Source organism: Burkholderia sp. Bp9140 (assembly GCF_003853425.1).
Lineage (GTDB): Bacteria > Pseudomonadota > Gammaproteobacteria > Burkholderiales > Burkholderiaceae > Burkholderia.
The window spans coordinates 1-113,499 of the sequence record NZ_QTPQ01000007.1; the positions used below are offsets into that span (position 1 = coordinate 1).

Below are 113,499 nucleotides of genomic sequence, written 5' to 3' on the forward strand. Positions count from 1 at the left end.
CAACCCGACAGCACCACTTCCCTTCTTCCCCCGCGCCGCGTTTCCGTTAGCGCGAAAGAGGCGTGATTCTATGCACCGTTTGCCGATCGCGCAAGGGGTTTCTCGAAAAAATTCAAGGCCTCGCACGCTACCGCGCGCGAGGCCTTGAATAGAGGTGGTCGAATCGTCAGGCCACCCGCACCTGGCGTGCCACTATCTCCATATAGTGATCGAGGTGCGGCGTCACCTTGCCCGCCTCCTTCGCCGTATCGTCCCAGCGGCGCAGACGCAGCGCATCCTCCGCGAACGGGCGCTGCAGGAACACCGCCGCTTCCTCTTCACTGAAGATGCCGCCCTGCAGCGCGAGACTGCGCACCGAATCGGGCGACAGGCTCTCGAAGTAGCCAGCGTCCGTCCGGCACAGGCAACGCTTCGCGTCGACGTGCAGCCGGACCGGTTCGAGCACCGCATCGGTCAACAACGGCCGCAGGAACGGCAGCACGTAATACTGATGCAGATCGTCGATCCCGCGTGCACTCGGCGTCTCGCCATGCCGATTCAGCAGATGCCCGAGGTCGTGCAGGAACGCCGCCGCGACCAGCGCCTCGTCCGCGCCCGCCTCCTCCGCCAGCAAGCCGCTCTGCAACGCGTGCTCCAGCTGCGTGACCGGTTCGCCGCTATAGGCGACATGGCCATGCTCGCGATACAGCCCGTGAATCTCTTCTACCGTCAGTGCCATCCGCCTACTCCCAAGGCAGCGAAAACGTCTTCAGGTTCGTGAAGCTCTTCATCGCCTCCTGCACGCCTTCCTTATAGCCGAGCCCCGAATCCTTGATCCCGCCGAACGGAGACAGCTCGATCCGGTATCCGGGCACCTCCCAGACATTCACCGTCCCGACGTTCAACTCGTTCACGAACCGCACGACCGCGGCCGTACTGTCCGTACACACGCCGGACGACAGCCCGAATGCCGTGCCGTTGCTGATCCGGATCGCGTCGTCGATCGTGTCGAACGTAATGACGGGCGATACGGGGCCGAAGGTCTCCTCGCGCACGATCGTCATCGAAGGATCGACGTTGTCGAGCACGGTCGGCGAATAGAGCGCACCGCGCCGCACGTTGCCGGTCAGCAGGCGCGCGCCCTGCGCGACGGCCTCGTCGACCCGCGCCTCGAACAGCCGCGCCGCCGCGGCGTCGATCACCGTGCCCATTTCATTCGCCGGATCGAACGGATCGCCGTACTTCCATGCGCGCGTCTTCTCGACGAGCAGCTCGGTGAACGCCGGCGCGACCGCGCGCTGTACCAGGATCCGCTTGACGGCCGTGCAGCGCTGCCCCGAATTCCGGTACGACCCGAGCACGGCCAGCGACGCGGCACGTTCCAGATCGGCATCGTCGAGCACGATCAGCGGATCGTTGCCGCCCAGCTCCAGCACGATGCGCCGGTAGCCGGCCCGCGCGGCGATCGCCTTGCCGATCGACACGCCGCCCGTAAAGGTAATCAGCGATGCATGCGGATGCGTGACGAGTTCGTCCGCGATCTCGCGCGGGTCGCCGGTCAGCACCTGCAGCATCGGCTCGGGCAGGCCGGCCTCGTAGAGCAGGTCCGCCAGATAGAACGCCGACAGCGGCACCTTCTCCGACGGCTTCACGATCACGCGGTTGTTGGTCGCGATCGCCGGCGCGATCTTGTGCGCGACCTGGTTCATCGGGTGATTGAACGGCGTGATCGCGACGATCATGCCGTCGAGCGGCTGCCGCTGCGAGAACACACGTCGCGCCTTGCCGTGGGGTGTCAGGTCGCACGAGAAGCTCTGCGCGTCGTCGCGCAACGCCTCGACCGACGCGAACTTCAGCACGTCGGCGACGCGGCCGATCTCGTAGCGGGAATCCTGTTTCGACAATCCCGATTCGAGCGTGATCAGGTCGGACGCTTCCTCCGTACGCTCGCGCAGCATCGCGGCCGCACGCTCGAGGATCTGCGAACGCTCGTAACGCGTGAGCGCCGGCCGGTACGCCATCGCATATTCGAACGCGGCGCGCACGTCGTCGACGCTCGCCAGCGGCGCCGTACCGACACGCGTGCCGGTGTACGGATCGGTGACGTCGAACACTCGGTCGCGCGTCGCACGCGTGCCGCACCAGCGCAGCGCCTCGGCGCGAAACGCGGGGTGATCCTGTCGGGGATGAGCCATCACGACGCAATCCGGTTCAGCACGAAATCGAAAACGTCGAAGTTGCGCGGACGACGTACAGGGTCGTCCCGCTCGATCCGGCGGTTGAACAGCAACGGCACTTCCTGTTCGGACACGCCGCCGTGCGAGCGCAGCGGCACGGTCAGGCCGGACAGGTCGTGTTCGCGCTCGCGCGTGCCGAGCGTCATGTCGCGCCGCGCGATCACGACGAGATCGCCAATCCGGTCGGCAGGCAGCTCGAAGCGCGCGGCAGCTTCCGCGTTGTCGAGCACGAGCTCGACGCCGTCGATCCCGCCGATGCGCCACATCGCATCGGTCCGGTCGACACCCGGCGCCAGATACACGGTCGCGAACGAGCCGAGCGCGCCGTGGTGCACGACGTATGGATCGGTGATCGGCAGGATCACGCGCGCGGCCCGCGCACCGAACCAGCCGTCGAACGCATCCTGCAGATAGATCACGTTCGGGCGGCCCGTTGCCGGATCGTGCTTCGCGTTCATCCCGTGGTCGGCCGTGAGCCCGATCGCCCAGCCGAGCGCATCGAGCTGCGCGAGGTAGCCGTCCATCATCGCGTAGAACGCGTTCGCACCCGCACTGCCCGGCTCGCACTTGTGCTGCACGTAGTCGGTGGTCGACAGGTACATCAGATCGATCTGACGCGTCTGCGCGAGCCGCACGCCGGCCGCGAACACGAATTCGGACAGCGCCGCGCTATAGACATCGGGCGACGGCAGGCCGACCCAGTCGAGCACGTCGACGATGCCGTTTTCCGCAAGATTCGCCTGTGCAGCCTTCTCGGCGGAAAAACAGACGCCGTGCATCTGCCAGCCGAGCAGCCGGCGCAGCTTGTCCTTCGCCGTGACGACAGCCACCCGCGCGCCGGCGTCGGACGCCGCCGCGAGCAACGTGCCGGCCCGCAGGTAGGCCGGGTCGTTCATCATCACTTCGGCGCCACGACCGCCGTCGGCGGCTGGATCCCAGAAGTAGTTGCCGCAGATCCCGTGGACCGACGGCGGCACGCCGCAGACGATCGACAGGTTGTTCGGGTTGGTGAAGGTCGGCACGACGCAGTCGGCGCGCCATGCCGTGCCCTCCGCGATCATCCGGCCGATGAACGGCGCGACGCCCGCCTCCACCGCACGCTCGAGATAGTCGTACTCGCAGCCGTCGACGCAGACGACGACAGTCGGTTCGACCGGCAGCCGGTAGCGCCGGCCGTTCACGTCGACGCAACGTCCCGCGAGATCCGTCGATACCTTGCCCGCGGCCGGTTGCTCGCCGGGCAGCCGCAACGCGGACGCGGCGTTCATGATGCGGCCCGCGTGCCGCGCGGCACGCGCGCGGCGATCAGCAGCAGCGCCGCGAGCGACGCGCCGAGCATCAGCAGCGACAGCGCCGACGCAGGCAGGTAGTAGCCGCGCTCCACCTGTCCGATCACGACGATCGGCACGGTCGCGAAACCCGGCGGATAGACGGTCAGCGTCGCGCCGAGCTCGCCGAGCGACAGCGCGAAGCCGAGCGCGAGGCTCGCACGCAGCGCCGGCACGAGCTGCGGCAGCAGCACGCGGCGCAGCACCATCGCGGGCGGCGCGCCCAGGCTCGCCGCCGCTTCGCGCAGCACGGTCAGCTCCGGGCGCAGCGCGGCGGCCGCGCAGCGATAGCAGAACGGCAAAATCAGCGCGAGCTGCACGAGCACGACGATCGCCGCGGAGCTCGACAGGTCGAGCGGCTTCTGGTGATACGCGATCAGCACCGCGAGCCCGAGCACGACGCTCGGCACGCCGTTCGGCACCATCACGAGCGCGTCGACCACCGCACCCAGACCGCGTCGGTCGCGCCCTTCGAGCGCGAGCGCGAGCCACAGCCCGAGGATCGTGCCGATCGCCGACACGCCGAAGCCGATTTCGAGGCTGGTCAGCAGCGCGTCGTATTCCGGCGACCCGAGCCGCTCGAACCAGCGCAGGCTGTAGCCGGCTGGCAAAATCGTACCCGACCACTGCGTCGACACGCTCGACAACGCGACGACGACCACCGGCAGCACGAACAGCCAGAAGCAGGCGAACGCGGCCAGCGCGAGCGCCGCGCGCGATGCATGCTTGAGCAGCGTGTCGCCCCAGCCGATCCGATGGCGCGGCACGGCTTGCCCGATACGGAATTCAGCGGACATCGTTCCCTCCCGTCGCACGCCGGTTCACCCGGCGATAAACCGCGTAAAGCGCCAGCGACAGCGCGAGCATCACGACCGCGCCGGCCGACGCGGTCGGCAGGTCGAGGTCGACGGTCGCGCTGCTGTAGATCGCGACCGGCAGCGTCACGAGCCGCGCACTGCCGAGCACGAGCAGGATCCCGAACTCGTTCAGCGTCAGCAGGAAACACAGCACGGTGCCGGCGGCGATGCCCGGCCACGCGATCGGCAGCACGACGCGGCGCGCGAGCATCCAGCCGGACGCGCCGAGACTGCGCGCCGCTTCGATCAGGCGCAGGTCGAGCGTCGCGAACGAAGCGAGCGTCGGCCGCACGACGAACGGCGTGTAGAACACGGTCTGCGCGAGAATCACGCCGCCGATGCCGAACAAAAAGTCGAGCGGCGGGTTCTCGAGATGGAACAGGTGCTGCAGCGCGATGCTGATCGAGCCTTGCGAGCCGTACAGGAAGATCAGCGTGAACGCCACGAGGAACGACGGGAACGCGACGTACAGTTCCAGAAAGCGCGTGACGAGCGACGCGCCCGGGAACGGCTTGAAGAACAGCAGCGCGGCCAGCAGCACGCCGAGCACCGACGCGGTGCCGGCGCTCGCGAACAGCACGCCGACCGTCGTCAGCAGCACGCCGCGCGTATCGGGGTTGCCGAAGAACGTCCGGTACGCGGCGAAGCTCAGCCCGTGATCGCCGGACACGCTCAGCAGCACGAGCCGCACCAGCGGATAGACGACGAGCGGGCCCAGCACGACGATCGCGAGCGCCGCGAGGTGCAGGTCGCCCATGCGCTTGCGGCGCCGCGCGGCGGCGGCATGCGCGGCGGCCGACGCGAGCACGTGCGGCGGCAGGCCGGCTTCAGGGTTCGATAAGGACGACATCGTCTGCCTCGCAATGCAGGGACACGCGCGCACCGCGCTCGGGAGCCGCGCCGCGGCCGCGCTGCATCGTGACGCGCACGGGTTCGTCGGGCGCCGCGTCGATCACGACCGCGATCGACAGGTCCGCACCCTGCCATTCGACGGACGACACCGTGCCGTGCAGGCCGCCCGCCGCGAGCGGCATCACGGTCAGGCGCTCGGGGCGCACGCACGCGACCTTGCCGCGCACGTCGTGGCGCGGATCGCCGAGCGGGAAGATCACGTGCGGCGGCAGCAGGTTGGCCGGGCCGAGATAGCGCGCGACGTAGCCGTCCTGCGGCGCGTCGTACAGCTGTTGCGGCGTGCCGAGCTGCGCGATGCGGCCATCGCGCATCAGCAGCGCGCGGTCGGACAGCACGAGCGCGTCGTCGCGGTCGTGCGTCACGCAGACGACGGTCAGGTTCGGCAGGCGCTCGTGCAGCGCCTTCAGTTCGCTGCGCACCGAGGCGCGCAGGTTGGCATCGAGCGCCGACAGCGGCTCGTCGAGCAGCAGCACGTCCGGCTCGATCACGAGCGCGCGTGCCAGCGCGACGCGCTGCTGCATCCCGCCCGACAACTGCGCGGGCAGGTGATGACCGGCATCGCCGAGCTGCACGAGCTTCAGCGCGTCGGCGACGCGGCGCGTCACTTCCGACGAGGCCATCCCGCGGGCGCGCAGCCCGAATGCGACGTTCTCGAACACCGACAGGTGCGGGAACAGCGCGTAATTCTGGAACAACAGACCGAGATTGCGCTTGTGCGGCGGCGCATGGGTCAGGTCGCGCCCGGCCACGTTCAGCGTGCCGGTCAGGCCGTCGGCCTTCACGAACCCGGCGATGAAGCGCAACAGCGTGGTCTTGCCGCAGCCGCTCTTGCCGAGCACGGTCAGAAATTCACCGGCGCCGATCGACAGCGACAGATCTTCCAGCACCGTGCGTGCGCCGTAGCGCACGCTCAGATGTTCGATCCGCACGCCGCCCGGCGCGCCGGACCGCAGCGTCGCATGCGGCTCGGCGGCGCCGAATGCGCCGGGATGGGTCAGGGCGGTTTCCACCGGGTTCATCCTCTTGCTCACGAATACAGGTGACGTGCGCCGATCACTTCGGCTTGACGACGTCGAGCTGCTTGCCCGAGCTGCCGATCACGTCCTTCTTCCAGCGCTCGATCCACACCGGCTTCTTCGCCATCACCTGGGTCCAGTCGACCGGGATCAGCTTCACGCCCGCGATCGCCTTCTTGACCGCTTCGCCGTTCTTGCCGGCCAGCGGCACGTCCGTGCGGCCCGGGATACCGTACATGTCCGGCACCTTCGACTGCACTTCCGTCGACATCAGGTAGTCGATCAGCTTCTTGCCAGCGTCCTGGTTCGGGCCGCTCTTGATCAGGCCGATGCCGTACGGCAGCTGGAACGTGGTCGGCTGGTCGCCTTCCTTCGCCGCGAGGAAGATCGGCTTGACGGACAGCGCGCCGTGCTCGGCGTCGTCGAGGTCCATCTGCAGGTCGCCGTTCGCGACGCTGATCTCGTTACGCGACAGCAGCACGTTCAGGTAGCCCGTGCCCTTCGTGTGGAACTTCACGCTCTGCGACAGCTTCGCGAGATAGTCGAACGCCTTGTCCTCGCCCATCAGCGACGTGGTCAGGATCAGCACGGCCATCCCGTCGCCGGCGGTCGCCGGGTTCGAGTACGCAACCTTGCCGGCATAGCTGGGGGACAGCAGGTCGGCGAACGTCTTCGGCTGGTTCTTCACGACGTCCGGGTTGATCGCGAACGAGAAGTAGTTGTTCACGAACGTCGCCCACGTACCGTCTTCCGCCTTCGCGATCGCCGGCACGTTCTTGTAGTTGACGCTCTGGTACGGCTGCAGCAGGCCCATCTGACCGGCTTGCTGGATGAACGGCGGCAGCGTGACGATCACGTCCGCCTTCGGCGAATTCTTCTCGATGTTCGCGCGGTTGACCACCTCGCCGCTGCCCGCCGTCACGATGTTGACCTTGACCCCTTCCTTCTTCTCGAAGGCCGGCAGCACATCGCGATAGAGGTTCTCGAGACCGTCCGCCGTATACAGCACGACCGCGTTTGCCGCATGCGCCGGCATCGCGGCACCTTGCAGCAGACCGGCGGCGCAGGCGGCCAGCGCGAGCTTGCGGAACGCGCCGGCAGCGGCGCGCGAGGAATTCTGCAGTGTCATCTCACTTCTCCGTAGACGGAACACCAGGCGGCCGGGGCACGATCCGGCTCGTTTCAGTCGGACAGACCGACAACCGGCCTGCCTCGCTGCCGCGCTGCAGGTGGTTTCGCGCGGCAACCGAAGGATCACAGCGTTCGATGACAACCCCGTGACGAGCACCACAATTTCCACAAAATGACACATTTTGCCAATATCATGCAAGTCATTCAGATATGCCGCCTCGGCGTTTCGTCCAACCTTTGCTGGAGAAAACCATGCCCGACCCGATTCTGCTCACGCCCGGCCCGCTCACCACGTCCGCCACAACACGCCACGCAATGCAACATGACTGGGGCTCGTGGGACACTGCTTTCAACCAATTGACGGCGAGCGTCTGCGCGGATCTCGTCGCGATCGCGCGCGGCGGCGACGAGTACGTGTGCGTGCCGATGCAGGGCAGCGGCACGTTTTCGGTCGAGGCCGCGCTCGGCACGCTGGTGCCGCGCGACGGCGTCGTGCTGGTGCCGGACAACGGCGCGTATTGCGCGCGCATCCTGAAGATTCTCGGCCGGCTCGGCATCGAAGTGATCGCGCTGCCGTTCGGCGAGGACGCAGCGGTCGAACCGGCGGCGGTCGAAGCCGCGTTCGCGCGCGAACCGCGCATCACGCATGTCGCGCTGGTGCACCTGGAAACGAGCGCCGGCATCCTGAATCCGCTCGATGCGATCGCGGCTGCGTGCCGACGGCACGGCAAGCGGCTGATCGTCGACGCGATGAGTTCGTTCGGCGCCTTGCCGATCGCGCTGGCGGACAGCGGGATCGACGCGCTGATCTCGGCGAGCGGCAAATGCCTGGAAGGTGTGCCGGGGATGGGATTCGCGATCGTGCGGCGCGACGCGCTCGACGCGTGCGAAGGCAACTCGCCGTCGCTCGCGCTCGACCTGCACGATCAGTACGCCTACCTGCGCAAGACCGGCCAGTGGCGCTTCACGCCGCCGACGCACGTGATCGCCGCGCTGCGCGCCGCGCTCGACCAGTACCTGGCCGAAGGCGGCCAGCCCGCGCGCGGTGCGCGCTATGCGGAGAACTGCCGGTCGCTGGTCGAATCGATGCGCGCGCTCGGCTTCGCGCCGTTCCTCGACGCCGGCGTGCAGGCGCCCGTGATCGTCACGTTCCATGCGCCCGACCATCCGGCCTACGATTTCCGCCGTTTTTATGACGCGGTGCGCGACGCGGGCTTCATCCTGTATCCGGGCAAGCTGACGCAGCTCGAGACGTTCCGCGTCGGCTGCATCGGCGCGATCGATGCCGGCGACATCCGGCGCGCGGTCGCGGCGATCGCGCAGGCGCTCGAATCGCTCGGGATCGCCATGCAGCGCGCGTGAGCGCTGATGCACGAACCGGCCCGCAATCCGGCGGCAGAAACAAAAAAGCCCGGCGGCTCGAGGCCGCCGGGCGAATGCACCGAACGTGCGTGGAGCCGGTACTTACAGTTCGATCCGCTTGATGTCGCCGACGACGAAGATGTACGACAGCGCGCCGATCAGCGCGATCACGCCGATGAACACGAGCGCGCCGACGAACGACCCGGTCGATGCGACGATGAAGCCGACGACGAGCGGCGTGACGATCCCCGCGAGGTTCGCCGCGAAGTTGAAGATGCCGCCCGTCACACCGAGCAGGCCGTCCGGCGCGATGTCGGACACGAGCGTCCAGCCGAGCGCGGCCATCCCCTGCGCGAAGAACGCGACCGACATGATCGCGATCACGGCTTCGTTGCTCTTCACGTAGTTCGCGAGAATGATCGTCGACGCGAGCAGCAGGCCCGCGATGATCGGCAGCTTGCGCGCGAGGTTCGCGGACTTGCCGCGACGCAGCAGCCAGTCGGAGAAGATCCCGCCGAACATCACGCCGACCGACGCGGCGATGAACGGCATCACCGCGAAGAAGCCGATCTTCAGCCAGCCCATGTGGCGCTCGGTGGCGAGATAGGTCGGGAACCAGGTCAGGAAGAACACGAGCGTCGAGTTGCCGGCGAACTGACCGAGGCAGATGCCCGCGAGCTGGCGCTTCTTCAGCAGCCGGCCGGCCATCGCCCAGCTGAACTTCGCCTGCGCGGCCTTGCCGCCCTTGTCGCCGTCCTTGCGCGCGCCGTGCACGAGCCCGCCGCCGGCCTCGATGTAGGCCAGTTCCTCCGCGTTCGCGCTCGGATGGTTGCGCGGCTCGTGGTAGAACTTCCACCAGACCAGACCGAATACGATCCCGACCGCCCCGACGACCCAGAACAGCGAGCGCCAGCCGAACGCACCCATCAGCGCGAACAGCACGGGGCTGAAGAACGCGAGGCCGATGTACTCGCCGACGGTGTAGGTGCCGGTTGCCATCGCGCGTTCGTTCTGCGGGAACCACGTCGCGACGACGCGGCTGTTGGTCGGAAAACACGGCGCTTCCGTCACGCCGAGACCGAGCCGGCATGCGAGCAGCGTCCCGACGCCGGGCACGAAGCCCTGCAGGAGCGTGCACAGCGACCACAGCGTCATCGACCAGTAATAGGTGATCTTGCTGCCGAAGCGATCCAGAAACAGACCGCCCGGCACCTGCATCGCGACGTACGTCCACGAAAACGCGGAGAACATGATGCCCATCACGGCCGCGTTGACGCCGAGCTCCTTGGTGAGCTGCGGCGCAGCCACTCCCAGCACGGTACGGTCGAGATAGTTGATCATCGTGCCGATCGCGAGCAGCGCGAGAATCTTGTAGCGCGCCGACGTACGCCGGACCGCGCCGGCCGCCTGCGCGGGCGCGGCATTGGTGTGGGTAGTGTGCTGCATGGTCGTCTCCTGGTCTCTTTTTCCAGCTAGTAGGTAGGGTCAGCGCGCGACGAGCGACTGAAAGTGCTCGAACATCCGCTCGTCGTCCGGCGTGCGTCCGGTGAAGATTTCGAATGCGTCCACGGCCTGGTACACGGCCATTCCGCCCCCCGGCAGCGTCGCGCAGCCGGCCGCGCGCGCCGCGCGGATCAGTTCGGTTTCGAGCGGGAAATACACGATGTCGGCAACCCACATCCCCGCGTGAAGCAGTTCGGCCGGCAGCGGCAAGCCCGGGTGCTTGGCCATGCCGGTCGGCGTGGCATGGATGAGGCCCGTCGCGGCGCGCATCGCGGCCGCGAGATCGCTGCCCGGCGTGACCCGGGCGGCCGGGAAGCGCTGCTGCAGGTCGCCGGCGAGCCCGGCGGCACGCGTGCCGTCGACGTCGAAAATCACCAGTTCGGCGGCACCCATCTGCAGCGCCGCATGCGCGACGGCCGCGCCCGCGCCGCCCGCGCCAAGCTGGACGACACGCTCGAGCGACGCGTCGGGCAGCCCGCGGCGGAACGACTTCGCGAAACCCGACCAGTCGGTGTTGTGGCCGATCCGCTTGCCGTCCTTGAACAGCACGGTATTCACCGCGCCGAGCGCGCGCGCGTCGTCCGACAGCGCGTCGAGGTGCTCGATCACGCGCTGCTTGCACGGATGCGTGATGTTGAGCCCGTTGTAGCCCATCCGCTGCGCGGCCTCGAGCAGCTGCGGCAGCGCGTCGACGGTCAGGCCGAGCGCGTCGAGATCGATGCGCCGGTACACGTAGCCGAACCCCTGGCGGAATCCTTCTTCCTCATGCATCGCGGGCGACAGCGAACCGCCGATGCCCTGGCCGATCAGGCCGATCAGAAAAGACGGGCGGCTCATCGGGCGGCTCCCTGGGCAAAAAGGGTCGACAGGCGCTGCAGCGCGAATACGTAGCCTTCGGTGCCGCAGCCGCAGATCACGGCTTCGGCCACCGCCGACACGTACGAGTGGTGACGGAATGCCTCGCGGCGGTGCACGTTGGAGATATGCACCTCGATCACGGGTTTCGCGATCGCGGAAAGCGCATCGGCCAGCGCGACCGACGTGTGCGTATAGGCGGCCGGGTTGATCACGATGCCGTGCGTGTCGTGACGCGCGGCATGCAGCCAGTCGATCAACTGGTGCTCGGCGTTCGACTGGCGGAAGTCGATCTCCAGCCCGAGCCCGTCGGCCGCCGTGCGGCAACGCTGCTCGACGTCGGCGAGGGTTTCCGCGCCGTAGATATGGGGCTCGCGGGTCCCCAGCAGATTCAGGTTCGGGCCGTTCAGCACCAGCACCTTGTACTTGCTCATGTCGGTTTTGCTCCAGAAACGGGGGCGAATCGCTAGCCGACTTCGGCCCCTGACGTCAAGAATTGGCGCTAGTGTGCGCTTGCGCAAGCGCAATGTCTTTTCGGGTTTTCGCTAATTTGTACCATCTAGTTAGTTTGTATAATTCACCTCACTTCCCTAGTAAATTCGGGATATGGCGTTCGCCGAGAATTCAACGACTGGTTCATTCCGGCCCGATTCGGCCGACGCCACACCCCGCTCATCCGCAGGATTCGCCCATGCAGCGCTCGATCGCCACCGTGTCACTGTCCGGCACCCTCGCCGAGAAGCTCGCCGCCATCCAGGCCGCCGGCTTCGACGGTGTCGAAATCTTCGAGAACGACCTCGTCTACTTCGACGGATCGCCCGCCGACGTGCGGCGCATGGCCGCCGATCTCGGCCTCGACATCGTGCTGTTCCAGCCGTTTCGCGACTTCGAGGGCGTGAGCCCGGCCCAGCTCGCCCGCAATCTCGACCGCATCCGCCGCAAGTTCGACGTGATGCACGCGCTCGGCACCGACCGCATCCTGGTGTGCAGCAACGTGTCGCCGGACACGATCGCGGACGACGCGCTGCTGGTCGACCAGCTCGGCGCGCTCGCCGAAGCCGCGCGGCAGGCCGGCGTGGTCGCCGCGTACGAGGCGCTCGCGTGGGGCCGCGTCGTGAACCGGTACAGCCATGCATGGCAGCTCGTGAACGCGGTGAACAGCCCGCACCTCGGCCTCGCGCTCGACAGCTTCCACACGCTGTCGCTCGACGATTCGCCGGACGCGATCGCCGACATCCCCGGCGACCGGATCGCGTTCGTGCAGATCGCGGATGCGCCGAAGCTCGCGATGGACGTGCTCGAATGGAGCCGCCACTACCGCTCGTTCCCCGGCCAGGGCGACTTCGATCTCGCGCGCTTCACGGCCCGCGTGATCGAGTCCGGCTACAAGGGGCCGTTGTCGCTCGAGATCTTCAACGACGGCTTCCGCGCCGCGCCGACCGCGATCACGGCCGCCGACGGCCACCGCTCGCTGCTCTATCTGGAAGAACTGACACGCGCCCGGCTCGCGCAGGACGGCCGCACGCCGGCCGCCGACCAGCCGCTGTTCGCGCCGCCGGCGCCGCCCGCGCACGTCGGGTTCCAGTTCATCGAATTCGCGGTCGACGCGCAGGCGGCGGCCACCGTCGGCGAATGGCTCGGCCGGATGCGGTTCCGGCTCGCGGGCCGTCACCGGTCAAAGGACGTGACGCTGTTTCAGCACGGCGCCGCGTCGATCGTGCTGAACGCCGAGCGCGATTCGTTCGCCGACGCGTTCTTCCAGCAGCACGGGTTGTCGCTGTGTGCGTCCGCGTTCCGCGTCGACGACGCGAAGGTGGCATTCGAACGCGCGGCCGGCTTCGGCTACGCGCCGTTTTCCGGGCGCGTCGGCCCGAACGAACGCGTGCTGCCGAGCGTGCAGGCGCCGGACGGCAGCCTCGAATATTTCGTCGACGAGGCGCCGAACGCGCCGACGCTGTACGAATCGGATTTCGTGCTGACCGACATCGACGGCCCGAGCGAGGTCGGCCCGCTGACGGGCATCGACCACGTCTGCCTCGCGCTGCCGGCCGACGCGCTCGATACGTGGATCCTGTTCTTCAAGACCGCCTTCGGCTTCGAGGCCGAGCGCAGCTGGCTCGTGCCCGATCCGTACGGCCTGATGCGCAGCCGTGCGGTGCGCAGCGCGGACGGCTCGGTGCGGATCGCGCTGAATGCGTCGGTCGACCGCCATACCGCCGTTGCCGAATCGCTCGACCGCTATCACGGCACGGGGCTGAACCACGTCGCGCTCCGGACCGACGACATCGTGAAGACGGTCGCCGCGTTCGCAGCCGACGGCGTGCCGTTCCTGCGGATCCCGCCGAACTACTACGACGATCTCGCCGCACGCTACGCGCTGCCGGACGAGCTGATCGACACGCTGAGCGCCCACCATCTGCTGTACGACCGCGACGAACACGGCGGCGAATTCCTGCATGCGTATACGGAGCTGGTCGACAACCGCTTCTCGCTCGAGATCGTCGAGCGGCGCGGCGGCTACGACGGCTACGGCGCGACGAACGCGGCCGTGCGGCTCGCCGCGCAGGCGCAGCGCAGGAAATAAGGGCGCAACGGGATTCCGTTTCGGGGTCGGATTGACTGAGAGAACGCGCGGCGTGCGCCGCGCGGCCCCACCATCGTGGGAAATACCGCGGCGGCGCCCCGCCTGGCAAGGCTGGCCGCCTGCTACCCGAAACGGCCGACCGGCCGGGGTTACATCCGGTAATGCTTGCCGCACCGCACCATCCGCGCCGCCGCCGCGGTTTTAAGAATCGCTTAAGTCTTCCTCGGCACCATCCGCATCCAGTAACCCGATGGATATCCCGAAAAGGAGGACAGCGATGAGCGCCGTAGATGCACCCGCGGGCCGCCCGGCCGCCCCCCCTGAGAAGAAGACGATGCTGCGCCGTTTGCTCAGCCATCACGAAATCGCGACGCTGCTCGTGCTGCTGCACGCACCGATCGGCGCGAATGCCAAGGCCGAATTGCCGGCGCTGCAGGAAGCCGGCCTCGTCGAGATGGTCAAGCTCGACACCGACACGGCACCGAGCTTCCGGTTGACCGAAGACGGCACGGCCGTCCTGAAAGGGCTCGGCTACCGCTGAGCCGACGCTGTCCCGTTTCCCGTTCCCGCCCCCACGATCATTCCGATCCGCCGGCCCGGCCGGCGCGTCATTTCACCCTGCCCGGTCCTGCAGCATCAGCCGGTATTCGGTCGGCGTCACGCCGACCGTCGCCTTGAACTGGCGCGTAAACGCGCTGTGATCCGTATACCCGCATAGCGCCGCGACGTCCGTCACCTTGTCGTGCGTGACGAGCAGCGCCGTGGCCGCGTCGAGCCGCGTTTTCAGCAGCACCTGGCGCGGCGTCAGGTGAAACACCTTGTGGAAATAGCGTTCGAGCTGCGCGACCGACATCCCGGCCATCTGCGCGAGCTGCTTCAGGTTCAGCGGCTGCACGTAGTGATCCTGGATGTGCTGCACTACGTCGGCGAGCCTGCTGTAGGCCGGATGCGAACCCTCGTGCGCCTTCAGGTCGCGCGAGATGCCCGCGAGGCCGACCACCTTGCCGGCCGCGTCGCGCAGCGGCTCCTTGCAGGTCAGGCACCAGCCCGGCTGGCGGCCCGGATACAGATGCAGCTCGAGCTGGTCCATCAGCTGCTGGCCGGCGTTGATCGTCGCCATGTCCTGCTCGAAATAGGTGCGGCCGAAGCGGCGCGGAAACACTTCGTCGGTCGTCTTGCCGAGCAGGTCGCGCTTGTCCTTGTAGCCGCAGCGCATCGCCAGCGTGCGGTTGACGAGCGCGTAGCGGCCGTTCGCGTCCTTCACGAAGAACGCGACGTCGGGCAGCGCGTCGAACACCGGCTCGAGCAGGCGGAAGTGCGCGAGCATTGCACCGAGATCGGCGTTGTCGGGCTGGTAGCGCAACGTATCGGACAGGCTCATGGGCGGTGCGGCAAGGAAGGTCGTCATCCCGGCGTCTGCGAAGGGAGTGGCTGATGGCGTCGATTATAGGAGCGCGCTTGCGAGCGCGTCGCGGCGATCGACGGGCGGACGATCTCGGGCAAGCGGTCCGATAGCGCGGCGAACGGCGGTGCGTGCAACGCGCCGCCGTTCGACGGCGATCGGGCGGCCGCAGGCGATGGCGCGCGGCACGCCGCGCGGTTGTGCGCGCAACCACCGAGTCGCTCGCGTGCCGGGCGGCGACGATTCCGCATCGGCCCGCTGCATGTCGCCGCGCATCTGTCCGCGATGCCCGCGATGCCCGCGTCCAACCAACGGCGCCGGGACAACGCACGCCCGAACCCGCCATCCTAGAAATGCCGGCGTGTCGCGTCTTGGCGCGATTACGCACTCGGCATGACGATTTCAGCATATATCAGGGTTATCGACGATATGCCGATATCGTCGCCGGCCGCGCACCGAACGCGCAAGACGGGCGCTTTTTTGCTACCTAGACTTTGCTCAACGGTCACGAGACGACATCCCGCCGCAGCCGCGCACGCCGATTCCGGCACAACCCGCGCGGCGCGCGGCGCGCCCGCACCGCCCTCGCATCGGTGCGCAAACCGATACGTCTCGCCCGGTTTACCGCACCGGCCCGCTGGCCGGCGGCGGCCCAACCATGCCATCAAGGGGAAGTGAAAGTGAAGCTGAAGGTATCGCACGTCGCGCTGGCTGCTGCCTGCGCACTGTCGGGCGCACACGCCATCGCCGCCGACGTCGTCAAGATCGGTTTCGCCGCACCGCTGACGGGGCCGCAGTCGAACTACGGCACGGACATGCAGAAGGGCGTGCAGCTCGCGATCGCCGATTTCAACGCGACGCATCCGACGATCGGCGGCAAGCCGGTCACGTTCCAGCTCGACTCGCAGGACGACCAGGCCGACCCGCGCACCGGCACGACCGTCGCGCAGCGGCTGATCGACGACAACGTCCGCGGGATCATCGGACACTTCAACTCGGGCACGAGCATTCCGGCGTCCGACCTGTACGATCGCGCGGGGCTGCCGCAGATCTCGATGGCGACGTCGCCGCAATACACGGCACGCGGCTACAAGACGACCTACCGGCTGCTGACGAGCGACGCGCAGGCCGGCCGCATCGTCGGCGCGTATGCGGTGAAGACGCTGCACTTCAAGCGCATCGCGATCATCGACGACCGCACGGCCTATGGCCAGGGCATCGCCGACGAATTCGCGAAGGCCGTGCAGGCCGCGGGCGGCACGATCGTCAAGCGCGACTTCACGAACGACAAGGCGCTCGACTTCTCCGCGATCCTGACCAACCTGAAGGGCATCAACCCGGACGCGATCTTCTACGGCGGCGGCGACGCGCAGTCTTCGCCGATGATCCGCAAGATGCGCCAGCTCGGGATGAAGTCGGCATTCGTGACCGGCGAGATGTCGCGCTCGCCGACGTTCCTGAAGGTCGGCGGCGAAGCGGCCGAAGGCGCGATCGTCTACATGGGCGGGCTGCCGAAGGAAAAGATGCCCGGCTTCGCCGGCTACGCATCGCGCTACAAGGCACGCTTCAGCGAAGACGTGATCACCTACTCGCCCTACTCGTACGACGGCACGATCGCACTGCTCACCGCGATGAAGGACGCGAACTCGACCGACCCGAAGGTCTATACGCCGTATCTCGGCAAGGTGTCGATCAAGGGCGTGTCGGCGCCGAGCATCGCGTACGACGCGAAAGGCGACCTGAAGGATGCGCCGGTGACGATCTACAAGGTCGAACGCGGCGCGTTCAAGCCGGTCGACACGATCGCCGGCAACTGATCGCCTGGACCCTTGTGACGCGCGGCGCGGCAAGCGGCTCACCCGCCTGCCGCGCCGCGCGCGTTTCGCGCTCGACAACGTCCGAGGCATTCCTCGGCACGCCCCCGCGCTCGCGCATTTCGCGCTCCTGTAGAATCCCCCCACCCGCTTTGACGCTTCGTCTCCGTCGTGCCCCATCCCGGTGCGACGGCGCGTGTTACGTGCTCTATCCGGCGCTCAGCACACTTTCGACGACGCAGGCCGCGCGCTGGAGACGCGGCCTCGATACAGACACAACAACATTCGAAAACCGATCGTCCTGACCATGCAAGCTTCCGAATTGAGCGGCGTGCCTCGCGCCGCCGAACGCGCGCTCACGCGCAGCGACTACAAAACCCTTGGCCTTGCCGCACTCGGCGGCGCCCTCGAGTTCTACGACTTCATCATCTTCGTGTTCTTCGCGCCAGCGATCGGGCAGCTGTTCTTCCCGCACGACATTCCCGACTGGCTGCGCCAGCTGCAGACATTCGGCATCTTCGCGGCCGGTTATCTCGCGCGTCCGCTCGGCGGCGTGATCATGGCCCACTTCGGCGACCTGTTCGGCCGCAAGCGGATGTTCACGCTGAGCGTGCTGATGATGTCGGTGCCGACGCTGCTGATGGGCCTGCTGCCGACCTACGACTCGATCGGCATCCTCGCGCCGGTGCTGCTGCTGCTGTTCCGCGTGCTGCAGGGCGCGGCGGTCGGCGGCGAAGTGCCGGGCGCATGGGTGTTCGTGTCGGAGCATGTGCCGTCGCGTCACATCGGCTATGCGTGCGGCACGCTGACCGCGGGTCTCACGGCCGGCATCCTGCTCGGCTCGCTGGTCGCGGCCGGCATCAACAGCCGTTACTCGGGCGCCGAAGTCATCGCGTTCGCGTGGCGCATTCCGTTCCTGCTCGGCGGCGTGTTCGGCCTGTTCTCCGTGTACCTGCGCCGCTGGCTGCACGAGACGCCGGTGTTCGCCGAGATGAAGGCGAAGAAGGCGCTCGCGGCCGAGATTCCGCTGAAGGCCGTGCTGCGCGACCACGGCCGCGCGGTGATCGTGTCGATGCTGCTCACGTGGATGCTGTCGGCGGCGATCGTCGTCGTGATCCTGATGACGCCCGCGCTGCTGCAGAAGCAGTTCCACCTGACGCCCGCGACCACGCTGTTCGCGAACAGCATCGCGACGCTGTGCCTGACGGCCGGCTGCGTTACCGCCGGCACGCTCGCGGGCTGGATCGGCGCGAAACGCGTGCTCGGCATCGGCGGCCTCGTGCTGGCCGCGTGCTACTACCTGCTGTTCGTGCAGGTCGCGGCCGACGCGTCGACGCTGCCGCTGTACTACGGGATCGCCGGCTTCGCGGTCGGCACGATCGGCGCCGTGCCGTTCGTGATGGTCCGCAGCTTCCCGGCCGTCGTGCGCTTCTCGGGCATCTCGTTCTCGTACAACGTTGCGTATGCGATCTTCGGCGGCCTCACGCCGGTGATCGTGTCGCTGATGATGAAGTCGAATCCGCTCGCGCCGGTCGTGTACGTCGCGGCGATCTGCGTGCTCGGCGCGATCGCCGTGCAGTTCTCGAAGGATGCGAAGGACCTGAAGGACGCACGCTGAACGTCGGCGCGCACGCGCCGGCTGCATGAACGAAGGGCCGAATCCCGCGGCGTGCGGGATTCGGCCCTTTTGTCTTGCTTCATTTTGTCTTGCTTCAGCGCGACAGCCCATGCGCGTCGCCCGGTTCGCCCCGACTCAGCGCAGCGCCCCGTACGACGAACTCGGCCGGCGCAGCGCGTCGATGCTCGCGCCGCCCGCGCCGGTCACGAACAGCAGCAGGAAACCACCGGCGATCGCGACGTTCTTCCAGAAGTGGATCACCATGTCGTGCTGGACCGCGGCGTCCGTCGCGTCCCAGAAATTGTGTCCGACCATCGCGGTCGCGATCGTATAGAACGCCATCAGCAGCGCGAGCGGCTTCACCTTGTAGCCGACGATCAGCAGCAGCCCGCCGAGCGCTTCGATCGTGACGACGACCGGCCCCATCACCTGCGGATAGGGCACGTTCAGCCCGTGCAGATAGCCGATGAAATCGCTGTAGCCGAGCAGCTTCATCACGCCGCCCCACAAGAACAACGCCGCCAGCGCCAGGCGTGCGAAAAAAATGACGCCGGAATCGACGGAACGCGTCATGCCTCTCTCCTCGTATGCAATTCGGCCGTCCGCACGGGGCGCGCCCAATGCGGTTCGGGGCCGCGCGGCCCTGCGGGGCCCGCGGCAAATGGGCCAGCATAGAGGGTCTTTCCGCGGTGTCCAAGCAAAAGGTTGTAGCAAATCTTTACACTGCGGCGGCGGCACAGGCATGACGCCGCCGCGAAAAAGCGGTGTTCGGCCTTTACCGCAGATAAAGGGAACAGGCCCTATCTGGCGTCGCTCAACAGCACGCCTTTCTTGAACAGGAAGCACCCGTAGCCGCGCAGCTCGCCGGTGACGATCACCGCATAGGCCTGCTGCGCGCGCTCGTAGAACGCGAAACGGTCGATGCCCGCGAGCGGCACCGCGCGCCCTTCCGCGCGATCGATCTCGACCTGCACTTCGCGCTGCACGGGCGGCACCGCGACCGGATCGCCGACGACCTCCATCCGCCACGCGGGCGTGTCGACGAACGTGTCGAGCGGCAGCACGGACAGCACCGCGCGCGCGACGCGTGCCGAGTCCGCGCCGTCGATGCGCAGCGCGCGGCCGACCACCGTGTGCTCCGCGACGGATTCCGCAGGAAAGTTCGCATCGCAGATCGCCACTTCATCGCCGTGGCCCATTGCGCGCAGCGCGTGCAGGATGTCGGCGTGCAACAGCGGATCGAGATTCTTCAGCATGTGGGCAAGTCTCCGGGATCAGGAACGAATTGCATAACATTACCCGAACCCGGACGCCGCCGGGCGACAGCGCCGCGGACGTTTCGGGTTCGCGTGCGCCTTTCGTCGCCGGCCGCGCGCGAGCGGTCGATTACGTTCGAGGTAAGGAAATCGCGCCGCCGCGATGACAAACGGGCGCCCGAAGGCGCCCGCATCGTCAGCCGCCGCGACCGTGCTTCAGGTCACCGGCGCCGGATTGAACAGCGTCAGCGCATTCGCGAGCTTCCATTGCTCGGCCCATGTGCGGCGCTTGCCGCTCGCGACGTCGAGCATCAGCCGGAACAGCTCCCAGCCCACGTCCTCGATCGAGGCCGCGCCGGTCGCGATCTGCCCTGCGTCGAGATCCATCAGGTCGTGCCAGCGGCGCGCGAGATCGCTGCGCGTCGCGACCTTGATCACCGGCACCTGCGCGAGGCCGTACGGCGTGCCGCGGCCGGTCGTGAAAATGTGCAGGTTCATCCCCGCCGCGAGCTGCAGCGTGCCGCAGATGAAGTCGCTCGCGGGCGTCGCCGCGTACAGCAGCCCCTTCTGCCGCGCACGATCGCCGGGGCGCACGACGCCGGCGATCGGCGCGCTCCCCGACTTCACGATCGAGCCCATCGCCTTCTCGACGATGTTCGACAGGCCGCCCTTCTTGTTGCCGGGCGTCGTGTTCGCGCTGCGGTCGACGCGGCCGCGCTGCAGGTAGCGGTCGTACCAGTCCATCTCGCGGATGATCTCGCGGGCGACGTCCTCGTTCGCCGCGCGCGACGTGAGCTGCGCGACGCCGTCGCGCACTTCGGTCACTTCCGAGAACATGATCGTCGCGCCCGCGCGCACCAGCAGGTCGGCCGCGAAGCCGACCGCGGGGTTCGCGGTGAGCCCCGAGAACGCGTCGCTGCCGCCGCACTGCACGCCGACGACGAGATCCGACGCCGGGCAGGTTTCGCGACGCCGGCGGTTCAGCCGCTCGAGATGCGATTCGGCCATCTTCATGATCGAGTCGATCATCGAGTTGAAGCCGACGTGCGCGGCATCCTGCAGGCACACGACGCCGCCGTTGTCCGTCGCGCCGTCGGCCGCCACCGGAATCGTGCCGGGCGGCAGCAGGCGTTCGGGCTGCAGCTTCTCGCAACCGAGGCTCACCGTCATCACCTCGCCGCCGAAGTTCGGGTTCAGGCTGATGTTGCGCAGCGTGCGGATCGGAATGTCGGCATCGGGCGCGTCGATCGCGACGCCGCAGCCGTAGGTGTGCTCCAGCCCGACCACGTCGTCGACGTTCGGGTAACGCGGCAGCAGTTCTTCCTTGATCCGCTTCACCGCATGCTCGACGACGCCCGACACGCATTGCACGGTCGTCGTGATCGCGAGGATGTTGCGCGTGCCGACCGAGCCGTCGGGATTGCGAAAGCCCTCGAACGTATAGCCTTCGAGCGGCGCCAGCGGCGGTGCGGCACGCGTGGCGAGCGGTAGGTCGTCGAGCCCCGGCGGCTCGGGCATGCGCATCGTGCGCTCGTTGACCCAGCTGCCGCGGCGCAACTCCGTGAGCGCGTAGCCGATCACGACGTTGTAGCGGACGATCGGGTCGCCGGCCGCGAGGTCGGCCAGCGCCACCTTGTGGCCTTGCGGCACGCCTTCGCGCAGCGTCAGGCCGTCGGCGAACGTTGCGCCCTCGGGCAGGCCGCCGTCGTTGACGACGATCGCAACGTTGTCGTCCGGGTGCACGCGGATATAGAGAGGGGAAGCAGTCATCGGAATTCCTGGGAGGCTACCGTCAAATCGTTAGTCATCATACGACATTCAACACCAACCTGCGATGCTGCGTAAACCCTTATTCGGAAAGACCCTACTTCGCATTGGCCAGCAAATCGCTTGCGTCGCCTCTTCTTGCGTTGTACGATGACATACAACGACATCGCCAATATGGCTCGGATGCCGTGCCCGACGAACCCAGCACTCGTGCAAGACGGACGACCCAACCATGACTTCACCGCAAGAACTCAAACAGATCATCTCCCACGGCCTGCTGTCGTTTCCGCTGACGGATTTCGACGCGGACGGCAGCTTCCGCCCGACCACCTACGCCGAGCGCCTGGAATGGCTGGCGCCGTACGGCGCGACCGCGCTGTTCGCGGCCGGCGGCACCGGTGAATTCTTCTCGCTCACGCAGCGCGAGTATTCGGACGTGATCCGCGTCGCGACGGAAACCTGCAAGGGCAAGGTGCCGATCCTGGCCGGCGCCGGCGGCGCGACGCGCGTCGCGATCGAATATGCGCAGGAAGCCGAGCGCCTCGGCGCGAGCGGCGTGCTGCTGATGCCGCACTACCTGACCGAAGCCAGCCAGGAAGGCATCGCCGAACACGTCGAGCAGGTGTGCCGCGCGCTGAAGATCGGCGTCGTGGTGTACAACCGCGCGAATTCGAAGCTGAACGCCGACATGCTCGAGCGCCTCGCCGATCGTTGCCCGAACCTGATCGGCTTCAAGGACGGCGTCGGCGAAATCGAGAGCATGGTCACGATCCGCCGCCGCCTCGGCGATCGCTTCGCGTACCTCGGCGGCCTGCCGACGGCCGAAGTCTACGCAGCCGCGTACAAGGCGCTCGGCGTGCCGGTGTACTCGTCGGCCGTGTTCAACTTCATCCCGAAGACGGCGATGGAATTCTACGAAGCGATCGCGAAGGACGACCACGCAACGGTCGGCCGCCTGATCGACGAGTTCTTCCTGCCGTACCTGCAGATCCGCAACCGTCGTGCCGGCTACGCGGTCAGCATCGTGAAGGCGGGCGCGAAGCTCGTCGGCCACGACGCGGGCCCGGTGCGCGCGCCGCTCGTCGACCTCACCGACGCCGAACGCGCCGAGCTGGACGTGCTGATCAAGAAGATGGGTCCGCAGTAAGCGGGACGGCCGGCCGCGGTGCCCTCGGCGGCACGGCGGCCGGCTTGTGTTGCTCGTGTTGCATCGCGGCCGGCTCTTGCCGGCCGCAGTCATTTGCCGCGGCAGCCATGCCACGCATCCCGCCGCGATACGTGCGGTCAAATCGACACATCTACATCTGCGCGATGACGCCGATGATCCGGTGACGCACGTTGCCGAGCTTGATCCGGGTCGCCTCGATTTGCCCTTGCGCGCCCGCACGCACGCGGGTATTCGACTCGCCGCCGAGAATCTGCCCCAGCACGTCGCGGTCGACGACCGCATCGAAGAACCGGCCGACCGTGATCGTCGCCGACTGCTTCGCGCTCAGGAGCGCGCTGTTGGCCTGCATCAGCGCTTCGGTGCGCAGGTTCCGGTCGCGTTCGTCGATGCTGCGGCGATGCTCGAGCGCGAATACGAGTGCTTCCATGTCCTGTCTGAAACGGCGCACGGCAAGGCCGAACACGAGCGAATGCGCGTCGGAGCCGGTCACGGGCCGTCCCTGGTTGATGGTCACGTCGAATTCGCTGCCGCCCAGGTCGCGCTGGAATTCCAGCAGCGCGTTCGCGAGCACGCGCCCTTCGCTGTACTGGCCGATCCGGCTGCGGACCGAATGCGCGACGTCGCCGATCGCCTTCCACAATCCGGCGGCGAACAGGTGGTCGCCGCGCTTGCTGATGTTCATCGGGTGGTTCCCTCTTGGTCTTTTGTGAGTCTCTCAGGCTCGCCTGCGGGCCGTGCGGCGCGAGGCCCCGCTACTGTAGGAGAATTTCCGGCGACGCGGAAGCCGATGCTCACCTCGTCAAGGCAACACATCATCAATAGCATCATTTGATGCCACAATTGATGCATCGACTTTCTCGGGAGCTGCTCATGCGCACCACCTTGTCCCTCGACGACGCGCTGCTTGCCAAAGCACAGCAATTAACCGGCGTCACCGAAAAATCGGCGCTGGTGAGAGAAGCGCTGCGCGCATTGATCGCGCGCGAAAGCGCACGCCGGCTTGCCCGCCTCGGCGGTACCGAGCCCGATCTCGAATCTGTTCCACGCCGCCCATCGGAGCCAGCATGATTCTTGTCGACACTTCCGTGTGGTTCGACCACCTGCGAGCCGGTGACGCGGCGCTCACGACATTGCTGGAAGCCGAACGCGTGTTGATCCATCCGTTCATCATCGGCGAGCTTGCACTCGGCAGCATGCGCGATCGCCAGACCGTACTGGATGCGCTGCGCGACCTTCCCGCCGCAACCCCGGCAACCGACGACGAAGTTCAGCGCATGATCGATGTCGTACCGCTTCACGGGCTCGGCATCGGTTACATCGACGCCCATCTGCTTGCCTCGGCCAGACTGACCGGTGGCAGCAAGCTGTGGACACGCGATCGGCGCCTGCTGGCCGCAGCCGAGCGCCTGCAACTCGTCGCCCACCCCGCTCACTGACCGCGCGAAATCAGCGGCACGACGCCCGCCACAAATGAAAAAGGCGGAGGCGCCCGTGGGCACCGTCCGCCGCCATGTTTCAACGCGCCGGAACGCGCCCCTCCCGGGACGCGCCTTCAGCCGTTTCGCATCCTCACTCCGCCTTTCCGTCCCGCAGCCGCGGAATGTCGAGCGGATTGCTCTCCTGCAGCCCTTCGGGCAGCAGGTCGTCCGGGAAGTCCTGGTAGCACACGGGCCGCAGGAAACGCTCGATCGCCGTCGCGCCGACCGACGTGACGGCCGGGTTCGACGTCGCCGGGAACGGGCCGCCGTGCACCATCGCGTCGCACACCTCGACGCCGGTCGGGTAGCCGTTGACGAGCAGGCGCCCGGCCTTGCGTTCGAGGATCGGCAGCAGCCGGCGAGCGAGCGGCTTGTCGTCGGCGTCCATCTGCAGGGTGGCCGTCAACTGGCCCTCCAGCGCGTCGAGCACGCGCGAGACTTCGTCGAGATCGCGGCAGCGCACGATCAGCGATGCCGGCCCGAATACCTCGTGGCTGAACGCCGGCTCGGCCAGGAACGCCTGCGCGGCGACTTCGTACAGCGCGCCGCCTGCCTGGCATTCGGTCTGCGCCGCCTCGCCCGCGCCGACTTCACGCACGCCCGGCAGTTCGGCCAGCTTGCCGCGGCCGTTGCGATACGCGTCGGCGATGCCGCGCGTCAGCATCACGCCGGCCGGCTTCTTCGCGAGCGCCTGCGCGGCGACGGACTCGAAGCGGTCGAGATCGGGACCGTCGATCGCCAGCACGAGGCCCGGGTTCGTACAGAACTGGCCGGTGCCGAGCGTCAGCGAATCGACGAAGCCGGTCGCGATCGCGTCGCCGCGCGCGGCCAGCGCGGCCGGGAACAGCACGACCGGGTTGATGCTGCTCATTTCCGCATAGACGGGAATCGGCTGCGGACGCGCGTTCGCGAGCTGCACGAGCGCCATGCCGCCCTGCCGCGACCCGGTGAAGCCGACGGCCTGGATCGCCGGATGGCTGACGAGCGCCGCGCCGATCACGCGGCCGGGGCCGATCAGCAGCGAGAACACGCCGGCCGGCATCCCGCATTTGGCCACCGCCGCACGAATCGCGCGACCGACCAGCTCGGACGTGCCGAGGTGCGCCTCGTGGGCCTTCACGATCACCGGGCAGCCGGCCGCCAGTGCCGACGCGGTATCGCCGCCGGCCACCGAGAACGCGAGCGGGAAGTTGCTCGCGCCGAACACGACGACGGGCCCGAGCCCGACCTTCTGCAGCCGCAGGTCCGCGCGCGGCAGCGGCGTGCGCGCGGGCTGCGCGGGATCGATCGACGCGGCGAGGAAGCGCCCGTCGCGCACGACGCGCGCGAACAGCCGGAGCTGGCCGACGGTGCGGCCTCGCTCGCCCTGCAGCCGCGCGACGGGCAGGCCCGTTTCGGCGTGCGCGCGCTCGATCAGCGCGTCGCCGAGCGCGACGATTTCATCGGCGATCGCTTCGAGAAACGCCGCGCGGGCCGCGAGCGGCTGCGCGCGGTACACGTCGAAGGCATCGCGCGCGAGTTCGCACGCGCGCTCGACGTCGGCCTGCGTCGCGACGCCGAACGCCGGCGCATCGATCGGCGCGCCCTTCGACGGGTCGAACGCGCGCAAGGTACCGGCCGAGCCGGCCACCGCTTCGGCGCCGATCAGCATCTCTCCTGTCAATTGCATGGGGTGTGCTCCGTGGTTCGTTCGGGAATGGTCCATCCATTGTATCTCAACAGATACGATGTCTGCCGACAGCATTGCATCATTCTCGCCGCCTGCGATGGCGCCGACGATACACCCGAAAGCCTTGTCAGGCCAGAAAAAGCACGACTGTCCATACTGTGACGACGATCTTCAAAGGGAAAACCCGAGGTTCCTGAATCCGGACATTGTCAATAAACTTTCAGCTATGTCATATGACGACGTACATTTAAAGTGAACAATCAGACCTCTCCCCGCGATCTTCCGATCGATCTCGCCGGCAGCGCGCGCCGCACCGCCGTGCGCTACTGGATCCTGGCGATGCTGTTCGTCGTCACGACACTCAACTATGCGGACCGCGCGACGCTGTCGATCACCGGCACGCCGATCCGCAAGGCCTTCGGCATCGATCCGGTGACGATGGGCTACATCTTCTCGGCGTTCAGCTGGGCGTACGTGCTCGCGCAATTGCCGAGCGGCTGGCTGCTCGACCGCTTCGGCGCGCGCCGCGTGTATGCGACCAGCATCTTCCTGTGGTCGGCGTTCACGCTGCTGCAAAGCACGATCGGCCTCGGCGGCAGCGCCGCGTTCGCGGTGACCGCGCTGTTCGTGATGCGCTTCGCGGTCGGCATCGCCGAGGCGCCCGCGTTTCCCGCGAACGCGAAGGTCGTCGCGAGCTGGTTCCCGACCGCCGAGCGCGGCACGGCGTCGGCGATCTTCAACGCCGCGCAGTATTTCGCGGCGGTGGTGTTCTCGCCGCTGATGGCGTGGCTCACGCATGCGTACGGCTGGCACCACGTGTACCTGTGGCTCGGCCTCGCCGGCATCGCGCTCGCGTTCCTGTGGCTGCGCGTGATGAAGGATCCGGTCGACCATCCGGCGGTGAACCGCGCGGAACTCGAGCATATCGCGCAAGGCGGCGGCCTCGTGCGCACGACGGGCCGGCCGGCCGGGACGCGCGGCAACGGCGCCGTGTCCGAAAGCAGCCGCGTCGCGGGCTGGTACTACGTGCGCCAGCTGCTGTCGAACCGGATGCTGCTCGGCGTCTATCTCGGCCAGTACTGCGTGAACGTGCTCACGTACTTCTTCCTCACGTGGTTCCCGATCTACCTCGTGCAGGCGCGCGGGATGTCGCTGCTGAAGGCCGGCTTCATGACGTCGCTGCCGGCGATCTGCGGGTTTCTCGGCGGCGTGCTCGGCGGAATGCTGTCGGACACGCTGATCCGTCGCGGCGTGTCGCTGACGCGCGCGCGCAAGATCCCGATCGTCGGCGGGATGCTGCTGTCGATGGTGATCATCGGCTGCAACTACGTCGACAGCGAAGTGCTGGTGATCGTGCTGATGGCCGTGTCGTTCTTCGGCAAGGGCATCGGCTCGCTCGGCTGGGCCGTCGTCGCGGACACCGCGCCGAAGGAGGCGATCGGCCTGTCGGGCAGCCTGTTCAACATGTTCGGCAACACGGCCGGCATCGTCGCGCCGATCGCGATCGGCTACCTGGTCGGCGCGAGTGGCTCGTTCAACGGCGCGCTCGTGTTCGTCGGCCTGAACGCACTCGTCACCGTGTTCAGCTATCTGGTGATCGTGAAGGACATCAAGCGCGTCGAGCTGCGTCATCGCGACGCGTGAGCTTCGGCAGGACTCGAAGGATGACGACGGCGGCCGCGCGCAAGCGGCCGCCGTTTTTTTCGTCAGGCCGCCGCATGCGCGACGCGCAGCATGTCGTGCACGCCGGACGTCATCAGCGCGAGAAACGCGAGCAGGCCGACGTAGCAGAGCGCGTAGGTCGTCTTCGTCTCGACCGACGTCGCGTAGTACGCGCGGTTTTCCGGCGCATCGGGATCGTAGCGCCATGCGCGCTTCAGCTGTGGCAGCGCGAGGATCGCCATCACGATCAGCAGCGGGCTCGGCCGGTACGCGAACAGCGCGATCAGCACGGGCACGCCCGCGAACCAGATGCGCGGCGACAGCACCGCGGTGATGCGCCCGCCGTCGAACGGCGACAGCGGAATCATGTTGAAAAGATTCAGGAAGAAACCCGTGTAGGCGAGCGCGAGCAGCAGGTTGCTGTCGTCGTGCCGCGCGGCCGCGTAGCAGGCCAGCGCGCCGAGCGTGCCGACGAACGGCCCGGCCAGCCCGACGTACGCCTCGGTTTCGGCGTCGTGCGGCATCTCCTTCAGCTGGATCCACGCGCCGACGAACGGGATGAACGTCGGCAGCCCGACGTCGAGCCCGCGCCGCTGCGCGGCCAGGTAGTGGCCGGCTTCGTGCACGAACAGCAGCGCGACGAAGCCGGCCGCGAAGCGCCAGCCGTAGAACAGCGCGTAGACCGCGATCGACGCGAGCATGGTGCCCGCCGACACGAGCACCTTGCCGAGCTTCAGGCCGCCGAAGATCAGCAGCAGCAGCTTCGTCATTCTTTACGCTCCGCGCCGGACACCTCGGCAGCGTCGGCGGCGTTGGCAACGGCCGGCGCGGCCGCCAGCTTCGGCTTGCGCCCGAAGAAGCGCTTCAGCCCCGCGCCGGCAGCGAGCAGCGCGAGCGCGCCGATCTTGAAGAACTTCACGGCGAACGCGCCGATCAGCGCGAGCAGGCCGAGCTTCTTCGCGCCGACGCCGACGATCAGCGCCGCGAGACCGTACTCGGCGACGTGGTCGGTCGACTGGTTGAAATCGGCGTAGCGCTTGCCGTCGTTGAAGCGGATGTTCGCGAGCAGGTCGTCGGCCGATGCCTTGTACTTCGGCAGATCGGCGAGCGTCGACGCCATCGTCAGCGACAGGTAGCCGTCGCGGCCGAGCACGAGCGTCCGGTAGTTCACGCCGTCGTTCTCCGCGTTCGCGGCCGCGCCCTTGTCACGGATGATCGCGGACCACACGAGCCGGTGCGTGGCGGCGTCGTACGCGGGCGCCCGCGCCCAGCCGACCACCTCGGTTTCGGGCAGGCCGCGCTCCTTGCGCGCCGGGTTGTTCTCCTCGGTGCCGGCCTGCAGGCTCTTCAGCAGTTCGTCGGGTTTCCAGTCCTTCGCGTCGTCGTCGCGGATGTAGCCGCTCGGCTCGAACGACACGACCGAAATCCAGTCGGCGTCCGGATCCTCGGGCAGCACGAGGCCGACCAGCTTCGATTCGTCGATCGAGTTGCCCATCGAGCGCAGGTAGCGGCCGGCTTCCGCGGCGGGCACGAACGATTCGCCCGCCTTCAGCTTCAGCACGGCTTCGTGCTTGACGTCGATATCGGCCGGCCCGTTCACGACGGCCTTGTTGGCGGCCGCGGCGGCGGCCCTCATTTCGACCTGCGCGGCTTCGGTTTGCGCGTGGCCGCTGGTCGCGGCGAGTGCGAGCATCGCCACGCAGGCGACGCGGACGGCGAGTTTTTTCATTATTGAATTCCCCTGGAATGCCTTGTTGTGAACGTGCGCGGCATCCGGCCCGGGCGTTGTGGTCGCGGGTCCGCTGCCGCCTCTCAGGTGGCACGGAATCCATGGTAACGCACCGTCGGGGAGCGTCAGGGAACGAAATACGAGGGTGGAAGGGAGCCTCGGGTGGCAGCCGGCGGAATCGGCGACGCACGCCGCGCCGGCATGCCTACCTCGCAGGTCATGCCCGGCGCGCGCAGGATTGCCGATCATCGTGACCATGAACTCGACCGCCGCCCTCCATTCGCTCCCCCGTCCGCCGGCCGCGCGGCCGGCATCGGCCCGCTGCTGCGCACCGACCATGCGGACATCGCGGTGCCGCTGTGGCTGCGCACGGCGGCCGGCGAACTGACGTTCTTCCGCACGACGACGGTATGCGGCACGCCGGTCGACGTCACGCTGTCGGAGCTGGCGATCGAGGCGTTTTTCCCGGCGAATCCGGAGACGGTCGACGCGATGCGGGCGCTGGCGGACGCGTTGCCGGCGCAGTGACGCACGGGCGACCGTGAGCGGCGGTTGCCGGCACCCGTTGGTCCCAACATGTGAGACTGCGGATCGTGCACGGACATGCAACATCCGCTCGTGCATGAATTGCCGGCCATGAGAACGCCGACACGCGTTACCCGAGCCTTCCCTCTCCCGCCTGCCGCCGCGCGATAATCGGCGACCTGCGCGCCACCACCCCGCGATACCCGCCGCTTCATCACGCCGCTCGCCGAACGAATTTCTCCCGAAACATAGCGTTCAGACGCCGCAGCAAACATAGGTGCGGCCCGCGCCAATCAAAATGCATCGTCGCGAGTCGAGCTGCGGAGCCGGGAAGTTCCACCGTGGCCGTGACAGAAGCACGCGGCGGCGTCGTTTGCCTTTTCCCATCGCCCGATATCGTCGAATGTCGAATTTCGTTAGTAGACCTTTCATTCCGTCATCAGCCAAAACCGACGACCGTCATGAAGCTGACATGGATGAATCGATGCGATCGGGCGATTACGGGAGCGGCACGCGAGCCGCAACACAACATTCATATCGAGCCTGGGAAAACAAATGAGCAAGAATCAACGAGGGTTGGGCAATTCGGCACGACGCGCACCGAGGAAGTCGAAGGCAGCGCTTGCCGTCACGGTCAGCGCAGCCATGGTCGCATTCGCTGCTTCCGCACCCGCGCGCGCCGACTATGTGCAGAACGGCACGTCGACCGAAACGTCGGCAGGCTGCGTCGGCAACATCGCCATTTCGGGAAGCGGCACGTATCCGGCCACGGCAACCGGCTGCGACAACGTCGCGATCGGCACGGCGGCAGCCGCGAATTCGGGCTCGTCGACCGGCGCCTATAGCGAAACCGTCGCGATCGGCCGCATGGCGGCCGCGACGGGTACGCTCGCGACGGCCGTCGGCGGCAATGCGGTGGCCACCGGCGATCAGGCGACCGCAATCGGGGCGGTCTCGAGTGCAGTCGGAACCCAGGCGACGGCGGTCGGTAACGGCGCCATCGCAAACGGCGCCACGGCGTCGGCATTCGGTCAGGCTGCATTCGCGGTCGATCAGTCGACGGCGGTCGGCCAAGGTGCGAGCGCCACCGCGACATTCTCGACCGCCGTGGGCAAGGGCAGCATCGCAGCGGGCGGTACAGCGCTCGGCTTCCAGGCCAACGCCGGCGCGGCCGATTCGGTCGCGCTCGGTGTCGACAGCTCGGCGTCCGCTACCGGCAGCGTCGCCATTGCGCGCGCGACGGCCTCCGCCGTGAACGCGGTCGCCCTCGGCGAGGGTGCGAACGCCGCCGACGCGAATTCCGTCGCGCTCGGTTCGAACGCAACCACGCGCGCCTTTACCTCCGTCAGCAGCGTGGCGCTCAACGGCGTGACCTACAGCGGCTTCGCGGGCACGCCGGTCGGCGTGGTGAGCGTGGGCAGCGCCGGTGCCGAGCGGCAGATCGTCAACGTCGCGGCCGGCGCGATCAGTGCGACGAGCACGGACGCGGTAAACGGCTCGCAGCTCTTCTCGATCGCCAATCAGGTGTCGACGCTGACGGCGGACCTGGCCAACCTCACGACGACCGTCGGCAAGATTTCGTCGAGCGTCCCGAGCGGCACCGTGACGGACCCGACGGACACCGCGATCGGCACGAACACGTCGGTCACCGCGACGAACGGCACCGCGGTCGGCAATGGCTCGAACGTGTCGGGCGACAACGGTACGGGCGTCGGCGTGAATTCGACCGTCACGGCGACCAACGGCACGGCCATCGGCACGAATTCGAAAGTCACCGCGGCAAACGGAACGGCGATCGGCACCGGCTCGAACGTGTCCGGCACGGACTCGACCGCGATCGGCACGAACAGCCGGGCAACGGCGAACAACGCGGTGGCGCTGGGTGCGAATTCGGTTGCCGACCGGGACAACACGGTGTCGATCGGCTCGCCCGGCGCCGAGCGTCAGCTGACCAACGTGGCGGACGGTACCGCGCCGACGGATGGCGTGAACGTGCGCCAGTTGAACGGTGCGATCAACTCCGTCCGCGAGGAAATGTCGAAGTACCGCAAGGACGCGAATGCGGGCACGGCGAGCGCGATCGCGATGGCGAACCTGCCGCAGGCCGTGCTGCCCGGCGAGAAGGTCGTCGCGCTCGGCGGCGGCACGTACGGCGGTCAAAGCGCGATGGCGGTCGGCTTGTCCGTCGCAACGACGAAATGGCTCGTCAAAGGCTCGATCACGACGGCGGTGTCGGGCCACGGCTCGTTCGGCGCCGGCGCGGGCGTCGGCTACCGCTGGTAATCCGCCTGTAGCGGCAACGCGCCAGGGAGCGGCCTCCTGGCGCGGAAAATCGGCCATCGGCGCCGCGGCGCCGATGGCGTGACGACTTGATCGTCCAGGGCCGCCGTCATGTATAGAGCGACGCCTGCGGCAATTCCCCCGTCAGCGCAAACCGGCCGACGTCGCGCAGCCGATAGTCGAGCGGATCGTGCAGCGTATGCGTGCGCGCGTTGCGCCAGAAGCGGTCGAGGCCGAGCGATGCGGCCGTCGCGCGCGCGCCGCACGCATCGAACAGCGCCTCGCCGTTGTCGAGCGCCGCGCGCTGCGCGACGATCTTCGCGTCCGACACAACGAGCGCCACTTCGGCACGTTCGTCGGCCGTCAGCGCTTCGCGCCGCGTCCATGCGCGCTGCAGCTCGACAGCCGCGCGGTCGGCCAGCGACGCCGCCGCGACCGCCTGTACGCGCATGTCACCGAAGCGCTGCAGCGTATAGGGATCGTCGCTCGCCTGCGCGACACCCGAGTGGATCCACGGCCGGCCGTGCTTCAGCACGTAGTCGCGCGCCTCGGCCAGCGCGCCTTGCGCAAGCCCGACGAACAGGTTCGTCAGCACGAGCTGAGACACCAGCGTGCGCAGCGTCGCGCGCGGCGTCGGCGGCGTCTCCGACCGGTGCAGCACTTCATCCGGCGCGAGCGTCACACCGTCGAAGCGCACGCCGCCGCTGTCGGTCTGGCGCTGGCCGATCGGATCCCAGTCCTCGTCGACCGTGATCCCGTCACGATCGGTCGGCACCACGCCGAACACGGCGCGCCCCGATTCCGGATCGTGCGCGGACACGGTCATCCGCTGCGAGCCGCGCGTGCCCGAGCAGAAGCCCTTCACGCCGTCGAGCCGATAGCCGCCGTCCGGCGTCGCGGTTGCCACCAGCCGCGTGTCGAGCGGGTTGACCGCATTGCCCCACCACCAGCGATGCTCGACCGTACCGCGCAGATAGCGTTCGCGCTGTGCCGCGCTGCCCCACACGTCGACGCTCACCACCTGCAGGATCTGGAACCCGACGAGATGCGCGAGCGCGCTGTCGACGCGCGCGATCCGCCGGATCGTGTCGTAGATCGCCGGCCATGCGGCTTCCTGCCCGCCGAATTCGCGCGGCACGGCAAGCGTCAGCAGGCCCGCATCGGCGAGCCACTGCTTCTCGCCGGCCGCGTGACCGCCCGCGCGATCGCGTGCAACGGCCGTTGCACGCAGTGCGTCGATCGTGCGCGCCAGCGCATCGGCGTCGATCGCAAGTGCATCGGTATCCGGCGCAAACGTCGCCGGTCCGCGTGGATCGTTCATGCAACGGCTTCCTGTGCAAGGGTTTCGTGCGCAACGACTTCGTGCGACAGCGGCACCAGCGCATCGAGCCGGCGGCCGGTCAGCCGCGACAGGATCTCGCGCCGCCAGTCGTCGTAGATCGCGCGGTATTCCGCGATATCCGCGCCGAACACGTGCGCGGTATGCGCGTATTCGTCATGCAGGTAACCGTCGAGCCGGATCTGGGTTTCCTCGTCGGCCGCGATCACGCGGTCGATCAGCGCGTCGCGCTCGGCGGCCGGCAGCGCGTTCAACCTGTCGAACCACCACTGGACGATCTGCACGCGATGCCACTCCTCGTCCGGGCGGATGCGGTTCTCGCCGTGCTCGCGCATCGCGCCATCCGCGATGCGGCCGGTCTTGCGCTGGATCCACAGCTTCGCGAGGATGTGCAGCTCGTAATGCCATTCGAACGCGAGGAAGCCCGCGACGTCGCGCACCGCGATGTCGCCGATGCGCGCCCAGTGCGCGGCGACGAGCCGCTCGACTTCCGGCAGCGGATCGCGGCCCGTCAGTTCGGTCACGCGCTCGCGGCCGATCACCGCGTGCGCGCCGTCGTCGCCGAGCTGGCGCGACAGGATCAGCTGGAAATGCGGATCGTCGCGGAACACCGTGTCGATCGCCTTCGCGACGACCTGCACGATGAACAGGTCGTGCGATGCCATCTTCGTGTAGTAGTCCGCAACGGCGGCGCGCTCGTCTTCGCCGCGCGGCTCGCGCGGCGGCGTCGCGAGTTTGTCGGGAAAGCCGGGGCGATGGCGTCGCGCGACGTCCAGAAACAGCGCTTCCTCGAATTGTCCGTTCCATTCGCGCGGCGCGCGGAGGGGCAAGGTCATGGGTATCGTTCTCTCAGGATCTTCAATGAAAAGAGCCGGCGCTCGTGGCGCCGCTCAGGTACGCCGGGTCACGTGTCGGACCAGGCGGTCGCCCGTGATTTGCACGGCCGAAACGAGTGCGATCAGGATCACGATCACGGTCGCCATCACGGTGGTGTCGAAGCGCTGGTAGCCGTAACGGATCGCCAGATCGCCGAGCCCGCCCGCACCGACGGCGCCCGCCATCGCGGTCGAGCCGATCAGCGCGACGACGGTGATCGTGAAGCCGCCGAGCATGCCGGGCAGCGCCTCCGGCAGCAGCACGTGCCATACGATGTGGCGGCGTTTCGCGCCCATCGCGAGCGCGGCCTCGATCAGCCCGCGATCGACTTCGCGCAGGCTCACTTCGGCAATCCGCGCGAAGAACGGGATCGCGGCGATCGACAGCGGCACGACGGCCGCCCACACGCCGATCGTCGTGCCGATCAGCACGCGCGTGAACGGCAGCAGCGCGACGAGCAGGATGATGAACGGCGTCGAGCGGAACACGTTGACGAGCGCGCCGAGCACGGCGTTCACGCCGCGCCGCTCGTAGATGCCGCCGGGTGCGGTGGTCACGAGGATCACCGCGAGCGGGACCCCGATCAACGCCGCAACCGCGGCCGACGCGGCGACCATCGACAGCGTGTCGCGAATCGCGTCGAGCAGTTCGGGCCACCAGAGCTCAAACATAGCCGAGCACCTCCGCGTGGTTCGCATGCCGGCGCGCGCGTTCGAGCAACGCGGCGACCGCGCCGCCTCGCGCCAGCGACAGCCCGGGTTCATTCGCGCGCGGCGACGCAGCGATCACGAGGCGCCCCTGCGCATGCCCCTGGATCCGCTCGATCCCGCCATGCAGGAATCGCACCGAGCCGCCGAGCGCCGCCGCGAGCGCGCCGACGTCCGGCTCGCCGCCGCTTTCGCCCGTATAGCGGACATCGAGCACGACCTGGGCGCCGTCGGGCAGCGCGGCCAGCTCGGGCAACGGCTGCACGCGCGCGGCCAGTTCGGCCGGCAGGTCGTGCACGAGCGTGCTGAGCAGCGCGCGCGTCGCGCCGTGGCGCGGATCGCCGAACACGCGCCACACCGGGCCCGTTTCGACGACCTCGCCCTGCTCGATCACCGCGACCGTGTCGCACACCGCGCGGATCACTTCCATCTCGTGCGTGATCAGCACGATCGTCAGCCCGAGGCGGCGGTTGATGTCGGCGAGCAACGTGAGGATCGACTGCGTCGTCTCGGGATCGAGCGCCGACGTCGCCTCGTCGCACAGCAGCACCTCGGGATCGTGCACGAGCGCGCGGGCAATGCCGACGCGCTGCTTCTGCCCGCCCGACAGGCTCGCCGGATACGCGTCGCGTTTCGCGGCGAGCCCGACGAGTTCGAGCAGCGCCTCGACCTTGCGCACGCGCTCGGCCTTCGGCACGCCGGCGATCTTCAGCGGCAGTGCGACGTTCTCGAACACCGTCTTCGCCGACAGCAGGTTGAAATGCTGGAACACCATCCCGGTGCGGCGGCGCAGTGCGACGAGCCCGCCTTCGTCGAGCGCGCCGACGTCGACGCCCTGCACCCGGACGCTGCCCGAACTCGGGCGCTCGAGCCCGTTCACGAGCCGCAGCAGCGTCGACTTGCCGGCGCCGCTGCGGCCGATGATCCCGAACACCTCGCCGCGCCGCACATCGAGCGTCACGTCGCGCAGCGCGGCGGCCTGGCCGCGCGGCGTCGCGAATACCTTGCCGACGTGTGCGAACGACACGGCGGCGCCGGCGGCCGGCGCGGCCGCTTCGTCAAGTGCCTCCGCACCGGCGCCGGCCCGCACGACCGATGCCTCGATGAAACCCAGCGTATCGAACAGTTGCGTCATCGCTTCGCTCCGTCACGTTGCATGCGCGGGATGCGCGGGTTCCGTTGCCGGCACGGCGGCCGGCCGGTGCTGCGCGCCCGTATGCCAGGCCGGCAGCCGCGCACCGGCGCCGAACAGCTTCTCGCGCAGCGTCGGCGCGGGATCGTAGTCTTCCTTGTAGACGCCGCGGTTCTGCAGTTCGGGCACGACCCAGTCGACGAAATCCTCGAACGACTCGGGCATCACCGTGCGCGTCAGGTTGAAGCCGTCGATGCCCGTCTCGTCGATCCACGACTGCAACTCGTCCGCAACCTGCGACGGCGAGCCGACGATCGGCGCATAGCGGCCGCCGAGCGACATCTGTTCGAGCATCCGGCGCACGGTCCACGTGCCGGTCGCGCTCTTGCGCGAGATCGCGTCGACCGCCGACTGGATCGAATCGGTCTTCACGTAAGAGATCGGCTCGTCGAGGCCGTACTTCGCGAAGTCGATGCCGGTCGAGCTCGCGAAATGCGCGAGGCCGGCTTCCGGGCTCGCATGGCGCCGGTATTCGTCGAACTTCTCGCGCGCGAGCCGTTCGGTCTCGGCGGTCACGACGCTCACGCCGGCGAAGATCCTGATCGATGCCGGGTCGCGCCCCAGCCGTGCGGCGGCCGCGCGGATATCGAGCACGGCCGCGCGCGCGGCGGCCTTGCTCTGCCCGTTCACGAACACGCACTCCGCATGCCGCCCCGCGAACTCGACGCCGCGCGCGGACGAGCCGGCCTGGTACAGCACCGGCGTGCGCTGCAGCGACGGCTCGCTCAGGTGGATCGCGTCGACCGAATAGAACGGCCCGTCGTGCTTCACGCGCCGCACCTTGCCGGGCTGCGCGAACACGCGCGCCTGCGCGTCGCGGATCACCGCGTCGTCGTCCCAACTCTGTTCCCACAGCTTGTAGACGACATCCATGTAGTCGTCCGCGCGTTCGTAGCGGTCGTCGTGGCCGATCTGCCGCGCGAGGCCCATTCCGCGCGCGGCGCTGTCGAGATAGCCGGTCACGATGTTCCAGCCGACGCGCCCCTTCGTCAGGTGATCGAGCGTCGACATGCGGCGCGCGAACAGGTACGGCGGTTCGTAGGTCAGGTTCGCGGTCACGCCGAAGCCGAGATGCCGCGTGACCTGCGCCATCGCGGGCACGAGCAGCAGCGGATCGTTGACGGGCACCTGCACCGATTCGCGCAGCGCGGCGTCCGGGCCGCCGCCGAACACGTCGTACACGCCGACGATGTCCGCGAGAAAGATCCCGTCGAACTTGCCGCGTTCGAGCGTCTTCGCGAGATCGGCCCAGTAGTCGAGATCGGTGTAGTGCGCGGAGCGGTCGCGCGGATGCGTCCACAGCCCGTGGTTGATGTGCCCGACGCAATTCATGTTGAACGCGTTGAGCAGGATCTTCTTGCGGTTGGCCGTCGTCATGTCGCCCCCGTCACCACGCGATCGCGTACAGCGAGCCGAACGCGTTGTCGAGCGCCTTGCGCACCGCGGGCGAATGCTGGTAGATCGCGATGAACTTGCGGATGCGCGTATCGTTCACGCTCTCGGGGCGCACGACCCACTGGATCGCGAAGTTCTTGTTCTCGGTGCCGTCGAACAGCAGCGCGCTGTTCGGGTCGGTCGTGCCGGCGAGCTTGATGAAGCTCGGATAGCCCTGCGCGAGATCGACGTCGTCGAGCGAGCGCGCGAGCTGCGACGCCTCGAGCGCGATGATCTTCAGGTGCTTCGGGTTGGACACGATGTCGCGCGTCGTCGCGCGATAGTCGGCGCCCGGCTTCAGCGTGATCAGCCCCGCGCGCTGCAGCAGCAACAGCCCGCGCCCGCCGTTCACCGGATCGTTCGCGATCGCCACGCGCGCGCCGTCCTTCAGCTCGTCGAAGCGCTTCACCTTCTTCGAATAGAGGCCGATCTTCATGATCGTGCCCGGTGCGATCGACACGAAGTCGTAGCCGCCCTGCTTCTTCGCGTTCTCGAGAAACGGGATGTGCTGGAAGTAGTTGACGTCGATATCCTTGTTCGCGAGCGCCGCGTTCGGCGTATTCCAGTCGGTGAACTCGACGATCCGCACATCGAGGCCCTGTTCCTTCGCCTCCTTCGCGGCGATCTTCAGTGCCTCGATCTGCGGGCTCGTCGAGAGGCCGACCTTCAGCGGCGCGGTGTCGGCACGCGCGCCGTCCGCAAGCGCGACGCCGAGCGACACCGCCAACAGCGCGGCCGCCAGCAGGCGGGCCGGCCGGATGAGCCGTGCGATGCGGCCGGAGCAAAAGCGGGCGGAAAAAACGGCATGCGGCATGGGAACCACTCTCCTGTCCAAAGACGGTATCGACGGATGAGCGACGCCGCGGCGAACGCGCGGGCGTTCTCCGGACAGTCGTCGCATCGGAAAAGGATCAGCCGATGATAGAGAGCGGCGGGAGGGTGGTCTACGAAGCGATTGTGCGAAGAAAATCGCGCGCGGCGATATGGCGCGCGATCAGGGCCGGCCAAGCATCCGGCCGGCTGCGTGGCCGAGATCTCGGCCTCCGCGCCGGGCGGATTCCGAAATCTCGGCCAGCCCGCGGTGGCAGCCCTTTCAACAGACGAAACAAATCCCTTATGAATCAATGAACTAAGAATATTCCGGCCGGCCAGGATTCCTGGCACGGGGGTTGCGTAATAGACGGCACACGATGCCGCGAAGCAATGCAGGCATTCCAACATCAGGAGACACGTCTTGCAGACCTCTATCGATACCCAATCCCGTCCGGAGGCAATTGCCGAAGCCGGTCCCGCCACGCGCGAACGCTTCTGGCCGGAAGGCTGGTGGAAGCTGATGGAAATCCGCATCGGCATCATCCCGCTGCCGGTCTACGTGATCCTGTTCGGCCTGATCGTCGGTTTCGCGGTCACGGGCAAGGTGCCCGGCGAAATCTCGATGGCGATCGCCGTGCTCGCGTTCTTCGGCTTCACGTGCGCGGAACTCGGCAAGCGCCTGCCGCTGCTGCGCAACATCGGCGCGGCCGCGATCTTCGCGACCTTCGTGCCGTCGGCGCTCACCTACTACCACGTGCTGCCGAAGCCGGTGCTGAACCTGACGGTCGAGTTCACGAAGTCGACGAACTTCCTGTACCTGTTCATCGCGTCGATCATCGTCGGCAGCATCCTGAGCATGGACCGGCGCGTGCTGATCCAGGGCTTCGTGAAGATCTTCATCCCGCTCGCCGCCGGTTCGGTCGCGGCCGCGATCGTCGGCACGGCGGTCGGCACCGCGCTCGGCCTCGGCGCGCGCCACACGCTGCTGTACATCGTCGTGCCGATCATGGCGGGCGGTGTCGGCGAAGGCGCGATTCCGCTGTCGATCGGCTATTCGGAACTGATGCACCTGCCGCAGGGCGAGATGTTCGCGATGGTGCTGCCGCCGGTGATGCTCGGCAGCCTGACCGCGATCATCCTGTCGGGTGCGCTCGACATGATCGGCAAGCGCCTGCCGCACCTGACCGGCAACGGTCGCCTGCAGGTCGGCGAATCGGGCGACATGACGCCCGAGAACGAGGAAATCCGCGGCCACGTCGACGTCACGCACATCGCGGGCGCCGGCATCACGGCGATCACGCTGTACCTCGTCGGCCTGATGGCCCACAAGCTGTTCGGCCTGCCCGCGCCGGTCGCGATGCTGTTCCTCGCGGTGCTGGTGAAGCTCGCGCGCGCGGTGTCGCCGCCGCTGCAGGAAGGCGCGTTCGTCGTCTACAAGTTCTTCTCGACCGCCGTCACGTATCCGCTGCTGTTCGCGATCGGCGTCGCGATGACGCCGTGGGACAAGCTGACCGCCGCCTTCACGATCGTCAACGTCGTCACGATCGTGTCGACCGTCGCGACGCTGATGGGCACCGGTTTCGTGGTCGGCCGCCTGCTGAAGATGTACCCTATCGACACCGCAATCGTGAACGCCTGCCACAGCGGGCAAGGCGGCACCGGCGACGTCGCGATCCTGACCGCCGCGAACCGGATGCAGCTGATGCCGTTCGCGCAGATCGCGACCCGCATCGGCGGCGCGATCGTCGTCACGGTGACGCTGATCCTGGTCGCGCACTTCGGATAAGGCGCGGCCGCGCGCACCGTCGCGCAGGCTGCTTCGCACGCGCCGCCGCCGGCCCTGCCGGCGCGCGGCGCGCGTCGTTCCGGCGTGGTGATTGCGGAGGGCCGGTGGCGGAGGGCCGGTTGCGGACGACCGGTGGCGGGCTTCGATGAGGGCGAACGTGCAGAAGAGCTTCAAGGGAATCCCGTGGTGGGGCTGGGCGTCGGCCGCCGTGCTGTATGTCGGCGTGGCGGGCGCGGCCGTCGATTTCGCGTGGGAACGCGCGATCGACGCGCTCGAGGAAACCGGCGCGCACCGGCTCGACCTGTATGCGTCGAGCCTGAAGAGCGAGCTCGGCCGCTTCGAGATCCTGCCCGGCCTGGTCGCCCGCCAGGACGGCGTGCGCGCGCTGCTGAAGGCCGCGCCGCAGGACCGGCCCGCGCTCGCGCACACGGTGAACACCTATCTCGAGGCCGTGAACCGCGACGCGGGCAGCGGTGCCGTCGACGTGATCGACCTGCGCGGCGAAGTGATCGCCGCCAGCAACTGGAACGAGACGATCAGCTTCGTCGGCACCAACGTGTCGTACCGGCCGTACTTCAAGGATGCCTTGGCACACGGCAGCGGCCGCTTCTTCGGGATCGGCACCAACACCGGCGTGCCTGGCGTCTACTTCGCGAGTGCGGTGCGCGACGACGGCGTGCCGATCGGCGCGGCGGCCGTGAAGATCAGCGTCGACCCGCTCGAGTCCGCATGGCGTGCGCCGGGCGTCGCCGCGATGGTGGTCGACGGCAACGGCGTGGTCGTGATCTCGACCGAGCCGGCGTGGAAATTCACCGCGCTGCGCCCGATCACCGCGCAGCAGCAGCGCGACATCCAGGCGTCGCGGCAATACGCGGGCCGCACGGTCGACGTGCTGCCGTACCGCCACATCGGCGACCGCAGCGCCGCGGCGTGGTTCGGCACGTTCCCCGATGCGCATCACGCCGGCCGCAACACGCGCTATCTCGTGATGTCGCGTCCCGCCCCGCAGGCCGGCGATTCGCTGATGGTGCTGCTCGACATCGCCAGCGCGCGCCGCCAGCAGCAGACCGCGTTCGTGTTCGTCACCGGCGCGTTCCTGATCGCCGCGCTGCTGGTCGGCTACGCGATCCAGCGCCGCCGGGCGATCGTCGCGCGGCTGAACGCGCAGGACGCGCTGCGTCGCGCGAACGACCGGCTCGAGCTGACCGTCGCGCAGCGCACCGCCGCGCTGACGGCCGCGAACGAGCGGATGCAGCGCGAGATCGTCGAACGCGAACGCACCGAGCAGCGGCTGCGCGATTCGCAGCAGGAAGTCGTGCACGCAGGCAAGCTCGCGGTGCTCGGGCAGATGGCCGCCGGCCTCACGCACGAGCTGAACCAGCCGCTCGTCGCGATCCGCACGCTGTGCGACAACGCGCGCACGTTCTTCGAGCGCGGCCAGCCGGCACCGGCATACGCCAATCTCGAACGGATCGGCAAGCTGGTCGACAGCATGGCCGTGCTCACCGGCGAACTGAAGACCTTCGCGCGCAAGCCCGACGTCGAGCGCGTCGCCGTGTCGCTGAACGAGGCCGTCGCGCATGCGCGGCTCATCTACGAGGCGCGGATCCGCGACGAAGGCGTGCAGCTCGACGTGAACATCGCGCCGGGCACGACGGTGTCCGCCGAATCGAGCCAGTTGCAGCAGGTGATCGTGAACCTGCTCGGCAACGCGCTCGACGCGGTGCACGACGCGCCCGTGCGGCGCATCGTCATCGAAGCGGCCAAAGCCGACGATGCGCACGAAGCCGGCCGCGTGCACTTCACCATCGCCGACAGCGGCGCCGGCATCGCGCCCGAGGTGCTGCCGCACCTGTTCGAGCCGTTCGTCACCACCAAGCCGCGCGGCCAGGGCCTCGGGCTCGGCCTCGCGATCACGTCGCGCATCGTCGAGGCGTTCGGCGCGAAGATCGCCGCGACGAACCGTGACGCAGGCGGCGCGCAGTTCACAATCGAATTCGCGGCGGCGACGCCGCAACCAAGGACAGAGCATGGAAGATGAGATTCGCGTGCTGGTCGTCGAGGACGATGAGAACGTCCGGATCGGCGTCGAGCAGGCCGTCGCGCTCGCCGGGTTCCCGGTCGACGCATTCGCGTCCGCCGCCGACGCGCTCACGCACGTCGCGCCCGGCGCGCCCATCGTGATCGTGTCGGACGTGCGGATGCCGGGCATCGACGGGCTGCAGCTGCTCGAACGCGTGATGGCCGTCGATGCGCAGATCCCGGTCGTGCTGATCAGCGGCCATGCCGACATTTCGACGGCCGTCGGCGCGATGCAGGACGGCGCGTACGACTTCATCGAGAAGCCGTTTTCGTCGGACGTGATCGCCGGCCGCGTCGCGCGTGCGGTCGAGAAGCGCCGGCTCACGCTCGAGGTGCAGGGGCTGCGCGCGGCGCTCGACAACTGGCAGGGCATCGAGGCGTTCGTGCTCGGCAAGTCGCCCGCGATGGCCGACGTGCGCAAGAAGATCCTGCGTCTCGCCGATACCTCGGTGTCGGTGCTGATCACCGGCGAGACGGGCACCGGCAAGGAGCTGATCGCGCGCAGCCTGCACGACTTCGGCGGCCGGCGCGACGCGCATTTCGTCGCGCTGAACTGCGGCGGCCTGCCCGAGCAGGTGTTCGAGAGCGAGCTGTTCGGCCATGAGGCCGGCGCGTTCACCGGCGCGATCAAGAAGCGCATCGGCAAGATCGAATGGGCGCACGGCGGCACGCTGTTCCTCGACGAGATCGAGACGATGCCGATTCCGCTGCAGATCAAGATGCTGCGCGTGCTGCAGGAGCGCGTGGTCGAGCGGCTCGGCGCGAACGAGCTGATTCCGGTCGACTGCCGCGTCGTCGCCGCGTCGAAGGCCGATCTCGCCGAACTCGCGGCCGACGGGCGCTTCCGCGCGGACTTGCTGTATCGGCTCAACGTCGCGCAGATCGAGCTGCCGCCGCTGCGCGAACGGCGCGAGGACGTGCCGCTGCTGTTCGAGCATTTCGTGCTCGCGGCCGCGCGGCGCTTCGGGCAGCCGGCGCCGATCGTCACGGCTGCGCAGGTATCCGAACTGATGACGCATGCGTGGCCCGGCAACGTGCGCGAACTGCAGAACGTGGCCGACCGCTTCGTGCTCGGCCTGACCGGCGACAGCCTGCTGTCGTCCGGCGGCGCGCCCGCGGCGGGCGGCACGCTCGCGGAGCAGCTCGCGTATTTCGAGCGGATGCTGATCGAGGACATGCTGCGGCGTCACAACGGCAACGTGGCGGAAGCAAGCGTTGCGCTCGGCATGCCGAAGAAGACGCTCTATCACAAGCTGCGCAACCTGCGGATTCCCGCGCGCGGCGACGCGGCGGCCGACGGCGGCGAATGACGCGAACGAGGATACGCACCCCAGCATGGATCGCATCGACATTGCCGAACATGGCCGCCTCATTGGCCAACCCCGCGGCCACCTGATCCGCGGCATCACGCGCGCGCAGAAGACTTTCCGCCCCAGCGACTGGCCCGAGCGGCTCGCCGGCGTCATCACGCTGTTCGTCGGCGAGCGGCGGCCCGGCTATCCGTGCGCGCTGTCGCGGCTCGCGATGCCGGTCGTCGACGGCGGCGTCAAATGCCTGTTCGTGTCGGACGAATTGCGCGACGTGTGCGCGGACGCGTTCGACTTCGCGATGCAGTTCGCGGCCGACAACGATCTTGCCGTCGAGCTTCAGAGCACGCCGGCGCTGGTGGTGCGGTAGCGGGCGGGTAGCGCTCGGCGGCTTAGAAAGTCTAACCAAATGAGTGGCGGGGGCTGTTAACCCGCCGCACGCCCTGTTAGCTTCGTCGTTGTTTCGCTGATGAGGAGGTCATCGCAAAACCGATACTCGATGGCGAATTTTGGTCACTGATCCAACCGCTGCCGCCACCGCCGAAGCCACGCCGGACGCGATACCCGGGACGCAAGCCGCTCGACGATCGCGCCGTGCCGATCGGGTCCTATTCGTGCTGCAGTCCGGCATCGCCTGGGAGATGCTTCGGCAGGCCGTGGCGTGCCTCACGGCAGTGGCCTCGGCAAGACCCCGTGGGTCCTGGAGCATCCGTTCGCATATTTGATCAGCACAGCCGGTGGATCGGCAGCTTGTTTGCCAACCTGACATCAAAAGAGCGTGAGCAACTTGCCACGTTGCTGGTGAAAGTCTCGGGCAACACGGGCGTCCAAACCGATACCGAGCTAACGGGGCGTCGGCAACGCAATTGATGGGGAGCTCCGCACGTCGCATTACCTGGTAGAACTTTATTCGCCCTCGCCTGCCTGGGAGATTTTGTCTGACGATAACCGTCGTGTATTCATTGACGGCATTGCCAAAGGCATGACTGAACTCGGTACGCTAGGTATCGAGATGCTGACGTTGAGCGAAATCGACCCCGACGTCCCGCGCTCTACGTATCATCGTTTCGTCGGCATCTGGCGCTTCCCTAACGCGACCGCTCGGGACGCTTTGCTCCAGGGCATCCACGATAGCGGATGGTATCGCTACTTCCATCACGTCAATGCCGCAACGCGGACAGGCGAGCTAGGTGAGCATCTGCATGCGTTGGCGAGCTATCGCTAGGATCTCGAGCTCCGCGTCTGCCATGTAGGCCACGCCATGCGCGGCTGCCGCCCCCACGCTCCGACAGGGGTTTCCGGTGCAGCCATCAATAAAATTGATCGTCACGATGAAAATTATGCGTTTTCCTTGCAGCTTGCCGTGAGGCATAGTTGCGACGTGATGACGCACCCATTGAGTTTTCAGTCATGAACATGCGAATCGAGCCGTCAGTGCTCGCGAACCCCGACCTGCAATTTGCGACGCTTTCGTCAGGCATCAGCCTGCCGTATGTCGAGCGGGGCAGCGGCGCGCCGATGGTGTTCGTGCACGGCTCGCTGTGCGACTACCGTTACTGGGATCCGCAACTCGCGTCGCTGTCGGCGCACTACCGCTGCATCGCGCCGAGCCTGAGCCACTACTGGCCGGCCGTCGAAGCCGGCATCCAGGACGAGTTCAGCTGGCAGAACCACGTCGACGAGCTCGCCGAATTCATCGATGCGCTCGATCTCGGCCCCGTGCATCTCGTCGGCCATTCGCGTGGCGGCAGCGTCGCGTTCAACGTCGCGCGCCAGCATCCGCAGCTCGTCGACACGCTCACGCTCGCCGATCCGGGCGGCCCGCTTCAACAGCCCGGCGTGCGCGAAGCCGCGCTGCCGGCCGCCGCGATCGCACTGCGCACGAAGGCCGTGAACCTGATCGGGCAAGGCGAAGTGGAAACCGGCCTCGAGATGTTCGTCGACTCGGTGAGCCTGCCCGGCGCGTGGAAGAAGAGCACGTCGCGCTTTCGCACGATGGCGATCGACAATGCGAGCACGCTGCCGAAGCAGCTGCGCGATCCGCTGCCCGCCTATTCGCAGCACACGGCGTCGGATATCGCATGCCGCACGCTGCTGATCGACGGCCAGCGCAGCCCGAAGATGTTCCGCAACAACGTCGACACGCTGTCGCAGTGGATCGGCGATGCACAACGGCAGACCGTCGCCGGTGCGTCGCACGGAATGAACGCGGCGAGCCCCGCGGTGTTCAACCGTTACGTGCACGAGTTCGTCGCCGCGTAACGTTCGCGGGCGGCATGCGTTCCGCCCGTTACTCCCCTTCTCTTTCAAAGCGAAGCGATGCGGGCGATCCCGCATCGCTTCGTTTTCCTATTCGTTACGCGGCCGGTCCGGGCTTGCGCGTCACCGCATCCGGCAACCCGAACACGCTGTCGAACGACCAGTTGTACGCGAACGTGAAGATCGGGAAGAACACGATCAGCACCGCGTCGTACAGGAACGCCTGCAGCAGCGACACGTCGAGCCACCACGCGATCAGCGGGATCAGGAACGTCACGAGCGCGACCTGGAATCCGATCGCGTGCACGACACGCCGCCCGACGGTGCGCGTGGTCTCCGCACGCCGCCGCTCCCACGCCTCGAACCCGACGTTGTAGAAAAAATTGACGATGACGCCCGTCGTCGAGATTATCACGCCGAGCAGGCCGCTCGCCGTCGCGCTCGCGCCACTCAGCATGCCGAGCACCGACGACGCGACGAGGATGCCGAGCACCTCGAACATCACGACGTAGACTATGCGCCTCTTCCATCCTTGCATGACCTGCCACCTTCGTATCGAACAAGGTGGCGAGACTACAGCGGGCCCTTCGCCCGCAAAAGTCAGATCCTTTCAATTTTTCTGACAGGAGGCCGCACGTGCTGACCAGCGACCACATCGACATGCTGCTGACCGTCATCGACAAAGGCTCGTTCTCGGCAGCCGCGCGTGCACTGGGCCGCACGCCGTCGGCCGTCAGCATGGCGATCGCGAACCTCGAGGCCGAACTCGACCTCGTGCTGTTCGATCGCGGCACGCGCGAGCCGACGCCGACCGCCGCGATGGCCGCGCTGCTGCCCGACGCGCGATCGATCGCCGAACGGCTGCAGGCGCTGCGCGCGCATGCGCAGCATCTGTCGGAAGGCGTCGAGGACACGCTGCGGCTCGGTCTCGCGGCCGAGCTCGACGGCGCACCCGTTGCGCGCGCGCTGACGGCCGTGGCCGCGAAGTATCCGGCGCTCGCGATCAGCATCGTCACCGCGCCGCAGGACGCGATCGTCGACGCCCTGCATCGCGGCGCCGTCGATCTCTGCGTCGCGTACGGCGGGCTCGATCTTCATCCGCAGGAACAGATCCACGCGCTGTGGACCGAGACGCTGATTGCCGTCGCCGCGCCCGGTCATCCGTCGATCGCCGAAGCCGCGCAGCCCGAGGCGATCGAGCGGTTGTCGGGGTTCCGGCAGATCGTGATCGCCGATCCCGGGCGACCGCTCACCGACGTGCGCCCGGTGATCGGCAACCGCACGTGGAAGGTGACCGACATGGCGACCGCGATCGCGCTCGTGAAGGCCGGGCATGGCTGGGCGAATTTTCCCGAATCGCTGATCGGCCGGCATGTCGCCGCCGGCGAGCTCGCGCCGCTCGTGTTCGCGAACATCCGCAACGGGCTGCCACTGCCCGTCTACCTGCGCCGGCCGAAGCACACGGGGCTCGGCAAGGCGGCCGGCGAACTGGTGCGGGCGCTGCGGGCTGAAGGCCACCTAGCTTGATCGGGCGTGCGGCGGGACACGGCCGCACGCTCCGCCCGCCGGTGCCGGGCGAGTTTGACCGTTAGTTGCGATATCAGCTCGACGCACCATGAAAAAACCCCGGTCACGCAGGCCTGAGCCTGCATGCCGGGGTTCTTCGATTCGCGGCCGACGGCCGGGCAACGAATTGCCCGAATCGCCCGCCGCTCACGCTCAGCGCGCAGCCACCTCTGCCTTGCCGGTCGCCGCGTCGCCAACCGCAGCCGGCGCCGGCGCCGGCCCCCACCCGCCGCCCAGCGCCCGGATCAGGTTGACCGTCGATACGGCCTGCGCACCGGTCAGCTGGTTCGCCTGCAATTGCGACTGCAGCACCGACCGCTCGCTGTCGATCACGTCGAGATAGGCCACTTCGCCTTCCTGATACTGCGTACGCGACAGCGTCGCCGCACGGCGCGACGCATTGACCGCCGCATCCTGCGCGCGAATCTGGTCGTCGAGCAGGCGCAGATCGGCGAGGTTGTCCTCGACCTCGCGGAACGCGACGAGCACCTGCTGCCGGTAGTTCGCGACCTGCTCGTCGTACTGCGCGCGCGCCTGCTGCACGCCGGCCGCACGCCGCCCGCCGTCGAACAGCGGCAGCGTCAGCGCGGTGCCGGCGAACGGCCCGAGCAGGAACGTGCGGCTCGACCACAGGAACAGGTTGCCGAGCGTCGACGCCTCATACCCGAACGCGCCCGTGATATCGAGCTTCGGGAAGTACGCCGACTTCGCGAGACCGATCCGCGCATTCGCGGCCGCCATCGCGCGCTCGGCCGCCGACACGTCCGGGCGGCGTTCGAGCAGCGCGGACGGCAGGCCCGCGGGGATCTTCGCCGCGACCGGCACGATCGGCGTCTCCTTGAACGCGAAGTCCGCGGGCGCCTTGCCGAGCAGGATCGCGAGCGCATGCTCGGACGCCGCGCGCCGGCGCGCGACGCCGACCGCATCGGCCTGCGCGCTCGCCAGTTCGTTCTTCGCGCGCGACACGTCGAGCTCGCTGATGTCGCCTTCGTTGAAGCGGCGCTGCACGAGCTTCAGCGCCTGGTCGCGCAGTTCGACCGTGCGGCGGTACAGGTCCTGGTCCGAGTCGAGCTGGCGCAGTTCGAAGTAGTTCTGCGCGACGTCCGCCTGCAGCGCGAGCTGCACCGAGCGGAACAGCGCTTCGCTCTGCGCTTGGTCGGCACGCGACGCCTCGACGTTGCGGCCGACGCGGCCGAACAGGTCGGCCTCGTAGGACACCGTGCCCTGCGCGCGCCACAGCGTCGCGTTGGTCGGGCCCGTGCCCTGCGGCTGGAACTGCGACGCCGACGACAGCCCCTCGCGCGTCGGCCCGAACCCGGCGCCGATTTGCGGGAACCACTGCGAGCGCGCGGTGCGGGTCGCCGCACGCGCTTCCTCGACACGTGCGGCCGCGGCCTTCAGGTTCTGGTTCGCGGCGAGTGCCTGCGCTTCGAGCGCGTCGAGCACCGGATCGCCGAACACCTTCCACCATTCGCCGCGATGCTCGCCGTCCGCCGGTTCGGCGGTCTTCCACGTGCCGGCCTGTTCGCCGGCCGCGAGCGTCGGCGCTTCCTTGAACGCCGCGGGTGTCGACACATCCGGGCGCTTGTAGTCGGGCCCCACCGCGCACGCGGCGAGCAGCGTCGCGAGCAGGGTGCTCGCGGCCGCCACCTTCGCGAAGCGCATCAGGCCATTCGAGTTGTGCATGTTGTCCATCTTCCTATCCTCAAGCATCCGTAGCCGGCACGCCCGTAGCCGGTACGCCCGTAGCCGACGCGCCATAGCCGGCCGAGTCCTTGCCGGCGACGTGGATCTTGCCGCCCGCCAGCGTGCGCAGCACGACATAGAACACCGGCGTCAGCATCAGCCCGAACAGCGTCACGCCGAGCATCCCGAAGAACACCGCGATACCCATCGCATGCCGCATCTCGGAGCCCGCGCCCGTCGACGTGACGAGCGGCACGACGCCCATGATGAACGCGATCGACGTCATCAGGATCGGGCGCAGCCGCAGGCGGCTCGCCTCGATCGCGGCCTCGAGCGGCGTCCTGCCGTCATGCTCGAGTTCGCGCGCGAATTCGACGATCAGGATCGCGTTCTTCGCCGACAGCCCCACCAGCACCATCAAGCCGATCTGCGTGAAGATGTTGTTGTCGCCCTGCGTGAGCCATACGCCCGTCAACGCCGACAGAATGCTCATCGGCACGATCAGGATCACCGCGAGCGGCAGCGTCAGGCTTTCATACAGCGCGGCGAGCACGAGGAACACGAGCAGCACGCTGATCGGGAACACCCACATCGCCGAATCGCCCGCGAGGATCTGCTGGTACGTGAGGTCGGTCCATTCGAACCGCACGCCGCGCGGCAGCGTTTCATGCGCGATGCGCTCGACCGCGGCCTGCGCCTGACCCGACGAGAAGCCCGGCGCCGGGCCGCCGTTGATGTCGGCCGCCGTGTAGCCGTTGTAGCGCACGACCATTTCCGGGCCGAATGTCGGCGTCACCGTGACGAGCGACGACAGCGGCACCATCTCGCCCTTGTCGTTGCGCGTCTTCAGCTGCAGGATGTCGTCCGCGCGCTGCCGGAACGGCGCGTCGGCCTGCACGCGCACCTGGTACACGCGCCCGAAGCGGTTGAAGTCGTTCACGTATAGCGAGCCGAGATACACCTGCATCGTGTTGAACACGTCGGTGACCGGCACGCCCAACTGCTTCGCCTTCACGCGGTCGAGATCGACGTTGAGCTGCGGCACGTTGATCTGGTAGCTCGTGAACAACGGGCCCAGTTCCGGCGCCTGCTGCGCGCGCTTGATGAAGTCGTTGGTCGCGTCCGACAGCTTCGCGTAACCGACCGCGCCGCGATCCTCGATCTGCATCTTGAACCCGCCGAGCGTGCCGAGGCCGAGCACCGGCGGCGGCGGGAACACCGCGACGAACGAGTCCTTGATCGCACCGTACTGCTGGTTCAGCGCACCGGCGATCGCACCGGCCGACAGCGCCTTGCCGTGCCGTTCCGAGAACGGCTTCAGCGTGACGAACACGATGCCCGCGCTCGAGCTGTTGGTGAAGCCGTTCACCGACAGCCCCGGGAACGCGACCGCGCTCTCGACGCCCGGCTGCTTCAGCGCGATCGAGCCCATGTCGCGAATCACCTTCTCGGTGCGGTCGAGCGACGCGCCGTTCGGCAGCTGCGCGAACGCGATCAGGTATTCCTTGTCCTGCGCGGGCACGAAGCCGCCCGGCACGACCTTCGACACGAGCACGGTCGCGCCCACCAGCACGAGGTACACGCCGAGCATCAGCGTCTTGCGCGACAGCACGCCGCGCACGCCGCGGCCGTAGTTCTCCGCACCGCGGTGGAACACCTTGTTGAAGCGCTTGAAGAAGCCGCCGAGCACGCGATTCATCACGCGCGTGAGCCAGTCCTCCTTGTCGCCGTGACCCTTCAGCAGGATCGCGGACAGCGCCGGCGACAGCGTCAGCGAGTTGAACGCCGAGATCACCGTCGAGATCGCGATCGTCATCGCGAACTGCTTGTAGAACTGGCCGGTCAGGCCCGACATGAACGCGAGCGGCACGAACACGGCGACGAGCGTCAGCGCGATCGCGATGATCGGCCCGCTCACTTCCTGCATCGCCTTGTAGGTCGCCTGCCGCGCGTTCATCCCGCTTTCGATGTTGCGCTCGACGTTCTCGACGACCACGATCGCATCGTCGACCACGATACCGATCGCGAGCACCATCCCGAACAGCGACAACGCGTTGATCGAGTAGCCGAAGCCGAGCAGCAGCGAGAACGTGCCGACGATCGACACCGGCACCGCGATCAGCGGAATGATCGACGCGCGCCAGGTCTGCAGGAACACGATCACGACGATCACGACCAGCGCGATCGCTTCGAGCAGCGTGTGCACCACGGCCTTGATCGACGAACGCACGAACTGCGTCGGGTCATAGACGATCTTGTAGTCGACGCCCGCCGGCATGTCCTGCTTCAGCTCGGCCATCGTCTTGCGCACTTCGTCGGAGATCTGCAGCGAGTTCGCGCCCGGCGACTGGTTGATCGCCATCGCGACGGCCGGCTTGTTGTCGAGCAGCGAGCGCAGCCCGTACTCGGACGCGTCGAGCTCGATCCGCGCGATGTCGCGCAGGTGCGTGACGCCGCCGTCCGGCGTGGTCTTCACGACGATGTCGCCGAACTCGTCTTCCGTCTGCAGGCGGCCGCGCGCATTCACCGACAGCTGCAGCGGCGTGCCGGGCAGCGACGGCGACGCGCCGATCACGCCGGCCGCGACCTGCACGTTCTGCTCGCGGATCGCCTGCACGACGTCCTCGGCCGACAGCCCGCGCTGCGCGACCTTCTGCGGATCGAGCCACACGCGCATCGCGTAGTCGCCCGAACCCCACAGCTGCACCTGGCCGACGCCCTGGATCCGCGACAGGCGATCCTTCACGTTGATCAGCGCGTAGTTGCGCAGGTAGGTCATGTCGTAGCGGTTGTCCGGCGAGATCAGGTGGACAACCATCGTCAGCGTCGGCGAGCTCTTCACCGTGGTGATGCCGAGCCGCTGCACGTCTTCCGGCAGGCGCGGCAGCGCCTGGTTCACGCGGTTCTGCACGAGCTGCGTGGCCTTGTCCGGATCGGTGCCGAGCTTGAACGTGACGGTGATCGTCATGTTGCCGTCGCTGTTCGCCTGCGACTGCATGTAGAGCATGTCCTCGACGCCGTTGATCTGCTCCTCGAGCGGCGATGCGACCGTCTCGGCGATCACCTTCGGGTTCGCGCCCGGGTACTGCGCCTTCACGATCACCGAAGGCGGCACGACTTCCGGATACTCCGAAATCGGCAGCAGGAACATCGCGATCACCCCGCCCAGCAGGATGATCACCGATAGCACCCCTGCGAAGATCGGCCGGTCGATAAAGAATTTGGATATGTTCATGGGTTGCTCTGTCTGGTTGAACGCGGAAGCGAAGCGGCGCGCCGCTTACGAATCCGCCTTCGACGACGCGGCCGGCTTCGCGTTGCTCGCGAGCGGCGCGGCGGGCGCCGATGCGGCATCGCCGCCGCCCGTCATCGGGACCATGTGCGGCTTCACCTGTTCGCCGGGGCGCACGCGCTGCGTGCCGTTCACGACCACGCGATCGCCGGCGGCGAGACCGCTCACGATCACGCGCTGGTTGCCGTGCTGCATGCCCTGCTGCACTTCGCGGTACGACACGCGGCCCTGCTGGTCGACGACGAACACGAATTTCTTGTCCTGGTCGGTGTTGATCGCCGCGTCGTCGACGAGCAGCGCCGGGTGCGGCGCGCTGCCGCCGACCTTCACGCGTGCATACAGGCCGGGGACGAGTGCGCCGTCCGCGTTGTCGAAGCGCGCACGCACGCGGATCGTGCCCGACGACGTGTCGAGGCGGTTGTCGACCGAGTCGATCTCGCCGCTGCGCGAGTAGCCGGTTTCGTTCGCGAGGCCGAGCTCGACCGGCACCTTGCGGCCGCTGCGCGCGCCGTTGATGTATTGCAGGTAGGTCTGCTCGTCCGCGTCGAACGATGCGTAGATCGGCGACACCGACACGAGCGTGGTGAGCGGCGCGGCCGATGCGCCGGCCGATACGACGTTGCCGAGCGTGATTTCGGCGCGCGACACGCGGCCCGATACGGGCGCCGTGATCCGCGTATAGCCGAGGTTGATGCGTGCCGTTTCCAGCGCGGCGTCGGCCGCCTTCAGGTTCGCGCTCGCCTCGCGCGCGGCGTTCTGCTTCTCGTCGTAGTCGCGCTTCGCGATCGCGTTGTCGCCGATCAGCCGCTGCGCGCGCTGCCAGTCGCTCTGCGCGTAGCCGTTGCGTGCCTGCGCGGCCGCAAGCTGCGCGGCCGCACGGTCGGCTTCGGCCTGATACGGGCGCGGATCGATCACGAACAGCACGTCGCCTTTCTTCACGAGCGCGCCGTCCTTGAAGTTCACCGCGACGATCGTGCCCGACACCTGCGGGCGCACGTCGACCTTCTCGACCGCTTCAAGGCGGCCCGAATAGCTTTGCCAGTCGGTCACGGTCTGCGGCACGACGGTCGCGACATCGACTTCGGGCAACGGCGCCGCCGCTTTCTCGGGCGCGTTCGCGCTGACGCGCATCGCGCCGAACGTGCCGAGGCCGACGACGGCGAGCGTCACGATCGCCGCGGTCGCGATCCGGGAGCGGGAAGTGCGTAGGATGGCCATGTAGATCTCCAGTAAGCGTGGATTGGATTGGTTATTCGTTGCGATTCGGTTGACGCGCCTGGAAGCGGCACTGGAAGAAGCGCACGGCTTCCTCGAGCGCGGCCTCGTGCGTGGCGAGCGCCGCGTGCGTGACGTCCGGGTAGCGGATCACCTGCGTGAGCACGCCCGACGAGATCAGGCAGCCCGCGTATTTCTCCGCTTCGACGTGCAGCACGTCGTTCTGCGCGGTGACGACGAGCGTCGGCGGCAGGCCCGCGAGACGCGCCGATTCGAGCGGCGCCGCATACGGGTGCATGCGCTGCGCCGCCTGGGGCAGATAAGCGCGATAACAGGCCGCGCATTCGCGCGCGGTGATGTCGGATGACAGGCGTTCGGCGTCGCCGATGCGCGTCATGCTCGGGTCGAGCATTGGCCCGAACAGCGCCTGCGCGGCGATCGACACTTCGCCGCGATCGCGTGCGATGAACGCGAGGCAGTTCGCGAGCTGGCCGCCCGCATCGTGCCCCGCGACGCCGATCTTCTTCGGATTGCCGCCGAACGCGCGGGCGCGCGTCGCGGCCCACACGGCCGCGCGATACGCATCCTCCGGCGCGGCCGGAAACGGAAAGGCCGGCGCGAGCGAATAATCGACCGACACTACGAGAGCTGGTAAGCGTTCTGCTAAAAAGCGCGCGGCGAAGTCGGCGTCGTCGAGCGTGCCGCGCACGAAACCGCCGCCGTGGAAGTAAAGCACTACCGGCAGTCCGGTCTTGTCCGCGCGCCGATAGAGGCGCAGCGCGATGTCCTGCGCGTGGCCGGGGATTTCGACCTCCGCGACCGTCAGTGCCGCGCCGGCTCTGGCTTCGGCGGGCAATGCGGCTTTCAGGAATTTGCTGAATTCAGAAGCGTCCATGACGATGCAGCATCCATTTCGAGATGGAACGAATTCTGGATCCGGCAGACATCGGGATAAATGCCTATAATCCGGCAACACAATTCAACGCCCCCGAACAATCCCAGGCTGCGTTCACCCACGAGGTAGCGCAGCCTTGTTGTTCGCGGGCTCATTAGATTGCGGAGGTTGTGATGGACCGGCTTCAGGCCATGCAGGTGTTTACTCGCGTCGTCGATACAAGCAGCTTCACCAAGGCAGCAGAAACGCTCAGCCTGCCGCGGGCGTCCGTCACGACGATCATCCAGAATCTCGAAGCATTCCTCGGCGTGCGCCTGATGCACCGGACCACGCGCCGGCTGTCGCTCACGCCGGACGGCGCCGCGTACTACGAACGGTGCGTGCGGATCCTCGCCGATGTCGAGGAAACCGAAGCAAGCTTCCAGAACAACAACCGGAAGCCGCACGGAAAGTTGCGTATCGACATGCCGGGCTCGATCGGGCGGCTGCTCGTGATTCCGTCGCTGTGCGAATTCCACACGCGCTATCCGGACATCGACCTGCAGCTCGGCCTGTCCGACCGCCCGGTCGACCTGCTGCAGGAGGGCGTCGACTGCGTGATCCGCGTCGGTGCGCTGCAGGACTCGTCGCTCGTCGCGCGCCGCGTCGGCCTGTTCGAAGGCGTGACGGTGGCCGCGCCGTCGTATCTCGAACATCACGGCGAGCCGCAGACGATCGAGGATCTGAACGACCACAAGGCCGTCAACTATTTCTCGAGCCGCACGGGCCGCACGATCGACTGGTCGTTCCTGATCGACGGCAAGGAAACCGAGATCAAGATGAACAGCATCGTGTCGGTCAACGATGCGGATGCGTACGTGACCTGCGGCGTCGAGGGCTTCGGGCTGATCCAGCCGCCGCTGTTCATGGTGCTGCCGCACCTGCGCGAAGGCCGGCTCAAGGAAGTGCTGCCGGGCATCAAGCCGCTGCCGATGCCGATCTCGGTCGTGTACCCGCACAGCCGGCACCTGTCGCCGAAGGTGCGCGTGTTCGTCGACTGGATCGCCGAAGTGTTCGACCGCTGCCCGCTGCTGAGCGGCAAGGGCAGCCTCGACGCGACATGCAGCAAGCGCACGTTCGAGGAAGCCGAGCGCGCGCCGGCGCTCGACACGCCGGTCATCAACGAGTGGGTCGCGTAATCGTCTGAACCGCGGCGCGCGGGCTGTCCGGCCCGCGCGCCGTCCCGCCTTCGCGCCGTGCCGGTGTCACCGCCGTGCCACCTGCGCCTCCGCGCACAGCGTCTTTCCCGAATCCGCATCACACCTTTGCGCCACGCGCGGCAATCGTCGGTGCGCGTCGCCGCGCTGCGCGCCACATCGCCGTGAGCCCCGCCGGAAGCGGCTTCGCGCGCGATTCGAATAACCCTGCCGACGTTACGGATGGCGATTGTTCCTCGATCGCGACTATTCAATTCGCGTCAGCCGCATTTATCGCGACGGAACAGACACCTAGAGTAAACCCTGTCGCGCACCTCGTTGCGCATCGAACAGCCCCGTTTGACGGGACCGGAGCGAGCGCTCATGCGCCAACTCCGACCAACACAGGAGTTACGTCATGAACCGCCGCCACCTTCTCTCCGCCGTCGCCCTCGCACTCGCCGTGTCCGCACCGGCGTTCGCCGATACGACCACCCCGCACGCCGGCGACTACGGCAACACGTCGTGGTACACGCAGCACAACAACGGCCCGCGCACCCGCGCCGAAGTCAGCGCGGAAGTCGAGCAGGCCCGCCGCGACGGCACGCTGGCGTGGCTGCGCAAGGCGAATTCGTATCCGCAAGGGCTCGAACTCGCGCAAGGCCCGTATCGCCCGACGCCGGAAGGCAACCAGCTCGCAGGCGCAGGCCGGTAAACGTGCGACGCCGCGCAACGGATGATCCGGTGCGCGGCGTCGTGATACCGCCGTCGAATATTCGATTAGTCAGTTAGTTGCAGGAGCCTGTGATGAACGATCAACTTCCTTCGCCGCTCGATCATTGGGACGACACCACGCCGGTGTGGACGCCGTTCCGTTCCGCGCTGCAATCGCATTGACCTGCGCGTCGACGTCCGGCTGAAGACGCTCGGCCGTCAACGGCGCGGCACACCGTCGCGCCATTCGCCCCAGTGCGTGACGATGTCCTGCACGAGCGGATTGCCCGCGCGATACAGGTTCTCGGTCGCCGGGGCGAAGCCGCCCTGGTCCGCGTAGTTCAGCAGGTTGTCGGCACTCGTCTGCCCCACATACGGCCGGTCGAAATCGGACCCCGTGCGCAGCACCGCGACGCGCGACAGGTCGACCCGCTTCACGCTCGCCGCGCGCTTGAGCGCTTCATACGTCGCGTTGTCTTCCTGCGCGGTCATGCAGTACGTGCCCTTGCCGTCGGTCAGGATCTTCGTCCACTGGCGCGCTCGCTCGCCGATCAGCGTGCCCGAGAACCACGTGTTGCCTGATGACGTGTCGCACTGGATCACCGTCGGCGGCCGGTTCGCCGGCGCATACGTGAACTTCGCGCGTGCGGCCTGGGCCTGCGCGCTGTCGGCGAGCACGATGTTGCGCGACAGCGCATACGCGGCATCGGTCAGCTGCGGGTTGAGCTGGAACACTTCGGTGCGGTAGTCGAGCGGCGGCTTGTCGTTCGGGCTCTTCGTATTGATGCCGAGAAAGCCCGTGTTCCAGCCGGCCGGAATTTCGCGCGCGTCGAGCTCCCATTGCAGGCTGAAGTCGACGAGGTATTTCGACCACGCCGCGGAACCGACCGTGCCTTGCGCGGGGTCGACGCCCGCGATGCCGGACACGAGGAAGTACGTGCGGCGCAGGTCGAAGCGCTGCGAGAACGTGAGCGCCATGATCGTCGCCGATGCGTTCGCGTAGCCCATGCCGGTCGTCACCACGCACACGTCCTGCTGGTTGCAGTGAACGGCCGGATAGTCGGGCGACAGGCCGGGCACGGTGATGTCGCGCCACGGGCCGAGCCGGTCGAGCCATGCCTGGCCCTCGGGACCGAACATCGTGATGATCATGACCTTGACCGGGCGGCCCTGTGCACCGGTCTCGGCGAATGCCGTATTGCCCGCGTTGCTGCCCTGGTTGTCCTGTGCGATCGACGGCGCGGTCGCACAGGCGGCAAGCGAGAATGCAGCTGCGGAAAGGATGGAGCGAGTCAGCATCGGCGTTCCTTGTTTCGGAGATGTTGAGTGAGAACGGCTGTCGGAGACTGCGCGAGGGAGTATAGAACGCGCGTGCGCGATGCGGAACCCGACTACGAAACGGCCGGGACGGCGTTCGAGTACGCCGGTGGTACGCATGAAATGCGCGACGCGGCGGCATCGGCATGCGCGTCGCGCTACACCATCAGGAATACTATTTGATTTACCGACATACGCGCCGATGTCGGCACACGCACCGCCGACGACGCGAATGACTCGATGCGGACCACGACGCGCATCGCCTGGTTCGCGATCGTCGGCCCGAACAGGAAATCGTGCATCGGTCGCGGATGCCTTCGACGGAAGGCATCGATTCCAGCGACCGGCAACGATCCGGCGCGAGAAAAAACGCGTCAGGCGACGTCGACGCGCGAAGGCCCGTCCACCATCTCGCCGATCACGACCGCGCGGTCGAACCCGTCGGCGCGGAAGCACGCGAGGACATCGTCGACCGCATCCGGCGCGCACGCGACCAGCAGGCCGCCGGACGTCTGCGGATCGGTCAGGAGCGCCTGCGCGACAGGTGGCAGGCCATCGGCGAGCCGCACGTCGGAGCCGTAGGCGGCCCAGTTGCGCCCCGATGCGCCGGTAAACACGCCATCGGCGACGAACGCCTCGACGCCCGCCAGCCACGGCAGCGACGCGTAATGCACGCGTGCGGTGAGGTTCGCGCCGCGCGCGAGCTCGAGCGTGTGACCGAGCAGCCCGAAGCCCGTGACGTCGGTCAGCGCATGCACGCCCGGCAGCGCGGCGAGTTCGGCGCCCGGCCGGTTCAGCTTGGTGGTCGTCGCGACCATCTGCGCGTAGCCGGCATCGTCCAGCTGGTTCTTCTTCAGCGCGGCCGACAGCACGCCGACGCCGAGCGGCTTGCCGAGCACGAGCACGTCGCCCGCGCGCGCGGCCGCGTTGCGCTTCACGCGCGACGGATGCACGACGCCGATCGCCGCGAGCCCGTAGATCGGCTCGACCGAATCGATCGAATGGCCGCCCGCGACCGGAATGCCGGCATCCGCGCACACCGCTTCGCCGCCGCGCAGCACGGCCGCGATCGTTTCGTGCGGCAGCACGTTGATCGGCATGCCGACCAGCGCGAGCGCGAGGATCGGCTTGCCGCCCATCGCGTAGACGTCCGACAGCGCGTTGGTGGCCGCGATGCGGCCGAAGTCGAACGGATCGTCGACGATCGGCATGAAGAAGTCCGTCGTCGCGACGATCGCCTGCTCGTCGTTCAGCCGGTAGACGGCCGCGTCGTCGGAGGTCTCGGTACCGACCAGCAGATCCGGGAACAGCGCCGGCGGCGTCGCCCGCTTCAGCAGCTCGGACAGCACGCCCGGCGCGATCTTGCAGCCGCAGCCGCCCCCGTGCGACAGGCTCGTGAGGCGCGGAACGGCGGGCGGGGTGAGGGTGGCTTCGGTCATCGTCGGCATCCGGTGAATAGCAACGTTCCATTATCGACAATTCCGCGCGAATGCGCCCGATACCCACATAATTGACGGCGCTTGCCCGCTCCCGCCTTCACCCGCGCCTTCATCGATGGATCACCTCTTCATCGGCCTCGTGCTGTGCTCCGCCCTGCTGCATGCGATCTGGAACGCGTTCCTGCATGTCAGCGAGGACCGGCTCGTCCAGCTCGGCACGATGTCGCTGCCGTATCTCGCGTTCGGCGCGGCCGGCGCCGCACTGCTGCCCGCGCCGGCGCCCGCCGCGTGGCCGTACATCGCCGCGTCGGCCGCGCTCGAGGTCGCATACTGCTTCACGCTCGCGCGTGCGTACCGCAGCGGCGAGTTCGGACAGATCTATCCGATCGCGCGCGGGATATCGCCGCTGCTCGTGTCGGTGCTCGCGCTGGCGATGCTGCACGAGCAGCCGACGCCGTTCGGCTTCGCGGGCATCGCGCTGGTGTCGTTCGGGATCATGTCGCTCGCGCTGCGGCGCGGCTTCCGGTTCTCCGCGGAAGGCGTGCCGTATGCGCTGCTCACCGGCGTGTTCATTGCCGCGTATTCGCTCTGCGACGGGATCGGCTCGCGCGTGTCCGGCAGCGCGCTCGGCTACATCGCGTGGGTGTACCTGCTGTGGAGCGTGCCGCAGCTCGTGCTGGTCTGCGCGGTGCGCGGCGGCCCGCGCAGGGTGCTTGGTTCGCGCACGGCGCTCAACCAGGGTGCAATCGCCGGCACGATCTCGCTCGCCGCGTACGGGATCGTGATCCTCGCGTACCGGCACCTGCCGGTCGCGACCGTGTCGGCGCTGCGCGAGACGAGCTCGATCTTCGCGGTCGCGATCGGCTGGTTCGTGATGCGCGAGCGGCCCGGCGCGCAGCGGCTCGTCGCATGCGCGCTGGTGGTCGCGGGGGCCGCGTTGATCCGGCTGTAACGCACGCGAATGCCCGGCGCCCGCATTGCGGAGCCGATCATCCGTTTCCCTGGCGACTGCCCGCATCGCGTCGCGGTCACGCCGTCGCCCCCGTCCCGTCAAGCCGTCGCGACGGCCTGGTCGAACGCGCGCTCGTCGATCGCCTCGGCGAGCGTCGCGAACGCCGTCGCGATCTCGTCCTCCGGCACGCACGCATAGCCGAGCAGCAAGCCCGACGCCGCGCGTTCGCGCTCCGCGTAGTAGCCGGACAGCGGCCGCACGACGATGTTGCGCTCGAGCGCGGCCTGCGCGACCGCGCGATCGTCGACACCATCCGGCAGCCGCGTGACGAGATGCAGCCCCGCATCGCTGCCGAGCGCCTGCAGCGTGTCGCCGTAACGGCGCGCGACCGCGTCGAGCAGCACCTCGCGGCGCTGCCCGTACAGCGTGCGCATCTTGCGGATATGCGACACGAAGTGCCCTTCCGCGATGAACTCGGCGAGCACCGCCTGCTGCAGCAGCTGGCCCTCGCGATACAGCTCGGCGCTCGCGGTCGCGAAGCTCTCCGCGAGCGGCTCCGGCGCGACCAGATACCCGACCCGCAGCCCCGGGAACAGCGTCTTGCCGAAGCTGCCGACATAGATCACCTGCCCGGCCGTATCGAGCCCCTGCAGCGACGCGAGCGGCCGGCTGCCGTAGCGGAATTCGCTGTCGTAGTCGTCCTCGATGATCCAGCAGCCGTGCTGGCGCGCGTATTCGAGCAGCATCCGGCGCCGCGCGAGGCTCATCACCATCCCGAGCGGATACTGGTGCGACGGCGTGACGAGCATCAGCTTCGGCGGCTCGGCGAGATCGGCGGCCGATGGCGCGATCCCCTCGTCGTCGACCGGAATCGGCCGCGTCGTCAGCCCCGACACGTTCAACACGCTGCGCACGCCCCAGTAGCACGGATCCTCGGTCCAGATCGCGTCGCCCGGATCGGTCAGGAGCCGCACCGCGAGGTCGATCGACTGGTGGATCCCGGTCGTGATCACGATCTGCTCGGGCGTGCAGCGCACCGAGCGCGACGTGCGCAGGTAATCGGCGAGCGCCTCGCGCAGCAGCGCGAGCCCGCCGCCCGGCGCGTAGGTCAGAAGATCGGGGCGCAGGCGCCGCCAGTACTTGTTGTGCAGCCGCGTCCACACGCGCGCCGGAAAGCGTGACACATCGGGCACGCCGGGCATGAACGCGCCGCCCTGGCGCTTCGACACGCCCGCGCCTTCGACGAGCCGCGTGCCGCGCGCGGACAGCCGCCGCGCGGAAGACGGCACCACCGCCGGGCCGGCGGCCGGGTCGGACGGCGTGCCGACGATCTCGTCCGGCGCGCTGTCGGCGACGAACGTGCCGCGCCCCGTCGCCGAGTTCACATAGCCTTCGAGCGCAAGCTGTTCGTAAACCTGCGTGACCGTGTTGCGGGCGATCCCGAGCTCGGCCGCGAGCAGCCGCGACGACGGCACGCGCGTGCCGGCCGGCAGCTCGCGCGACAGGATCGCCTGCTGCAGCAGGCGGTGCAGCTGCCGGTAGATCGGCTGTTCGCCGCCGCGCACGAGGCGCTGCGCCAGCCAGTCCGACAACACGCTTGCGCGCATGATTGGCTCCTGAATATTTATTGAAATGGCTCTGATTGTCAGAGCCAAATGTGATTATAGTCGCCTCCATGGGCTGCCAATGCGGCCGATTTTTATCCCACCGGACAGAACATCAAGGAGATGACCGTGAAGAATGCCGACCTGCAGGCCCGCAAGAACGCCGCCACCCCGCGCGGCGTCGGCGTGATGTGCGATTTCTACGCAGCCCGCGCCGAGAACGCGGAGCTGTGGGATGTCGAAGGCCGCCGCTTCATCGATTTCGCCGCCGGCATCGCGGTGCTGAACACGGGCCACCGCCACCCGAAGATCGTCAAGGCGATCGCGGACCAGCTGAACAGCTTCACGCACACCGCTTACCAGATCGTCCCGTACGCGTCGTACGTCGAGCTGGCGGAAAAGATCAACGCACGCGCGCCGGGCGACTTCCAGAAGAAGACGGCGTTCTTCACGACCGGCGCCGAAGCCGTTGAAAACGCGATCAAGATCGCCCGCGCCGCAACCGGCCGTCCGGGCGTCATCGCGTTCTCGGGCGGCTTCCACGGCCGCACGATGATGGGCATGGCGCTGACCGGCAAGGTCGCCCCGTACAAGCTGAACTTCGGCCCGTTCCCGGGCGACGTGTTCCACGCGCCGTACCCGAACGCCGTGCACGGCGTGACGACGGCCGACTCGATCAAGGCGATCGAGATGCTGTTCAAGGCCGACATCGATCCGAAGCGCGTCGCCGCGATCATCTTCGAACCGGTCCAGGGCGAAGGCGGCTTCAATCCGGCGCCGGCCGAATTCGTGCGCGCACTGCGCAAGATCTGTAACGAGCACGGCATCCTGCTGATCGCCGACGAAGTGCAGACGGGCTTCGCGCGTACCGGCAAGCTGTTCGCGATGCAGCACTACGACGTGTCGGCCGACCTGATCACGATGGCGAAGAGCCTCGCGGGCGGCATGCCGCTGTCGGGCGTCGTCGGCCGTGCGGACGTGATGGACGCGGCGGCGCCCGGCGGCCTCGGCGGCACCTACGCGGGCAACCCGCTGGCCGTCGCGTCGGCACACGCGGTGCTCGAGATCATCGACGAAGAGAAGCTGTGCGAGCGCGCGACGCAACTCGGCGACGTGCTGAAGGCGAAGCTGAATGCGCTGCAGGCCGACGTGCCGCAGATCGCCGACGTGCGCGGCCCGGGCGCGATGATCGCGGTCGAGTTCCTGAAGCCGGGTTCGGGCGAGCCGGATGCCGAGTTCACGAAGCGCGTGCAGGCGCGTGCGCTCGAGCGCGGGCTGCTGCTGCTCGTGTGCGGCGTGCACTCGAACGTCGTGCGCTTCCTGTTCCCGCTGACGGTCCCGCAAGCCGTGTTCGACGAAGCGCTCGTGATCCTCGAGGAAGTGCTGAAGGAAACGGTCGGCGTGCCGGCCTGAGTTTCCGTCGAAATGAATTGAATGCGCCGCCGCCGTCTTCACGACGGCGGCGGCCGCTTCATCCGTCCATTTTCAAAGCAGGTGATTCATATGAGCACCGTTCAGGAAACCCTGGCACTGAAAGACCCGTCGTTGTTCCGCCAGCAGGCGTACGTCAACGGCGAATGGCAAGGCGCGGCGAACGGCGAGTCGTTCGACGTCCGCAACCCGGCAACCGGCGGCCTGCTCGGCACCGTGCCGGCGATGGGCACGGCCGAGACGCGTCACGCGATCGAGGCCGCGAACGCCGCATGGCCGGCGTGGCGCAAGAAGACCGCGAAGGAACGCGCGGCGATCCTGCGCAAGTGGCACGACCTGATGATGGACAACGCCGACGACCTCGCGCTGATCCTGACCACCGAGCAGGGCAAGTCGCTGGCCGAGGCGAAGGGCGAGATCGGCTACGCGGCATCGTTCCTCGAGTGGTTCGCGGAAGAAGGCAAGCGCGTGTACGGCGACACGATCCCGACGCCGGCGAGCGACAAGCGCATCGTCGTGACGAAGGAAGCGATCGGCGTGTGCGCGGCGATCACGCCGTGGAACTTCCCGGCGGCGATGATCACCCGCAAGGTCGGCCCGGCGCTCGCGGCAGGCTGCCCGATCGTCGTGAAGCCGGCCGAAGCGACGCCGTTCTCTGCACTCGCGATGGCCGTGCTGGCCGAGCGCGCGGGCGTGCCGGCCGGCGTGTTCAGCGTCGTCACGGGCGACCCGAAGGCGATCGGCGGCGAACTGACGTCGAACCCGATCGTGCGCAAGCTGTCGTTCACCGGCTCGACGCCGGTCGGCCGCCTGCTGATGTCGCAATGCGCGGCGACGGTCAAGAAGGTGTCGCTGGAGCTCGGCGGCAACGCGCCGTTCATCGTGTTCGACGATGCCGATCTCGATGCGGCCGTGCAGGGCGCGATCGCGTCGAAGTACCGCAACAGCGGCCAGACCTGCGTGTGCACGAACCGTTTCTACGTGCACGAAGCCGTGTACGACCAGTTCGCGCAGAAGCTCGCGGCGGCGGTCGGCCAGCTGAAGGTCGGGCGCGGCACGGAGCCGGGCGTCACGCAGGGTCCGCTGATCAACGAAGCGGCCGTGCTGAAGGTCGAGGCGCACATCGAGGACGCGCTCGCGAAGGGCGCGACCATCGTGACGGGCGGCAAGCGCCATGCGCTCGGCCACGGCTTCTTCGAGCCGACCGTGCTGACGGGCGTCACGCCGGCGATGAAGGTCGCGAAGGAAGAGACGTTCGGGCCGCTCGCGCCGCTGTTCAAGTTCGGCAGCGACGACGAGGTGATCCGCCTCGCGAACGACACCGAGTTCGGTCTCGCCGCGTACTTCTACAGCCGCGACATCGGCCGCGTGTGGAAGGTTGCCGAGGCGCTCGAGTACGGGATGGTCGGCGTGAACACGGGCCTGATCTCGAACGAAGTCGCGCCGTTCGGCGGCGTCAAGCAGTCGGGCCTCGGCCGCGAAGGCTCGCACTACGGCATCGACGACTACGTCGTGATCAAGTACCTCTGCCTCGCCGTCTGACGGTTCGGGGCCTGGCGCTTCGGTGACAGGCCCTGACCGCCCGGCCGGAACCGGGCGGTCACGACGCGGGCCGGTGCCTCTCTCCGCCGTGCCCGCGTCACCTTGCGCTACCTCGGTCCGCTCGATGTCCGCATGCTCCGCGCACGCGACCGTGACCGCAAGGCCGGCCTCTGCCGAACGGCATACCCCACCCGATTTCGTTCAAGTCTCATTTCTCGTTCGCCAGCAAACCGCTAGATTGAGCGTTCCGCCTCGATCCCGTTTGCTCGCCCATGAACACTTCACCCAACTGCGCGGTTCGCGCACGGCCCGTGTGCAGCGTCCCTCGGCCGCGTCGTCGCACTCGCCCCGGGCTCCACCGAGGCCCGCGGTGCATCATCGACCCTGCGAACCGCGGAGCGCGCTCATGATCGTGAGTACCGCCAATCGCCGAATGCTCCCGCCGCCGCGAAGCGCCGGCGGCACGAGCAACCACCAGCCGTTCAACGTCATCTACGACGGGCCGGCGCTCGCCGAGCATCGGATGGACGTACGTGACCTCGCGCCGGCGCTGATCGCGATCGCCGACCTCTTCACGTCCGCCAACAAGGAGCTCAATGGCGAGAACACCGAGGTTCGACTTGAGGTTCGGGGCAGCTTCAAGGCCGGTTCGTTCCACTCCGAGCTGATCTTCGTCCAGTCGCTCGCGAGCCAGATCCGCGACCTGTTCGCAGGGCCGAGTGCCAATGCGTTCAGCAACGCGCTGGCGATCCTCGCCGCACTCGGCATCGTTGGAGGCGGCGGCCTGATCGGCCTCATTCGCACGCTGCGCGGGCGCAAGCCGCAGCGCACCGAGCCCGAGCGAACGCATACCCGGGTCTGGATATCGGAACGGGAATCCTTCATCGTCGAGGAAGCCATCTATCGGCTCTACCAGAACCGGGCGGTCCGCGTCAGCCTGCAGAAAGTGCTGTCCCCGCTCGAACGCGAAGGCATCTCGAGCTTCGGCATCGTTCGCGGTGACGCAGTCGAGCTCGCGATCGAGAACGATGAACTTGATGCGTTCTCGATGAGTGACGATCCCGGGGAAGTGGTCACGGATACGATCGCGCACAAGGTGCTGCTGCTCGAATCCGTCGTGTTCAAGGACGGCAACAAGTGGCGCGTGCACGACGGCTCGTTCGCGTTCTTCGCCGCGCTGGACGACGAACAGTTTCTCGCGAAGGTCGATGCCGGCGAGCGCTTCGGAAAGGGCGACGTACTGGTCGTCGATCTGCGTCAGACGCAGATCATCACCGACGAGGGGCTCCGCAACGAATATCGCATCGTCAAGGTTCGCGAGCATCGTGCGCCGCTGCAACCGGCGCTGATCTGATCTTCGCCCGCATGGAGGTGACGTGCGGGCCGGTGTCTCTCCGCGCCGTGCCCGCGTCACCTCCCTTCCCCGCGCTCAACGAAACACATTCACCGCATCCACCAGCCGCGTCGCCTGCTGCTTCAGGCTTTCGGACGCCGCCGCGCTCTGCTCGACCAGCGCCGCGTTCTGCTGCGTGATGTTGTCCAGATGCACGACCGCCTGGTCGACCTGCGCGACACCGGTGCTCTGCTCGGCCGTCGACGAGCTGATCTCCGCGATCAGGTCCGACACGCGCTTCACCTGCGTGACGATGTCCTCCATCGTCCTGCCCGCACCATCGACGATCCGTGCGCCCGATTCGACCCGGTCCACGCTCGCGCCGATCAGCGTCTTGATTTCCTTCGCCGCGTTCGCGCTGCGCTGCGCGAGCGCGCGCACCTCGCCCGCGACCACCGCGAAACCGCGCCCCTGATCACCCGCGCGCGCCGCCTCGACCGCCGCGTTCAGCGCAAGAATGTTGGTCTGGAACGCGATCCCGTCGATCACGCCGATGATGTCGGCAATCTTGCGCGAGCTCGCCGTGATGTCGTTCATCGTCGTGACGACTTCGCTCACCGCCTGCCCGCCGCGCTCGGCCGCCTCGCTCGCGGACACCGACAACTGGTTCGCCTGCAGCGCCGTCTCCGCATTGCTCGACACCGTGGCCGTCATCTCGGCCATCGACGCGGCCGTCTGCTGCACGCTGGTCGAAGCCTGTTCGGTGCGCGCGCTCAGGTCGTTGTTGCCCTGCGCGATTTCGTTGCTCGCGCGCTGCACGTTGTGCACCTGTTCGCTGACGTCGTCAACGAGCCAGCGGAACATCAGACCGAGCTGGTTGATCGTGCGCAGCGTCATGCCGATCTCGTCGACCCGGTTCATCGCGACGCCGGTGCGGCTCTCGCCGGTCGCGACATTCAGCGCCTGGTCGCGTAACTGATTCAGCGGGCGCACGATCTGCGCATCGAGCCACAGCCCGGCCGCCACAGCCACGCCGGCCGTCGCGGCCGCGAACGCCGCCAGCCCGCCGCCGCTCAGCCCGCATGCCCAGCCCGCGCCGGCGACGGCCGGCGCCAGCACGCACAGCGCCGCATGCACGCGGGCGCGCACCGACATCGTCTGCGGCAGCGACGCGACGCGCATCAGGCCGGTCCGCACGATCAGTCCCTTGTGGAAACGGCGGTTGCCGGCCTTGCCTTCGCGGAACGCACGATACAGCGCGTCGGCGGCCGCGATCTCGTCAGGCGGCGCCTTGGTGCGCACCGACATGTAGCCGTGCGGCGCGCCGTTGCGCGTCACGGGTATCGCGTTCGCGCGCACCCAGTAGTGGTCGCCGGTCTTGCGGCGGTTCTTCACGAGCGCCGTCCACGGTTCGCCGCTCTTCAGCGTCGCCCACATGTCGGCGAACGCCTCCTTCGGCATGTCCGGATGCCGCACGACGTTGTGCGGCTGGCCGACGAGTTCGTCGTTCGAGTAGCCGCTCACGTACGCGAACGTCGTGTTCGCGTACGTGATGATGCTGTCGGCATCCGTGGTCGACATCAGCGTGACGTCATCGGGAAATTCGAATTCTTGTTGGGTGACAGGCTGGTTGTTGCGCATGCAGGGCTCCGAAAGGCGGATCCGGATGCGGGATCCGCGCGGCGCGGAAATCACGCTCAGTAGCCGAAAAACGGTTTATCGCTTTACGACGGTCTCGTCCCTGCTGTCGGCAATTTCCGGAAAAACCTTAATCCGGAAGCGCACAAAATGACGAATTCCGTCACCGGGATGATTTCGATCAAATAATCCCGTGATAATCGCGTCCGGCGCTTTGCGGATGCGGCCCGATGCGTGATTGGATAAATTCACCAGACGCACCAATTCCGGAAGTCGTTGCACACGGCGAAACGATTCAACCTGATCGGCTTCATTCAACCGGCATTCGAACGCAATGAAAAAATCCCGGCATTCATTGAACCGGTCGCGCCGGCATCCGGCGGCGGTTATGCATCGCGGCGATCGACACCGCCAGGCCGCCCCCCTTTTCCACGATCGCGAGTCGATGCGTTTTACGGAAACGCGCGACATTCGCAGCGGCGTGGCAAGCGCATGGCCGCCAATGCCGCGCCGCACGCAATGCGCCCCAAAGCAGACAACCGCATGACACGCCGCACCACCACCGAACGTTCAGCGCGCCTGCTCGCGCGCGCACGACTGCCGCTACGCGATCCTGGCGGACGGCAGTCCGTCGTGCGGACGCAGCTTCATTTACGACGGGCGTCTTGCCGGCAGACGGCATGCGGGCGCCGGGGTGACGGCGGCGCTGCTGCGCCGGCATGGCGTCGAGGTATTCGCGAACACCGGGATCGACGCGCTCGCCGCGCGCCTCGCGCGACATTCGCAGGCTGAATGATGAAGTGGCCGGCACGACGATCACGTGCCGGCCACTTCGTCCGGAAGGGAGCACGGCGAAGCGGTGCGCATCCCGCGCACGCTTCGCCGCATGACGCGCGTCAGACGCGTTCGATCGCGATCGCGATGCCCTGGCCGACGCCGATGCACATCGTGCACAGCGCAAAGCGGCCGTTGGTGCGATGCAGCTGGTACATCGCGGTCGTCACGAGGCGGGCGCCCGACGCGCCGAGCGGGTGACCCAGCGCGATCGCGCCGCCGTTCGGGTTCACGCGAGGATCGTCGTCGGCGACGCCGAGCATGCGCAGCACCGCGAGGCCCTGCGACGCGAACGCTTCGTTCAGCTCGATCACGTCGAACTGGTCGATCGTCATCCCGAGCCGCGCGAGCAGCTTCTGCGTGGCCGGCGCCGGACCGATGCCCATCACGCGCGGCGCGACGCCGGCCGTCGCGATGCCGAGCACGCGTGCGCGCGGCGTCAGGCCGAAGCGCTTCGCGCTGGCCTCGTTCGCGAGCAGCAGCGCGGCGGCGCCGTCGTTGACGCCCGATGCGTTGCCGGCCGTCACCGAGCCGTCCGGACGCACGACGCCCTTCAGCTTCGCGAGCGTCTCGAGCGACGTTTCGCGCGGATGCTCGTCACGCGAAAAGACGACCGGATCGCCTTTCTTCTGCGGGATCGTGACCGGCACGATCTCCTCGGCGAGCGTGCCGTCCTGCTGCGCACGCGCGGCCTTCTGCTGGCTGCGCAGCGCGAACAGGTCCTGGTCGGCGCGGCTGACGTTGTAATCGACCGCGACGTTCTCGGCCGTCTCGGGCATCGAATCGACGCCGTGCAGCTGTTTCATCAGCGGATTGACGAAGCGCCAGCCGATCGTCGTATCGTGGATGTCGGCCTGGCGCGCGAACGCGCTGGCGGCCTTGCCCATCACGAACGGCGCGCGCGTCATGCTTTCGACGCCGCCAGCCACCATCAGCGCGGCCTCGCCCGACTTGATCGCGCGCGCGGCCACGCCGACCGCGTCCATCCCGGAACCGCACAGGCGGTTGATCGTCGCACCCGGCACACCCTCCGGCAAACCCGCGAGCAGCGCGGACATGCGCGCGACGTTGCGGTTGTCCTCGCCGGCCTGGTTCGCGCAGCCGTAGATCACGTCGTCGATCGCCGTCCAGTCGACGTCGCGGTTGCGCTCGACGAGCGCCTTCAGCGGCACCGCGCCGAGGTCGTCGGCGCGCACGCCGGACAGCGCGCCGCCGTAACGGCCGATCGGGGTACGAATCGCATCACACAGAAAAGCTTCGGTCATCAGTGTCTCCGGTCTCATGCAAGGCTGGGAAGTGAATGAAACGCGCCCCTTGCATTGCCCGCCGGGATGCGCTTAAATGTTCTATATACGAACATAAGATCGTGTATCGAACGTTCAACGCATCATAGGGAGTGCGGGGACGACCTGTCAAGCGCCCGGTCCGCGGTGCGGTTGGCGTGTCGGGCCCCATGCGCTATCTTCTCGGCTGCACGACAATCCGACCGTTCATGACAACCGAAGACATCCAGACGAAACCGGGCGACTCCTATGTGCAGTCGTTCGCGCGCGGCCTCGCGGTGATCCGCGCGTTCGACGCCCAACGCCCGGAGCAGACGCTCACCGAGGTCGCCTCGGCCACCGGGCTCACGCGCGCGGGCGCGCGCCGGATCCTGCTGACGCTGCAGACGCTCGGCTACGTCGAGGCCGACGGCCGGCTGTTCCGGCTCACGCCCAAGATTCTCGAGCTCGGCTTCGCGTATCTCACGTCGATGCCGTTCTGGAATCTCGCCGAACCCGTGATGGAGCAGCTGTCCGCGCAGATCCACGAAAGCTGCTCGGCCGCCGTGCTCGATCGCACCGAGATCGTCTACGTGCTGCGCATGCCGACCCACAAGATCATGACGATCAATTTGTCGATCGGCAGCCGCCTGCCCGCGTACTGCACGTCGATGGGCCGCGTGCTGCTGTCGGCGCTCGACGACGCGGCGCTCGACGAAACGCTCGCGCAAAGCGGCATTCGCGCGCACACGCCGCGCACGATCACCGACATCGGCGAACTGAAGGCGACGATCGCGCAGGTGCGCCAGCAAGGCTGGGCCGTGGTCGACCAGGAGCTCGAAGTGGGATTGATGTCGATCTCCGCGCCGATCCGCAACCGGCGCGGGCAGGTGATCGCCGCGATGAACATCAGCGGCAACGCGCAGCGGCACACCGCGAAGCAGATGGTGAAGGAGTTTCTCAGGCCGCTGCAGCAGGCGGCGCAAACGGTGTCGGAGCTGGTGGCGCGGCGCGGATGAGCGGGCCTGGCGGACCGGCAGGCGCCTGCGGCAAGGCATTTCCCCCGAAGCCGGGGGCGCCGCGGCGTCCGCTTCAATTGTCGTGCCGGCGATACCGCATTCACGCATAAAAAGACGGGCGGCACCTGGCCGCCCGCTCAACGCTCTGACTCTGCTGCAACACTTCCAACGGAACACGGAGCGAACTCCGCGCCGCTCAATCTAGTGATGCGGCAAAGCCCGGTCAATTTGACATGAACGAAATTGCACGGCGCTTCTCGGACACCGTGCCCGCCATTCACGCGCCGAGCAGCATCCCCTTTCGCACCGGCACCGTGCCCGTCACGCGGCCGAGCGGCGCGCCGGCCGTCACGAAGCGGATCGCGCGGCGCATGTAGAACACGCCGTCGGTGCCGCTCGACACGGTCGTGATCGCGTCGGTCAGCGGATCGACGATGTCGAACAGCGGGTCGCCGGCGCGGATCGTCGCGCCGATCGCCGCGCGGTGCACGAGGATCCCGGTCACCGGCGCGTGGAACTGCTCGCTGCCCGCGAGCGGCGTGGCCGGTGCGACGAGCGGCGGCAGCGGCGTGCGCTCGCCGCGCACCGCGCCGCACCACACCAGATAGGCGACGAGCGCGGCGGCGTCACGCGCCGCGTATTCATGGGTCACGTCGCGCTGGCCGCGGCATTCGACCGTCACCGCCACCGTGCCCGCCGCCATCGGCGTGCGTTCCGGCAGGTGCTGCCGCAACTGCGACCACAGCAGGTGATGCGCGTCGTCGAACGCATGACCGCCGGAATCCTCGGCAAGCAGCGACACCTCGGCGCCGAGATAGCGCGCGAGCGGCTCGACCTGCGGCCACGCGGTGTCGCTCGTGTATACGTGCATCACCGCCTCGAGCGAGCAATGCAGGTCGATCACGACGTCGGCGTCATGCGACAGCTTCAGCAGCGCCCGCTGCAACGCGTCGAATTCGGTGCGCGGCGCGATCTCGTCGAGCGCGGCGCCGACACATTCGCGCACGATCGCGCGATTGCGTTCGGGATCCGCGCCGAGCCGGTCGCGCGCCCGCGCGGCGATGTCCGCAAGCGGCAGGAAGCCGCGATTGAAGTTGCGTCCGCTCGCGAGATCGAACCGGCCGATGAATTGCCCGAGCAGATGGTGATTGAGCCCGACCGGGTTCGCGACCGGCACCAGCACGACCTCGGCCGCGAGCCGGCCGTCCGCGTCGAGCTGCGCGAGACGCTGCTTGAGCACGACGGCGGCGAGCATCGCGGGCGTCTCGTCCGCATGCAGCGCGGCCTGCAGGTAGAACTTGCGGCCGGCGTCGGCCGGCCCGAAATGGAAGCTCGTCAGCGTGCGCTGCGTGCCGATCGACGGCGAGAGGAGCGGCGTGTTGCGAATCTGCATCGATGGTCTCGAAAAAAAGCGGGAAAACGGAGCGCGCGGCTCAGTCGCCGGACGGGTCGAAATCGAAGTACGGCTTCGCGATCCGGTCGTACGTGCCGTCCTTCAGCATCGACGCGATCGCGCCGTCGATCGACGCGCTGCAGCGCGCGTCCGTGCCGTTGACGCCGGCCGCGCGGGAACTGGCGACGATGCGCGCGTCGTACCTGCGGACCATGCGCGGGCGGTAATCCGGGCACGGATCACCGCCCGCGGCACCGCCCGTCAGTCCATCGACTCGCGCGCCGTCTCGCGCAGCATCGCGACCGCGATCAGCGACAGCACCACACACGCGGCCACGTAACCGGCCGGCGCGAGCTTGCTGCCCGTCGCCTTCACGAGCCAGGTCGCGATCAGCTGCGCGGTCCCGCCGAAGATCGTCACCGCCAGCGCATACGCGATCGAGATGCCCGTCGCACGCACGTGGCGCGGCAGCGATTCGCACATCAGCGCCATTTCGGACGCCGACCCGAGCGAATAGAACAGCAGCATCAGCGCGGTCAGCGGCAGGATCACCGACAGCGTCGGATGATGGTTCATCAGCCAGAACGCGGGGAACAACAGCAGGACGAGCACGCCGCGCCCGACGAAGATCGGCACGCGCCGACTGCCGAGACGGTCCGACAGCCAGCCGAACAGCGGACACGTCACGAGCATCACGCAGCCCGACGCGACGCCGACGAACATCGACAGCTTCATCGGCAACCCGAGCGTATGGATCGCATAGGTCGGCATGTAGAAGGTCAGGATGTAGGTCGACACCGTGCCGCCCATCACGGTCAGCATCAACAGCAGCACCGTGCGCGTGTGCCGCGAGAACAGCTCGCGCAGCACGCCGCGTTCGATGCCGTGATGGCTGTCGCCGGGCGCATCGTCCGCGAGCCGGCGGCGCAGAATCATGCCGACCGGCGCGATCAGCACGCCCACGAAGAACGGCAGGCGCCAGCCCCAGCCCTCGAGCGCATCCTTCGTCAGCGTGTTCGACAGCAGCGCCGCGAAGCCCGAGCCCATCAGCGCGGCACCGCCCTGCGTCGCGAGCTGCCAGCTCGCGCGAAACGCGCGGCGCGACGTGCCGCCCTGCTCGATCAGCGTGGAAGTCGCCGCGCCGAACTCGCCGCCCTGCGAGAAGCCCTGCATCAGCCGCGCGCAGACGACCAGCAGCGGCGCGGCCACGCCGGCCTGCGCGTAGGTCGGCGCGATCGCGATGAGGCCGGTGCCGAGCGCCATCAGCATGATCGTCAGGTTCAGCGCGGCCTTGCGGCCCTTGCGGTCCGCGTACACGCCGAGCACGACGCTGCCGAGCGGCCGCGTGAAGAAGCCGGCGGCGAACGTTGCGACCGACAGCAGCAGCGACGTGGTCGGGTCGCTCGACGGGAAGAACAGCTTGCCGATCAGCACCGCGAAAAAGCCGTACACGGTGAAATCGAAGAACTCTAGCCAGTTGCCGATCACGGCCGCCGCGATCGCGCCGCGCTTCGTGACGGCCGGTGCGCCGTGTGTATCGGTCTGGGCGGCCCCCGCCGACGCGGGGTGCAGCGCGAGATGGTCTTTCTGCATCGTTCTTCTCTCCTCTCAATGCGGCCGGAAGCGCCGGCCGCCCGTCGCCGTGCTCACTGCCCCAGGTAACGCTCCACGAGGCGCGACCAGAACGCCGCGCCGATCGGCAGGTTGCGATCGTTGAAGTCGTATTTCGGGTTGTGCACCATGCAGCCGTCCTCGCCGTCGCCGTTGCCGAGCCGCACGAACGAGCCGGGCCGCTGCTGCAGCATGAACGCGAAATCCTCGCTGCCCATCAGCAGGTCGGCCTGCTCGACGACGTGCGCGTCGCCGACCAGCTCGCGCGCGACCTGCGCGGCGAAATCCGTTTCGGCATCCGTATTGACGACGACCGGATAGCCTTCGATGTACTCGACGTGCGCGGTCGCGCCATAGCTCGCGGCCTGCGATTCGGCGAGCTCGACGATGCGGCGCTTGAGCAGCGCGCGCACGTCGGGGCTGAACGAGCGCACGCTGAGTTCGAGGCGCGCGCCGTTCGGGATCACGTTGTTCGCGGTGCCCGCGTGCATCGAGCCGACCGTGACGACCGCCGGCTGCGACGGGTCGACGTTGCGCGCGACGATCGTCTGCAGCGCCATCACGATGCTCGCCGCGACGACCACCGGGTCGACCGTCAGGTGCGGCCGCGCCGCGTGGCCGCCGACACCCTCGATCGAGATGATCGCCTTGTCGCCGGCCGACATGAACGGGCCGCGCCGCGTGAGGAACACGCCGGGCGCCGCGCCCGGATGGTTGTGCATGCCGAACACCGCATCGCACGGGAAGCGCTCGAACAGACCGTCGTCGATCATCTTCTTCGCGCCGCTGTCGACGCCGTGCTCTTCGGCCGGCTGGAAATACAGATGCACGGTGCCGGAGAAGCGGCGCGTCTTCGCGAGATGCTGCGCGGCGCCGAGCAGCATCGTCGTGTGGCCGTCGTGGCCGCATGCGTGCATCTTGCCGTGCGTGCCGCTCGCATACGGCAGGCCGGTCGCCTCGACGATCGGCAGCGCGTCCATGTCCGCGCGGATGCCGATGCTGCGCGTGCCGTCGCCCGCGCGCAGCGTGCCGACGACCCCCGTCTTGCCCACCCCGCGCGTCACCTGCCAGCCCCATTGCTCGAGCTTCCCGGCGACGAGCGCGGCCGTGTCGTGCTCTTCGTACGCGAGTTCCGGATGGTGATGAATGTGGTGGCGGATCTCGCGCAGCCCGCCGGCGGCGGGCATCAGATCCTCGATTTCGGTGAATCGGACGTCGGTGGTCATCAAGCGGCTCCTGCTGATCGTCAGCGTGTCAGCCGCACGCGAACGGTTGCGTGCGGGAAAGCGAGCCACTATAGCGAGCCGATATCGGTTCAATAAGATGCGGAATTTTTCACCGTGATAAGGTTTTTTAATCAGGGTTAATACGGGCAAAGGTCGTCGACACGCGTTCACCCGACGCGCTCGACACGCGAGCCATTGATTTTTGAGACGAACGGTCTATTATTCGCGCATGGACGTTCGAACTGATCCGCCTCGCCGCCGCGGCAGGCCTCCGAAGCAGCACGAAGCGCTCGTCGCGACGCGCGACATGCTGTTGCGCACCGGGCTGGAAGTGCTCACCGAGAAGGGCTTTTCGGCCGCCGGGCTCGACGAGATCCTCGGGCGCGCCGGCGTGCCCAAGGGCTCGTTCTATCACTACTTCGACAGCAAGGAGGCGTTCGGCCTCGAGCTGATCGATCGCTACGCGGACTTCTTCGCGCGCAAGCTGGACCGTCATTTCAGCCAGACGGAGCGCTCGCCGCTGCAGCGCGTGCGCGCGTTCGTCGACGATGCGCGCGACGGCATGGCGCGTTACGAATACGGCCGCGGCTGCCTGATCGGCAACCTCGGCCAGGAAATGGGCGCGCTCCCGGAGCGTTTCCGTGCGCGTCTGCGCACGACGTTCGAGGACTGGCAACGCCGGCTGGCCGAGTGCCTGGCCGCCGCGCAGCAAGCCGGCGAGCTGGCGGATTCGGCAGACCCGGCCGAGCTGGCCGCGTTCTTCTGGATCGGCTGGGAAGGCGCCGTGCTGCGCGCGAAGCTCGAACGCAGCGACGTGCCGCTCGCGCTGTTCGCGCGGTTTTTCTTCAATGGATTGCCTCGCCGCTGAATTTTTTTGCCATTGACTAGACGATCGGTCTAAAAAGGAGGACGGATGTTCCAGGGCATCGTGATCGACAAGGACGAAACCGGCCAGCACGCGCGGCTGCACACGCTGGACGACGCGCAGTTGCCCGCGGGCGACGTGACGATCCGGGTCGGCTATTCGACGTTGAACTACAAGGACGGGCTGGCGATCACCGGCAAGAGCCCGGTGGTCCGCCAGTTTCCGATGGTGCCGGGCATCGATCTCGTCGGCGAAGTCGAGCACAGCACGCATCCGGATTACCGCACCGGCGATCGCGTCGTCCTCAACGGCTGGGGCGTCGGCGAAACGCACTGGGGCGGCCTGGCCCAGAAGGCGCGCGTCGACGGCGACTGGCTGGTGCCGCTGCCGCCAGCGTTTTCGCCGCAACAGGCGATGGCCATCGGCACGGCCGGCTATACCGCGATGCTGTGCGTGATGGCACTGGAACGGCATGGCGTGCGCCCGGACGACGGCGAGATCGTGGTGACGGGCGCGGCAGGCGGCGTCGGCAGTGTCGCCACCGCCCTCCTCGCGCGGCTCGGCTATCGCGTTGTCGCCGTGACCGGCCGCCCGGCCGATGCCGACTACCTGCGGCAGCTCGGCGCGGCGGAGATCCTCGACCGGTCGCAATTCAGCGCGCCCGGCAAGCCGCTCGGCAAGGAACGCTGGGCCGGCGCGGTCGACGTCGCAGGCAGCCACGTCCTCGCCAACGTGTGTGCGACCACGCGCTATCGTGGCGTGGTGACGGCCTGCGGCCTGGCCGCCGGCATGGACTTCCCCGCCACCGTCGCGCCGTTCATCCTGCGCGGCGTGACGCTCGTCGGCATCGACAGCGTGATGTGCCCGCGCGCCGAGCGGCTGGAGGCATGGCGCCGGCTCGCATCCGATCTCGACGTCGGGAAGCTGGGCGCGATCAGTCACCAGGTCGGCCTGGGCAACGCCATCCCGCTTGCCGAGGAACTGATCGGCGGCAGGGTGCGCGGCCGCATCGTCGTGGACGTCAATGCATGACGCCGGCAACGGCAACCCGTCGTTTCATTTCCGGCCGGCGGCTCGCGCATCGCGTTCGCCCGTGCCGCTTTATTCAGGAGACTCCATGACCGCTGCAGACAACGCGCCCGTCAGCCGCTTTCCGGTACCGGCGCTCGACGACCTGCCCGACGACATTCGCGAACGGATCGCGGCCGTCCAGGAGAAATCGGGCTTCATCCCGAACGTATTCCTCACGCTCGCGCATCGCCCGGACGAGTTTCGCGCGTTCATGGCGTACCACGACGCGCTGATGGACAAGCCCGGCAACCTCACCAAGGCCGAACGGGAAATGATCGTCGTGGCCACCAGCGCCGTGAACCAGTGTCAGTACTGCGTCATCGCGCATGGCGCGATCCTGCGCATTCGCGCGAAGGATCCGCTGATCGCCGACCAGGTCGCGACCAACTACCGCAAGGCCGACATCACCGTCCGGCAGAAGGCGATGCTCGACTTCGCGATGAAGGTTTCGCAGACCGCGCACCAGGTGGGCGAAGCGGATTTCGACACGCTGAAGTCGCACGGCTTCACCGAAGAGGACGTCTGGGACATCGCGGCGATCTCGGCCTTCTTCGGGATGTCCAATCGGATCGCGAACGTGACGAACATGCGGCCGAACGCGGAGTTCTACGCACTGGGGCGTTGAGCGCCGCGCGGTCACGCGGGCGACACGTGGCAGCCTACCGGCGCCGATACACGACACCCTCACCCGGCTCCGGCGCCGCGGCGGCCGCGACGTCGAAACGCTCGCGCGCTTGCGCGATCGGCTGCTTGTTTTTCTCCGCCCACAGAACGAGCGCCATCACGGGCTCCAGCAGCGTTTCGCCGAGCGGCGTGAGCGCGTAGTCGACGCGCGGCGGAATCGTCGGGAACACCGTCCGCGTGACCAGCCCGTCGCGCTCCAGCCCACGCAACGTCAGCGTCAGCATCCGCTGCGAAATCCCGTCGATCTCACGTTTCAGTTCGTTGAAACGCCGCGCGCCGTCGTTCAGCGTCGCGATGAGGTAAAGGCTCCACTTGTCGCCGATCCGGTCGAGGATCTGGCGCGTCGCCTGGCAGTCGTTGTCGCTGGGTCGGGGCATGGTGTCGGGTTACATCGATGTGACTGGGGCACAACCATGTGCGTTCTTGTAGCGGACGGGCGCGAACCCTAGCATTCCACATGCTTTTCGGTAACCAAGTTATCAAAAGTTACCTGGTTCTCATCTTATCCTGGAAGGAACGCTCATGAGCCGCATCCTGCTGATTACATCGAGCCCCCGCAGCATCGACAGCCTGTCCACGCGCTTCGCGCACGACCTCGCGCGGCAGCTCGCGCAGCGCAACACTACCGGCACGGTCACCCTGCGCGATCTGTCCGCCGATCCGCTGCCGCATATCGACGACGCGTACATCAGGGGCCGCACGCTGGCGCCGGATGCGCGCAGCGCGGAACAGGCCCGGGCCGTCGCACTTGCACAAACGCTGGTCGACGAACTGCGTGCCGCCGACATCGTCGTGATCGGTTCCGCGATGACCAATTTCGGGCCGTCCACGCAGTTGCGCGCATGGTTCGATCGTGTGATCTGGCCGCAGGTCACGTTCCAGTATGGCGAAAGCGGCATCGCCGGATTGCTGGAACGCAAGAAGGTCTATCTGGTCACCGCCAGCGGCGGCATCTTCTCCGAAGGTCCATACGCGCCGTTCGACTATCAGTCCGGCTATCTGAAGCATCTGCTCGGGTTCATCGGCTTGACCGACATCAGCGAGTTGCGCGTGGAAGGCGTCGCACAGGGCGCCGATGCGGCTCAAGCGGCGATGGCGAAGGCCGGGCAGGCATTGCAGGCACTCGTGGAACAAGCCGCCTAGGGCAAGAACAGCGCCCGTCGATCGTACGGGCGCTGCCTGCCGCTACCCGCAACCACACGGCGCACCGGTGTGCCGCTTCACCTGCATCGCCGGCGATGCAGGTGAAGGTCAGCGCTTACTTCACGCCTTCAACGCCTGCAGCCCGTCCGGCAGCTTCGCGTCCGGGAACATCGTGGACAGTGTCGTATCGCGCCACCGCGCCGCCTCGTCCGCGCGCTGCGATTCGGCCTGCTCGCACACGAACAGCGCATCGCCGCCGAGCAGCAGGCGCATCGGCAGGTCGTCGCGACGCGACAGCTCGACGATCAGCGCCGCGATCCGTGCGGGATCGCCGACCTCGTGGCCGCCATACGCGCCGAGCAATTCGAGAATCTTCCCGACCGACGGCTGATAGTCGGGCAGCAGGCCGTCGACGTCGCGCTTCGCCTGCGCGGCCCATTCGGTACGCATCCCGCCCGGCTCGAGCGTGCAGACGCGCACGCCGAACGGCGCGACTTCCTTCGACAGCACGTCGCTGAATCCGCCGACCGCCCATTTCGCGGTCTGGTACGCGGACAGGCCGGGCGTCGACGTACGCCCGCCGACCGACGACACCTGGAAGATATGACCCGCGCGCTGCGCGCGCATCGTCGGCAGCACCGCGCGCGTCAGGTTGATCACCCCGAACAGGTTCGTTTCGATCTGGTCGCGGAAGTCGTCGGCGCCCATCTGCTCGAACGGCGCCGTATGGCCGTAGCCCGCGTTGTTCACCAGCACGTCGATGCGGCCGAACGCGTCGCGGGCGGCCGCCACCGCGTGCACGGCCGCCGCCTCGTCGGTCACGTCGAGCGCGACCGGCAGCAGGCGGTCGCCGTACCGTTCCTGCAGATCCGCGAGCCGCGCGGGATCCCGCGCACCGGCCACCAGCATGTCGCCCGCCGCCAGCACGGCCTCCGAAATCGCGCGGCCCAGGCCGCGTGCGGCCCCCGTCACCAACCAGATCTTCGACATTTTCCACTCCTCGATAAAGTTGAAACCACCAAATGAATGATTACTCACTCATTAATATGGGCGCCGAAACGATCGTTTTCACCGTGCGTCGCCCTGCCTGAAACCGCCTTCCATCGCCGCGGCGACGTCCGAACCGGACGCGCCTCCGATCACGTCTACAACTTTCCGCTACGCCGGCCGGCCGCTCATACCGCGTGCAACACGGCCCACAGCGCGCGAAACCCGGCTTCCCGGTACGCATCGGCCTGCGCCGGATCGCGCGCGATCAACTCCATCGCCGTTTCCGCGATCGACGTGAACAGCGCCGCGCGAAACGCCTGTGCATCGTCGGCCTTCAGCCCACCCGACGCGGCGATCTGCTCCCGCAGCAGCACATGCACCGCGCCGAACCCTTCGGCCCCGGCCGCGCGATGCGCGTCGTCGATGCGGCCGCTCACGCCGAGCTGCCGCAGCGCGCGCCGCCCGTCCGGATTCGCGACGCCCCACGACACATAGCCGCGCCACGCATGCCGCATCGCCTGCTCGGCCGGCGCGTGCTCAGGAAACCCGGTCATCATCGCGTCGCGCATCCCGGCCTTCAGGCTCAGGTACAGCGCGTTCAGCAACGCATCCTTGGTCTCGAAATAGGTGAACACCGTGCCCTCCGCGACGCCGGCGAGCCGCGCGATGCGCGCGGTGGTCGCACTCGCACCGTCCTCCGCGAGCGCGCGGGCGGCGGCGGCGAGGATGGCGTCGTGCTTGTCGGGACTGCGCGGTCGGGCCACGTTCGATTCCTTTAATGAGCGAGTACTCAATCATAATGACGCAACGTAGGCAATGCAAGCCCTGATACATACGGGGGAACCCATCCGCAATCGATCAAAACCGTGCACTATTAGCGTTTCCACGTACTGGCCCGCCAACGCACCGGCGGCCGGCGCTTCGACGTTCGTTCCACGCTCACCCGTTTCAGACCGCGAACCACTCATGACGAATCAGCCCAACCAGACCGAAGCCGAACAGCCCGTCGACATGATCATCTTCGGCGGCGGCGGCGACCTGGCCGCCCGCAAGCTGTTGCCCGCGCTGTACATGGCGCACCTGCACTGCAACCTGCCGCCGGAGACGCGCATCATCGCGGTCGGCCGGCGCGACTGGGGCATCGACGGCTACCGCAAGTTCATGGACGAGCAGTCGCGCCCGTTCATCGACGAGAAGGCATTCGACGCCGGCGCATGGGCCCGCTTCCTCGACCTGTTCAAGTACGTGCTGATCGACGTGAGCGCGCCGGAAGACTACGCGCGGCTCGCCGAAGCGGCGCGCGGCGACGCGATCCGCGTGTTCTACCTGTCGACGTCGCCGGAGCTGTTCACGACGATCTGTGACAACCTGTCGGCCGCGCACCTCGTCGATGCGCGCTCGCGCGTCGTCCTCGAAAAGCCGCTCGGCCACGATCTCGCGTCGGCGAAGGCGATCAACAATGCGGTCGGCAGGCACTTCGAGGAATCGCAGATCTACCGGATCGACCATTACCTCGGCAAGGAGACCGTGCAGAACCTGATGGTGCTGCGCTTCGGCAACCCGATCTTCGGGCCGCTGTGGCAGGCGCCGAGCATCCGCAGCGTGCAGATCACGGTGGCGGAGACGGTCGGCGTCGGCAGCCGCGCGGGCTTCTACGACCATACCGGCGCGCTGCGCGACATGGTGCAGAACCACCTGCTGCAGCTGCTGTGCATCGTCGCGATGGAGCCGCCGGTGTCGCTCGACCCGGACGCGGTGCGCGACGAGAAGCTGAAGGTGCTGCGCTCGCTGCGGCCGATGGCGCTGTCGGACGTCGCGCGCGATACAGTGCGCGGCCAGTACACGGCCGGCGCGGTCGACGGCCAGCCGGTCAAGGGCTATCTCGAGGAAGACAACGTGCCCGCGGACAGCCACGCGGAGACCTTCGTCGCGCTGCGCGCGCACCTCAACAACTGGCGCTGGGCGAACGTGCCGTTCTTCCTGCGCACCGGCAAGCGGCTGCAGCGCCGCCAGTCGGAAATCGTGATCGAGTTCGCGGACATGCCGTTCTCGATCATCCCGAGCGGCCCGCGCCACTACAGCAACCGCCTCGTGATCCAGCTCCAGCCGGAAGAGTCGATCCAGCTGCAGATGCTTGCGAAGGAGCCGGGCAGCGGGATGAAGATGGTGCCCGTGAGCCTGAACCTCGACCTGCAGCAGGCGATTCCGGAACGGCGCGCGGAAGCGTACGAGCGATTGCTGATCGACGTGATCCGCGGGCGTCTCACGCACTTCATGCGCCGCGACGAGCTCGAAGCCGCATGGTCGTGGGTCGAGCCGATCCTCGACGGCTGGAAGCAGCTCGGCGACCGCCCGCGCCTCTACACGGCCGGCACGTTCGGGCCGGCGGCATCGTCGGCGCTGCTCGCGCGCGACAACATGTCCTGGTCCGAAGAGGCGTAAGCGCGGCACGACGGCGTGCCCGCGGCGCAAGCGCCGTGCGGCACGCCGGGTCGAACCGGGGAGCAGGCGCCCCGCCCGCGTCCCGTCCCGCTTTCCGCCGTCACAGCGGCCCCATCCACGCAGCCTTGCGCCGCGCCGGCGCACCGCTGCCGCCGCCCAGCACCTCGATCATGTAATCGACGAACGACGCGATCCGCGACGAGATCGCGGTGTTCCGGTAATACACCGCGTTGATCGGCTGTTCGACGTCGAGCGTCTGCCGCGCGAGCACCTGCACGAGCCGCCCGGCGTCGCGATCCTGCGCGGTCATGAAATCGGACAGGCACACGACACCCGCGCCCTCCAGCGCGAGCTGCCGCAGCGTCTCGCCGCTCGACGACCAGATGCCGGGCTCGATGCGGTACGGCTCGCCGTCCGCGCCGAGGATCGGCCAGACGTTCAGCGATTCGGGCTGCGTGAAGCCGAGCAGCGTGTGCCTGGCGAGATCCTCGACCTTGCGCGGCTGGCCGTGCGCGTCGAGGTACGCGGGGCTCGCGAGGATGCGCATCCGGCTGTTGCCGATCCGCCGGCTGTGCAGCGTCGAATCCTTGAGCCGGCCGATGCGGATCGCGACGTCCGTGCGCCGCTCGAGCAGGTCGATGATCCCCTCGTTGCTGTTCAGCTCCAGCTCGACTTTCGGGAAGCGTTCGCGATAGCCGCGCACGAGCGGCACGATCACGTGCAGCATGAACGGCGTCGCGGCGTCGACGCGCAGCCGCCCCGACGGCATCTCGCGCCGCGCGAGCATCTGCTCCTCGGCGTTCTCGACCGACTCGATGATCGCGCGCGCATCCTGCAGGAACGCGCGCCCTTCCTCGGTCAGTTCGAGCCGGCGCGTGGTCCGGCGCAGCAGCGTGGTCTTCAGCTTCTCCTCGAGCCGCGCGAGCGTGCGGCTCGTGGCCGACACGGTGAGGTCGAGCTGCTGCGCGGCAGCGGTGATCGAACCGGAGTCGACCACGGCGGCAAAGGCCTGGAGTTCGTCGAGCGTGATCTTCATCGCTGCATTCTTGACTTGAAATCAAAACATTTTGATTTATAGACCCGTTTTTCCGCAAAAGTAAAGTCGGCACACTGCGATCCATCCTTACTGGAACCAGGATCCCATCATGCCACTCGCCCTGCTTGCGCTGACCATCAGCGCCTTTGCCATCGGCACGACCGAATTCGTGATCGTCGGGCTGATCCCGACGATCGGCGCGGATCTCGGCGTCAGCCTGCCGTCGGCCGGCCTGCTCGTCAGCCTCTACGCACTGAGCGTCGCCATCGGCGCGCCGCTCCTCACCGCGCTCACCGGCCGCGTGCCGCGCAAGACGCTGCTCGCCGCGCTGATGGCGCTGTTCACCGTCGGCAACCTCGTGGCCTGGCAGGCGCCGAGCTACGAATCGCTGATCGTCGCGCGCGTCCTCACCGGCCTCGCGCACGGCGTGTTCTTCTCGGTCGGCTCGATCATCGCGACGACGCTCGTGCCGAAGGACAAGGCCGCCAGCGCGATCGCGACGATGTTCAGCGGCATGACCGTCGCATTCGTCGCCGGCATTCCGCTCGGCACCTTCATCGGCCAGCACTTCGGCTGGCGCGCGACGTTCCTCGTCGTCGCGCTGTTCGGCCTCGTCGCCTTCCTCGGCGCGGTGGCGTTCGTGCCGCGCGGCCTCCCGCGGACACCGCCCGCGCCGCTCGCCCGCCAGTTCCGCGTGCTCGGAGAGCCGCGCCTGCTGCTGGTCTACGCGATGACGGCGGTCGGCTACGGCGGCTCGCTGATCGCGTTCACCTACATGGCGCCGCTGCTCGAACAGATCGCCGGCTTCACGCCGTCGCAGGTCAGCCTCGTGCTCGTCGGCTACGGCGTGTCGGTCGCGTTCGGCAACGTGTGGGGCGGCAAGCTCGCCGACGCCGTCGGCCCGGTCAAGGCGCTCAAGCGGATCTTCCTGCTGCTCGCGATCGTGCTGCTCGCGCTGACCTTCACGGTGCACGTGAAGTGGCTCGCGGTGCTGACGATGCTCGCATGGGGCGCCGTCGCGTTCGGCAACGTGCCGGGCCTGCAGGTGTACGTCGTCAAGCAGGCGCGCCACTTCGCTCCGGACGCCACCGACGTCGCGGCGGGCTTCAACATCGCCGCGTTCAACCTCGGCGTCGCGGGCGGCTCGTCGCTCGGCGGCCTGATCGTCGCGAACGTCGGCCTCGGCCATACGCCGTGGATCGCCGCCGCCGTCACGCTCGGCGCGTTCGCGCTGACCGCGCTGAGCGGCCGCCTCGACCGCGGCCAGGGCCTGCCCGAACGCACGGCCGAGCCCGTCGAACTCGCACATTGATCGTCACTTTCCTGCAGGAGCGCATCAGCATGAACGCATCGACCCGACGTCCGCCGTTCGCCGGCGAGACTTTCGAAGTCCGTTACGACGGCCTCACCGCCCTCAACGCGTATGACGAGGACGGCCTCCACATGCGCTACGAGATCACCGAAGGCGCGTACGCCGGCGCGAAGGGCGAAGTCGCGTACACGTGGCAGCACGTCGCCGGCGAAACCTACGCGATCGCGTGGCAGGAAGCCGATCGCGCAACCGTCGTGCACATCGACGATTTCGCCGCCGGCACGTCGCACGCGTTCTTCACCGCGGCGTCGCTCGACTTCCACCGGCTCGAAGGCAGCCTGCGCGCGCGCTGAACGGAGATACCCGACCATGTCCGCTTCACTCGACAAGCTCGCCGACGGCGGCTTCAGCATCGGCATCGAACTGCCGCTCGACAACGACTGGTCGCCGGCCGGCGACGCGAAGCGCCAGCATGACGGCCGCCGCCCCGGCGTGCCCGACCTGGAAATCCACGCGGAGCTCGCGCAACTGGCCGACACGCTCGGCTTCCGCGCGCTCTGGGTGCGCGACGTGCCGGTGTACGACCCGTCGTTCGGCGATGCCGCGCAAGTGTTCGAGACGTTCTCGTATCTCGGCTATCTCGCCGGCATCACGCGCGACATCCTGCTCGGCACGGCGGCCGTCGTGCTGCCGCTGCGCGAACCGCTGCTGACGCTGAAATCGGCCGCGACGATCCAGGAACTGAGCCGCTCACGCCTGCTGCTCGGCGTCGCGAGCGGCGACCGGCCGGTCGAATATCCGCTGTTCGGCCGCGACTTCGCATCGCGCGGCGCGAATTTCCGCGACCAGATCGCGCTGCTGCGCGACGGCGCGCGCGGGCACCTGCCGCCGGGCCTGGAAGTCCTGCCCGCCGCCCGTTCGCCGGTGCCGCTGCTCGTCGCGGGCCTCGCGCAGCAGACGCCCGCATGGATCGGCGAACACATGGACGGCTGCCTCGCCTATCCGGGCACGCCGGCCGATCACCTGCAGCGCGCCACGAACTGGCGCGCGGTGGCCGGCAGCAAGCCGTACGTGAGCTTCATCCACCTCGACCTCGCGGAAGACCCGCACGAACCGCTGCAGCGGCACCGCTTCGGCGCACGCGCCGGGCGCATCGCGCTGACGGAAGAACTCGCGGCGATGCGCGACGCGGGCGTGCAGCACATCGGCCTGCATTTGCGCCGCAACCGCCGGCCGCTCGACGAGACGATGTCCGAGATCGCAGCAGACGTGTTGCCGGTGTTCCATGCGAACCCGCAAGCCCGCGTTGCATAGGGCCGGCGGTCGCCGTCAAACGGGCGAATCACCAGCCAATATTTGACTTCAAATCAAATATTTTTGACCGCTAAAGGCGTTTATCTCATCAGTCTCGAGCGCCAGAATGACTTCCATACCGCAATCGTTCCCCCTCCAGGAGCCATCATGAGCAACATTCCCGCATTCGGCCTCGGTACGTTCCGCCTGCAAGGCCAGGTCGTCATCGACTCGGTCCGCAATGGCCTCGAAGCCGGCTACCGCGCGATCGACACCGCGCAGATCTACGGCAACGAAGCCGAAGTCGGCGAAGCGATCGCCGCGTCGGGCGTGCGCCGCGAAGACCTGTTCCTCACGACGAAGATCTGGGTCGACAACTACGCCCCCGACAAACTGGTCGCGAGCCTCGAGGAAAGCCTGCGCAAGCTGCGTACCGACGACGTCGACCTGACGCTGATCCACTGGCCGGCCCCGGGCAACGGCGTGTCGATCCAGGCGTTCATGACCGCGCTCGCCGACGCGAAGGAGAAGGGCCTCACGCGCCGGATCGGCATCTCGAACTTCAACATCGAACTGACGCAGGAAGCGATCGCGGCCGTCGGCAAGGATGCGATCGCGACGAACCAGATCGAACTGAGCCCGTACCTGCAGAACCGCAAGCTGGCCGGGTTCCTGAACAGCGAAGGCATCCACGTGACGTCGTACATGACGCTCGCGTACGGCAAGGTGCTCGGCGACCCGGTCATCGGCGCGATCGCGCAACGTCACCATGCGACGCCGGCGCAAGTCGCGCTCGCGTGGGCGCTGCAGCTCGGCTACTCGGTGATTCCGTCGTCGACGAAGCGCGAGAACCTCGCAAGCAACCTGCTCGCGCAGACGCTGCGCCTGAGCGACGAAGACATGGCGCAGATCGCCGCGCTCGAGCGCAACGGCCGTGAAGTCGACCCGGCCGGCCTCGCGCCGAAGTGGGACTAAGCGCGCCGCCCTTCTCCCTTTGATCCGCCGCGGCCCGCCGGCGCGGCACCGACAGGACACCACCATGACCCAGGACCCGCTTTTCCAACCGCTGCAATTCGGCGCGCTGACGCTGCCGAACCGCATCGTGATGCCGCCGATGACGCGTTCGCGCGCGAGCCAGCCCGGCGACGAAGCCAACGAACTGATGGCCGCGTATTACGCGCAGCGCGCGAGCGCGGGCCTGATCGTCAGCGAAGGCACCTACGTCGCGCCGCTCGGCAAGGGCTACGCATGGACGCCCGGCATCCACACGCCGTCGCAGGTCGCCGGCTGGCGCAAGGTGACGGACGCCGTCCACGCCGCGCACGGCCGCATCTTCGCGCAGCTCTGGCACGTCGGCCGGCTGAGCCACACGAGCCTGCTCGGCGGCCGGCAACCCGTGTCGTCGTCGCCGCTCCAGGCGAAGGGCGTGAACGTGTTCATCGCCGGCGAAGACGGCAGCACGCCGGGCTTCGTGCAGGCGTCCGAGCCGCGCGCGCTGTCCGTCGACGAGATCCGCGAGATCGTCGATCAATACCGCGCCGCCGCCCGCCACGCGATCGAGGCCGGCTTCGACGGCGTCGAGCTGCACGGCGCGAACGGCTACCTCGTGAACCAGTTCATCGACTCGAACGCGAACACGCGCACCGACGCGTACGGCGGCTCGCTCGACAACCGGCTGCGCTTCCTGCGCGAAGTCGCGCAGGCGCTGATCGAAGGCACGGGCGACGCGTCGCGCGTCGGCATCCGCCTCGCGCCGCTGACCACGCTGAACGGCTGTGTCGACGCCGATCCGGAAACGACCTACCTCGCCGCCGCGACGCTGCTCGGCGAACTCGGCGTCGGATACCTGCACATCGCGGAAGCCGACTGGGACGACGCGCCGCTGATGCCGGTCGAATTCAAGCAACGGCTGCGCGCCGCATACCCCGGCGTGCTGATCTACGCCGGCGCGTACACCGCCGAGCGTGCACGCGAAGCGATCGCGGCGGGCTGGGCCGACCTCGTCGCGTTCGGCCGCCCGTTCGTCGCGAACCCCGACCTGCCCGCACGCCTGCGCACCGGCGCACCGCTCGCGGCGCACGACCGCAACACGCTGCTCGGCGGCGGCGAGCACGGCCTGACCGACTATCCGACGCTCGCGCAGGCCGCGGCCTGAGCGGCGGCCTGCTCACCCCGAGACTGCCCATGAGAATCACGCTCCCTTCCCGCCTGGGTTTCGGCACCGCGCCGCTGGGCAACATGTACCGCGACATCCCGAACGACGAAGCGCTCGCCACGGTCGACGCGGCCTGGAACGCCGGTATCCGCTACTTCGATGCCGCGCCGCTGTATGGCGCCGGCCTGGCCGAGCTGCGCCTCGGCGAAGCGCTCGCGGGCCGCCCGCGCGACGCGTATTCGCTCGGCACCAAGGTCGGCCGGCTCGTCCTCGACGAGCACGAGGACGCGTCGCAACGCGATCTCGGCGAAAAGGGCGGCCTGTTCCGCCACGGCCTGCCGAACAGGATCGTCTACGACTACACGGAGGATGGCACGCTGCGTTCGATCGAGGCCAGCCTGAAGCGGCTGCGCACCGACCGGCTCGACACGGTATGGATTCACGATCCGGCCGTCGATTTTCATGGCGACGCGTGGCGCGACGTGTTCGACGTCGCGATGTCGGGCGCGGCCAAGGCGCTGACGCGGCTGCGCGACGAGCGGGTCATCCAGGGCTGGGGGCTCGGCGTGAACCGCGTCGAGCCGTGCGAACTCGCGCTCGAACGTTCGGATCCGGACGGCTTCCTGCTCGCCGGGCGCTATACGCTGCTCGATCATGCGGGCGCGCTCGAACGACTGATGCCGGAGAGCGCCGCGCGCGGGCTCGGGATCATCGTCGGCGGCCCGTACAACTCGGGGGTGCTCGCGGGCGGCACGCATTTCGAGTATCAGCCGGCGACGCAGGCGATGCTCGAGCGCGTCGCGCAGATCCGCCGGCTCTGCGAGCGGTTCGGCGTCGACGTGCGCGCGGTGGCGCTGCAGTTCGCGCTCGCGCACCCGGCCGTCGCGGCCGCGATTCCCGGCGCGAGCCGGCCCGATCGCATCGACGAGAACCTGCGTCTCGCGGCGGCGCCGATCCCGGCGGCACTGTGGGACGCGTTGAAGGCCGAGCGCCTGATCGCCGGGCATTCGCCGACGCCGGCTGGCGCGGTTTGAGGTTTGAGGTTTGAATCGGGTACGCACGGCCGCTGCAACCCGCCGCCGCGGATACCGCATCCCCGGCAATCGCGGCGACTGTCGCCGCGATTGCCATTTGCGCATTGCAACCGATGCGATTGGCGTCTAGCGTTTACGGATTCGTCGACGTATGCCCGTCACCTGACCGGAAAGGATGCCCCGCCATGCGAAGCCGCGCCCCGAAACACCCCGAGCTGCAGGCCGTCGCGGCCTGCGTTGCGTTAGCCGTTTGCGCGGTATCCGCCCGCGCTGCCGACGACGCCGGTCTTGCACCGCCCCAGCCGGCCACGCCCGTGCTGTCGACGACCGCGGCGGGCATACAGGTCTACACGTGCGACTACGATGCCGGACACAAGCTCGCGTGGGTGTTCCAGCACCCGGAAGCGATGCTGTTCGACGCCGGCGGCACGCTCGTGGTCCGGCACGGCGCGGGGCCGTCGTGGGAAGCGATCGACGGCAGCCGCATCACCGGCAAGAAGGTCGCGGAAGCGCCAAGTGCACGCCCCGGCAGCATTGCGCAACTGCTGCTCGCGGCGACACCGGCCGCAACGGAGGACGCGAAGGTCACGACCGGCACGCTCGCCGGCGTGCGCTTCGTGCAGCGGCTCGACACCGCGGGCGGCACGCCGCCGGAAACCACGTGCTCGACCGAACATGCGGTCGGCCGCTTTCCGTATTTCGCGCGCTACGTGTTCCTGAAGTAGCGCGTGGCGACGGCTGCCCGAATCCAGGGCGCCGTCGCCACATCCGCTTGATCAGTTATCCTATGTTCACGCGATATCGTTCCGCCCGCGACACGCCGAACCGGCCTCAGCGAATCCGCATCGACAGCTCGACATCGCCGCCGAACGGAACCGACAGATAACCGTTTTCCGGCGCGCGCACGTAAGCGAGGTAGTCCGGGCTGTAATCGGCATTGTCGGCAACGACGAATGCGCCGGGCCGCAGCCGGCGCTCGACCAGCGCGAGCACGTCCGGATACAACGCCTTCGCGCCGTCGAGCAGCAGCAGGTCGACCGGGTCGGGCAGATCGGCGGCCAGCGTGCGCAGCGCATCGCCTTCGCGGATCTCCACGAGATCGGCGAGCCCGCCGGCCGCGAGGTTTTCACGCGCCCGCGCCACCTTCGACGCTTCGAATTCGCTCGTGATCACCCGGCCGCCGCCGTTGTCGCGCAGCGCGGCCGCGAGGTGCAGCGTCGAGATGCCGAACGACGTGCCGAACTCGACGATCGCGCGCGCACCGCAGCCGCGCGCGAGCATGTACAGCAACGTGCCCGTCTCGCGCGACACCGCGAGCGGATAGTCCTTCAGGCGTGCATAGAAATCGGCGTAGTCGGTCCTGCTGCGCATCAGCCGCGCGTGCTCGTCGTGCGACAGGTCGGCGAAGTCCGGGCTGGACGCGGGCGACGACGCATCGGCTTCGTCGAACAGGCGCGCGAGCAGCGACGCCAGCGGGTCGTGAATCAAGGTGGACATGCAAATCTCCGGTGTCAGGTTGAGTGCGTCAGTACGCCCGACTAGAATATGACGAACTATTCAGGTTTTACTATTCGCATTGGCAGACCCGTCATGACCGACCGCCGCAACGCCCCGATCGCCTCGCGCAAACAGCCTCGGCAGGCCCGCTCGACCCGTCTCGTCGACGACGTGCTGCAAGCCGCTGTTCAGGTTTTGGCGACCGAAGGCGCGCAGCGCTTCACGATGGCGCGCGTCGCCGAGCGCGCCGGCGTGAGTGTCGGCTCGCTGTACCAGTACTTCCCGAACAAGGCAGCCGTGCTGTTCCGGCTCCAGCACGACGAATGGCGGCAGACTTCCGACCTGCTGCGCGGGATGCTGGAAGATCCGCACAAGACGCCGCCCGAGCGGCTGCGCACGGCCGTCCATGCATTCATCCGCTCGGAATGCGACGAAGCGCGGATGCGCATCGCGCTCGACGACGCCGCGCCGCTCTATCGCGACGCGCCCGAGGCACGGGAGGCGAAGGCGGCCGGCCACCGGATCTTCAGCGCGTTCATGCTCGACGCGCTGCCCGACGTGCCGGACGCCACGCGCGCGCTGGCGTGCGAACTGATCACGACCACGCTCACCACGGGCGGCAAGGCGTTTTCGGAAACCGAGCGAACGACGGCGGAAATCGACGCGTACTCGAGCGCGATGGCCGACATGTTCTGCGCGTATCTCGCGCATCTCGCGCGCGGCTGATGCAACGACGGCAACAACGGCAGCGACGGCAGCGACGGCAGCGACGCACCCGAGCGCAGCATGCGCGCGGCCCCGGTATCATCCGGCTGCAGGTTGCGCACGGCGCGTTTTCGCGCACCTGGCCAGCCGCGACGAAAGACGAAAGACATTAGTAAGATTCAATGCATCACCCGCCCCCGCCCTGCCCGCCGCCCCCGCATTCAAATAATCGCCTTAACGGATTCGAACTAGGCGTATACACGCGTTCCGCGACGACGAAGCCCCGTTGCACGCCGATATAAGCGCTGCGACATGCGCTGCATGCTCTTCCCCCAATGGGACGTGATGGGCCGTTCGCCTAACCTTCGCTACGGCAAAGCACACGTGACGGGATCGACCCACCACGCGTCATACGACGCGACACCCTCGCGCCCTTCGGCGCGCGTACGGCGACACGAATCACGCGTCGTGCGTCCCCGCGACGTTGCCGATTATTTCAACCAGATACGAGACACCCTGACGACGGTCCGCTACAGGCCGTTTCAGCATGCTGATAAAGGAGCAAGCTCATGAGTGATACCCCGGTGCAGCCGACGGTCGGCGTCGGCGCGGAAGAAACGGACCTCGGCACCAAGGGAGTCCTCGACCGGTATTTCGACATTTCGTCGCGCGGCAGCACGCAGCATCGCGAGATCGTCGCGGGCGTGACCACCTTCCTCGCGATGGTCTATTCCGTGTTCGTCGTGCCCGGCATGTTCGGCAAGGCCGGCTTCGACACGAGCGCGGTATTCGTCGCGGTCTGCCTCACCACCGCCTTCGGCTCGCTGCTGATGGGCCTGTGGGCGAAACTGCCGATCGCGATCGGCTGCGCGATCTCGCTGACCGCGTTCACCGCGTTCGGCCTCGTGCTCGGCAAGGGCCTGCATCCGACCGTCGCGCTCGGCGCCGTGTTCCTGATGGGCCTCGTGTTCACGGGCATCTCGGTCACCGGCGTGCGTTCGTGGATCCTGCGCAACCTGCCCGCGGGCGTCGCGCACGGCACCGGGATCGGCATCGGCCTGTTCCTGCTGCTGATCGCATCGAACGACGTCGGGCTCGTGATCAAGAACCCGGGCGCCGGCCTGCCGGTGTCGCTCGGCCAGATCACCGCGTTCCCGGTCATCATGTCGGTCGTCGGCCTCGCCGCGATCTTCGGGCTCGAGAAGCGGCGCGTGCCGGGCGGCATCCTGCTCGTCGTGGTCGCGATCTCGCTGATCGGCCTCGTGTTCGATCCGGCCGTGAAATACCGCGGCATCTTCGCGCTGCCGTCGCTGAGCGCGCCGGGCCACGCCTCGCTGATCGGCGCGATGGACCTCAAGGGCGCGCTGTCGATGGCCGTGCTGCCGAGCGTGCTGGCGCTCGTGATGACTGCCGTGTTCGACGCGACCGGCACGATCCGCGCGGTCGCGGGCCAGGCGGGCCAGCTCGACGAGAACGGCCGCATCATCAACGGCGGCCGTGCGCTGACCGCCGATTCGATCAGCTCGATCTTCTCCGGCTTCCTCGGCGGCGCGCCGGCGGCGGCCTACATCGAGTCGAGCGTCGGCGTGGCCGCCGGCGCGAAGACGGGCCTCGCGGCCGCGGTGGTCGGCCTGCTGTTCCTGGTCGTGATGTTCTTCTCGCCGCTCGCGGGCCTCGTGCCGTCTTACGCAACCGCCCCCGCGCTGATGTACGTCGGCCTGCTGATGCTCGGCAGCGTGAGCAAGCTGCACATGGACGACATGGTCGATGCGATGTCGGGCCTCGTGTGCGCGGTGTTCATCGTGCTGACCGCGAACATCGTGACCGGCATCATGCTCGGCTTCTCGACGCTCGTGATCGGCCGCGTCGCCAGCGGCGAGTTCCGCAAGCTCAACGTCGGCACCGTGCTCATCGCGGCCGTGCTCGTCACGTTCTATCTCGGCGGCTGGGCGATCTGACCGCGGATCCTGCGCGACGTCGCCCGCGAAAAGGGCGGCGCGCATCGGGACGGCAACGTCTCCTCCACCATCGTCGTTGATGGTCTCCAGGCCTGGAAACGCATGTTTCCAGGCTTTTTTGCGGCGCGGCGGCGCACGGGGAGCGACAGGCTCCGCCCGGCCGTGCGCGGGCCTGCGGCGCGGGCACGCAGGCGGCGCACGCATGGCGCGCCGATGCTACGATCTCGCTTTCCCCTCGGGAGCCGCCATGAACGCACTCGGCATCGTCTCCGAATCATTCAGCAGGACCTCGGTGCGCAAGCCGCCGTTCATTCCGTCGTTCGGCTTCCACGAAGTGCACGAATCGAAGCCGATCGATGCCGCCCCGGCGCGCATCATCGACGCGGTCGCCACGATCGACATGCGCACGGATCCGATCGTCGATGCGCTGCTCACGGTACGCGAACTGCCGGCGAGCGTCGCCGATACGCTGCGCAACGGCGCCGCCCGGCGCGAGCGCGCGCGCTTCGGCCTCCACACGTTCACGCTGCTGCATCGCGACGACACGTCGCTGTCGCTCGGCCTCGTCGGCCGCTTCTGGCGCCCGGACCTCGGCGTGCGCACGGTGGCCGACGCAGCAGCCTTCATCCGGCACGACGACGCGCGCGACGCGAAGCTCGTGCTCCGCTTCGAGGTCATCGGGCGGCCGTCCGGCCTGCAGCTGCTGCGCACCGAAACCTTCGTGCATTGCCCGACGGCCCGCACGCGGCTGCTGTTCACGCCGTACTGGCTCGCGATCCGGCTCGCGAGCGGATGGATCCGGCGCCGCACGCTTGCAGCGGTCGAGACGGCGCTGGCTTAGCGGGCCCAGGGCCCGCGCCGGTCGTGCGCGTCAGAACGGCTTGATCACGACCAGCCCGACGACGATCGCCGTCGCGACCACGACCGCGCCCGCCGCCTGCCCGAGCCACGGTGCCGGCACGACGACGAGAGCGTCGCGCTCCATGCGCCGCAGCGTGCCGGCCAGGATGCCGTGCAGCGCCGACAGCGCGACGACGACCGCGAGCTTCACCGACAGCCACGCGGCGCCGAACCAGTGTCCGCTCAGCGCGATCGCGATCCCCGTGATCCAGACCAGCACGAGCGCGGGCACCGTCACCGTGCGATCCCAGCGCCGCACCGCGCGATGCACGGCCAGGTTCGCGATACGGACGCCGACGGACAGCATCAGCAGCCCGCCGACGAACGTGACGATGGCGGCGACATGCACGGCCTTCAGCAACAGGTAGGTCATTGCGCGTGCCTCCTGCGCGCGATCCAGCCGGCGCTCGCCAGCCCGGCGAACGGCACGACGGCCGACAGCACGAGCCGCGCGACTTCGCCCTTGCTCCACAGTCCGCTCGACGCGGTGCCGACGACGGCCCACACGTACATCGCGAACGCGATGCCGTGAACCGGGCCCATGATCGATACCGCGACCGGATACCCGGCCAGATGCTTGAGCGGCACGGCGACGCACACCAGCACGACGAGCGTGGTCGCCTCGAGCAGCGACAGGTATTGCAGGTTCCGCAACGCGTTGCGATCGTCTTGTTTCATCGGCAGGGCTCCAGGTTGGTCCGCGGCGATTATCGCGTGTGGTGCAGACCTGAACCATTGGCTAAAATGCCATCTTTAAACGGATTCTGGCCACGACCTCGAACGCCATGCATACGGTCGCCGTTCTCGCTTTGCCCGATGTCGTCCCGTTCGACCTGGGCGTCGCATGCGACACGTTCGCGCGCGTGCGGTCGCCCGGCGTCCCGCACCCGTACCGTGTGCGCGTGTGCAGCGAGCAGCCGCGCGTCGCCGGCGGCCTGTTCGAGCTGCGCCCCCCGTTTCGTCTCGACGCGCTGGCCGGTGCCGACACGATCGTCGTCCCCGGCACGTCCGTGCCGCTCGCGCCCACGCCGCGCCGCGTGATCGCCGCACTGCGCGCGGCGGCCGCGCGCGGATGCCGGATCGCGTCGATCTGCAGCGGCGCGTTCGTGCTCGCCGAAGCCGGGCTGCTCGACGGCCTGCGCGCGACGACGCACTGGCTCGCGGCCGGCGAACTCGCGCGCCGCTATCCGAACGTCGAGGTCGACCCGAACGTGCTGTTCGTCGACAACGGGCAGATCCTGACGTCGGCCGGCGCGGCCGCCGGCCTCGACCTGTGCCTGCACATGATCCAGGCCGACTACGGCGCGGCGGTCGCCGTCGATGCCGCACGCTGCGCGGTCGCGCCGCGCGTGCGGGACGGCGGGCAGGCGCAGTTCATCGCGCCGGAATGGCCGGCCGCCAGCGACGGGCTGCAAGACCTGATGGACTGGCTGCAGGCGAACCTGCACAAGCCGCTCACGCTCGACGAGATGGCCCGCCAGGCGTCGACGAGCGTGCGCACGCTGACGCGGCGCTTTCAGGAGCAGACGGGCACGTCGCCGCGGCAGTGGCTGCAGACCGCGCGCGTGCGGCATGCGCAGCAGTTGCTGGAAGTCACGGAGCTGTCGATCGAGCATGTCGCGACGGAGGCCGGATTCGGTTCGGTCACCGCGTTTCGCGAGCGGTTCGCGCGCATCGTCGGCACGTCGCCGCAGCGGTATCGCCACGCGTTCCGCGCGCGCGCCGGCGCATGACGTTCGCGGCGCACCGGTACGCGATGCGTCGGCCCGGCGACGTGAACCCATGCGCGCACGATCGTCAGGATCGCTACCGAATACCGCCGCCGCCCCGCCTCGCCCGCCCAGGCCCCGCATTCGCGCCAACCGGACTCGATCGATGACCCGCATCCGCAATCACCTGAACATCGCGCAGCTCCAGGCATTCGTCTCCGCCGCGCATCACAAGAGCCTGCGCGCCGCCGCGCGCGAGCTCGGCGTCACGCAGCCCGCGATCACGCATACGATCCGCGAACTCGAAACGGCGCTGAACGCGGAACTGCTCGTGCGCAGCGTGCGCGGCGTCGAGCTGACCGCGTGCGGCCATGCGCTGCTGCCGCGCGCCGAGCAGTTGCTCGGCGACATGCGCCGCACCGTCGAGGCCGTCGAGCAGGTGAAAGGGGAAATGTCGGGGCGCGTCGCGGTCGGCACGATGCCGTCGATCGCGCTGACCGCGCTGCCGCGCGCGGTCACCGCATTCCGCCGGTCGATGCCGAACGTCAGCCTGCATCTCGAGGAAGTGACGGTGCCCGACGCGCTCGCACAGCTGCGCAACGGCACGCTCGACATCGCTGCGATGCACCATGTACCCGTGCTCGACCGCGATTTCACGCAGGTGCCGCTGCTGTCGACCGAATTCACCGTCGTGATGCGCGAAGGCCATCCGCTCGCGCACGCGCGCCGGTTAGAGGAATTGCTCGACGCCGAGTGGATCGTCACGGTCGGCGCCGAGCAGTTCCCGCACAGCGTGATGGTCGGGATGTTCGAGGCGCGCGGGTTGCCGCTGCCGAAGCACCTGCTGCGCTCGCCGATGTCGTTCGCGGTGACGCTCGGGCTGGTCGCGCGCTCCGACGTGATCGGCTGCTTCACGCGCCCGCTGGCCGCGATGGTGGCGCCGCTCGGCATCCGCACGGCCGAACTCGACGAAAGCATGCCGCGCTTCGACCTGTCGATCATCGCGCGCCGCGACCTGCTGCCGACGCCCGCCGTATCGCAATTCGTCACGTGCCTGCAGCGCGCTGTCAACGAAACGCTCGGTTGAATCGTTCCTTCGTCTGAAACGGTCGCGCGAACGCCGCGCCGCCGTCGGGTCCGGTATCGGGGCATGTCCTAGGCGCCCTGCCGGTATTTTGTCTTGATAATCTTCCGCACGTCGCGCGCCCGCATCGGGCAGGCGAAACGGACTGTCCGACGCGAAGCCGCGCCGGGCCGAAGGCTTACGGCGCGGCACAACCGCGCACCCATCGAACAAAACGAGGAGTCACCGAAGTGAAAAAGATTCTTGCGGCTGTGACCGTGGCCCTGCTCGCCGTATCGGCCGGCACGGCATACGCGAAGGACTGGACGACCGTGCGCTTCGGCGTCGACGCGAGCTACCCGCCTTTCGAATCGAAAGATGCGAGCGGCAAGGTGGTCGGCTTCGACGTCGATCTCGGCAACGAAATCTGCCGCCGCATGAACGCGAAGTGCGTGTGGATCGAAAACGACTTCGACGGGATGATCCCGGCGCTGAAGGCCCGCAAGTTCGACGGCGTCCTGTCGTCGATGTCGATGACGCCGGCGCGCCAGGAACAGATCGCGTTCTCGGAGAAGCTGTTCAACACGCCGACGCGCCTCGTCGCGAAGAAGGGCGCGGGCCTGCTGCCGACGGCCGAATCGCTGAAGGGCAAGTCGGTCGGCGTCGAGCAGGGCACGATCCAGGAAACCTACGCGAAGACCTACTGGGCGGCCAAGGGCGTGAAGGTCGTGCCGTACCAGAACCAGGACCAGGTCTACGCCGACCTGATCGCGGGCCGTCTGGACGCCGCGCTGCAGGACGCGGTGCAGGCCGATATCGGCTTCCTGAAGACGCCGCGCGGCGCGGGCTTCGATTTCGCCGGCAAGGATATCGACGATCCGAAGACGCTCGGCAACGGCGCGGGCATCGGCCTGCGCAAGGAAGATACCGACCTGAAGGCGAAGATCGACGGCGCGATCGCCGGCATGCGCAAGGACGGCACGTACGACAAGATCGCGAAGAAGTACTTCGATTTCGACGTGTACGGCAAGTAACGCCGCGCAACGCGCGCTTCGCATCCGCGCAGACGGGCTCCGCAAGGAGCCCGTTTTTTTTGCGCGCGTGCGACCGAAAGCGGTCGGCAACGCCTGCCCGAGGGGCGGCCGGAGCGTTATTTCTTACGCGCCAACCCGATGATTTTCAAAGGAAAATAATGCGACGGGCGCGTGGTTTGATAGGTTCGCGGAAGGCAACGTACAATCGATCTTCCACGCATACCGGATCACTCGCGGCTGCGCCGCGCTCCCCTCATCATGCAAACGCAGACCCATCCGCTGATTTCCCCCGCCGTCGGCACCGAACGCCAGATCACGAGCTTCCACTACGGCCCGCGCGGCGGCAAGAAGGTCTACATCCAGTCGTCGCTGCACGCGGACGAACTGCCCGGCATGCTGGTCGCCACGCTGCTGCGCCGCAAGATCGCCGCGCTCGAGACGGCCGGCAAGCTGCGCGGCGAAGTGGTCATCGTCCCCGTGCCGAACCCGATCGGCCTGTCGCAGCATGTGTTCGGCGATCACCTCGGCCGCTTCGAGCTCGGCTCGATGCAGAACTTCAACCGCAATTTCTACGATCTCGCGGCGCTCGTGCTGCCGCGCATCGAAGGCCGCCTGGCGAACGACGCGCAGCGCAACCTCGCCGCGGTGCGCGCCGCGATGCGCGAGGCGCTCGACGAGCAGAAGCCGCGCACCGAGCTCGAATCGCAGCGCCTCGCGCTGCAGAAGCTGTCGTTCGACGCCGACATCGTGCTCGACCTGCATTGCGACAGCGACGCGGTGATGCACCTCTACACGAACCCCGACCTGTGGGAAGACGTCGAGCCGCTGTCGCGCTACCTGGATGCGCAGGCGTCGCTGCTCGCGCTGAATTCGGTCGGCAATCCGTTCGACGAGATCCACAGCTTCTGCTGGTCGGATCTGCGCAGCCGGTTCGGCGATCGCTTCCCGATCCCGAACGGCGCGATTTCCGTCACGGTCGAACTGCGCAGCGAGCGCGACGTGTCGTACGAATTCGCGGAGAAGGACGCGCAAGCGATCGTCGAATACCTGACCGAGCGCGGCGTCATCGACGGCACGCCCGCGCCGCTGCCGCCGCTGGCGCATCCGGCCACGCCGCTCGCGGGCACCGATCCGCTCGTCGCGCCGGTGTCCGGCGTGATCGTGTTCCGCACGCCGGTCGGCGCGTGGATCGAGGCCGGCCAGGAGGTGGCCGACATCGTCGATCCGCTGACCGATCGCGTGATCACGCTGAAGAGCAGCGTGTCGGGCGTGCTGTACGCGCGCCAGATCGTGCGCTTCGCGACCGCCGGGATGGAAGTCGCGCGCATTGCCGGCGCGACGCCGATCCGCACCGGGTCGCTGCTGTCGGCCTGAGCGGCCCGAGCCGCCCGCCCGCCGCCTCGCGGCGCGCGCCAACGAAATCGCCCGCTTGCGCGGGCGATTTGCTTTCCGGCCTGGCGGGATGCCCGGCGACGCGGCCGGGCGGCGGCGCGCTTGCGCCGGCGTTCAGAACGCCGGCACGATCGCGCCGCCGAACTTCCGGTCGATGAACTTGCGCACGTCGTCCGATTCATAGGCCGCGACGAGCTTCTTCACCCACGGCTTGTCCTTGTCCTGCGCGCGCACCGCGATCAGGTTCGCGTACGGCCCGCGCAGGTCCTCGATCGCGATCGCATCCTTCACCGGCGTGAGCCCGGCCTTCACCGCGTAGTCGGTGTTGATCGACGCGGCGTCGAGGTCGGGCAGCGCGCGCGGCAGTTGCGCGGCGTCGAGTTCGACGATCCTGATCTTCTTCGGATTCTCGGCGACGTCGAGCGGCGTCGCGTTCACGCCGTTCGTGCCGGCCCCCGCCTTCAGCTTGATCACCCCGTATTTCTGCAGCAGCAGCAGCGCGCGGTTGCCGTTCGACGGATCGTTCTGGATTCCGACCTTCGCGCCGGCCGGCAAGTCCTTCAGCGACTTGAGCTGCTTCGAATAGAAGCCCATCGGCGCCGTGTAGGTCAGCCCGACATTGACGATCCTGTAGCCGCGCTGCTTGATCTGGCTGTCGAGAAACGGCTGGTGCTGGAAGCCGTTCGCATCGAGGTCGCCCGAGTCGAGCGCCGCGTTCGGCTGCACGTAGTCGTTGAATTCGATGACCTTGATCGCGAGCCCTTCGCGTGCGGCGACTTTCGTCACCTCGGTCCAGATCTGCGCGTCGGGGCCGCTCATCGTGCCGATCTTCAGCGTCTGCGGATCGGCGTGCGCGCCGGGCGCGGCAAGGGCCAGCGCCGCGGCAAGCGCGCCGAGGCCGGTCAGGATCGAACGTCGCATGGTGTCCTCTTGTCCCGTGTCGTTGTTGAAGCGCGCATCGTGGCACGGGGCCGGAACGGCACCAACCAAGCTTATCTCATGTGCATATTCCTGACTCCGATCGAATCTCAGGCGGAATCGGTATAACTCCCTGCTATACAACCGGGCAAAATCCAGTGTCGCATCGGCGCCACAGGTTCGTCATATGACAAAGGCTGTCACATTCATTACGTGGCCCGCCGATAAAGTTGCGACCGGTCCGTGAAAGCGCCCGCAGAGAGCGCCGGAACCGCAACTGGACACGCCATTTATTCGCTCGGAGAATCCTTTGAACAAGAAACTGTTGACCATCGCCATCCTCGCAGCAACGACTGGCGCGGCACACGCCCAAAGCAGCGTGACCCTGTACGGCGTCATCGATGCCGGTATCAGCTACGTGAACCACAGCAAGACCTCGACCGGCGGCAGCAGCAAGCTGTTCAAGTACGACGACGGCGTGGCCCAGGGCAGCCGTTGGGGCCTGCGCGGCACCGAAGACCTCGGTGGCGGCCTGAAGGCGATCTTCGTGCTCGAAAACGGCTTCAACAGCGGCAACGGCACGATCGGCCAGGGCGGCGCGATCTTCGGCCGTCAAGCCTATGTCGGCCTGAGCCAGTCGCAATACGGCACGGTCACGTTCGGCCGCCAGTATTCGTTCTCGACCGACATCCTCGGCTCGAACTACTCGACGGGCGGCAACACGGTCGCGGGCAACTACGCGTACCACGTCAACGACATCGACCAGCTCACGTCGAGCCGCATCAACAACTCGGTGAAGTTCCAGAGCGCGAACTACGCCGGCTTCACGTTCGGCGCGTTGTACGGCTTCTCGAACTCGACCGACTTCGCCGGCGCACCGTCGACGACGACGGGCACCACGACGACGGCCGGTTCGTCGCGCGCATACAGCTTCGGCCTGAACTACGCGAACGGCCCGTTCTCGCTCGGCGCCGCCTACACGGACATCCGCTTCCCGAGCCAGTCGACGCCGGCCTTCTCGACGTCGATCGCGAACATCGCGCTGACCAACATCCGCGACCTGCGCACGTACGGCGTCGGCGGCCGCTACGTCTTCGGCCCGGCGACGGCATGGCTGCTCTGGACGCGCACGCAGTTCACCCCGATCGCGGCCGGTGCATCGGGCACGTTCTACAACGCGTACGAAGCAGGCGTGAAGTACGCGATCACGCCGGCCCTGTCGGCAGCAGCGGGCTACACGTACACGAACGCAACGCAAAGCGGCAGCTCGGCGCACTGGAACCAGGGCAACCTGGGCCTCGACTACGCGCTCAGCAAGCGTACGGACGTGTACGGCCTGGTCGTCTACCAGAAGGCATCGGGCAACAACGTGCAGGCGCAGATCGGCTCGAGCACGAGCTACTTCAGCACGTCGGGCAACGGTTCGTCGAACCAGCTGGCCGCTCGCGTCGGTATCCGTCACAAGTTCTAAAGCATCCGCTTAACACACGGATCACGACGGCAAGAAGCGCCCCGCTCCACGCGGGGCGCTTTTTTATGGGCTTTTAAGTTTCGCTTAATTCTGGGCTGAGAGGATGCTCTCACCCCCCCTGTTGGCCGCCTGAGCATCGGCGGCTTTTTTTTTGAGAACCACGACGGCACCGCCATCAACTGCCCACAAGACAGGATCGGAGGCCAAGATGATCGAAGATACCGTTTTCAGCCATCTGCACGCGATTCTGACGCGCCGGCATTCGCTGCCGGTCCAGAGCTGCCGCGTGTCGGTGGAAATGCTGCGCCCGTGGGGCCGCCCGTATCGGCTCGTCGAATGGACGATGCATCTCGACGCGCCCGCGCGGCGCCAGATCGTGCCGGCCGAATCGACCGACGAAGAGATCGCCGAGGTCGTCGCGTCGCACGTGCCGGGCCGCCTGTACGGCGACGGCCGGCTGCAGTTCTGACTCCCGTCGCTCCCCGTCGCGGCCGGCCCGCACGCATCGTGCGGCACTCGGTCTCGTTTGACGCGGCAACGAAGTCTGCTACGCTGCGCGTTTTCGTCCACGCAACACACGATGGAAAACGCATTCAACGAACGCGGCGTGATGGTCACGCGCAACGGCCTGTCGGCCGCCGGGCAGGTCTTTCCGCTGCGTGACATCCGCAACGTCGACGTCGTCAAGATCCCGAAGAATCGCCTCGTGCCGTGGCTGATTTCGCTGACCGGCGTGGCCACCGCCATCGCCGGCGGCATCGGCGCATCGAGCGCCGCGCTGGTCGTCGGCGTGATGCTCGCCGTCGTCGGCTATCTCGCCTGGACCACGCAGGACATCACGTACCGGCTGATGGTCGAGATGCCCGACGGCAAGCGCGAGGCGCTGTCGAGCGTCGACGTCGAATTCGTCGAGCGCGTCGCGCAGGTCGTGCGCGATGCACGGACGGCGACGGCCGCCGGCTGATTTCCGTTGCGCGCGCCGACCGCCTACCATGAAATGAGCGGCACGCCGCCGCGTCGTTCGAGGAGGTCGGCATGAACCCCCAATCGCTGTCCGGCATGCTGCGCGCGCAGGAACTGCTGCTCGTCTCGATGATCCGCGCGCTGCCTCCCGACACACGCAGCGCGCTCGTCGACCTCTACGCCGAACAGCTCGCGTTCGCCGAACAGACCGGCTTCGAAGGCCACGGCGATCGCGCGACGCACGACGCGTTCATCGTGCATGCGCGCAACCTGTTGATTCGTATCGAATCGCTGGCCTAGCGCAAACCCGCTTCCCCCCGATTTTCTCCCCGCCCGGCTCGCCCGATCCGCGCCGACGGCGCGCGTCCGCCCATGCCGTCTTTCGTTCTTGTATTGATAATCATTCTCATTTACACTGATAAAGTTATCAGTTTCCTTTCAATTCGCCGTTCGCCGCCTGTCGCGCGCGAACGGGCCAGCCAGGTGAACGCGTCACCCAGCCAGCCTTCGGGCTAGTCATCGTCAATGGGAGACCACCTGTGCATTGCTATCCGCTGGCGCGGCGGCCGATCTGCGCCGCGCTGTTCGGCGCGTTCGGCCTGTCCGCCGCCCCGGCTTACGCCGATTCGTCGCCGCAAGGCGCCAACCCGCCACCTGCCGTCCTGACCACCGCCGCCGCGTCCACGCGCGGCGATGCGGCACTGCTCGACCCCGTCACCGTCACGGCCACCCGTACCGCCACCGCCGCGAGCCGCACGGCCGCGTCCGTGTCGGTGATCACCGACGACGATCTCGAGGAACAGCAGGCCACCCACATCAAGGACGCGTTGCGCTACGAGCCGGGCGTCACGGTGCGCCGCACCGCGTACCGCCCCGGCAGCGCCGCGCTCGGCGGCGGCCGCGACGGCGATTCGAGCATCAACATCCGCGGCCTCGAAGGTAATCGCGTGCTGCTGATGGAAGACGGGATCCGCCTGCCGAGCGCGTTCTCGTTCGGGCCGCTCGAAGCCGGCCGCGGCGACTACGCGGATCTCGACACGCTCAAGCGCATCGAGATCCTGCGCGGGCCGGCGTCGGCGCTGTACGGCAGCGACGGGCTGACCGGCGCGGTGAACTTCATCACGAAGGATCCGCGCGACCTGCTGTCGATCTACGGCAAGCCCACCTACTTCTCGTTCCGGCCGAGCTACGACTCGGCCGACCGCAGCGTCGGCGCGACGGTGTCGGCCGCGGGCGGCAACGACCGCGTGCAGGGGATGATCATCGCCGACGGCCGGCGCGGCCACGAGGTCGACACGCGCGGCGGCAACAACTCGGCGAGCACGCTGCGCACGACGTCGAACCCGCAGGACGTCTACTCGGAATCGCTGCTCGGCAAGCTCGTGCTGACGCCCACCGCGCGCGACACGATCAGGTTCACCGCCGAAACCGTGCAGCGCCGCGTGAGCACCGACGTGCTGTCGGCCATCAACCCGCCCGCCACGCTCGGCCTCACGACGAACGACCGCCTCGAGCGCAACCGCTTCAGCGTCGACTACGATTTCCGCGACGATGCATTCCGCTGGTTCCAGACCGCACACGTGCAGTTCTACTACCAGGACGCGAAGCAGGACCAGTACGCGTTCGAGACGCGCGGCAGGCAGCCTTCGCGGTCGCGTGACAACCAGTACAAGGAACGCACGTTCGGCGGCTCCGCGTTCGCCGAAAGTGGCTTCGCGACCGGCCCGTTCGCGCACAAGCTGCTGTATGGCGTCGACGGCAGCGTGTCGCGCGTGACGAACATGCGCGACGGCACGGTGCCGGGCGTCGGCGAAGCGTTCCCGAACAAGGCATTCCCCGACACCGACTACACGCTGTTCGGCGCGTTCCTGCAGGACCAGATCAGCTACGGCCGCCTGCTCGTCACGCCGGGGCTGCGCTTCGACACGTACCGGCTGAGCCCGACCGAAAACGATCCGCTGTTCACCGGCAAGGCCGTGTCGACGAGCGCGAACGAGCTGTCGCCGCGCGTCGCCGTGCTCTACGAGATCACGCCCGCCGTGATCCCGTACGTGCAATACGCGCACGGCTTCCGCGCGCCGACGCCCGATCAGGTGAACAGCAGCTTCTCGAACCCGGTGTACGGCTACACGTCGATCGGCAATCCGAACCTGAAGCCCGAGACGAGCGACACGTTCGAAGCGGGCCTGCGCGGCAAGGCCGGCACCGGCTACGGCGTCGTGCGCTATAGCGCGGCCGCGTTCACCGGCCGCTACCGCAACTTCATCTCGCGCACGACGATCGCCGGCAGCGGCCGCCCGGCCGACCCGTTCGTGTTCCAGTACGTGAACTTCGCAGACGCGCGCATCCACGGCCTCGAAGGCCGCGCCGAATGGGCGATGCCGAACGGCATCACGCTGAAGACGGCGCTGGCGTTCACGAAGGGCTCGACGCAGAACGATGGCGCGGCAAGCCAGCCGCTCGACACGGTCAACCCGTTCTCGGCCGTGTTCGGCGTGCGCTACGAGCCCGGCGAGCGCTGGTTCGTGCAGGCCGACCTGCTGTTCCAGGCCGCGAAGCGCGACAAGGACATCCCGGCCGGCGCGTGCCCAGGGGCTAAAACGTCGTGCTTCGCGCCGCCGTCGTCGCTCGTCGTCGACCTGCGTGGCGGCTACCGCTTCAACAAGCACGTGAGCGCGACGATCGGCATCCGCAACCTGTTCGACCGCAAATACTGGAACTGGTCGGACGTGCGCGGCCTCGCGTCCGATGCGCAGGTGCTCGACGCGTATACGTCGTCCGGCCGCACCGTCGCCGTCAGCATGAAAGTGGATTTCTGATGCGCGCCGCCCGCGCTGCCACCCCAACCGTTACTTGAAGGAGTCCGACATGATGCATTCCGCCGTTCCCGGTCATCCGGCCACGCCGGCCCGCGCGCCCGCCGCATTGCGCGACGCGTTCGTCAAGCTCAAGACCGAGCGCCAGCTGCGCAACCGCGACGTCGCGCAGGCGCTCGGCGTCAGCGAAGGCGAAGCGCTCGCCGCGTTCGCCGGCGAACACGTGGTGCGGCTCGACGCGCGCTTTCCGGCGATGTTCGAGGAAATGCCGCGCCTCGGCCGCGTGATGGCGCTCACGCGCAACGACACGGCCGTCCACGAGAAGGACGGCGAATACGCGCAGATGAGCCACGACGGCCCGGTCGGCCTCGCGCTCGGCGACATCGACCTGCGCATCTTCTACCGTCACTGGGCGTCCGCGTTCGCGGTGCGCGACGATACCGCGCACGGTCCGCTGAAGAGCCTGCAGTTCTTCGACGCGCAAGGCCACGCGATCCACAAGGTCTATCTGCGCGCGCACAGCGATCACGCGGCGTACGACGCGTTCGTCGAACGCTGGCGCGCGGCGTCGCAGGAGCCGGGGCTCGACGTCGTGCCCGCCGCACCGAAAACGCCCGAGCGCGCCGACACCGAAATCGACGTCGCGGGTTTTCGCGCCGCGTGGGACGCGATGACCGACACGCACCAGTTCTTCGGCATCACGCAGCGCTTCGGCGTGAGCCGCATGCAGGCGCTGCGCCTCGCCGATCCGCAATACGCGTATCCGGTCGAAGCGGCGCGCGCACTGCGCCACGTGCTCGAACGGGCCGCGCAGAGCGGCCAGCCGATCATGGTGTTCGTCGGCAACGCGGGGATGATCCAGATCCACACGGGCCCTGTCGCGAACGTGCGCGAGGTCGGCGCGTGGATCAACGTGCTCGATCCGGGCTTCAACCTGCACGTGCGCGAGGACCTGATCGCCGCCGCGTGGGTCGTGAAGAAGCCGACGAGTGACGGCATCGTCACGTCGCTCGAACTGTTCGACCGCCAGGGCGACCACGTCGCGCTGCTGTTCGGCGAGCGCAAGCCCGGCAAGCCCGAGCGCGACGACTGGCGCGCGCTCGTCGCGACGCTGCCGGCGGCCGCGCACGGAGACGCGCGGTGAGCGCGCGATCGTTCGATCCGGCGCGCCGCGTCGTGCTGGCGAGCGCGGTCGCCGGTGCGCTCGCGGGCGCGCTGCCCGGCCGCGCGCTGGCGCAGGCTGCCCCCCAGCGCGTCGTCGTGATCGGCGGCGCGCTCGCGGAAACGGCATTCGCACTCGGCGGCGCCGAGACGCGCGGCTACCGGCTCGTCGGCGCCGATACGACCTGCACGTATCCCGACGCCGCGAAGCGCCTGCCGAAGGTCGGCTACCAGCGCGCGCTGTCGGCCGAAGGCCTGCTGTCGCTGCGTCCCGACCTCGTGCTCGCGTCGGCGGAAGCCGGCCCGCCCACCGCGATCGCGCAGGTGAAAAGCGCCGGCGTCACGGTGACGACCTTCGACGAGCGCCACGACGTCGACTCGGTGCGCGCGAAGATCACCGGCGTCGCGCAGGCGCTCGGCGTGCGTGATGCGGGCACCGCGCTGTTGCAGCGCTTCGACCGCGACTGGCAGGCCGCGCGCGATACGGTCGCCGCACGCGTACCCGGCGGCGCGCAGCCGCCGCGCGTGCTGTTCGTGCTGAACCACACCGGCAACCAGGCGCTCGTCGCCGGCCAGCGCACGGCCGCCGACGCGATGATCCGCTACGCGGGCGCGCGCAACGCGATGCAGGGCTTCGATCACTACAAGCCACTGACGACCGAGGCGCTCGCCGCCGCCGCGCCTGACGTCGTGCTGATCTCCGACGAAGGGCTGGCGGCCGTCGGCGGACGCGCCGCGCTGCTCGCCGCGCCCGGTTTCGGCGCGACGCCGGCCGGCCGCGCGCAGCGTGTCGTCGCGCTCGACGCGCTGCTCCTGCTCGGCTTCGGCCCGCGCCTGCCGCTCGCCGTCACGACCCTGCACCGGCGCCTGTCGGATGCGCTCGCCTGATTCCGGATCGTCACGATGCCCGCTCACGCCTCGTCCTTTCCTGCCCCGTCGCCCGCCGCTCGCCTCGGCGCCGCACGCATCGGCACGTCGCGCCGCCATGCGCCGCTCGCGCTGGCCATGCTGGCGCTCCTCGTCGGCGCAATGTCCGTCGTCGCGCTGTGCGTCGGCGCGTATCGCATTCCGCTCGCGGAGGCGTGGGCCGCGCTGACCGGGGAAACTGCCGCGCAGCAAGCGCGCGCCGTGCTGTTCGACATCCGCGCGCCGCGCGTCGCGCTGGCGCTGCTGGTCGGCGGCGGCTTCGGCGCGGCCGGCGCCGCGATGCAGGCGCTGTTCCGCAATCCGCTCGCCGATCCGGGGCTCGTCGGCGTATCGAGCGGCGCGGCGCTCGGCGCGACGACGACGATCGTGCTCGGCCCCGCGCTGTTCGCCGCGCACGTGCATGCGGCCGCGTTACCCGTTGCCGCGTTCGCCGGCGCACTCGCGGTCGCCGCGCTCGTCTATCGGCTCGCCGCGTCGCGCGGCCGCCTCGCGCTGCCGCTGCTGCTGCTCGCCGGTATCGCGATCAATGCGCTGGTCGGCGCGGCGATCGGGCTGCTCACGTTCGTCGCCGACGATGCGCAGTTGCGCTCGCTGACGTTCTGGAGCCTCGGCAGCCTCGGCGGCGCGCAATGGTCCGCGCTGGCGGCCGTCGCGCCGTGCGTCGCGATCGGCTGCGTGCTGCTCGCGCGCGAACGCGATGCGCTGAATGCGCTGCAGCTCGGCGATACCGAAGCGCTGCACCTCGGCGTGCCGGTGCAGCGGCTCAAGCGCCGTGTGCTCGTCGCGGTCGCGCTCGCGGTCGGTGCGCTCGTGTCGTGTGCGGGCATCATTGGCTTCATCGGGCTCGTCGCGCCGCACTGCGTGCGCCTCGCGTGCGGCCCCGACCAGCGGGTCGTGCTGCCCGGCGCCGCGCTGCTCGGTGCGCTGCTGACGCTCGCGGCCGATCTCGCCGCGCGCACGATCGCCGCGCCCGCCGAGATTCCGCTCGGCGTGCTGACCGCGCTGCTCGGCGCGCCGTTCTTTCTCGCGCTGCTGTGGAAAAGCCGCGGCGCGCTCGGCGGCTGACCCTTCACTCCACTCATCATGCTGACCGCCCATCATCTCGACGTCGCCCGCCGGCACCACGCCGTGCTTCGCAACCTGTCGCTGTCGATCGAACCCGGCCGCGTGACCGCGCTGCTCGGCCGCAACGGCGCGGGCAAAAGCACGCTGCTCAAGACCTTCGCGGGCGAACTGACCGGCAGCGTCGCGCCGAACGGCGTGCGCGTGACCGGCGACATCACGCTGAACGGCGAGCCGCTCACGCGCATCGATGCGCCGCGCCTCGCGTGCCTGCGCGCCGTGCTGCCGCAGGCCGCGCAGCCGGCGTTTCCGTTCAGCGTCGACGAGATCGTGCTGCTCGGCCGCTATCCGCATGCGCGGCGCGGCGGCGCGCGGCACGTGATCGCGCACCGCGATCGCGACATCGCGTGGCAGGCGCTCGAGCGCGCGGGCGCCGACGCGCTCGTCGGCCGCGATGTGACGACATTGTCGGGCGGTGAGCTCGCCCGCGTGCAGTTCGCGCGCGTGCTCGCGCAGCTGTGGCCGGACGACGACGCGCTAAAAACGCTCCCGCGCTACCTGCTGCTCGACGAGCCGACCGCCGCGCTCGATCTCGCGCATCAGCACCGGCTGCTCGATACCGTGCGCACGGTCGCGCGTGAATGGCGACTCGGCGTGCTCGCGATCGTCCACGATCCGAACCTCGCCGCGCGGCACGCGGATACGATCGCGATGCTCGCGGATGGCACGATCGTCGCGCATGGCGCGCCGCGCGACGTGATGACGCCCGCCCATATCGCGCGGTGCTACGGGTTCGCGGTAAAGATGGTCGAAACCGGCGACGGTGCGCCGCCGGTGATGGTGCCCGCGTAGCGCACGCGCCCCACGGACGTCGCATCGTTCGATATCCCGCGTTGCCTTGCCGATAACCGCCGATTCCCCTGGCCGATCCGGAAGGCGACGCCTTTCAGGTGATGCAGCCGGACTGAATCGCGGCGCGCGGGCCGCGCTCAATGCCCGACATCCGCCGCGCCGAAGGTCCGCATCTTCCATCCGAGCCGCACGGCAAGCATCCGCATCGTGAAGCCCGCCGCCAGCGCGACTGCCGTCGCGAACCCGGCGTCGATGCCGAGATGCTGGATCCCGACATACAGCGCGCCCGTGACGAACGCGACGCTCGCGTAGAGCTCCTCGCGCAGGATCAGCGGCATCTCGTTGCACAGCAGGTCGCGCAGCATCCCGCCGCACACGCCGGTGATCGCACCGGCCAGCACGACGATGATCGGCGCCGTGCCCGTCGACGCGCCGACGTCGCAGCCGATGATCGTAAACGCCGCAAGGCCGATCGCGTCGACCGTGACGAACAGCGTCTTCATGCGCGCGACGTGCCGCGCGGCCCACGACGCGACGGTCGCCGCGGCCAGCGTGATCACGAGGTACCCGGGATGCGCGATCCAGCCGAGCGGATAGTGACCGAGCAGCACATCGCGCACGGTGCCGCCGCCGAGCGCGGTCACCGCGCCGACGAGCGCGAGCCCGAAGCGGTCCATCCCGCGCCGCATGCCCATCAGCGCGCCCGACATCGCTTCCGCGACGATCGCGATCAGATAAAGCGTATGCATCGCGCGCCTCAGTCTTCGGTACGAAACAGGTCGAGCACACGTTCGCGTTCGGCCGCATCGACGGCGGCGGGCACCGGCTCGTCGGGCTTGCCGTGCGCGTCCGGTGCATCGGACGCCGGCGCGCCGCCGCACGCGAAGCGGCTGCGGATGAACGGCGGCACGTCGGCCGCGCACGTGCCGCGCGTGTATTCGGCGTAGACGAAGTCGCCGTCGACGAGCGCGACATCTTGCGGCGGCGTTGCCTCGACCGGCGTACGTCCATCGACGGCCGTCTTCATGTAGTCGAGCCAGACCGGCAGCGCGAGCGTCGCGCCGGTCGCGCGCCCCAACGGGCGCGGCGTGTCGTAGCCGAGCCACGCGACCGCGACGATGCCCGACGAATAGCCGGCGAACCACACGTCCTTCGAGCCGTTCGACGTGCCGGTCTTGCCGGCCGCGTCGTCGCGGCGCAGCGCGAGCGCGCCGCGCGCGGTGCCGGCCTTCACGACGTCGCGCAGCATGCTGTCCATCACGAACGCGTTGCGCGCCGACACGACGCGTTCGCCGGCCGGCGCCGTGGCCTCGTACATCGCGCCGCCGTGACGCTGCTTCACCGACAGGATCAGGCGCGGCTCCATCCGCGTCCCGCCGTTCGCGAACACGCTGTATGCACTCGCCAGTTCGAGCGGTGTCACGGCGCCCGCGCCAAGTGCGAGCGGCAGCGACGCCGGATTGCGCTGCGCGTCGAAGCCGAAGTGCACCGCGTGCTGCTGCACGTAGCGCGCGTCGGCGGCCTGCATCAGGTTGACGGCAACAAGGTTCTTCGAACGCACGAGCCCGCGCCGCACCGCGATGAAGCCTTCGTAGCGGTTGCCGAAATTGCGCGGACGCCACGGCCGCGCGCCGGTTTCCGCACGCGTGAGCGTGCGCTGCGTATCGTCGACGAGCACGCCCGGGAAGTAGCCCTTCTCGAGCGCCGCCGAATAGACGAACGGCTTGAAGCTCGACCCCGGCTGGCGATACGCCTGCAATGCGTGGTCGAACACGTTGCGGTTGAAATCCGCGCCGCCGACGAGCGCGAGCATGTCGCCCGTCGCCGCATCCAGCGACACGAGCGCGCCTTCGAGCCCGTTGCGCGCATCGCGCTTCGCGGGCTGGCGGCGCAGCGTGCGCGCGAGTGCGGCTTCGGCCGCGCGCTGGTCGCGCATCGAGATCGTCGTGGTCACGTCGAGGCCGAGCGTGTAGGCGTCGTCGTGAAAGCGCTCGACCATCATCCGGCGCGCGCGTTCGGCAACGTACGGCGCGGCGACGATTCCCGGCGGCGGCGTGGTCGCGAGCGCGATCGGCGCGTCGGCGGCCGCACGATACGTCGCGTCGTCGAGCTCGCCGAGTGCATGCATGCGGCCGAGCACGTAGTTGCGTCGCGCGGTCGCGCGCGCCGGATTGACGACCGGGTTGAACGCCGACGGCGCCTTCGGCAGCCCGGCGAGCACGGCCGCTTCGCCCGCGCTCAGCGCGTCGAGCGGCTTGCCGAAATAGACGTGCGCGGCCGCCGCGAACCCATACGCGCGCTCGCCGAGATAGATTTCGTTCATGTACAGCTCGAGCAGCTTGTCCTTGCCGTATTCGCGTTCGAGCTTGATCGCCATCAGGATCTCGGCGAGCTTGCGGCTCAGCACCTTGTCACGTGTCAGGTAGAAGTTGCGTGCAACCTGCATCGTGATCGTGCTGCCGCCCTGCCCCGGCTGCCCGGTCACGACGTTCGCGAACGTCGCCCGCGCGAGGCCGCCGACATCGATCGCGCCGTGCTGGTAGAACTTCGCGTCCTCGGCCGCGAGCAGCGCCTGGCGCATCAGCGGCGGAATGCGTTCGAGCGGCACGAACTCGCGACGCTCGATGCCGTATTCGGCCAGAAGGTCGCCGTCGCGCGAGAAAACCCGCAGCGGCAGCGCGGGACGATAGACGGCGAGATGCTCGACCGACGGCAGCTGTGTCCAGATGCGATCGATCGTCCATGCGCCGATGCCCGCGCATGCGAGCGTCAGGCCGAGCACAGCGCCCGCGAGCGTGCGCCATCCACGGCGGCGCGGTGATGCGGGAGGTGGCGCCGGTGACGGTGACGGTGGCGGGTTGGCGGTGTGGTCGGTCATGCGGGCTCCTTCTTCAATGCGGCGACAGCGGGCGCTCGAGCGGCGCCCGTCGGTCACGGAAGGCGCGCATTGTCGAAGGGATGACGCGAAACCGGAACATTCTTTAGCCAAAGTTTGGCTGGCTAAATTTTATTAAGGAAAGCGCGCCGGCGCCGTTCACGCGCCGCGCGCGGGCTCGCGATGCGCGACCGGTCGAGGCGCACTGCGCGCAACGCGCTTCGCCTGTACCATCGCCTGATGTTCGATCGATACCTCGGCCTGTGGGGCCTCGTTCCCGACGGCGGTCCGATCCTCACCGCGAGCGGCGGCCTGCTGCCTGTCGTCTGGCACGCGCGACCTGCAATGCTGAAGGTCGCCACCTGCGACGAAGAGCGGCGCGGCAATGCGCTGATGACCTGGTGGAACGGGCATGGCGCCGCACAGGTCTGGCTGCACGACGGCGACGCGATCCTGCTCGAACGTGCGCAGCCCGCGCCGACGCTCGCCGGCTTTTCGGCATCGGGCCACGACGACGATGCGATACGCATCGCGTGCGACGTCGTCGCGCGGCTGCACGCGCATCGCGCACCGGCGCCGCCCGCAACCGTGCCTTTGCACGACTGGTTCTACGCGCTGCTGTCGCTCGGCACGGGCAACGACGTGCTGCGCCGCTCGGCAACGCGCGCCCACCAACTGCTGGCCGTGCCGCCCGTCGACGAAGTCGTCCTGCACGGCGACATCCATCACGACAACATTCTCCATTTCGGCGATCGCGGCTGGCGCGCGATCGACCCGAAAGGGCTGCGCGGCGAGCGTGCGTTCGACTACGCGAACCTGTTCTGCAATCCCGCGCACGACATCGCGGTCGACCCGGCGCGCTTCGAGCGTCGCGTCATGCTCGTCGCCGAGGCGGCGCAGCTCGACCGGCATCGGTTGCTGCAATGGATACACGCGTGGGCAGGCTTGTCCGCGGTCTGGCTGATGGAAGCCGAGCTGCCGCCCGATACGCGGCTGCAGGTTGCGGCACTCGCCGCAGCCGCACTCGGCGAATAGCACACGCGCTCACGCCGGCCGCATCGAACCACATCTCCAACAAAAAACCCGCCGGCTTGCACCGG

Annotated in this window: 102 protein-coding genes and 3 pseudogenes; 56 read left to right on the plus strand and 49 right to left on the minus strand. The window is 68.1% G+C overall.

Annotation, left to right across the window (positions count from 1 at the left end; all coding sequences use genetic code 11):
• Positions 1-166: 166 nt before the first annotated feature.
• From DIE21_RS07775 to phnS, 7 genes are read right to left on the minus strand one after another with little or no spacing between them, the layout of a single operon-like run.
• Positions 167-718, minus strand: a complete 552-nt coding sequence (locus DIE21_RS07775; RefSeq protein WP_124497144.1) for a phosphonate degradation HD-domain oxygenase — start codon at positions 716-718, stop codon at positions 167-169.
• A gap of 4 nt (positions 719-722) precedes the next feature.
• Positions 723-2,174, minus strand: a complete 1,452-nt coding sequence (gene phnY / locus DIE21_RS07780) for a phosphonoacetaldehyde dehydrogenase (protein WP_409364620.1) — start codon at positions 2,172-2,174, stop codon at positions 723-725.
• Entirely contained in the window at positions 2,174-3,484 is a 1,311-nt protein-coding gene (gene phnA, locus DIE21_RS07785) for a phosphonoacetate hydrolase (protein ID WP_124497146.1), read from the minus strand. Before phnA ends, phnY begins: the two co-directional genes overlap by 1 nt.
• Positions 3,481-4,341, minus strand: coding sequence for a 2-aminoethylphosphonate ABC transport system, membrane component PhnV (phnV, locus tag DIE21_RS07790; RefSeq protein WP_124497147.1), 861 nt, complete (start codon positions 4,339-4,341; stop codon positions 3,481-3,483). The genes phnA and phnV overlap by 4 nt, the downstream gene beginning before the upstream one ends.
• Entirely contained in the window at positions 4,331-5,251 is a 921-nt protein-coding gene (gene phnU / locus DIE21_RS07795; protein ID WP_124497148.1) for a 2-aminoethylphosphonate ABC transporter permease subunit, read from the minus strand. Before phnU ends, phnV begins: the two co-directional genes overlap by 11 nt.
• Positions 5,229-6,332, minus strand: coding sequence for a 2-aminoethylphosphonate ABC transport system ATP-binding subunit PhnT (phnT, locus tag DIE21_RS07800; RefSeq protein WP_185642742.1), 1,104 nt, complete (start codon positions 6,330-6,332; stop codon positions 5,229-5,231). Before phnT ends, phnU begins: the two co-directional genes overlap by 23 nt.
• Before the next feature lie 34 nt (positions 6,333-6,366).
• On the minus strand, positions 6,367-7,458 hold the full coding sequence (gene phnS, locus DIE21_RS07805; protein ID WP_124497150.1) for a 2-aminoethylphosphonate ABC transporter substrate-binding protein: 1,092 nt from the start codon (positions 7,456-7,458) through the stop codon (positions 6,367-6,369).
• A 254-nt stretch (positions 7,459-7,712) separates the two neighbouring features.
• Here phnS and DIE21_RS07815 point away from each other — a divergent pair, with 254 nt between their 5' ends.
• On the plus strand, positions 7,713-8,822 hold the full coding sequence (locus DIE21_RS07815; protein WP_124497152.1) for a 2-aminoethylphosphonate--pyruvate transaminase: 1,110 nt from the start codon (positions 7,713-7,715) through the stop codon (positions 8,820-8,822).
• Positions 8,823-8,924: 102 nt separating this feature from the next.
• Here the strand turns inward: DIE21_RS07815 and DIE21_RS07820 are convergent, their stop codons facing one another.
• Genes DIE21_RS07820 through aroQ form a run of 3 tightly spaced genes read right to left on the minus strand, consistent with a single transcriptional unit; the run spans position 8,925 to position 11,614 of the window.
• A complete protein-coding gene (locus tag DIE21_RS07820) occupies positions 8,925-10,268 on the minus strand; it encodes an MFS transporter (RefSeq protein ID WP_124497153.1) in 1,344 nt (447 codons plus the stop codon).
• Positions 10,269-10,307: 39 nt separating this feature from the next.
• Entirely contained in the window at positions 10,308-11,162 is an 855-nt protein-coding gene (locus DIE21_RS07825) for a shikimate dehydrogenase (protein WP_124497154.1), read from the minus strand.
• Positions 11,159-11,614, minus strand: coding sequence for a type II 3-dehydroquinate dehydratase (aroQ, locus tag DIE21_RS07830; RefSeq protein ID WP_124497155.1), 456 nt, complete (start codon positions 11,612-11,614; stop codon positions 11,159-11,161). The genes DIE21_RS07825 and aroQ overlap by 4 nt, the downstream gene beginning before the upstream one ends.
• A gap of 257 nt (positions 11,615-11,871) precedes the next feature.
• Here aroQ and DIE21_RS07835 point away from each other — a divergent pair, with 257 nt between their 5' ends.
• Positions 11,872-13,764, plus strand: a complete 1,893-nt coding sequence (locus DIE21_RS07835; RefSeq protein WP_124497156.1) for a bifunctional sugar phosphate isomerase/epimerase/4-hydroxyphenylpyruvate dioxygenase family protein — start codon at positions 11,872-11,874, stop codon at positions 13,762-13,764.
• A 277-nt stretch (positions 13,765-14,041) separates the two neighbouring features.
• Complete coding sequence (locus tag DIE21_RS07840) at positions 14,042-14,305, plus strand: hypothetical protein (protein ID WP_124497157.1); 264 nt, start codon at positions 14,042-14,044, stop codon at positions 14,303-14,305.
• A 72-nt stretch (positions 14,306-14,377) separates the two neighbouring features.
• Here DIE21_RS07840 and DIE21_RS07845 read toward each other — a convergent pair whose 3' ends face one another.
• A complete protein-coding gene (locus DIE21_RS07845; protein ID WP_124497158.1) occupies positions 14,378-15,172 on the minus strand; it encodes an AraC family transcriptional regulator in 795 nt (264 codons plus the stop codon).
• A 674-nt stretch (positions 15,173-15,846) separates the two neighbouring features.
• Here DIE21_RS07845 and DIE21_RS07855 point away from each other — a divergent pair.
• Both DIE21_RS07855 and DIE21_RS07860 read left to right on the plus strand, forming a co-directional pair.
• Positions 15,847-16,983, plus strand: a complete 1,137-nt coding sequence (locus tag DIE21_RS07855; protein ID WP_124497160.1) for a branched-chain amino acid ABC transporter substrate-binding protein — start codon at positions 15,847-15,849, stop codon at positions 16,981-16,983.
• 304 nt (positions 16,984-17,287) lie between these two features.
• Complete coding sequence (locus tag DIE21_RS07860) at positions 17,288-18,598, plus strand: MFS transporter (protein WP_124497161.1); 1,311 nt, start codon at positions 17,288-17,290, stop codon at positions 18,596-18,598.
• A 135-nt stretch (positions 18,599-18,733) separates the two neighbouring features.
• On the opposite strand, the gene DIE21_RS07865 is transcribed toward DIE21_RS07860, so the two are convergent.
• The 3 genes from DIE21_RS07865 to garD all read right to left on the minus strand — a co-directional run bounded on the left by DIE21_RS07865 (position 18,734) and on the right by garD (position 21,624).
• A complete protein-coding gene (locus DIE21_RS07865; protein WP_124497162.1) occupies positions 18,734-19,171 on the minus strand; it encodes a DoxX family protein in 438 nt (145 codons plus the stop codon).
• Positions 19,172-19,398: 227 nt separating this feature from the next.
• A complete protein-coding gene (locus DIE21_RS07870) occupies positions 19,399-19,854 on the minus strand; it encodes an RbsD/FucU family protein (RefSeq protein ID WP_124497163.1) in 456 nt (151 codons plus the stop codon).
• 216 nt (positions 19,855-20,070) lie between these two features.
• A complete protein-coding gene (gene garD, locus DIE21_RS07875; RefSeq protein WP_124497164.1) occupies positions 20,071-21,624 on the minus strand; it encodes a galactarate dehydratase in 1,554 nt (517 codons plus the stop codon).
• A 229-nt stretch (positions 21,625-21,853) separates the two neighbouring features.
• Here garD and kdgD point away from each other — a divergent pair, with 229 nt between their 5' ends.
• Complete coding sequence (kdgD, locus tag DIE21_RS07880; protein WP_124497165.1) at positions 21,854-22,768, plus strand: 5-dehydro-4-deoxyglucarate dehydratase; 915 nt, start codon at positions 21,854-21,856, stop codon at positions 22,766-22,768.
• 151 nt (positions 22,769-22,919) lie between these two features.
• Here kdgD and DIE21_RS07885 read toward each other — a convergent pair whose 3' ends face one another.
• Positions 22,920-23,471, minus strand: a complete 552-nt coding sequence (locus tag DIE21_RS07885; RefSeq protein WP_124497166.1) for a hypothetical protein — start codon at positions 23,469-23,471, stop codon at positions 22,920-22,922.
• Between the two features lie 188 nt (positions 23,472-23,659).
• On the opposite strand from DIE21_RS07885, the gene DIE21_RS07890 reads away from it, so the two are divergent.
• On the plus strand, positions 23,660-23,857 hold the full coding sequence (locus DIE21_RS07890; RefSeq protein ID WP_006752328.1) for a type II toxin-antitoxin system VapB family antitoxin: 198 nt from the start codon (positions 23,660-23,662) through the stop codon (positions 23,855-23,857).
• Complete coding sequence (locus DIE21_RS07895) at positions 23,854-24,225, plus strand: type II toxin-antitoxin system VapC family toxin (RefSeq protein WP_124497167.1); 372 nt, start codon at positions 23,854-23,856, stop codon at positions 24,223-24,225. Before DIE21_RS07890 ends, DIE21_RS07895 begins: the two co-directional genes overlap by 4 nt.
• A gap of 133 nt (positions 24,226-24,358) precedes the next feature.
• Here DIE21_RS07895 and DIE21_RS07900 read toward each other — a convergent pair whose 3' ends face one another.
• Positions 24,359-25,936, minus strand: a complete 1,578-nt coding sequence (locus DIE21_RS07900; protein WP_124497168.1) for an aldehyde dehydrogenase (NADP(+)) — start codon at positions 25,934-25,936, stop codon at positions 24,359-24,361.
• A 252-nt stretch (positions 25,937-26,188) separates the two neighbouring features.
• Between DIE21_RS07900 and DIE21_RS07905 the strand changes: the two genes are divergently transcribed.
• Positions 26,189-27,580: an MFS transporter gene (locus DIE21_RS07905; RefSeq protein WP_124497169.1), complete on the plus strand. Its 1,392-nt coding sequence runs from the start codon at positions 26,189-26,191 to the stop codon at positions 27,578-27,580.
• Between the two features lie 62 nt (positions 27,581-27,642).
• On the opposite strand, the gene DIE21_RS07910 is transcribed toward DIE21_RS07905, so the two are convergent.
• On the minus strand, positions 27,643-28,368 hold the full coding sequence (locus tag DIE21_RS07910) for a site-2 protease family protein (RefSeq protein ID WP_124497170.1): 726 nt from the start codon (positions 28,366-28,368) through the stop codon (positions 27,643-27,645).
• A complete protein-coding gene (locus DIE21_RS07915; protein ID WP_124497171.1) occupies positions 28,365-29,327 on the minus strand; it encodes a DUF2167 domain-containing protein in 963 nt (320 codons plus the stop codon). The genes DIE21_RS07910 and DIE21_RS07915 overlap by 4 nt, the downstream gene beginning before the upstream one ends.
• A 327-nt stretch (positions 29,328-29,654) precedes the next feature.
• On the opposite strand from DIE21_RS07915, the pseudogene DIE21_RS07920 reads away from it, so the two are divergent.
• Positions 29,655-29,855, plus strand: a pseudogene (locus tag DIE21_RS07920) (transcriptional regulator); the annotation flags it as partial.
• 552 nt (positions 29,856-30,407) lie between these two features.
• Positions 30,408-32,135: a YadA family autotransporter adhesin gene (locus DIE21_RS07925; protein ID WP_124497172.1), complete on the plus strand. Its 1,728-nt coding sequence runs from the start codon at positions 30,408-30,410 to the stop codon at positions 32,133-32,135.
• Positions 32,136-32,241: 106 nt separating this feature from the next.
• On the opposite strand, the gene DIE21_RS07930 is transcribed toward DIE21_RS07925, so the two are convergent.
• From DIE21_RS07930 to DIE21_RS07955, 6 genes are read right to left on the minus strand one after another with little or no spacing between them, the layout of a single operon-like run.
• Positions 32,242-33,453 carry an acyl-CoA dehydrogenase family protein gene (locus DIE21_RS07930; protein WP_124497173.1) on the minus strand — a complete coding sequence of 404 codons (1,212 nt, stop codon included), beginning with the start codon at positions 33,451-33,453 and terminating at the stop codon, positions 32,242-32,244.
• Positions 33,450-34,307, minus strand: a complete 858-nt coding sequence (locus DIE21_RS07935) for a hypothetical protein (protein ID WP_124497174.1) — start codon at positions 34,305-34,307, stop codon at positions 33,450-33,452. Before DIE21_RS07935 ends, DIE21_RS07930 begins: the two co-directional genes overlap by 4 nt.
• A gap of 54 nt (positions 34,308-34,361) precedes the next feature.
• Positions 34,362-35,018, minus strand: coding sequence for a methionine ABC transporter permease (locus DIE21_RS07940; protein ID WP_124497175.1), 657 nt, complete (start codon positions 35,016-35,018; stop codon positions 34,362-34,364).
• A complete protein-coding gene (locus DIE21_RS07945; protein WP_124497176.1) occupies positions 35,011-36,189 on the minus strand; it encodes a methionine ABC transporter ATP-binding protein in 1,179 nt (392 codons plus the stop codon). Before DIE21_RS07945 ends, DIE21_RS07940 begins: the two co-directional genes overlap by 8 nt.
• A 12-nt stretch (positions 36,190-36,201) precedes the next feature.
• Entirely contained in the window at positions 36,202-37,623 is a 1,422-nt protein-coding gene (locus tag DIE21_RS07950) for an LLM class flavin-dependent oxidoreductase (RefSeq protein ID WP_124497177.1), read from the minus strand.
• Positions 37,624-37,633: 10 nt separating this feature from the next.
• Positions 37,634-38,494, minus strand: a complete 861-nt coding sequence (locus tag DIE21_RS07955) for a MetQ/NlpA family ABC transporter substrate-binding protein (RefSeq protein WP_124497178.1) — start codon at positions 38,492-38,494, stop codon at positions 37,634-37,636.
• A gap of 420 nt (positions 38,495-38,914) precedes the next feature.
• Here DIE21_RS07955 and DIE21_RS07960 point away from each other — a divergent pair, with 420 nt between their 5' ends.
• From DIE21_RS07960 to DIE21_RS07985, 7 genes and pseudogenes are all read left to right on the plus strand, one after another.
• Positions 38,915-40,279, plus strand: a complete 1,365-nt coding sequence (locus DIE21_RS07960) for a 2-hydroxycarboxylate transporter family protein (protein WP_124497179.1) — start codon at positions 38,915-38,917, stop codon at positions 40,277-40,279.
• 145 nt (positions 40,280-40,424) lie between these two features.
• On the plus strand, positions 40,425-42,320 hold the full coding sequence (locus DIE21_RS07965; RefSeq protein ID WP_124497180.1) for an ATP-binding protein: 1,896 nt from the start codon (positions 40,425-40,427) through the stop codon (positions 42,318-42,320).
• Entirely contained in the window at positions 42,310-43,671 is a 1,362-nt protein-coding gene (locus tag DIE21_RS07970) for a sigma-54 dependent transcriptional regulator (protein WP_124497181.1), read from the plus strand. Before DIE21_RS07965 ends, DIE21_RS07970 begins: the two co-directional genes overlap by 11 nt.
• Positions 43,672-43,696: 25 nt before the next feature.
• The gene (locus DIE21_RS07975) at positions 43,697-44,038 is read left to right on the plus strand and encodes a DUF3579 domain-containing protein (RefSeq protein ID WP_124497182.1); all 342 of its coding nucleotides are present in this window, start codon (positions 43,697-43,699) and stop codon (positions 44,036-44,038) included.
• A 110-nt stretch (positions 44,039-44,148) separates the two neighbouring features.
• Positions 44,149-44,298 (plus strand): annotated as a pseudogene (locus DIE21_RS37675) (IS5/IS1182 family transposase); the annotation flags it as partial.
• Positions 44,299-44,563: 265 nt separating this feature from the next.
• Positions 44,564-44,893, plus strand: a complete 330-nt coding sequence (locus DIE21_RS07980; RefSeq protein WP_311767437.1) for a DUF6616 family protein — start codon at positions 44,564-44,566, stop codon at positions 44,891-44,893.
• A 185-nt stretch (positions 44,894-45,078) separates the two neighbouring features.
• Positions 45,079-45,930 carry an alpha/beta fold hydrolase gene (locus tag DIE21_RS07985; RefSeq protein ID WP_124497184.1) on the plus strand — a complete coding sequence of 284 codons (852 nt, stop codon included), beginning with the start codon at positions 45,079-45,081 and terminating at the stop codon, positions 45,928-45,930.
• A 94-nt stretch (positions 45,931-46,024) separates the two neighbouring features.
• Here the strand turns inward: DIE21_RS07985 and DIE21_RS07990 are convergent, their stop codons facing one another.
• On the minus strand, positions 46,025-46,465 hold the full coding sequence (locus DIE21_RS07990; protein WP_124497185.1) for a PACE efflux transporter: 441 nt from the start codon (positions 46,463-46,465) through the stop codon (positions 46,025-46,027).
• Between the two features lie 98 nt (positions 46,466-46,563).
• Between DIE21_RS07990 and DIE21_RS07995 the strand changes: the two genes are divergently transcribed.
• Positions 46,564-47,454 carry a LysR family transcriptional regulator gene (locus DIE21_RS07995; RefSeq protein WP_124497186.1) on the plus strand — a complete coding sequence of 297 codons (891 nt, stop codon included), beginning with the start codon at positions 46,564-46,566 and terminating at the stop codon, positions 47,452-47,454.
• 192 nt (positions 47,455-47,646) lie between these two features.
• Here the strand turns inward: DIE21_RS07995 and opcM are convergent, their stop codons facing one another.
• From opcM to DIE21_RS08015, 4 genes are read right to left on the minus strand one after another with little or no spacing between them, the layout of a single operon-like run.
• Positions 47,647-49,188, minus strand: a complete 1,542-nt coding sequence (gene opcM, locus DIE21_RS08000) for a multidrug efflux transporter outer membrane subunit OpcM (RefSeq protein WP_124497187.1) — start codon at positions 49,186-49,188, stop codon at positions 47,647-47,649.
• Positions 49,189-49,198: 10 nt separating this feature from the next.
• Complete coding sequence (gene ceoB / locus DIE21_RS08005) at positions 49,199-52,414, minus strand: multidrug efflux RND transporter permease subunit CeoB (RefSeq protein ID WP_124497188.1); 3,216 nt, start codon at positions 52,412-52,414, stop codon at positions 49,199-49,201.
• A 45-nt stretch (positions 52,415-52,459) separates the two neighbouring features.
• Positions 52,460-53,689 (minus strand): multidrug efflux RND transporter periplasmic adaptor subunit CeoA, encoded by a 1,230-nt coding sequence (gene ceoA / locus DIE21_RS08010; protein ID WP_124497189.1) that lies wholly within the window; start codon positions 53,687-53,689, stop codon positions 52,460-52,462.
• 31 nt (positions 53,690-53,720) lie between these two features.
• On the minus strand, positions 53,721-54,581 hold the full coding sequence (locus tag DIE21_RS08015; RefSeq protein WP_124497190.1) for an alpha/beta hydrolase: 861 nt from the start codon (positions 54,579-54,581) through the stop codon (positions 53,721-53,723).
• Positions 54,582-54,754: 173 nt separating this feature from the next.
• Here DIE21_RS08015 and ceoR point away from each other — a divergent pair, with 173 nt between their 5' ends.
• Together ceoR and DIE21_RS08025 are read left to right on the plus strand one after the other, a co-directional pair.
• Positions 54,755-55,759, plus strand: coding sequence for a putative multidrug efflux transcriptional regulator CeoR (ceoR, locus tag DIE21_RS08020; RefSeq protein ID WP_124497191.1), 1,005 nt, complete (start codon positions 54,755-54,757; stop codon positions 55,757-55,759).
• A gap of 415 nt (positions 55,760-56,174) precedes the next feature.
• The gene (locus DIE21_RS08025; RefSeq protein WP_124497192.1) at positions 56,175-56,471 is read left to right on the plus strand and encodes a DUF4148 domain-containing protein; all 297 of its coding nucleotides are present in this window, start codon (positions 56,175-56,177) and stop codon (positions 56,469-56,471) included.
• Between the two features lie 218 nt (positions 56,472-56,689).
• On the opposite strand, the gene DIE21_RS08030 is transcribed toward DIE21_RS08025, so the two are convergent.
• Positions 56,690-57,769 (minus strand): purine nucleoside permease, encoded by a 1,080-nt coding sequence (locus DIE21_RS08030; RefSeq protein WP_124497193.1) that lies wholly within the window; start codon positions 57,767-57,769, stop codon positions 56,690-56,692.
• A 392-nt stretch (positions 57,770-58,161) separates the two neighbouring features.
• A complete protein-coding gene (gene selD, locus DIE21_RS08035) occupies positions 58,162-59,226 on the minus strand; it encodes a selenide, water dikinase SelD (RefSeq protein ID WP_124497194.1) in 1,065 nt (354 codons plus the stop codon).
• Positions 59,227-59,341: 115 nt separating this feature from the next.
• On the opposite strand from selD, the gene DIE21_RS08040 reads away from it, so the two are divergent.
• Positions 59,342-60,178: a DMT family transporter gene (locus DIE21_RS08040; RefSeq protein ID WP_124497195.1), complete on the plus strand. Its 837-nt coding sequence runs from the start codon at positions 59,342-59,344 to the stop codon at positions 60,176-60,178.
• A 98-nt stretch (positions 60,179-60,276) separates the two neighbouring features.
• Here DIE21_RS08040 and DIE21_RS08045 read toward each other — a convergent pair whose 3' ends face one another.
• Positions 60,277-61,785 (minus strand): PLP-dependent aminotransferase family protein, encoded by a 1,509-nt coding sequence (locus DIE21_RS08045; protein WP_124497196.1) that lies wholly within the window; start codon positions 61,783-61,785, stop codon positions 60,277-60,279.
• A gap of 126 nt (positions 61,786-61,911) precedes the next feature.
• Here DIE21_RS08045 and DIE21_RS08050 point away from each other — a divergent pair, with 126 nt between their 5' ends.
• From DIE21_RS08050 to DIE21_RS08060, 3 genes are all read left to right on the plus strand, one after another.
• Positions 61,912-63,195, plus strand: coding sequence for a 4-aminobutyrate--2-oxoglutarate transaminase (locus DIE21_RS08050; protein ID WP_124497197.1), 1,284 nt, complete (start codon positions 61,912-61,914; stop codon positions 63,193-63,195).
• Between the two features lie 90 nt (positions 63,196-63,285).
• On the plus strand, positions 63,286-64,755 hold the full coding sequence (gene gabD, locus DIE21_RS08055) for an NADP-dependent succinate-semialdehyde dehydrogenase (RefSeq protein WP_124497198.1): 1,470 nt from the start codon (positions 63,286-63,288) through the stop codon (positions 64,753-64,755).
• 262 nt (positions 64,756-65,017) lie between these two features.
• Complete coding sequence (locus DIE21_RS08060; RefSeq protein WP_260432345.1) at positions 65,018-66,109, plus strand: hypothetical protein; 1,092 nt, start codon at positions 65,018-65,020, stop codon at positions 66,107-66,109.
• 75 nt (positions 66,110-66,184) lie between these two features.
• On the opposite strand, the gene DIE21_RS08065 is transcribed toward DIE21_RS08060, so the two are convergent.
• Complete coding sequence (locus DIE21_RS08065) at positions 66,185-67,729, minus strand: PAS domain-containing methyl-accepting chemotaxis protein (protein ID WP_124497199.1); 1,545 nt, start codon at positions 67,727-67,729, stop codon at positions 66,185-66,187.
• Between the two features lie 75 nt (positions 67,730-67,804).
• Positions 67,805-68,044, minus strand: coding sequence for a hypothetical protein (locus tag DIE21_RS08070; RefSeq protein WP_124497200.1), 240 nt, complete (start codon positions 68,042-68,044; stop codon positions 67,805-67,807).
• 259 nt (positions 68,045-68,303) lie between these two features.
• On the opposite strand from DIE21_RS08070, the pseudogene DIE21_RS08075 reads away from it, so the two are divergent.
• Positions 68,304-68,522, plus strand: a pseudogene (locus DIE21_RS08075) (DUF523 domain-containing protein); the annotation flags it as partial.
• A gap of 100 nt (positions 68,523-68,622) precedes the next feature.
• On the opposite strand, the gene pcaF reads toward DIE21_RS08075, so the two are convergent.
• Complete coding sequence (gene pcaF, locus DIE21_RS08080; RefSeq protein WP_124497201.1) at positions 68,623-69,825, minus strand: 3-oxoadipyl-CoA thiolase; 1,203 nt, start codon at positions 69,823-69,825, stop codon at positions 68,623-68,625.
• A 227-nt stretch (positions 69,826-70,052) separates the two neighbouring features.
• On the opposite strand from pcaF, the gene DIE21_RS08085 reads away from it, so the two are divergent.
• Complete coding sequence (locus DIE21_RS08085; RefSeq protein WP_185642740.1) at positions 70,053-70,841, plus strand: IclR family transcriptional regulator; 789 nt, start codon at positions 70,053-70,055, stop codon at positions 70,839-70,841.
• Positions 70,842-71,118: 277 nt separating this feature from the next.
• Here DIE21_RS08085 and DIE21_RS08090 read toward each other — a convergent pair whose 3' ends face one another.
• The 4 genes from DIE21_RS08090 to DIE21_RS08105 are packed head-to-tail and all read right to left on the minus strand — an operon-like array spanning position 71,119 to position 75,071.
• On the minus strand, positions 71,119-72,234 hold the full coding sequence (locus DIE21_RS08090) for a succinylglutamate desuccinylase/aspartoacylase family protein (RefSeq protein ID WP_124497203.1): 1,116 nt from the start codon (positions 72,232-72,234) through the stop codon (positions 71,119-71,121).
• A gap of 40 nt (positions 72,235-72,274) precedes the next feature.
• A complete protein-coding gene (locus DIE21_RS37680) occupies positions 72,275-72,448 on the minus strand; it encodes a hypothetical protein (RefSeq protein ID WP_260432356.1) in 174 nt (57 codons plus the stop codon).
• Between the two features lie 47 nt (positions 72,449-72,495).
• Complete coding sequence (locus DIE21_RS08100; RefSeq protein WP_124497204.1) at positions 72,496-73,827, minus strand: MFS transporter; 1,332 nt, start codon at positions 73,825-73,827, stop codon at positions 72,496-72,498.
• Between the two features lie 53 nt (positions 73,828-73,880).
• Positions 73,881-75,071, minus strand: a complete 1,191-nt coding sequence (locus DIE21_RS08105) for a M20 aminoacylase family protein (RefSeq protein ID WP_124497205.1) — start codon at positions 75,069-75,071, stop codon at positions 73,881-73,883.
• A gap of 229 nt (positions 75,072-75,300) precedes the next feature.
• Here DIE21_RS08105 and DIE21_RS08110 point away from each other — a divergent pair, with 229 nt between their 5' ends.
• The 3 genes from DIE21_RS08110 (at position 75,301) to DIE21_RS08120 (ending at position 77,632) form a co-directional block, all read left to right on the plus strand.
• Positions 75,301-75,939 carry a TetR/AcrR family transcriptional regulator gene (locus DIE21_RS08110; protein ID WP_124497206.1) on the plus strand — a complete coding sequence of 213 codons (639 nt, stop codon included), beginning with the start codon at positions 75,301-75,303 and terminating at the stop codon, positions 75,937-75,939.
• A gap of 45 nt (positions 75,940-75,984) precedes the next feature.
• A complete protein-coding gene (locus tag DIE21_RS08115) occupies positions 75,985-76,968 on the plus strand; it encodes an MDR family oxidoreductase (protein ID WP_124497207.1) in 984 nt (327 codons plus the stop codon).
• An 85-nt stretch (positions 76,969-77,053) separates the two neighbouring features.
• The gene (locus DIE21_RS08120; RefSeq protein ID WP_124497208.1) at positions 77,054-77,632 is read left to right on the plus strand and encodes a peroxidase-related enzyme; all 579 of its coding nucleotides are present in this window, start codon (positions 77,054-77,056) and stop codon (positions 77,630-77,632) included.
• 34 nt (positions 77,633-77,666) lie between these two features.
• Here DIE21_RS08120 and DIE21_RS08125 read toward each other — a convergent pair whose 3' ends face one another.
• Entirely contained in the window at positions 77,667-78,068 is a 402-nt protein-coding gene (locus DIE21_RS08125; RefSeq protein WP_221622365.1) for a helix-turn-helix domain-containing protein, read from the minus strand.
• A gap of 145 nt (positions 78,069-78,213) precedes the next feature.
• Here DIE21_RS08125 and DIE21_RS08130 point away from each other — a divergent pair, with 145 nt between their 5' ends.
• Positions 78,214-78,834 (plus strand): FMN-dependent NADH-azoreductase, encoded by a 621-nt coding sequence (locus tag DIE21_RS08130; RefSeq protein ID WP_124497209.1) that lies wholly within the window; start codon positions 78,214-78,216, stop codon positions 78,832-78,834.
• A gap of 120 nt (positions 78,835-78,954) precedes the next feature.
• Here DIE21_RS08130 and DIE21_RS08135 read toward each other — a convergent pair whose 3' ends face one another.
• Both DIE21_RS08135 and DIE21_RS08140 read right to left on the minus strand, forming a co-directional pair.
• Positions 78,955-79,824: an SDR family NAD(P)-dependent oxidoreductase gene (locus DIE21_RS08135; protein ID WP_124497210.1), complete on the minus strand. Its 870-nt coding sequence runs from the start codon at positions 79,822-79,824 to the stop codon at positions 78,955-78,957.
• Between the two features lie 185 nt (positions 79,825-80,009).
• A complete protein-coding gene (locus DIE21_RS08140; protein ID WP_124497211.1) occupies positions 80,010-80,588 on the minus strand; it encodes a TetR/AcrR family transcriptional regulator in 579 nt (192 codons plus the stop codon).
• A 202-nt stretch (positions 80,589-80,790) separates the two neighbouring features.
• On the opposite strand from DIE21_RS08140, the gene zwf reads away from it, so the two are divergent.
• Positions 80,791-82,266: a glucose-6-phosphate dehydrogenase gene (zwf, locus tag DIE21_RS08145; RefSeq protein WP_124497212.1), complete on the plus strand. Its 1,476-nt coding sequence runs from the start codon at positions 80,791-80,793 to the stop codon at positions 82,264-82,266.
• Positions 82,267-82,366: 100 nt separating this feature from the next.
• Here the strand turns inward: zwf and DIE21_RS08150 are convergent, their stop codons facing one another.
• Positions 82,367-83,302 (minus strand): LysR family transcriptional regulator, encoded by a 936-nt coding sequence (locus tag DIE21_RS08150; protein WP_124497213.1) that lies wholly within the window; start codon positions 83,300-83,302, stop codon positions 82,367-82,369.
• A gap of 109 nt (positions 83,303-83,411) precedes the next feature.
• Between DIE21_RS08150 and DIE21_RS08155 the strand changes: the two genes are divergently transcribed.
• The 7 genes from DIE21_RS08155 to DIE21_RS08185 all read left to right on the plus strand — a co-directional run bounded on the left by DIE21_RS08155 (position 83,412) and on the right by DIE21_RS08185 (position 89,821).
• Complete coding sequence (locus tag DIE21_RS08155) at positions 83,412-84,614, plus strand: MFS transporter (RefSeq protein WP_124497214.1); 1,203 nt, start codon at positions 83,412-83,414, stop codon at positions 84,612-84,614.
• A gap of 29 nt (positions 84,615-84,643) precedes the next feature.
• On the plus strand, positions 84,644-84,967 hold the full coding sequence (locus tag DIE21_RS08160; RefSeq protein ID WP_124497215.1) for a MoaF-related domain-containing protein: 324 nt from the start codon (positions 84,644-84,646) through the stop codon (positions 84,965-84,967).
• A 16-nt stretch (positions 84,968-84,983) separates the two neighbouring features.
• A complete protein-coding gene (locus DIE21_RS08165; protein WP_124497216.1) occupies positions 84,984-85,928 on the plus strand; it encodes a TIGR03571 family LLM class oxidoreductase in 945 nt (314 codons plus the stop codon).
• 147 nt (positions 85,929-86,075) lie between these two features.
• Positions 86,076-86,882: a 2,5-didehydrogluconate reductase DkgB gene (gene dkgB, locus DIE21_RS08170; protein ID WP_124497217.1), complete on the plus strand. Its 807-nt coding sequence runs from the start codon at positions 86,076-86,078 to the stop codon at positions 86,880-86,882.
• A gap of 64 nt (positions 86,883-86,946) precedes the next feature.
• Complete coding sequence (locus tag DIE21_RS08175) at positions 86,947-88,062, plus strand: alkene reductase (RefSeq protein ID WP_124497218.1); 1,116 nt, start codon at positions 86,947-86,949, stop codon at positions 88,060-88,062.
• Positions 88,063-88,091: 29 nt separating this feature from the next.
• Positions 88,092-89,096: an aldo/keto reductase gene (locus DIE21_RS08180; RefSeq protein ID WP_124497219.1), complete on the plus strand. Its 1,005-nt coding sequence runs from the start codon at positions 88,092-88,094 to the stop codon at positions 89,094-89,096.
• A 185-nt stretch (positions 89,097-89,281) separates the two neighbouring features.
• Positions 89,282-89,821, plus strand: coding sequence for a DUF3455 domain-containing protein (locus DIE21_RS08185; RefSeq protein WP_124497220.1), 540 nt, complete (start codon positions 89,282-89,284; stop codon positions 89,819-89,821).
• Positions 89,822-89,927: 106 nt separating this feature from the next.
• On the opposite strand, the gene DIE21_RS08190 is transcribed toward DIE21_RS08185, so the two are convergent.
• Positions 89,928-90,593, minus strand: a complete 666-nt coding sequence (locus DIE21_RS08190; RefSeq protein ID WP_124497221.1) for an O-methyltransferase — start codon at positions 90,591-90,593, stop codon at positions 89,928-89,930.
• A gap of 48 nt (positions 90,594-90,641) precedes the next feature.
• Between DIE21_RS08190 and DIE21_RS08195 the strand changes: the two genes are divergently transcribed.
• The 3 genes from DIE21_RS08195 to DIE21_RS08205 all read left to right on the plus strand — a co-directional run bounded on the left by DIE21_RS08195 (position 90,642) and on the right by DIE21_RS08205 (position 94,097).
• Positions 90,642-91,319, plus strand: coding sequence for a TetR family transcriptional regulator (locus DIE21_RS08195; protein WP_124497222.1), 678 nt, complete (start codon positions 90,642-90,644; stop codon positions 91,317-91,319).
• Positions 91,320-91,867: 548 nt separating this feature from the next.
• Positions 91,868-93,256, plus strand: a complete 1,389-nt coding sequence (locus DIE21_RS08200; protein WP_124497223.1) for an NCS2 family permease — start codon at positions 91,868-91,870, stop codon at positions 93,254-93,256.
• A 247-nt stretch (positions 93,257-93,503) separates the two neighbouring features.
• Entirely contained in the window at positions 93,504-94,097 is a 594-nt protein-coding gene (locus DIE21_RS08205) for a hypothetical protein (RefSeq protein WP_124497224.1), read from the plus strand.
• Positions 94,098-94,127: 30 nt separating this feature from the next.
• Here DIE21_RS08205 and DIE21_RS08210 read toward each other — a convergent pair whose 3' ends face one another.
• A complete protein-coding gene (locus tag DIE21_RS08210) occupies positions 94,128-94,529 on the minus strand; it encodes a CopD family protein (RefSeq protein ID WP_124497225.1) in 402 nt (133 codons plus the stop codon).
• Entirely contained in the window at positions 94,526-94,834 is a 309-nt protein-coding gene (locus tag DIE21_RS08215; protein ID WP_124497226.1) for a DUF3817 domain-containing protein, read from the minus strand. The genes DIE21_RS08210 and DIE21_RS08215 overlap by 4 nt, the downstream gene beginning before the upstream one ends.
• Before the next feature lie 107 nt (positions 94,835-94,941).
• On the opposite strand from DIE21_RS08215, the gene DIE21_RS08220 reads away from it, so the two are divergent.
• The 4 genes from DIE21_RS08220 to DIE21_RS08235 all read left to right on the plus strand — a co-directional run bounded on the left by DIE21_RS08220 (position 94,942) and on the right by DIE21_RS08235 (position 99,336).
• Positions 94,942-95,889 carry a GlxA family transcriptional regulator gene (locus tag DIE21_RS08220; protein ID WP_124497227.1) on the plus strand — a complete coding sequence of 316 codons (948 nt, stop codon included), beginning with the start codon at positions 94,942-94,944 and terminating at the stop codon, positions 95,887-95,889.
• Between the two features lie 142 nt (positions 95,890-96,031).
• The gene (locus DIE21_RS08225; protein WP_185640660.1) at positions 96,032-96,952 is read left to right on the plus strand and encodes a LysR family transcriptional regulator; all 921 of its coding nucleotides are present in this window, start codon (positions 96,032-96,034) and stop codon (positions 96,950-96,952) included.
• Positions 96,953-97,179: 227 nt separating this feature from the next.
• Positions 97,180-97,962: an ABC transporter substrate-binding protein gene (locus DIE21_RS08230; protein ID WP_124497228.1), complete on the plus strand. Its 783-nt coding sequence runs from the start codon at positions 97,180-97,182 to the stop codon at positions 97,960-97,962.
• Positions 97,963-98,220: 258 nt separating this feature from the next.
• Complete coding sequence (locus DIE21_RS08235) at positions 98,221-99,336, plus strand: succinylglutamate desuccinylase/aspartoacylase family protein (RefSeq protein WP_124497229.1); 1,116 nt, start codon at positions 98,221-98,223, stop codon at positions 99,334-99,336.
• A gap of 132 nt (positions 99,337-99,468) precedes the next feature.
• On the opposite strand, the gene DIE21_RS08240 is transcribed toward DIE21_RS08235, so the two are convergent.
• Positions 99,469-100,275 (minus strand): MetQ/NlpA family ABC transporter substrate-binding protein, encoded by an 807-nt coding sequence (locus DIE21_RS08240; RefSeq protein WP_124497230.1) that lies wholly within the window; start codon positions 100,273-100,275, stop codon positions 99,469-99,471.
• Between the two features lie 307 nt (positions 100,276-100,582).
• Here DIE21_RS08240 and DIE21_RS08245 point away from each other — a divergent pair, with 307 nt between their 5' ends.
• The 9 genes from DIE21_RS08245 (at position 100,583) to DIE21_RS08285 (ending at position 109,524) form a co-directional block, all read left to right on the plus strand.
• Positions 100,583-101,743 carry a porin gene (locus DIE21_RS08245; protein ID WP_124497231.1) on the plus strand — a complete coding sequence of 387 codons (1,161 nt, stop codon included), beginning with the start codon at positions 100,583-100,585 and terminating at the stop codon, positions 101,741-101,743.
• 208 nt (positions 101,744-101,951) lie between these two features.
• A complete protein-coding gene (locus DIE21_RS08250; protein WP_124497232.1) occupies positions 101,952-102,212 on the plus strand; it encodes a DUF2866 domain-containing protein in 261 nt (86 codons plus the stop codon).
• Positions 102,213-102,323: 111 nt separating this feature from the next.
• The gene (locus tag DIE21_RS08255) at positions 102,324-102,707 is read left to right on the plus strand and encodes a DUF6232 family protein (protein ID WP_124497233.1); all 384 of its coding nucleotides are present in this window, start codon (positions 102,324-102,326) and stop codon (positions 102,705-102,707) included.
• 71 nt (positions 102,708-102,778) lie between these two features.
• On the plus strand, positions 102,779-103,006 hold the full coding sequence (locus DIE21_RS08260) for a hypothetical protein (RefSeq protein WP_124497234.1): 228 nt from the start codon (positions 102,779-102,781) through the stop codon (positions 103,004-103,006).
• Positions 103,007-103,245: 239 nt separating this feature from the next.
• On the plus strand, positions 103,246-105,525 hold the full coding sequence (locus DIE21_RS08265) for a TonB-dependent hemoglobin/transferrin/lactoferrin family receptor (protein WP_124497235.1): 2,280 nt from the start codon (positions 103,246-103,248) through the stop codon (positions 105,523-105,525).
• Positions 105,526-105,574: 49 nt separating this feature from the next.
• On the plus strand, positions 105,575-106,666 hold the full coding sequence (locus tag DIE21_RS08270; RefSeq protein WP_124497236.1) for a hemin-degrading factor: 1,092 nt from the start codon (positions 105,575-105,577) through the stop codon (positions 106,664-106,666).
• Positions 106,663-107,571: a hemin ABC transporter substrate-binding protein gene (locus DIE21_RS08275; RefSeq protein ID WP_124497237.1), complete on the plus strand. Its 909-nt coding sequence runs from the start codon at positions 106,663-106,665 to the stop codon at positions 107,569-107,571. Before DIE21_RS08270 ends, DIE21_RS08275 begins: the two co-directional genes overlap by 4 nt.
• A 15-nt stretch (positions 107,572-107,586) precedes the next feature.
• Positions 107,587-108,675, plus strand: a complete 1,089-nt coding sequence (locus DIE21_RS08280) for an iron ABC transporter permease (protein ID WP_124497238.1) — start codon at positions 107,587-107,589, stop codon at positions 108,673-108,675.
• 18 nt (positions 108,676-108,693) lie between these two features.
• Positions 108,694-109,524 (plus strand): heme ABC transporter ATP-binding protein, encoded by an 831-nt coding sequence (locus DIE21_RS08285; RefSeq protein WP_124497239.1) that lies wholly within the window; start codon positions 108,694-108,696, stop codon positions 109,522-109,524.
• Between the two features lie 137 nt (positions 109,525-109,661).
• Here DIE21_RS08285 and DIE21_RS08290 read toward each other — a convergent pair whose 3' ends face one another.
• On the minus strand, positions 109,662-110,273 hold the full coding sequence (locus DIE21_RS08290; protein WP_124497240.1) for a trimeric intracellular cation channel family protein: 612 nt from the start codon (positions 110,271-110,273) through the stop codon (positions 109,662-109,664).
• An 8-nt stretch (positions 110,274-110,281) separates the two neighbouring features.
• Positions 110,282-112,402 (minus strand): penicillin-binding protein 1A, encoded by a 2,121-nt coding sequence (locus DIE21_RS08295; RefSeq protein ID WP_124497241.1) that lies wholly within the window; start codon positions 112,400-112,402, stop codon positions 110,282-110,284.
• A gap of 237 nt (positions 112,403-112,639) precedes the next feature.
• Between DIE21_RS08295 and DIE21_RS08300 the strand changes: the two genes are divergently transcribed.
• Positions 112,640-113,434, plus strand: coding sequence for an aminoglycoside phosphotransferase family protein (locus tag DIE21_RS08300; protein WP_124497242.1), 795 nt, complete (start codon positions 112,640-112,642; stop codon positions 113,432-113,434).
• Positions 113,435-113,499 lie beyond the last annotated feature (65 nt).

What these genes read in the sequence shown, in the direction of transcription:
- ceoB (WP_124497188.1), bottom strand. Translation starts at nt 52,414, where the DNA reads ATGAACATATCCAAATTCTTTATCGACCGGCCGATCTTCGCAGGGGTG.
- opcM (WP_124497187.1), bottom strand. Translation starts at nt 49,188, where the DNA reads ATGGACAACATGCACAACTCGAATGGCCTGATGCGCTTCGCGAAGGTG.
- DIE21_RS07940 (WP_124497175.1), bottom strand. Translation starts at nt 35,018, where the DNA reads ATGTTTGAGCTCTGGTGGCCCGAACTGCTCGACGCGATTCGCGACACG.
- DIE21_RS08300 (WP_124497242.1), top strand. Translation starts at nt 112,640, where the DNA reads ATGTTCGATCGATACCTCGGCCTGTGGGGCCTCGTTCCCGACGGCGGT.
- DIE21_RS08285 (WP_124497239.1), top strand. Translation starts at nt 108,694, where the DNA reads ATGCTGACCGCCCATCATCTCGACGTCGCCCGCCGGCACCACGCCGTG.
- DIE21_RS07815 (WP_124497152.1), top strand. Translation starts at nt 7,713, where the DNA reads ATGCCCGACCCGATTCTGCTCACGCCCGGCCCGCTCACCACGTCCGCC.
- ceoA (WP_124497189.1), bottom strand. Translation starts at nt 53,689, where the DNA reads ATGGCCATCCTACGCACTTCCCGCTCCCGGATCGCGACCGCGGCGATC.
- DIE21_RS08130 (WP_124497209.1), top strand. Translation starts at nt 78,214, where the DNA reads ATGAGCCGCATCCTGCTGATTACATCGAGCCCCCGCAGCATCGACAGC.
- DIE21_RS07950 (WP_124497177.1), bottom strand. Translation starts at nt 37,623, where the DNA reads ATGACGACGGCCAACCGCAAGAAGATCCTGCTCAACGCGTTCAACATG.
- DIE21_RS08115 (WP_124497207.1), top strand. Translation starts at nt 75,985, where the DNA reads ATGTTCCAGGGCATCGTGATCGACAAGGACGAAACCGGCCAGCACGCG.
- DIE21_RS08210 (WP_124497225.1), bottom strand. Translation starts at nt 94,529, where the DNA reads ATGACCTACCTGTTGCTGAAGGCCGTGCATGTCGCCGCCATCGTCACG.
- DIE21_RS08165 (WP_124497216.1), top strand. Translation starts at nt 84,984, where the DNA reads ATGTCCGCTTCACTCGACAAGCTCGCCGACGGCGGCTTCAGCATCGGC.
- DIE21_RS08105 (WP_124497205.1), bottom strand. Translation starts at nt 75,071, where the DNA reads ATGACCACCGACGTCCGATTCACCGAAATCGAGGATCTGATGCCCGCC.
- DIE21_RS07820 (WP_124497153.1), bottom strand. Translation starts at nt 10,268, where the DNA reads ATGCAGCACACTACCCACACCAATGCCGCGCCCGCGCAGGCGGCCGGC.
- DIE21_RS07990 (WP_124497185.1), bottom strand. Translation starts at nt 46,465, where the DNA reads ATGCAAGGATGGAAGAGGCGCATAGTCTACGTCGTGATGTTCGAGGTG.
- DIE21_RS07885 (WP_124497166.1), bottom strand. Translation starts at nt 23,471, where the DNA reads ATGAACATCAGCAAGCGCGGCGACCACCTGTTCGCCGCCGGATTGTGG.
- DIE21_RS07835 (WP_124497156.1), top strand. Translation starts at nt 11,872, where the DNA reads ATGCAGCGCTCGATCGCCACCGTGTCACTGTCCGGCACCCTCGCCGAG.
- DIE21_RS08205 (WP_124497224.1), top strand. Translation starts at nt 93,504, where the DNA reads ATGAACGCACTCGGCATCGTCTCCGAATCATTCAGCAGGACCTCGGTG.
- DIE21_RS08200 (WP_124497223.1), top strand. Translation starts at nt 91,868, where the DNA reads ATGAGTGATACCCCGGTGCAGCCGACGGTCGGCGTCGGCGCGGAAGAA.
- DIE21_RS07945 (WP_124497176.1), bottom strand. Translation starts at nt 36,189, where the DNA reads ATGACGCAACTGTTCGATACGCTGGGTTTCATCGAGGCATCGGTCGTG.
- DIE21_RS07985 (WP_124497184.1), top strand. Translation starts at nt 45,079, where the DNA reads ATGAACATGCGAATCGAGCCGTCAGTGCTCGCGAACCCCGACCTGCAA.
- DIE21_RS08220 (WP_124497227.1), top strand. Translation starts at nt 94,942, where the DNA reads ATGCATACGGTCGCCGTTCTCGCTTTGCCCGATGTCGTCCCGTTCGAC.
- DIE21_RS08185 (WP_124497220.1), top strand. Translation starts at nt 89,282, where the DNA reads ATGCGAAGCCGCGCCCCGAAACACCCCGAGCTGCAGGCCGTCGCGGCC.
- DIE21_RS08155 (WP_124497214.1), top strand. Translation starts at nt 83,412, where the DNA reads ATGCCACTCGCCCTGCTTGCGCTGACCATCAGCGCCTTTGCCATCGGC.
- DIE21_RS07915 (WP_124497171.1), bottom strand. Translation starts at nt 29,327, where the DNA reads ATGAAAAAACTCGCCGTCCGCGTCGCCTGCGTGGCGATGCTCGCACTC.
- DIE21_RS08045 (WP_124497196.1), bottom strand. Translation starts at nt 61,785, where the DNA reads ATGCGCGCAAGCGTGTTGTCGGACTGGCTGGCGCAGCGCCTCGTGCGC.
- DIE21_RS07890 (WP_006752328.1), top strand. Translation starts at nt 23,660, where the DNA reads ATGCGCACCACCTTGTCCCTCGACGACGCGCTGCTTGCCAAAGCACAG.
- DIE21_RS08295 (WP_124497241.1), bottom strand. Translation starts at nt 112,402, where the DNA reads ATGACCGACCACACCGCCAACCCGCCACCGTCACCGTCACCGGCGCCA.
- dkgB (WP_124497217.1), top strand. Translation starts at nt 86,076, where the DNA reads ATGAGCAACATTCCCGCATTCGGCCTCGGTACGTTCCGCCTGCAAGGC.
- DIE21_RS08065 (WP_124497199.1), bottom strand. Translation starts at nt 67,729, where the DNA reads ATGCGCAACAACCAGCCTGTCACCCAACAAGAATTCGAATTTCCCGAT.
- DIE21_RS07925 (WP_124497172.1), top strand. Translation starts at nt 30,408, where the DNA reads ATGAGCAAGAATCAACGAGGGTTGGGCAATTCGGCACGACGCGCACCG.
- DIE21_RS07955 (WP_124497178.1), bottom strand. Translation starts at nt 38,494, where the DNA reads ATGCCGCATGCCGTTTTTTCCGCCCGCTTTTGCTCCGGCCGCATCGCA.
- DIE21_RS07870 (WP_124497163.1), bottom strand. Translation starts at nt 19,854, where the DNA reads ATGCTGAAGAATCTCGATCCGCTGTTGCACGCCGACATCCTGCACGCG.
- DIE21_RS07930 (WP_124497173.1), bottom strand. Translation starts at nt 33,453, where the DNA reads ATGAACGATCCACGCGGACCGGCGACGTTTGCGCCGGATACCGATGCA.
- DIE21_RS07845 (WP_124497158.1), bottom strand. Translation starts at nt 15,172, where the DNA reads ATGACGACCTTCCTTGCCGCACCGCCCATGAGCCTGTCCGATACGTTG.
- DIE21_RS08255 (WP_124497233.1), top strand. Translation starts at nt 102,324, where the DNA reads ATGGAAAACGCATTCAACGAACGCGGCGTGATGGTCACGCGCAACGGC.
- DIE21_RS08260 (WP_124497234.1), top strand. Translation starts at nt 102,779, where the DNA reads ATGAACCCCCAATCGCTGTCCGGCATGCTGCGCGCGCAGGAACTGCTG.
- DIE21_RS07825 (WP_124497154.1), bottom strand. Translation starts at nt 11,162, where the DNA reads ATGAGCCGCCCGTCTTTTCTGATCGGCCTGATCGGCCAGGGCATCGGC.
- DIE21_RS08195 (WP_124497222.1), top strand. Translation starts at nt 90,642, where the DNA reads ATGACGAACTATTCAGGTTTTACTATTCGCATTGGCAGACCCGTCATG.
- DIE21_RS08025 (WP_124497192.1), top strand. Translation starts at nt 56,175, where the DNA reads ATGAACCGCCGCCACCTTCTCTCCGCCGTCGCCCTCGCACTCGCCGTG.
- DIE21_RS08150 (WP_124497213.1), bottom strand. Translation starts at nt 83,302, where the DNA reads ATGAAGATCACGCTCGACGAACTCCAGGCCTTTGCCGCCGTGGTCGAC.
- DIE21_RS08215 (WP_124497226.1), bottom strand. Translation starts at nt 94,834, where the DNA reads ATGAAACAAGACGATCGCAACGCGTTGCGGAACCTGCAATACCTGTCG.
- kdgD (WP_124497165.1), top strand. Translation starts at nt 21,854, where the DNA reads ATGACTTCACCGCAAGAACTCAAACAGATCATCTCCCACGGCCTGCTG.
- DIE21_RS08190 (WP_124497221.1), bottom strand. Translation starts at nt 90,593, where the DNA reads ATGTCCACCTTGATTCACGACCCGCTGGCGTCGCTGCTCGCGCGCCTG.
- DIE21_RS08280 (WP_124497238.1), top strand. Translation starts at nt 107,587, where the DNA reads ATGCCCGCTCACGCCTCGTCCTTTCCTGCCCCGTCGCCCGCCGCTCGC.
- DIE21_RS08030 (WP_124497193.1), bottom strand. Translation starts at nt 57,769, where the DNA reads ATGCTGACTCGCTCCATCCTTTCCGCAGCTGCATTCTCGCTTGCCGCC.
- DIE21_RS08125 (WP_221622365.1), bottom strand. Translation starts at nt 78,068, where the DNA reads ATGCCCCGACCCAGCGACAACGACTGCCAGGCGACGCGCCAGATCCTC.
- DIE21_RS08040 (WP_124497195.1), top strand. Translation starts at nt 59,342, where the DNA reads ATGGATCACCTCTTCATCGGCCTCGTGCTGTGCTCCGCCCTGCTGCAT.
- DIE21_RS08110 (WP_124497206.1), top strand. Translation starts at nt 75,301, where the DNA reads ATGGACGTTCGAACTGATCCGCCTCGCCGCCGCGGCAGGCCTCCGAAG.
- DIE21_RS07840 (WP_124497157.1), top strand. Translation starts at nt 14,042, where the DNA reads ATGAGCGCCGTAGATGCACCCGCGGGCCGCCCGGCCGCCCCCCCTGAG.
- phnV (WP_124497147.1), bottom strand. Translation starts at nt 4,341, where the DNA reads ATGTCCGCTGAATTCCGTATCGGGCAAGCCGTGCCGCGCCATCGGATC.
- ceoR (WP_124497191.1), top strand. Translation starts at nt 54,755, where the DNA reads ATGGACCGGCTTCAGGCCATGCAGGTGTTTACTCGCGTCGTCGATACA.
- phnS (WP_124497150.1), bottom strand. Translation starts at nt 7,458, where the DNA reads ATGACACTGCAGAATTCCTCGCGCGCCGCTGCCGGCGCGTTCCGCAAG.
- aroQ (WP_124497155.1), bottom strand. Translation starts at nt 11,614, where the DNA reads ATGAGCAAGTACAAGGTGCTGGTGCTGAACGGCCCGAACCTGAATCTG.
- DIE21_RS07935 (WP_124497174.1), bottom strand. Translation starts at nt 34,307, where the DNA reads ATGACCTTGCCCCTCCGCGCGCCGCGCGAATGGAACGGACAATTCGAG.
- DIE21_RS08270 (WP_124497236.1), top strand. Translation starts at nt 105,575, where the DNA reads ATGATGCATTCCGCCGTTCCCGGTCATCCGGCCACGCCGGCCCGCGCG.
- DIE21_RS07975 (WP_124497182.1), top strand. Translation starts at nt 43,697, where the DNA reads ATGGATCGCATCGACATTGCCGAACATGGCCGCCTCATTGGCCAACCC.
- zwf (WP_124497212.1), top strand. Translation starts at nt 80,791, where the DNA reads ATGACGAATCAGCCCAACCAGACCGAAGCCGAACAGCCCGTCGACATG.
- garD (WP_124497164.1), bottom strand. Translation starts at nt 21,624, where the DNA reads ATGACTGCTTCCCCTCTCTATATCCGCGTGCACCCGGACGACAACGTT.
- DIE21_RS07860 (WP_124497161.1), top strand. Translation starts at nt 17,288, where the DNA reads ATGCAAGCTTCCGAATTGAGCGGCGTGCCTCGCGCCGCCGAACGCGCG.
- DIE21_RS08225 (WP_185640660.1), top strand. Translation starts at nt 96,032, where the DNA reads ATGACCCGCATCCGCAATCACCTGAACATCGCGCAGCTCCAGGCATTC.
- phnU (WP_124497148.1), bottom strand. Translation starts at nt 5,251, where the DNA reads ATGTCGTCCTTATCGAACCCTGAAGCCGGCCTGCCGCCGCACGTGCTC.
- DIE21_RS08160 (WP_124497215.1), top strand. Translation starts at nt 84,644, where the DNA reads ATGAACGCATCGACCCGACGTCCGCCGTTCGCCGGCGAGACTTTCGAA.
- DIE21_RS08250 (WP_124497232.1), top strand. Translation starts at nt 101,952, where the DNA reads ATGATCGAAGATACCGTTTTCAGCCATCTGCACGCGATTCTGACGCGC.
- gabD (WP_124497198.1), top strand. Translation starts at nt 63,286, where the DNA reads ATGAGCACCGTTCAGGAAACCCTGGCACTGAAAGACCCGTCGTTGTTC.
- DIE21_RS08015 (WP_124497190.1), bottom strand. Translation starts at nt 54,581, where the DNA reads ATGGACGCTTCTGAATTCAGCAAATTCCTGAAAGCCGCATTGCCCGCC.
- DIE21_RS08120 (WP_124497208.1), top strand. Translation starts at nt 77,054, where the DNA reads ATGACCGCTGCAGACAACGCGCCCGTCAGCCGCTTTCCGGTACCGGCG.
- DIE21_RS07895 (WP_124497167.1), top strand. Translation starts at nt 23,854, where the DNA reads ATGATTCTTGTCGACACTTCCGTGTGGTTCGACCACCTGCGAGCCGGT.
- DIE21_RS08290 (WP_124497240.1), bottom strand. Translation starts at nt 110,273, where the DNA reads ATGCATACGCTTTATCTGATCGCGATCGTCGCGGAAGCGATGTCGGGC.
- DIE21_RS08180 (WP_124497219.1), top strand. Translation starts at nt 88,092, where the DNA reads ATGAGAATCACGCTCCCTTCCCGCCTGGGTTTCGGCACCGCGCCGCTG.
- DIE21_RS37680 (WP_260432356.1), bottom strand. Translation starts at nt 72,448, where the DNA reads ATGGTCCGCAGGTACGACGCGCGCATCGTCGCCAGTTCCCGCGCGGCC.
- pcaF (WP_124497201.1), bottom strand. Translation starts at nt 69,825, where the DNA reads ATGACCGAAGCTTTTCTGTGTGATGCGATTCGTACCCCGATCGGCCGT.
- phnT (WP_185642742.1), bottom strand. Translation starts at nt 6,332, where the DNA reads ATGAACCCGGTGGAAACCGCCCTGACCCATCCCGGCGCATTCGGCGCC.
- DIE21_RS08100 (WP_124497204.1), bottom strand. Translation starts at nt 73,827, where the DNA reads ATGCAGAAAGACCATCTCGCGCTGCACCCCGCGTCGGCGGGGGCCGCC.
- DIE21_RS08175 (WP_124497218.1), top strand. Translation starts at nt 86,947, where the DNA reads ATGACCCAGGACCCGCTTTTCCAACCGCTGCAATTCGGCGCGCTGACG.
- DIE21_RS07775 (WP_124497144.1), bottom strand. Translation starts at nt 718, where the DNA reads ATGGCACTGACGGTAGAAGAGATTCACGGGCTGTATCGCGAGCATGGC.
- DIE21_RS07900 (WP_124497168.1), bottom strand. Translation starts at nt 25,936, where the DNA reads ATGCAATTGACAGGAGAGATGCTGATCGGCGCCGAAGCGGTGGCCGGC.
- DIE21_RS08235 (WP_124497229.1), top strand. Translation starts at nt 98,221, where the DNA reads ATGCAAACGCAGACCCATCCGCTGATTTCCCCCGCCGTCGGCACCGAA.
- DIE21_RS08085 (WP_185642740.1), top strand. Translation starts at nt 70,053, where the DNA reads ATGACAACCGAAGACATCCAGACGAAACCGGGCGACTCCTATGTGCAG.
- DIE21_RS07865 (WP_124497162.1), bottom strand. Translation starts at nt 19,171, where the DNA reads ATGACGCGTTCCGTCGATTCCGGCGTCATTTTTTTCGCACGCCTGGCG.
- DIE21_RS07970 (WP_124497181.1), top strand. Translation starts at nt 42,310, where the DNA reads ATGGAAGATGAGATTCGCGTGCTGGTCGTCGAGGACGATGAGAACGTC.
- DIE21_RS08240 (WP_124497230.1), bottom strand. Translation starts at nt 100,275, where the DNA reads ATGCGACGTTCGATCCTGACCGGCCTCGGCGCGCTTGCCGCGGCGCTG.
- phnA (WP_124497146.1), bottom strand. Translation starts at nt 3,484, where the DNA reads ATGAACGCCGCGTCCGCGTTGCGGCTGCCCGGCGAGCAACCGGCCGCG.
- DIE21_RS08135 (WP_124497210.1), bottom strand. Translation starts at nt 79,824, where the DNA reads ATGTCGAAGATCTGGTTGGTGACGGGGGCCGCACGCGGCCTGGGCCGC.
- DIE21_RS08090 (WP_124497203.1), bottom strand. Translation starts at nt 72,234, where the DNA reads ATGCAGATTCGCAACACGCCGCTCCTCTCGCCGTCGATCGGCACGCAG.
- DIE21_RS07965 (WP_124497180.1), top strand. Translation starts at nt 40,425, where the DNA reads ATGAGGGCGAACGTGCAGAAGAGCTTCAAGGGAATCCCGTGGTGGGGC.
- phnY (WP_409364620.1), bottom strand. Translation starts at nt 2,174, where the DNA reads ATGGCTCATCCCCGACAGGATCACCCCGCGTTTCGCGCCGAGGCGCTG.
- selD (WP_124497194.1), bottom strand. Translation starts at nt 59,226, where the DNA reads ATGACCGAAGCCACCCTCACCCCGCCCGCCGTTCCGCGCCTCACGAGC.
- DIE21_RS07910 (WP_124497170.1), bottom strand. Translation starts at nt 28,368, where the DNA reads ATGACGAAGCTGCTGCTGCTGATCTTCGGCGGCCTGAAGCTCGGCAAG.